The organism is Methanosarcina sp., from assembly GCF_028693135.1.
Classification (GTDB): domain Archaea; phylum Halobacteriota; class Methanosarcinia; order Methanosarcinales; family Methanosarcinaceae; genus Methanosarcina.
In genome coordinates, this window is record NZ_JAQUVZ010000005.1 from 1 (window position 1) to 115,343 (window position 115,343).

Here is a 115,343-nt window from a genome sequence, read left to right on the forward strand (position 1 = left end):
GTATTCAAACTCGTTACACTTGGGTGGATTTATGTCCATAACTCCGTACGTTTTTGGTGAATTACTATAATATAATTATATTTTAAATGAAATGAACTTTTCGGCATTTCAAGTGCGTAAGTCCTATCGTCATAAATGCTCAATCAACAATCTTATATATCTACAAATCGAGAGTAATCTTATATGAAAAGCGTGCATGCTATCCGTAAGTTTGGCGGTAAAAAATACGGCGCCATAAAAAAAACCTATACTCCAGAAGGACGCCTAAACCCTGAATTCATCGAGGAGGTAGAATGCAGCAGGCAGAAGGTCCAGGAAGGAAAAGGTATTAAGTTCAATACAGTAGAAGACTTTTTAAACAGCCTTGAAAAATGACATATCAAGTAATTATATCCCCCGACTTTGAAAAAGAAACAAAAGGCCTCTTCAAAAAGGACCCTGTTCTTTATAGTCGTTTTAAGAAGACTGTTAGCAGTATTCTGATAAATCCGGAATGTGGTAAACCTCTGAGGAATGTACTTAAAGGACTCCGCAGGGTTCACATTGGCCACTTCGTTTTAATTTATGAAATAGATGATACTAATAGAACAATCACTTTTTTAAAGTTCAGCCCTCACGACAAAGCATATAAGTGAAACTCCTTTCCTTTATCTTCACCTTTTCTTTACCTTTTTCCCGGGATCTTACAGCCCTCCGGATCAGTCCAGCACTGATGCAGGAGACCCAACAATGATAATGAATGTGGACGGCTCAAACCCTAAACTTGTGGAATCCCGGGGAGATTCCAGGAAAGAAGCCATAGATATATACGACCATATCACACAAACCGAACTAAAATAAAATTGCCTTAAATATGTTCCACAATTGGAAATACATATATAATTTTTTTCAAAGTTGCTGGTCTGAGGGGTGCGGCAACTCCTAATAGTTAAGTTCGACAAAAAACAAACAAAGAAAAATTGATTCTTTTTTAAAAAAGTCCTAAAAAGGTAACGCTGAGGGGGAGATTCGAACTCCCGTAGCGCGTGAGCACTACCGGTTTTCAAGACCGGCGCCTTGGTCCGCTGGGCTACCTCAGCATGTTGAAAATATAAATTTAAATATAATTTTTTAGCTTTCCGGGGAAATCCCCGCAACCGCCCTGTTATTCCGGGGCGCGTATACAGAGAACCTGATTATTATATATAAAATTTGCGAAGAGAAAGAACTCTTCGCTTTTCTGTAAAATTCCAGTTAAAGATTATTCCTGGGACTCTGAAGACTCTTCTTTAACTTCGGTTTCAGCTTCAGCTTCAGCTTCGACTTCGGCTTCAGCCTCTACTTCAGCCTCTGCAGGTGCAGGGACTTCAGCTTCGGCGGTGATCTTTTCGATTAACTGAATTTCTTTGAGACCGGCGTACTTGAAGAGTTCGGTTGCTACCCTGTTCTTTGCCATGAGCCAGCGCTGGTTGAAGGTAAGACCTGTGGGCACATTGATCTTTGCAACACCGTCATCGATTTCGACTTCCGTGTCACGAATGCCTGTATAGAGGGCAAGAAGACCCTGGATCTTTTCAACATCTGCCTCAAGGATCTGTTCAATGGTGTACTCGTAGCTAACGGTCTTGCCTGCGAGGGGGCTGTTAAAGTCTACAGTGACCCTGCGGCCGATAACCCTGCTGACAACTCCTCTTCTTTCGTCCAGTTCAACAGGCATGCCGGGGTGAACATTTCTGTCAGGGAACTTTGTTATGGAAACGGTCTCTATGAGATTAGGGTTGCTTGGACCGAATGACTTTTCCGGAGGGATTGAAACTATACCGGAGTAACCAGCTTCCTTTCCTTCAAGGTCTTCATCAAGACCCTCGATTGTGTGCCCTGCCCCGACAATAACGACGTCTCCGCCGTAAAGACCGCGAGGATTAAAGATATCTTCCTTCTTTGCAAGCTCTTCGTCTGTTGTGTCGAAAATCTTGCCGTTCTCAAACCTACCTGTGTAGTTTAACTTTATGAAATCGCCTTTCTGAATTGCCATAATTCTCAACTCTTCTATTAAATTAATTAAACTTGATAAGCAAGGAAATTATCCATTATCAGTTAAATTCCTGAACTTTCAGAGTAAACGCGTTTCACGCTATAGAACTCTGGCTTTAATAAGCTTTTTGGGAACCAGCAGGGTTGCCTGATTCCTCGCATATCGTTGTAAAAATTTTACTTTAGGAGAAATTCACCCAAAACCCGCATCTTCTGCCATTAAAAGCAATTTATGCAAAAGATTCAGCCTGTAAAAAGGAAGAAAAGTCACTTTCATTTTTGTCTTAGAACCTGTCCTCTGAGGCAAAAACGCCCTTTTTCGCAGCTTTGTCAGGCAGGAACAGAAGTTCCGGCAAGAAGCCTTTTGTCTGGACTGGTCTATTCATACCTTCATTTCGTCAGTTGAGTTTCCTGTTTCAGTCTGATACCTATTTAATCCGATGCCTTTCCACCGCCTTTTGGAAAATTCACCTCTACGGCTGTTTATGGTAGTTACATCAAGATAGTTAGTTCGACTTTTTGAAATCAGACCCCCTGAACTATTTCAGCTACTCCAGCCGTAAACATCTTTTGAATTAAACATAACTCAGGAGTTTCATAATTTCCATCCGGTTACTGTTTATTTATCTTAACACAATAAAATATTAAATATAACCTTGAACATTATATTTAATGGGAATAAGGGAATATAGTGGATCGTATCTGTTTAGTAAACATGTTTGATTTTTTATTCAATTATATGGCTAAAACCAGAAAGGCCTGACAGAAAGGGTCCCGTATTCAGGAGAAAGATATGGAAAAAAGACTTATGAGAATAGGGATTTCCCTTCCAGGGGAGCTTCTGGAGAAATTTGATAAAGCCCTTATGAAAAGAGGATACTCCTCACGTTCTGAAGGCATAAGGGATGCCATAAGAACATACAACCAGCACTATGAATGGATGCAACAGATAGAGGGCACAAGGACTGCAACCCTCTCTCTTGTGTATGACTGCTCAAAAAAAGGCATAACAAGTACTCTGGCAGAAATTCAGCATGAATACATGGATTTGATAAGCTCTTCAGTCCATTTCCATATGGAAGAAAATTTCTGCTTTGAAGCGATAATCCTCGAGGGGGACGGAGAAAAAATAGTGGAGCTGGCTGAAAAAATCCTTAGTTTAAAGGGAGTTAAGCACTCCAGATTAACAACGGTACCTCAAGAGAGGACAGAATGAACGGAGATAAATAAAAAAAGCTTATCTAATTTGAAGCTTATCCAATTTAACAGATGGCTTAAAACTCGTCTAATGACTGATTCCAGGATAAAATTTTAAAAACGCCCTGTAGACCCCCGAATAAATAAAACAATTTGCCGATGTTTAATTCTCCTGAACTTTTCATAAAAATTGTTGATAAAAATTGTTGATAAAAATTGTTGTTTTGTGCTTAAGGGATATATATGAATCTTACAAAAATCCACCCAAAAACAGATTTATTTGTAAGAACTCTTAAAAAAAAACTCAGGGATGCGGCAGGAATTTTTCTTTTAAAGAGTTGGGAGCGAATAGAGAAAGAAAATGTAGGAACTGTTGAAGATACCATGCTTCCGGAAATCATTAGAATTCAGGCAGAAGGATTTGAAAATGAAAAGCCGGAAGAAATGATAAAATATTCAAATAAATTCAGAAACGTCTTTTATGTAATTAAGAACCAGGATAAGGTAATAGGCTACTGCACATATCGCCTGAAACCAGCTTATTCATCCAGAGGGTTTGAAAAAAAATCTGTAATTTATTCGATTGCAATTGACAGTAAATTCAAAAATCAGGGATTTGGAAGGAAGCTTCTGGAAGAAAGCATCATGGAAATGAAGCTAAATAGAGTATCATCTGTCTTCCTGTTTGTAAACGTAAACAATGCCCCTGCCCTAAAATTATACAAGAAAACAGGTTTCTCGATAGTCAAAGAAGTAGAAAACATATGTGGGCAAAATGAGAGATGCTACAAAATGGAACTTAAACTTTTTTGATTTAATTTCCATAATCCTCCCTGGAAAATGCTTTTTTTACAATTAATACTTAATATGATTGTTTTCAGTGAAAATGTTTTATACAGCAGATCTTTTATATAAGAGTGAGAATTTAGATTAAGCTCTGATTTCAATGAATTGTTTTTATACTCATGATAAGCAACCGGCCAAATATTGGAATTAATCAAAATCCTCCAGTAATTTCCAGACTATTGTGCGACATACTTCCTTAAAGCCTCTTTTTATGGCAATCGAGGACTTAAAAGGTATATTTAAATAAAAATGCGGTTTACAATCCAGTATGCCTTTGATTAATAACTTTATATCTGCAGCAAAAGAAAGAGTTTCTTTTAATAACAGCAGTGATAAAACTCACGAAGAATTATGTCAATAGCTTTCCATTTAAAGGTGATTCTATGGGTCCCACAAAAATTTATATGAGATTGGTTTCATGTTTAGAGAGTTTTAAGAGACTGCTGTGGGATGCTATCGGGGCCCATCTTCTAAAAGAATGGAAATATACCGAGAAAGAAAATATTGTACCTGTAGATGAAACTATACTTCCGGAGATTCTTAGAATTCAGGCAGAGGGATTTGATAGTAAGAACGAGGAAAATCTTATAAAATACGCAAAGAAACTGAGAAAAATCTTTTACGTAGTTAAAAACCAGGACAAAATTGCAGGCTATTGCATATATTACCTTAAACCAGAACTGTCGTTCAAAGGGCTGAAAAAGAAATCCGTAGTTTACTCAATTGCAATAGACAAGAAATTCAGGGAAAAAGGATTTGGAAGGAAGCTTCTGGAAGAAAGCATAAAGGAAATGAGGCTAAACGGAATAGACTCTATTCTCCTTTATGTAAATGTAAACAATGCCTCTGCCATAAAGTTGTACGAAAAAATGGGTTTTCAGATAATCAAAACAATAGAAGAGGTATGCGGCCAGGAAGCGACATGCTATACAATGGAGTTAAAATTTGCTGATTAACCCTTCAATTGGATTTAAAATCACTATATTAAGGTTTAAGCTCCAAGATGAATAATTAAATCTCATTTAACGCTCCAAAATCCCTCTAAATAAAAAATCAATCTCTTTTATCACTCTTTTTCTGCAAGTATCTTTATTTCTTTGTCTGGCAACTAGAGGGTTGTACAGAGGTAAGCCGGGGTAACAGTGTGACCGCGGTTGATAGTATTTAATAAGATGTGAAAACTGCACTGAGATGTAAAAACTGCACTGAGATGTAAAAACTGCACTGAGATGTAAAAACTGCACTGAGATGTAAAAGTTACAATGGAGTAAAAACATGAAGAGAATAAAACTTAATTATATCATGGACCTTGCTTTCATTGCTCAATTTGTCCTGGTTGGCTATTCAGGTCTTTTATCGTTTGTCGGCGGCCATGGCACAGATCCCATTTCTGGAAGTTAATCCATGTACAGCTTGGGATTTTGATTCTGGTCTTCTTTATTGCCCATATTGCACTCCACTGGAAATGGATGGTGTTTGCCACAAAGAAATATTTCACAAGAGAGAAGGAAATGAAAGCTGGCAAAATTATCAAGGTTAACTATATTTCTATGGATTAAGGTCAGTAGGTTGTCCCCTGCTCCATGGTTGATATTTTGGTATTAGAAACCCCAGCCCGGCTATTGAGTTCGTTTATATCTACGTACGAAGGCGGGTTAAAACGGAGCGCGGCACGTGAAAAAAAAGATAGAGAAATACATTTGCGGCCATTTAGGAATAATACCAACCAATTAATCAGGGAGTGCAGTCAGTAGAAAAGCAGGGAATATATAAGAGTTATTTGTATGTACAAATAGGTTATTCAAATATGTGGATAAGTTATCCGAATGTACTAATAAATTATCCTAATGTACTAATAAATTATCCTAATGTACTAATAAGTTATCCGAATATACTAATAAGTTGCCATAATTTGCAAAATTATAATGGGTTATCAGGATATACAGATAGGATAAAAACAGTGAGGGATGTGAGAAGCCAGGAACTTTACCTCTCCTTGTCCCGCAGGATCACAACATTCCCACGTCCCCTCTTGAACTTTTCTATCAGTTCCCTTCTTTCCAGGTCTGCAAGCATGAGGCTGACTTTTCCTTCGGAATATTTCAGCTTGCTGCGGAGGTCTTTCTGGGTAATCCGACCTCCCTGGCCCCTGATTATATCCATGATTTCTTCAAGATCCGCCGGAAGAGGGTAGTTCTTTTTGATAACAGGGGTTTCTGGCTCGGGAATCTTTGTGGGCTCAGATGCCTGTGCTGGTTCTTCAGGAGACGTTTCTTTGTCCTCTTTTGCTTCCAATTCAAGGTCTGCAGGTTCTATTTCAGGTATGAGATTCCCTTCTCTGCTTTCGGCCTGTTTTTTCTTATCCCGGACTTCAAAATCTGACTCTTCTGAATGTTGGGTTTCTATGGGTTCTACAGGGAGTCCCGGTTCGTTTTTCGGCTCAATTCTTTCATCAAGAACTTTTTTAGAAAAGTCAGGTGTGCTTACAGGCACATAGAGCTTTTCGGTTTTATGTTCTGTTTTTTCTTCCGAAAGCCTGTTTTTTTCCAGTTTACTTTTTTCCAGTATATGGTTTTCTAGCTTATAGTTTTCTAGCTTATTTTCCTCTATACTTCTATGTTTCTGGAACGTGTAGCCGCCAGCTAAAAGGAGAGATATCGCAAGGGCTGCCAGCAGATAATATCCGGTTGAAGAGGTAGACCCGTTTATTTCACCGAGCTCAGTGATACTTACATTACCAGCGCCAGCGTTATCGGTATCCGGGTTGTTAATTTCCTTATCTTCCGGGTTTTCGGAAATCACTCTTTCTTCAGAACTGTCCATCAGTTCTTCGGAATAAACAGGGAGGAGCAGGAGATCAAACACATAGCTTCCTTCTCCTATAATTTTGACCGTCTTTTCGGCTGAATAGATAAGAGTACTGTTTTGATAATAACTGGCTTTAATAAGGTAATCCCCAGGCTCCAGTTCAAAAGAGTATACGCCGTATTTAGCCACCATAGACTGGGTGGGAGTGGAGTTTACTTCAACCACAGCATTTTCCAGGGGTTCGAAGGTATCCCAGCCGTACACCTCTCCGTGAATTGTGGCTGTGCTGTCTGCCAAGGCAGGTCCTGCAAAAAGCACTGCGGCAGCAACGCAGATAATGAAAACGTTCAGATTCATTTTGATCAGAAAACCCGGGTTACGGTATGGATTCTTTTATTATCTCGGACTTTATTCTTATATCTTTTTCATAACTTTATATATTCTCATTAATAAAGCGGATTTTCTTCAATAAAGTTTCTTTCATCCCGGTTTTCGGACCAGGGGTGCCAACTGCATCAATCTTATTCTCCGTAAGTCCTGGTCTTTCGGAGCCCATTTTTTCTTCAAAAAACGAGCTTACTGCCCATTGTTCTTCATTTGTTATTCCGTCGGCGTCTTCTATGCTGTATGTCCCGTTTCCAAAGAAAGCCGCGTATCCTTCTCCATCTGCCTCAACAGTGATATTTTCGCCACTGAGCAATAGCATTTTACGGGAACCGGAAATCTCCACATCTGCAGACTGTATATGGTAGATGAGCACATTTTCCTGCCGCTCATCTCTAATTTCAAGTGTGTAATCCCCTTCGATTTGGATTGTAGAATCAGGGGAAAGCTCCATTATTGCCATTTCACCTTCCTGCAGGTGCAGATTGAGATCAAAACGGCCCATCAGGGTAACTCTCCCCTCTCCTTTTGCACTGAGCCGGTCCGGTTCTTTCAATTCTCTACTTCCGGGCATCAGGCGCTTGAATTCTTCAAATATGTCTTTAAGGACCAGGTTGGCTCTAATCATGCTCTTCTGTGACTGGATTAGATACCCCTTTTCTGAGCTTTCCACCGGTATGCCGTCTTCTGAATCTTCATTCACTCCAGGGCTGCTGTCTTCTTCTTCTGATGAAGATGCTGCAAGGGCTCGGTAATTCTTTGCCTCTTCTACAAGGCTGCGGTATTCTTCAAGCAGGGATTCAAGCCTGCTCACGTCCTTTCCCTGTTCCCTGAGGTACTGAACCCCGGGATCAAGCCTTGAAGATATAGACTCTGCCTTTTCGATGTTCTCATCTAGCAGGAATTTTGCGTTTTGTAGGGAATGAGCTGATCCCCGACCCTCAGAAGGCATATCCGGAGGTGGATCATGAGGGCCTATATGCATGTCGGGCATCTCAGAACCTCCTCTCTGGAGTCCGTTGTAGGGATCAAAAATGCTACTGTAAAGGTCTCCGGGAGCTTTATAAGTAGCAGGCTGTGCCTGTGAATCAACACAACCTGAAATTACAATAACTCCCATAAGTATAAGAATCAAGGGTAAGAATTTGATTTTCATGCTGGTCTAAACCTTCTGGTAAACATCACTGGACTCTATATTTTATTTATGTTTTTATATTTTAATATTTGCTTTAGCTTCGAAAATTTGCCTCGAAAGCATGCCTGCGGCAATTTCATAACCCGGATTCACAATAAACCCCTGATAACTCCGAAAATTCCAAAACATCCGAAAAATCCGATCCTTCCTGACTTTTCAGACTGAGCTGCCGGAGCATCGTTAAAATGAGGGACATATCCGGAATGTTTTTTCCGGGCAGAAGGATAATTACCTGCTCTACTGCCTCATACACCTTTATTTCTCTTCCTTTCCTGCTCCATTTTACCTGCCTTACCCTTATCAACCCGGCTTCAAGAAGAGAATCCAGGTTGTATTTGAGGGTATTCAGGCGCATTTTAAGTTCATCTGCAATATCAGCCGCAGACATAGATCTCCTGTCAAGCAGCTTGAGGATCCTGATCGAAGTCTCATTAGATAGAAGCCGGGCAATTTTCCTGGAATCTTCGGAATGCTGCAGGATCAACAATTTTTCCTTCGGGTTTTCAGGCATTTTTTGTCTCCGGTATGGTTTCTGAATAATTTGGTCTGAATAACATGATAATTTTTATAACTTCTATAATAGCTTCTTTAAAGCGTTTATGAGCTGTCAGGAATAGCCGAAGCCGTTATTTCGCAGGTATATAGGTCTTGCACATATGGTCTCGATTATTTGCTTCAGCCGAACCTTTCATAACTGCACAGTACGAAATGGCACGGTGTAAAAGCGTATTTGAGGGTTTATTCTGTGAGGATCTTTCTTATTGTAGTGGGTTGGATTGTGTGTCATTCGGCATATTCCTGATCAGGTTCTGTATCTGAATTTAAAGATAAAAGTATACTTACTTTTCCGGTTCTATTAAATTATTGGGTTTAATAATTACCCTTTAAGAGGGCTTATATTTTCATTTAATGCTTTATAATCCTTAAATATCGCATTTTGAGATGTAAGATTTCCTGAAAGCTTTTGAGCAATATTATACTTTATTTATAAATCGCCCTTACATTTGAGAAGTACATCCTGATTCCTGGATCATATTATTACAAATCCCTCAAAATAACCTTGGAGAAACAATATCGTGTAAACAGGTAAAGAACAAAAATCTATACCTGATCCTGCTAATCTGATGACTTTACTTTTTTGCCACTTAAAAACTCATTATTTCTTATGATTTCTCCCCCTGGTTTTTCTTTCTTTCATTCAGTCTTACCTCCTAATTTCTCTATCTGGCAAATGAATCTAAGTATCATTAACTGGTGCCTTTTTTTCGGTTCATTTTCATTACACAAATCCAAGACAGGTGAAGATCTATGGAAAAAAAGGAGTAATCTTTGGAAAAAAAGGAGTAATCTTTGGAAAATAATCTTTGGAAAAAAAGGAGTAATCTTTGGAAAAAGATGCGGGATAGCTGGTGAAGTTTTTTAATTCAATATTCTTGGGCAGATTTCATGCCTGATTCAGTGGGCAGATCGCCTGTACTGCTGCACCCAAAAATCACTATATCATGATTAGCCAGGTTATCTCTAACTGTTCAGGTAGCTAATTATTACATACATTTCCCCAGTTCGAATATATGGTATTATAGAGTTCTAATAAGTTTCATACCAATTATTTAAGCTTAATTTTACTAATAAAGACCAATAAAAGCTTCTTTTCTAAATTTAATCCATTATTTTTCTTTATTTCTGAAAGTAAGCTTATATTTAAGCCAGCTCATTTATGGGATGTCAACCGGCGAAAAGCCGACTGGCTTGAATTAAACAGAACAACGTGAATTAAACGAGTAAACAGAACAACGTAAATTAAACGAGTAATTGACGGAGGTATACTATGAAAAAACAAACAGTAAAATCAGTTGCCAGTTTTGCGGTGGTGCTGATGATCTTAAGCATTATCCCTTATGGTGTTTTTGCTTTAGAAAACGGGACCAATACAAATCAAACAAGTGCAACGAATGAAAACGGATTTGGAAAGATGATGCCAGGAGATATGAGGCATGGGGGTGCAGGGCCCGATGGAATGAGTGGTATGGGGCTCGGTCCTGCTGAAAATATAACCGATGAAAATTTCGCCGATGTTCAGGCTGAAATGCTAAATTCAATTACTGAAAAGATTGCTGAACTTCAAAACAGGTACAGCAACGTCAGCGAGGCTGCAACTGCAGAGGAGCTGCAGGCAGTGTTGCTCTCAGAAAGACAGGCAAATGCTGAAAGGGCAGGTCCTGGAGAAAAGAATGGATTCTCCGGTGGAATGTGCGGACCGTGCTTCTCTGAAGTCGGGAATGTAACGGAGGAAAACTTTACTGATGCACAGACCGAAATGCTTGATTCCCTGCAAAACATGACCGACAAACTTGAAGAAATACAGATCCGGCTCACAGAAGCAGGGGATGAAGACAGGGTTGAAGAGCTTGATGAGAAAATCACTGAGCTTCAAAACATATATGCTGAAGTGAGTGGGGCTTCAACTGCTGCAGAACTTAATGAAATTGTATTTGCTCACCTGCAGACACAGGCAGTTGATTCCCTGGAAAAGGAAATTGAATCCCTTAACGCCAGGGTTACAGAGGATGGAAACACAAATGATGAACGGTTAGAGGACAGGATCACGGAAATCAATGCCCTGATTGCAGACGTCGAGGGTGCTGAATCCCTTGATGAGCTCAAAGAAATTATGTCCTCTGAAATGAAGGATGGAAAAGGTCCAATGCAGAAAGGCGGTCGCGGAAACATGCCAGGACGCCTCGGCAGCATGCAGGATAACGGCACTGATAACAGCACTGAAGCCTGATCCTCTGAGATAATCAAAAAAATCCCTCCTTTAAAGATCCAGTGTGAGAAACCAAAACTGAAAATTTATGAAAGAAGATTAGTCCACTAAAATCCATGCCAGATGCATTCAGTCCTGAAAAAAAAATCGAAAAGGCTTCCTTCAGGAAGCCCCTCAAAACTACACCAGATATGATACCAGAAAACAATATAAAGGGAATGGATAAATAGAGCATGATACTCCTCTCCCGTTCTTTTTCTGGTATCGATTGCCTTCTGGATAACTGGATTGATTTTTTATCTTAGTTTTTTCAGATTACATATTCCAAAATTACATATTCCAGAATTTTATATTTCAGGGTATTATCCGAATGAAAGATTCATAAGAGGTTATATTCATGAAACTTTTTGATTTGATAAAAATCTTTAACTTGAAAAACATTTCCATTTTTTCGGTTTTACTGATAATGTTTAGCATAGTTCCCAGTTGCGCACTTGCTGCGGAGGAAACTACACAGCCTTCATTCCCTGAGGAAGATTTTGACACTATGCAGAGCCGAATGACTGAATCAGTCGATAGAATGATAGAAACTCTTGAGAACTCTACAGAAGACTTTGATGCCGATACCCTTGAATCGGCCGAAGAACTGATAAGTGGGCTTACATCGATCAAGGAAGAAATTTCCAATGCCGAAACGACATCTGACCTCCAGACGGTCAGAGAGGAGCTTGATACTCTGCTTGAAGCGGTTCCTGAAGAATTAAAGAGCATTTCCGGATTTGGAATGGGTCATGACCCTGAAAATGCCCAGAACGGAAGTAAGATCTCTCCTCAGGGCTCTGCTCCAAAGGGCTCTGGTAACATGTCCGAAGGGCGTCCTGAGGTACCAGAGGCGGCTAATGCAAGGAGTGAAAATGCAAGTATGGATAAACAGGGAATGCCTGACAGGGCATCTAATGAGCAGGAAAAAGCAGGCATGGAAGAAGGCAGCGATAGCGCCCCATCCTCGGAATCCGGTTTCTTTGGAAAACTGATTAACAGCCTTAAGTCTCTTTTCAGCTGATCCTTTTCAGCTAATTCGGAAGGCGGCCTGAAGTTGAAATTATTTTAAAGCTTCAGGAGCAAAAATAGAGTAAAAATAGAGTAAAAATAGAGTAAAAATAGAGTAAAAATAGAGTAAAAATAGAGCAAAAAGCCCGATCGGGGGTAAACTAACCCCCTTCACAAACTCGACGTAACTCCGGAACAGAATAACTGTTCAGGTGTCTTATTCTGAAACCTCGAAGCTTGAAGTTCCGAGGTTTTTTACCTTCTCAAGCGCAATGCCGGATTTTTCCACTTTTTTGAGAGCCTTTGATGCAGCTTTTCTTACGGAAGAGTCAGGATTCTCAAGGGCTCTTGCAAGGCCTGAAACGGCTTCAGGCGTGCCTATTTTTTCAAGAGCAGAGATTACAGCTTTATGTATCAAAGCATCAGGGTCTTCAAGGACTTTTAGCAGTTCAGGAACAGCTTCTTTTGCTTTAATGTCTCCAAGTGATGCAGCAGCAGCCTCCTGCACAGTAATTTTTGGATCATGGAGAGCTTTCAAAAGCCCTGGAATAGCTTCTTTTTTGCCTGTCTTTCCAAGTCCCAGAGCTGCAGCTTCCCGGACTGAATTGTCAGCGTCATCAAGGGCTTTAACAAGGCCCAGGGCGGCTTCAGCCGTCCCGATTTTTCCAAGTGCGTTTATTATTATTTTCCTCATAGGACTGTCAGGGATATCAAGGGCTTTAACAAGGCCCAGGGCGGCTTCAGGGGATGCAATGTCTGCAAGTGCGTCCGCAGCCCGGCTTCTCAAATACCAATCTTCATCGTCAATCTCTCTCAAAAGGACGGAAACGGCTTCAGGTGTTCCTACTTTCCAGAGTGCATCTATTGAAGCCTTTCTTATATTTCTGTCAGAAGAGTCCAGTGCCTGTACAAGAACGGGTACTGCTTCTGACACACCTATTATTTTGCGGAGAGTTTCTGATGCCGCTTCCTTTACTGGCTGTCTTGAATCATCCATCATTTCCATCAGATTTGTCAGGACATCTGAATTGCCTCTTTTTCCAAGGATTTCTACAGCTTGCTGCCTTATCCTGTTATCCGGATCTTCAAGCGCTTTTAGAAGCCCGCAGGCTGCTTCATATGTATTTATTTTTCCAAGGGCCATTATTGATATTTTTTTCAGAGAACTGTCCGAACAACTAAAAACTGTAGTAAGCCCTGAAACAGCTTCGGAAGACCCAATTATCATCAGAGCTTTTACTGATTCTTTCTGTACGAACTTGTCTGAATCACTGAACCCTTTAACAATTCCAGAAACTGCCTCTGGTGTGCCTATTTTTCCGAGAGCAATTATTGCAGTCTTTTTTACAGAACTTTCAGGGTCGACAAGCATATTTATCAGACCCAGCACTGCATTCGGGTCATTAATTATCCCCAGAGCTTCTGAAGCTGCAGTTTTTACCTTCGGGCTGGAGTCTTCAAGGGCTCTTAGCAGAATGGGGACAGCGTAAGAATCCCCGGTTTTCCCCAGCTCTTTTGCAGCAGCTGCTCTGTTCCCCGCGAAAACAGAGCGTTCAACCTTCTTTTCCAAAATCTGTATATTCTCATCCATTTCTTTCCATCCCCAATAAGTGTAAAGACTTATATAAGTCTTAAAAAATTCCAGGCGTTTTTAAAAATATATATATTGTAAGCCTTTAAAAAAACAATTATTTGTACAATGTTATTATTCTATATTTAGTGCTTCAGTTAGTTGATATTCTATTATATGAACATTTAACTTAGATGAAAATCTGCAAATCCCCCTCTTAGAATATTATAGAGTTCATCCCCTTACACACTCTATTTTTTAATATATTAGACTCGAAGATATAAGAACTTTTAGATTGTTAATCCGGAATTACTTAAAAAAGTACAGCTTTCAATTTTGGCTTGTGAAGTAACATCTACCCCCCTGTCAGGCTAACGCCTGCCGAGGAAGGAGATTTCCCACCTTAATGTTAAAAAAGGAAAAATTATTCCGGGAAATTCTGTCAGTAAAGAATACTGAAAACATCAATATAGAGAAATGGTGAACGAAGGAAAATAATAGTAAGCTCCGACTAGAATAAATAAGCTAACTGCAGGCACTGTGATATTGTCATCTATATTTTCTATTCTTTCCACGAATGAGCATACTATTCCTGCAAGGATTCCTGCTACTCCCATTTTTGCGCCGATAATTATGCATACCACGAGCATACCTGCGGTTCCTTCCCAGGCTTTTGTCCTTTTATTATATTTCAGGTTCCTTATTATTCCAGTAATCCCATCCCCATATGCCATGAAAAGCACTGGAATCACTCCAAGCCAGAAAGTCCTGTCAATATACCAGGTAAAAAACACTATCAATCCCCAGCTCAACGTGAAATCCACGTCATAAATGTTTTCCGGGTCCTGGAACCAGTACATCCGTCTGTTAAGTTTATGCGGCACATACGTCGCAAGAGCAAGCCCAAAAGCCATCGCTGCCGGCAGGATAGGTTCGTGAGCAACAAAGGGGAGCAGCATTGCCGTCAACCCACCTGCTAAAAAATGGATGGCTTTTCTGGAGAAGTATATTGAAGAATTGATCGACCTTCCCTTTTTTATAGCAAATTCGTACACCTTTTTTGAGAGAACAAAGAGGACAAGCAAATTCCAGACTGCAAGCACCGAAAATACAGGCAGGTCGGAAACTATGAATTTCCAGGGAACTTGAAGTACTGTCTCCATGACATTCTCTATATCTTTTAAATATAAGGTTTTTTGGATTTGATGAAGTTCCGGAGAAATCGGGGTTACTGAAAATTATATTAAACAAGTTTGTACCGCCCATTTTTATGATCTAAATATTTTTACTTTTATTTTTTTAACATTTTTTAAATAAAAATAGAAATGCCTAAATAACTTCTAATCTTCACACTGTTAATGGAGGATTTTTATGAAACTTAACAGGATTTTTGTGGTACTTCTTCTATCTCTGTCCCTGACCCTTGCTGGAAGCGGGTGTGTCTCGCAGGGCGAAGGAGCAGAAGACGAAGAAAGTATGGACGCACTGGCTGAGAGCGAGGTTTCAAACATCCGGGCAAACCCTGTGACTCCCTGGAATCCCGAACCAACCGAACCGGTTATTGACCCAACTGCCTATATCCACCCCCAGGCATCAGTAATAGGTTATGTAACAATAGGCGCAAGTGTAATGGTTTCCCCAATGGCTTCGGTCAGGAGCGATGAAGGAATGCCAATTTTTGTAGGGGACGAGACCAATATCCAGGACGGAGTTGTGCTCCATGCCCTTGAGACAATTGATGAGGAAGGCGAACCTGTGGAAAATAACCAGGTTGAAGTTGACGGCAAAAAATACGCAGTTTACGTTGGAGAAAGGGTTTCTCTTGCCCACCAGGCTCAGGTACACGGCCCTGCCTATGTGGGAAATGACACATTCATTGGCATGCAAGCCCTAGTTTTCAAGGCTCAGATAGGAAACAACTGTGTGCTTGAACCGACATCGGCAGCAATTGGTGTAACTATCCCTGACGGCAGATACGTCCCTGCAGGTACTGTAGTAACCTCTCAGGCTGAAGCAGACAGGCTGCCAGAAATTACGGATGACTATGCCTACAGGCACACTAATGAAGCCGTAGTCTACGTAAATGTCAACCTGGCTGAGGGATATAACGCATAAAAACAAAAACTTTAAAGTCGAAATCATTAAAGTAGAAAAGTAAGCAGAGTATAAATGGAACCGAAAAGATACAGGAGATAAAAGTTCAAAAGATGCAGTGGTCTTTTAACTAAAAAAACCTTTCCTGAATCTTTTATTCTTTGCCCGAAACTGCTCTCATTTTCCTGCTTTTGGGCAAATTCACTATTTTCTTCTTTTTCTTGCAGATTTTGTCCTTGTTTATATATGTGAATATTTCCGGGGTTGACTATTCATAATAACGTATTATCAAATAAGAACATACTGTACCACTCATTTCAACAAAAAAATCAATCTTGTAGATAGACAACCAAAAATTAATTAATGGTATAAAACAATATAAATTATGTTTATATGTTTAAAAGTGATCTTTATGATAACGGACCTAAATCTTACATTATTTCATATCATCAATGATCTGGCTGGAAAGAACTCTGTTCTTGATACTACGATGATATTTGCAGCAAAGTATCTTATTTATATTTTTTGTGTTTATCTTGCATATACATGGTTTGCAAAAAATGAGTATCGACAGGAGGTACTGTTTGCCGGATATGCAGCTCTTCTTGGCCTAGGAATGAATTTCATCATTACTCTATTCTATTTTCATCCTAGACCCTTTATGATACCCACCGGGACACTTCTTATCGCGCATGTTGCCGAGTCTTCTTTTCCATCTGACCATGCTACTATAATGATTTCTATTTCACTGATGCTCCTAACATTTAAAGATTTGAGGCGTAGTGGTGCGATATTTTTCATACTTGCGTTTATTAGCGGGCTTGCGAGAGTTTATTCCGGGCTGCATTTCCCTATGGATATGGCAGGTTCCCTGCTTATTGCTTTATTTTCGATCAGTATATTACTAGCCCTGAAAAAATATCTGATACCCATTAATCGAATATTGCTTACCTATTTCGAGAATATTGAGAAGAAGCTCACAAAAGGTAATTTGAAAACATCGTAATAATTTTCTAATATATATCTATCACCTGCATGACCAGGAGCTTCTCAAACAGGGGGGAAGCCACTACTACGAGACGAAGGTTGTCTGTGCAGACGGTGTAAAAAGAGACTTCCTATTCCACAAAGCCACGTATAAATATATAGTAGTTACGCAGTTGAACCGTAACATATCGTTTTTAACACTTTCATTCCTACATTAATTAATTTAATGTGTGGAGGATTCTTTAAATATGCTGTCACTGCCACTCTTATAATTTTCATAGCACTTTCAAACCAGGAGATTCCACTTTTGACTCTCTGTAATTCCATTCTAAGGAAAACTCTTAATGAGAACATTATATGTGCTCTTTGTGACTCTTCCTTTCTTGCCTGACATTTTTCTACACCACAGAACTGCTTTATCCCTCTATGATATTCTTCAATTTTCCATGACTTCTTTGCCAAATCTTCACATTTTGATTCATCCATATCCTGCACATCTGTAACCCAGTGTTGCGTGTCTCCATCTTTTGAAACTATCCGAACACCTTTACAAATCCATATGCTTTGAGATGAACCACAAGTCCTTCTGGAGGAATATCTACTGTTTCAAGTGGCACGTTTCCCTTGTTGTCAGGATTTACCGAACATTAATCTTTAACCTTGTAAGGAAGTGCCATTCTTTCTTCCTTATGGCTTTAAGGTTTTTCACGCTTGCATACTACGTATCAAACAAAACAAATTCTGGATTAAAACCACGTTCTTCGGCTTTGTCAAGCATATCGAGGAAATGGTCATTCTTTGTTTTGTCGTCTTCATCAATGTTATAAATCCTAAAATCGATAGGTATAACGGTTGTACCGTCTGTCCAAACTAAGGTGACCAGACCTATCCCTTTTACAGTACGATGATGTTTTCCACTCCAAATAGGACGAACAAAAGCCATTTCTATTGCATATGGTTTATCTAATGTTGAATCGTCAACAATTAGAAAGCCTTCCTTAGGCTTGACATAATTTTTTACCTCCTCCCATAGCGCTTCCGTGTCTGGAGTTTGTCTTTGAAGTAAACGAGTAAAAGAGTCATGAGAAGGAGCATTATCTACGATTGGATAACATCTAGCGGCTTCAGTACAGCTACAAACGTTAGATGTCGCAATGAGAAAATCAATGTAATCAGTGTCAATACACTTGGGGGAATTGATATCCATAACTACATACGTTTTTGGGGTATTACTATAATATAATTATATTTTAAATGAAATTAACTTTTTGGCATTTCAAGTGCGTAAGTCCTATCCCGTACGTAATCAAAATATCACTTTTATCCAATTGATCCGTCTCTTAACGATGTGCATTAAAAGCTGGCAACTTCAACCAGAGTGATCAACTACAAATGTGGTGTTGCCTTCTAGGTATTCAGAATTCAGATCATAGCCCGTTACATGGACTATGTGATCTCCCTCATTTATTTCTGCCTTTATTCTAGCTTCATAGAAGTAGGCACCATCTGAATATGACAGATAGGTGACATCGACCATCTCATTGGCTGAGACTGATACTGAAGGCCTCGAGTTTAATGTGGTTGAGGGTGTGACTGTGATTTCCAGATCTCCAGTATCGATAATGTTCGGGGTCACCTCAATTTCAAAGTCAGGAATGGAGTTGTCAACCAGAATTTCATCGAAAGCGGAGACTGTCTTTCCAAAGATATCCGTACATATAGCTTCTACATAGAAATGGCTCCCGTGCCTTACAATATAGTTACCTGTCCAGTGGACCCCGTCTGAGGACGTCAGTTCATTGGATTCAGGCTCAAAACCGTCACGGGTAATCAGGCATACAACTGCCTGGAGTGGTACAGGGTATGTCACAGTAAATGTTGTTGCAGTCTTGCAGGGATTGGGAGATATGTCCAGAGTAACCTTAGTGGCTCCAGTATATACTTTAGTCTGAGCATCCGGTTTCTGATGCTCAGGTTCTTCGTTGCCTGCCTTATCAACTGCCTTAGAACGGAAATAGTAAGTCTGGTTATGCTTTCCGGTAAAAGTGGAAGAGTTATCCATGGTCTTCGAAATCCAGGTTTCCCAGTTAATTCCGTCTGTACTGGAATCTATGGAGTAATAAGCGATTCCTGACATGTCATCTGTCCCATTCCAGGAAACGGTAAAGGCTTTGTTGTCTGTGTACGCAGGGAGTTCCAATACACTTGAGGTTGGAGGCACTGTTTCGACAGTATTGGAGTCCGAAACATATGAAGAGAGGTCTGAAAGAGGTTTCAGGGAAACTCTATCCCAGAAAACTTCAACTGGCACGATTTCCCCTGGCAACTGCTTCAAACCGAGTGTTAAGTTATTGTCGCCTGCCTGCAGATCTATAGGGACTTCAAGGTGCTGCCACCCCTCATCTCCACTGATCCCATCTGACCAGACAGTTTCTCCGTTAAGGGTAACATATTTTAGCTGGGGATCTGCTCCCTGAACATTTGAATTGAAATCGTCCATTACATATGCTGAGAGCACAGCCATTATATCTTCTTCACATTCTATGCTCTGGGAAATCTCCCCGATTTCTACATTAAAGTCGGATAGATTTCCTTCATAGGAATTTACCATCCTGTAAGCATAAGAAGAATCCACCCCTGAGCTATTTGCATATGAGCCTGTTATATATTCAGTATTTGAAGTAAAATTCCAGCCTGTTGAAGATTCCATCTCTCCGTTTTCAATCTTCGAAAGCGCAGAGGCATTAGTGTATTTCTCGTAGTCCAGGTGAGAGAAAGCATTATTGTTCTCTATATAGAGATGAACAGACCTGTAAGAAAAATAATTTACTTCTTCTTTATAAAGCGCAAATTCAAGTTTAGACCTGCCACTCTTCAATTTCTGGCGGGTGTATGTAATATTATTCTGCCAGGTCCCCCTGTCTTCTAGGGGAATATTGAGCTCCTGAATTACTTCCCCATCGGCTTTCATCTGGAGGATATAGTTTACACTCTGAAGCTCATGATTTTCAATTCCGACTGTAACATTGATAGGGACATTGATCAGGCTCTCATTAGGATAGCCTTCAGCTTTTCCATCGGGACCCAGAAGATATAGCATTGTAAAGGTCTCCTTTTCCCGAGTCATCTTGGCATATGCAAGCATTGCGCTTGAGATAATTATCGAACCTATCAGGGCAATTACGAGAGCTTTTTCAATTTCCGGAGGTAAGGGCTTTTTTCGGGTTTCTTTGCCGGGCTGGTACTTTAATCCCTTTGCTTTAACTTTGCTCCTTGATCTGTGAAAACGCCTGTTTTCAGCCGAATCAGTAATTTCTTCAGGTTCATCAGGGCTTTCATCAACCTCGTCCGACTGAATGGACCTTATGAATTCTTTAAGAGAAAAGGAGAACTGCTCACTCTCGTCCTTTAATTTTCTTGTAAAAATTGCAAGAATGCTGAAGAAAGTCGTGATCCCAAGAATGGATACAACTATTGGGGCAGGACGATAACCCCAGGGAAGCAGGCTTATTAAAAAGCCGTCAAAAACTGTGAGTATAAGGCTGAAGCCGACACTTAAGGTGAAACGTTCTATCCCGCTGATCTCTTTATTACTCGGGAAGAGTGCAGATATAAAAGCATAGCCTGGAACGAAAAAAAAGAGGGACAGGGCTATAGGGATCCTGAGAAAAGTTTCATTGAAGGGGGGAACAAGTACAAAGACAGCCCCCAAACATGAAAGAAAAGTAACTGCAAGCAAATCATCTACAAAAACACATTTTTTTAAGTGTGACATTCTACTGTGTAATAATTCCTCAAAAGATATAACGTTTTCCTAATTTTGAAAAACGCCTGTCCAGCGACTTTAGAATTTATGGGTAAGAACATGAAACCTGTACTTTAAGCCTGTAGTTTTATAATGTATACTTAAATAGTCAAAAAACAAACTGGTATAATTATTTATACAGAGTGCTAGATAATCACTTTTCACTAAAATGTTGTTTGAGGATTCATCTGGAGGTTTTGATTCGAAAATAATTTACTTTTTTGAGAATTACTGCCTATAATTTATAAGTTAGGTATTAATCAAACAGATATCTCAGGATTCATGGTTATTATTCTCACATCAATAACTTTTTGTGGTAGAAATTATAATATTAACAGCAACACACTAAAAAAAGTTCGGGGGTATATAAATGGCTGGATTTGGAGTGCCTGAATCTCTTGATTTTTCTTCAGCTTTATCAGGCTGGCTTACAATAGAAGTTATTTTGTTTATTGCAGTAACTGCAATCTTGGGATTTCTCCTTTATGCTTATATATATTTTTCAAGCAGCAAATGGATTCTCAAATGGTACGGAGCACAGAAGATTCAAAAAAGTGAAAAACCTCTGTTGTACTCAATCCTTAAGGACCTTTCTTCCAGAGCAGAAGTTCATTCCCCCGAGATATATAGCTTTGAATCCAGAATTCCTTCAATGTTTACCGTGGGGCACGCAGGCAAATCCTCGATTACTATTTCAACATCCATGCTTGAGATGTTTGGTGAGCTGGAGCTGGAAGTCTTAATGGCGCATGAGATAGGGCACATAAAAAATAGAGACGTTGGCAGGAACACGATAACGGCGTTTCTTGCAGGCACAATAATGTCTTTTCCGAACTTTGCAATGTGGTGTTCGATGCTCTCAGGCTTCGGACAGCCAGAGGACCCGGCACCCAGATTCTTCAGGTATATAGCAACTGCAATTGCCGTACCGCCTGCAGCACTTCTTATACATCTTACAAATCCGGCTAAAAGAGAACTTGAAGCCGATGAAGCAGCAGTCAAACTGACAGGAAATCCTCAGATCCTGGCAAAAACCCTTGAATTTCTGGAAAACTATATTCCCCTTCAGCCAGTACCCAGCAGGTTTAATCCGGGGCATTTCCACCTGTTCAGCACGCACACACAGCAGGTGAGAGGATACTTATCCATTTTCATATCTATGTTTGATACACATCCCGAAACCGGAGACCGAGTTACACGTATCCTCAACCACTTGACATATTCTAAAGACGATAACATAAGTGATAAGCGCTCAAGGGTCCCTGGCTTTTTTGATGTGAAAAACTGGAGGCTTGCAATAAGAATCAGCTTTGTATCATACATGGCGTTTTTGTTTGTGATTATAGTTGTGGTTACTTTTGTAAGAAAAGATTTCGACTTCATGATTATTGGAGTTATTACTGGAGTATACACTGAAATAGTTTTTCTGCTTATGGGAACTACTGCGAAAGTTTCCAAAAGAAGGAGTTATTTGAAAAACTCTTCCCCAACCCGTAAAAGAATTTTTTTGAACTCTATGCAAATTTTCAAGCATTTAATAAAAAAAGGGTAAACATCTGAGGATAAAACCTCTGTTCTCTTCACCTGCAGCCACTTTACCCATAGAATAAAATCGAACGTAAAAAGGAAAAGCAACGAGATACTTTAAAGAAAAAATAATTTGAGAGTCTCTTATAACTTGAGAGTCTATGCACGAATAATGGCTCTTCGCTATTTCGAGGATAATTGTAACTATTCAGCCATACCTTTAGTAAAAGCAATTTTCCTCTTTCCGAGGAAAAATTGCATATAAAATAACCCTCTTTTTCAACATCATGCTTACACGTGAAGAGATCCTTGGAATCTATGAAGCTGGTCCTGAAGCAGTTATTGCTGTAATTCAGAGACTTGATTATATCATAGAGAAACAAGCTTCTCAGATTGCTGAACTTGAAGAACGTGTAAGAGTTTTAGAGGCTCGTTTGAATCAAAACAGCCAAAATAGCAGTAAACCTCCTTCTACTGATGTTTTTTGTAATGAAAAACCTAAACCTAAGGGTCTCCGCAAGAGTAGCGGCAAAAAAGCTGGTGGCCAAAAAGGTCATCCTGGAAAGACTTTTGAAATGGTTGAAAACCCTGATTAGGTCATAGTCCATTCACCGGACTGCTGCGAAAATTGTGGTCATCATCTTGAAGATACTGAAGTTGATGACTATGAACGCAGGCAAGAAGCTGAAATTCCTCCTGCAAAAATCATAATTACTGAACATCGTTGTGAAATCAAGAAGTGTCCTCACTGTGGGAAAGTTAACAACGGCTCTTTTCCAGAGTCTATAAAATTCCCAATTCAATATGGACCTCGTCTTTTAGCCTCAATTATGTATTTTAGGAACTATCAATTGATTCCTTATGAAAGAACTTGTGATTTAGTAGAGGATGTCTACGGTATACGTATCAGCCCAGCTACCATAAAAAGAGCGGAAAAGGAATGTTTCCAGAACCTGGAACTTTTTGAAAAAGCTGTTATGGAACGTCTATTAGTTTCCCATTCTGCACATTGTGATGAGACAGGGATGAGAATTTTAGGGACGAAATGGTGGCTTCATGTAGTATCAAACAGTCTGTGGACCTACTATTTTGCACATCCAAAAAGAGGGACAGAAGCAATGGATGCTCTGGGATTCCTTCCACAATACAAGGGAGTAGCAGTTCATGATGGACTTGCTTCATACAACAAGTATGGATGTGAACATGCTCTGTGCAACGCTCATCTTAAACGGGAACTTACTGGGATTGAAGAAAATTTTAAGCAGCAATGGGCTAAAAAGATAAATGAACTCCTCAGTGAGATGAAAAAATATACTGATGAATGCAGACAGATGGAAATTCCAATAGATCCAGAAAAAGTAAGGGAATTCGAGGAAGTATACGATGCAATAATTCAAGAAGGAATCGAGGAAAATCCACCACCTGATACCTCAAAAGATCAGGTGAAAAAGAGAGGAAGACCAGCACAAACAAAAGCAAAGAATCTCCTTGATAGGTTCATAATACACAAGGAACCGATTCTGAGATTCCTCAATAACCTGAGAGTGTCGTTTGATAACAATCAAGCAGAGAGAGATATCAGAATGATGAAGCTACAACAGAAAATTTCGGGAACTTTCCGAAGCATAGAAGGAGCGGTAGCTTTCTGCAGAATTAGGGCATACATATCCTCAATTAAAAAGAATGGCATGAATGTAATGGATGCTATTCTAGCGGTGCTCAACGGAGCACCGCTATTATCCTGAGAATTGCAGCATTTTGCTGAAAAAACATACTTTTTTTATCAGTGGCTGAATAGTTACGGATAATTTATAATCATATTCCATTTTGTGAGCAACACATATTAAATTTAAAAATATTTTTTGTATAAAATCACATACAAGATCGATGTTTATATTTTTGGAACGGTAACTTTCCAACTATACAGTAATTTTCAACCCATACAAACAGCGGGTAGTCAGTTTGTATTTGATTGATATTATATATTATAAATTATGTGTATTATTATTATGGGTAAAAGAGGTCCAAAACCACAATTCACTGATGTTGCCTGTCTGAATAAAGACTGTGAGCTCTATGGTCTTACTGATCAAGGCAATGTTGTTGGAAATGGGACTTACATAAGCCGTGGAGAAAAAACAAGAAGATACATTTGCCGTCACTGCGGCAAAGCATTTTGCGACCATACAGACACTTTTTATCATGATCTTCGCAAAGCTGAACAAACTATCGATTTAGCTCTAAAAATGTCTATGAAAGGTATGAGTATTGCGGTCATTGCAGATGTTTTAGAGGTTCAATCAGCAAGTGTAAAACGATGGTTAGCTCGTGCAGCTGAACAATGCGATAAAGTAAATGATACTTTGATGACCAATTTAGATGTACCCAAGATAGAAATGGATGAGATGTGGGTAATAGTTAAAAAAAAATAGTTCCTAGAATGGAAGTATATGAAGATGATGGGCCATGGATGTGGGTAGCTTTTGCAACAAATTGCAGGTTAATAGTCACTTTTATCATCGGTCCAAGAAAACAGTATGTTGCAGATGAATTAGTGAAGTTAACAGCTGATTGTCTTTCTGAGACTATACCGGTTTATGTTACAGATAGACTTGATTTTTATAAAGTAGCTCTTTTGAATCAATACGGAGTACGGATCGAGTATCCGAAAACAGGGAAAAGAGGTAGACCAAAGAACCCGGAAATTGTTCCACCTGAGGATTTGAAATATGCACAGGTAGTCAAAAAAAGAAAGGGAGGGAAGCTCCAGAAGGTTGTGAGAAAGGTCATATTTGGAGAAGACATAGAGCAAAAAGAGATATCAACAAACTTAATTGAAAGACAAAACCTAACTTTCAGGCAGGATAACAACAGGGTTTCGAGAAAAACGATCGGATTCTCGAAAGGAGTAAAAGAGTTGGTGAACCAAATGAAGCTTTACTGCACCCACTTTAACTTCTGTAGAGAACACGGGGGATTGGAGTATAAAGATGAAAGGGACGTTGAATGTAAAAATACACCTGCGAAAGAATGCGGAATTACAGATTCAAAGTGGACACTACGAGACCTTCTAACATTTAAGTGTTTTAAAACATCAGTCATATAACAATGGACTACCAAACAGCGAAGAGCCCGAATAATAAAAAAGATATGAAATATTTACATAAAGCACTTGAGGTAGATCAATTTTGTCTTTTTTGGTTCTATAAAAAGCTTCATCTTTTTAATTCAATAAAGTACATTATAAATGCTGCAACGGTTGCAAAGATAATCCAGCCTATGTGCGTATGCACCAGCATCATTGTTTCCGACCCATAATAATAAGCAGTTAAATAAAGAACAATAACTCTAAATAAATTCGCTATGTAAGCGACAACCACACAAAACCCGAGCATTTTCAGGGTATTGTTAACGTCCATTTTTTCAATTCGACTGTACCCAAAGACAATTCCAATTAAGAGGAACATGGAGTACAGGCCTGAACAGGGCCCTCCAATGACCACGGTCATCTCTTCAATGCCACTGACCCTGACAGTTTCCGTAGCGATTACCTCCAGAGGAATTCCTGCCACTCTGAGCAGTCCTACAGTTGGAAGGAGTATTAAATAATGGTCGAACTTGTGCAGGAAATCAATGTTAAAGAAAGCAAACAGGGTATAAAATATAAGATACAGTATCACAAAAACAGATGAAATGTACATTCCGAACCTGGAGACGCGCGTAATCTGCGGGTTTTGAAGCTGAGTTCCAATTAAAGAGGCTCCGAAAAATAATGTCATAACATCCAGTGTTCCAAGTTCACCACCGTTTTTGAAGTTATAAAACAGATCGACTGAAACTATAAAAGCCCCTATAAAAAAATACGTTTTCGATTTTTTCAATAATCCAGAATTACCCAGATGCTTGAAATTAATTCTGGTCAACAAAAGTACAGAAGCAAGAAACAGGATAATTCCAACAGTAGTTGAACCTTCGCTAACCTCAACTGCCATTCCTGTAAACATTGCAAGAACTAATAAAATTAGAACCAGGTTCCTGTTTTCATTTTCCATTATACCCCTCTTATCTGCATGCATATATCTGAGCAACTTACTTAAAAACTTTTCTAGAAGTTATAAGCAATTTCCGAGATAACTACTATATAAAATACAAAATAGTAAGGACTCGTCACAGAATAACCTCTGCATATTTCTGATTGTACATCTTAATTTTCAAGATCAAGGTCGCCAATCAAAGTTCCAATTTATAATAAGTTGCAGAGGTTATTTCGTTGCGGGCACTAAGAGATATACATTAAAGGCATAACTTTATAAACTAAAAGGAAATAAATTAGAGGAGTTACATTCTAACTTATAATCGGAGGTTATGAACAAATTGAAGCTCGAAAAAAATCTATTTACAATTATAGGTTCCTAATCCGATAATATACTAAAACTACTAACTAAATTAAAGATCAGGTCAAAAACCGGGGGCGTCAACAGTGAGGGATTTTACTTTAACGAAGTATGAAAGTTTGCTGCAGGCAATCAAAAAAACAAACTACTCTACCTGTTCTGTAGACGATTTTCTCAAAAACAAACCCGGAAAGTGTATCATCCTCAGACATGACGTGGACCGTGCGATAAATAGAAACCTTGCAATGGCTGAACTTGAGCACAGCTATGGAATTAAATCAACATACTACTTCCGGCATATTGAAGAGACGTTCAAGCCTGATATCATTCTCCAGATGGCAGAAATGGGGCACGAAATAGGCTTCCATTACGAGGTTATGGATAAAGCAAACGGAGACCCGAAAAAAGCAATCGAGATCTTCAAAAAAGAACTAGAAGACCTCAGGAAAGTTACCGAAAACGTCACCGAAATAAACACGGTATGCATGCACGGGAACCCCTTAAAACCCTGGTCAAACAGGGACCTGTGGAAAGAGTATGATTTCAGGGATTTCGGGATTGTAGGGGAACCCTACCTCTCAATTGACTACAATAAAGTTTTTTATCTTACTGACACAGGAAGGACCTGGGCAGATTTGAAGATCAGGGTCAAGGACACTATTGATAAGTCCGAAGGTAAGTCCGAAGTAAATGCAAAAGCAGATCCTAAGGCAATTTCTTCTACTGATGATGTAATCCACCTGATTCAAAGCGAAAAAGTTTCCCAGATCTGCCTGCTCGTGCACCCCAACCGGTGGTGCGAAGACTTTGGAGGCTGGACAAAAGAACTGCTGTTCCAGAACGTGAAAAATGTTGGGAAGGCAGGGATTGTGTGGTACAGGAGCAGGACCCAGAAAAAAGATACTATGACTGCGGGGCTTTAAAGTGATTGAGATTACGGAGTCTATTGACCTGGAGAAATGGGAGAATTTTGTATCCAATCATCCGGAAGGGAACATTTTCCAGACCTGTGCAATGGCAGATGTATACAGGTCAACTAAAAACTATGAACCTATTTCGCTTGCTGCAATTGAGCCCGAAAGCGGAGTGATACTTGCAGTCCTGCAGGCGGTCATCATCAGAGACGCTCCTGGTTTTGTTGGGTCAATTTCCTCAAGGTCAATCATCAACAACGGGCCTCTTTTTGTTGAAGGCAAAAAAGGGCTTGAAGCTCTTGAGATGTTGCTCAATTACTACGAGAAATTTCTGCACAACAGAGCAATCTACACACAGATCCGCAACCTCTGGGACACTGAGAACTCGAAAAACACCCTGGACTCTCTGGGATACCAGTATGAGCCCCACTTAAATTACCTGATAGATCTCAACCGTCCTGCTGAAAATATCTGGGGGGATATCCACAAACCCCGCAGAAAAGGAATAAACAGAGCTGAAAAAGTAGGAATTAAGGTTAGAAAAATAGAAACGAGAGACGAAATAAAAGATTGCTATAAAGTAATTGAGGAAACTTATAAAAACGTAAGGCTTCCCCTTGCAGACATCTCTCTCCTTGAAAGCGCTTTCGATAAACTTTCCTCTTCCGGACTTATAGATTTCTACCTTGCAACCCTAGAAGGCGAAGTTGTCGGCTCACGTGTGGTTTTGAAGTATAAGGGCATGGTGCACGACTGGTACGCAGGTTCAAAACAGGAAATAAACTACGTAAACGAAGCCGTTGTCTGGCACATGCTCTCGGAATACGCAGGCAAAGAAAAAGTATTTGATTTCGGGGGAGCTGGGCATCCGGACAAGCCTTACGGAGTAAGGGAATTCAAAAAACGGTTTGGCGGTGAGGAAGTGAATTATGGGAGATATGAGAAAATCCATGACAGGGGCAAAAAGGAACTTTTGAATTTAGGATTCAAGGCGTATAAGAAATTGAATCTGGCACGGGTATTGTGAAGATATTGCTGGGAAATTTGCAAATAATCCGAGTATTGGGGTTTATTATTTAGAATTTAGAGGGTAGGGTATGAAAACGTTAAGGAAATTGAAGAAAAAAACGCTGAAATACTTTGCTAAAAATCTACCCTGCTGCAGCCTCCGAATATTTTTGTATAAAAATTGTGGGTACAAGATCGGGAAGCAAACGTACATTGCAGAAGGTCTAACCGTTGCAGAAAAGCTGGAAGACACTGATAACCTGATCATTGGAAATCGGGTAGCAATCGGGCCAAACGTTATCCTGCTCACATCATCAGATCCAAACGATTCTCACATCAGGCCTTACGTAAAAACCCAGAGAGGTCGAATCTTAATTGAAGACGATGCCTGGCTTGGCGCTGGCTCCATAATCATGCCGGATATCACAATTGGCAAGGGAGCTGTAGTCGGAGCCGGATCAGTCGTTACAAAACATGTAGATCCCTATCATATCGTTGCAGGAGTGCCTGCTAAAACAATAAAAAAGGTTGAGATGCCGTGAACATACTATTTGATATCGGACACCCAAAAGACGTAAATGTCTTTAAAAATGTGATCTGGAAGCTTCAAGAAAGGGGACACGAAATCAAGATAGTGGCAAGAACCAAAGAGAACACAAAAAGAGTACTTGAAGAATATGGGTTTGAGTATGAGGTATGCAAACATCATAAACAGATGGTAGGTAAGGCTTTCGGCATTATCACAAATGACCTACATCTTTATAGAATCGCTAAAAAATTCCAGCCGGACATTTTTGTTAGCCCAGGATCTCCTTATTCAGCTCATGTAAGCCGACTACTTAATAAACCCCATATTGCTTTTTCGGATACTGAAATTGCAGGGCTTGTAATAAAGTTGACATTTCCTTTTACGGATAAGATCTACACGTCATCCAGTTTCTATCTTGATCTTGGCCCAAAACAAGTGAGGTTCAATGGGTACTACGAACTGGCATATCTGCACTCAAGATATTTTACACCAAGCAAAGATGTACTTAAAAAATACAATCTGGACGAAGGCTATATTATACTGCGCTTATCGGCACTTGCATCCCATCACGACATAGGAGCAAGAGGATTCACTTTCAGTTCCGAAGAGGAGTTAATCAGTTTTATTCGGGAGCTTGAAAGATATGGCCGGGTAATTATTTCTTCAGAGACAAAACAATGGAAGACTATCTCTGATTATGAGCTTAATTTCAAACCAGGAGACCTGCATGATATTCTCTACTATTCAAAGATGTGTATTGGCGAAGGGGCAACAATGGCTTCGGAAGCAGCTATACTTGGAGTTCCGGCAATATACGTTTCAAATACTCACAGAGGATATCTTGATGAATTAGAGTCCTACGGACTTGCATTTACTATTCAGAACAGAGAAGAAGCTCTTAAAAAAGCAATATTACTATTGGATGATAATTCTTTGATACACAATTTCAAAGAAAAAAGAGAGAAGTTATTAAATGAAAAAATAGATGTTGTGGAATTCATGGTCAATGAAATTGAAGGCGCATATAGATTATGAAGAGTTAATAATTATTCAATTTCAATAGATTTTCATTAGTAGGGATGGAATAGGAGAACCATATGGTCGCAGAGCCCGATTATATTCTAACAACCCCGTGTAAAAATGAAGAACGTTCCCTTCCGGAGCTTGCAGAATCTATAATTAACCAAACGATAACCCCAAAACTCTGGCTCATTGTAAACGATAACAGCACTGACAATTCTGCCGAAATTCTGAGGGATTTTGAAACTAAATATGACTGGATTCGTGTAATTACATCTGAAGGAACAAAAAGGGATCTTAGTTTTCATTACGCAAAAGTCGTCAGTGAAGGATTGTCGTTAGCTCTGGAGATAACCTCTGTTGATAAAATTTCTTTTGAGTATCTTGGCCTCATTGATGCTGATATGATTTTAGAGAGAAGCTTTTTCGAAAAGATAATAGATAGATTTGAAAAAGATCCCTGTCTTGGTGTTGCGAGTGGTAGTACAGCATATATTGAAGCAGATAAACTCATCACTGAGAAAGGCAGAGAAAACCTACCCAATGGCGGCTTGAGAGTCTGGAGGCGGGAGTGCTTCATAGAAACTGGAGGCTTCCCCATAAGTTACTCAGCCGACTCCGTCTCAAACGTCCTTGCTGTTTTACACGGTTGGGATACAAAAAAGTTTGAAGATATTGTCGGGATTCAAACACGCAGAACCGGCAGTGCTGAAGGTTTATGGAAGGGATACAGGACGAAAGGGGAGTCCGATTATTACAGAGATTACCATCCGCTTTATGCCTTGTTCAAATTTGTGAAATACAGCTTCACACGTCCCTTCTACATCGGAATTGCATATATGGAAGGATATATAAACGGAATCGTTAAAATTCGAAAGAAAATAGACATTCCGGAAGTCAGACAGTACTATAGAAAAAAACATCTTGAAATCGGAAGGTACTATGCAGGAAAATTCAAGTTTAAGCTCTGATGTTCAATATAATCCAGGTAGAAGAACCGAATTTTTGCTAATGGGATTATTGGTAATATTGAACATCATCATCAGAATTCCCAGCATACCCCATGAAAAAGGTTCTGATTCTTTCTTTATACACTCACTTGCAAACTCCATCTCAAATTTTGGAGTTGCACAGTGGTGGATTAACTGGATGTCTGTCTTCGGGATGTATCCTTATTCTTACGCCAGTGCCGTTCCATTTACACTTTCAGGAATATCACAATTGACTGAAATCAGGATGGAAATTGTAATATTACTGTTCTGTGTTATTCTAGGTTTATTCAGCATATTTACATCTTATTCATTAGCAACAGTTCTCTATGATAACTTCCTGCATAGGTTCCTCTTTACAGCCATATTTTCTCTATCTGCAGGTACCTTGAACCTTACAACCTGGGAAATATCAACGCGTGCTCAAATTCTGGTTTTTTTTCCTTTCTTGATATATTTAGTTTTCCAAATAGTGAAATTAAAAGTCAGGTTTGTTCTGCTTTTCATCGCAACAGCATTATTACTGCTTGCAACTCACCATTTTGTTTACATGGGATTGTTTTATTCAGGCCTGATATTTATTATTGCTCTCATTTACAAGGTTAATTTGAGAAATAAATCTCTCCAGATCCAAAAAACCCAGCTCTGGAGCATCAATCTTAGTTACATATATATTTTAATTGTTTTTCTTCTTATACTTTTAATCTTCTTATATGGTAGTAAATGGGGTTTAATAACTTCAGGCTCCAGATACGCCTGGATAATAGACATACTAATGATTACAGGCAGAAATGTAGGGTTTATCTTACCACTTTCAGTTGGTGGTCTTATATATTACATTTTCAAAAAAGATAAGTTAATAGACGAGTGGGCAATTTTGATTTGTCTACTGCCTACATTGATATTTTCATTTAACCAAATTTATGGCTATCTGACTACACATTTCTTCCTCACCTTATTAGGATCCGTCGGGCTTTTTAATGTAATTAAAAATCAGAAACAAAATGGCAAAATTGTAGTTGCTGCTGTTATAATATTCTTAATATTAAATATAACATTCTCTACATTTTTTGCCCATTATCGTTTAGGAATAGGTGGGGGAAATGATGAATGGTATATGAGTGAAGAAACATACACTACAGGAGAATGGATAAAAGAAAGTATTAGTTGGGATAAAAAGGTAGTATCAAATAGCATGCAGGGTGAACGATTGTTTGCGTCTTATGGAGGGAAGCCTGTGTTATATTTAGATGATATCAATAATTATATGAATGGATTTATAAAGTTAGATGAGAATAATATAGAGCAAATATCAGTATTTTCAAAGAGTTATTATCTAGACAATCCCTATGTTTTAAAACCCGGAACAACTACATCAGGCTCGTATAACTGGATTTGTCTACATTCAATTAATAGTGAGAACTCTCAAAATTTTATAGGTGGAAATAATATTTCATATTTTTTTGGAGATATGTATGTAAATAATCCTTTATTCAGTTCATTGCCTCAAAATAAAAATTCAATTTACAACAGTGGAAGAATGCAAATATGGGAGAATTAAACTGACGGACGTTCAAGAATGAACTTAATATATTACTATCCAATGGAAAACGGAGCTCCAGCTGAGGTTGGAAGAAATATTCTTAAAAGGTTACTTGATCATTCGGAAATCCTTCCGTTCGCTGAAATTAAATTATTTTGTAAAGAAAAAAATGTTCATGAAATTAGAAATAGCTTCGATCTGGATGTAATAACATATAAAAATTTAAACAAAATAACCAAGCATGATCTAGTACACATTCCGGTGTTGCCAACAATACTGCCAAATGCTAAATTTTTGCTATATCTTTATATTAAAGTCATAAAAAGAGGAAAATTAATTCTCCAGTATCATGGGGACGTAAGAAAAGAACTTAAATCGAGCTATAAAGATATTATATCACTGATTCATATTCTTACATATATATTTGTCCCACAAATATTAAGAAGCTCGGATCGAGTTATCACACATTCATATTATATGAATGAGATTATAACTAAATATGGTGCAAAAAAGCTAGTTGTGATACCGAATGCAATAGATGAATACTGGTATCAAAAAGAGGCAGAAACTGAGGCAAAGTCAAGTAGGGTTATTGATCACAATAATTTCAATATATTTTATCACGGCAGGCTTTCTTGGGAGAAGGGGGTCGATGTCTTAATTGAAGCATTTGGACATTACGCAATAAACAATCCAAACACAACTATTTATCTCGCTGGAGAAGGACCTCAAAAAAAGCAGTTGAAAGATTTATGCTCAAACTTAGATATAGATAAACGAGTCATTTTCTTAGGTAATATAAACAAAGAAGAAATTGTGTTTTTTTTGAAAAATGTTGATGTAGCAATATATCCATCAAGATTTGATAATTTTCCTCTGGCTGTCCTTGAAGCTCTAGCATGCGCTAATTGTCCTGTGTATTTCTCAAAAAATATAGGTATTTACGACTTTGTGATTCAGGATGGATTCAAGTTAAATTCTTTTGAACTAGATGTTGAAAATTTAATTAAGGTGTTGGATTCAGCTTCTTGTAGCACGAATAAAAACGTAGTAAATCAACAGATACAATTTGCAATAAATTACACATGGGATCGAGTGATACTCAAATATATTGAATTATACCATGATGTTATAAATTAATAACTTTAAAGTGTTTAACCTTACTTTGTTGGAGGGAATATGAAAATAATTGTTGTCCATCCTGCACATATGGATTACAGGCAAGAGATCTTTGAGAGCCTGAATAAAAAATATGATACTACATTTATCTTTACAAAGCAGGGGAGAGGTCAGGAAGGGGTTAAGGAAGAGCAGGCAAGTATTCCTCCAGAATGGAAAAGTAAAGTGTTAAAAAGTGACTTTTTAATTGGTCGAAAAGATATCGCCATGTATCTGAGATTGATTAAAGAACTCCTTTTTGGGAAGTATGATCTCATCCTAACATCAACGAACTGGTATATATGCTGGATAATGGCTAAGGTTCGTGGAAAGAAATTCGTCTTCATGACCGAATTTTGGCACTGGCAAGATACCTCATTTATAAGGAAGATTTTGAATAGATTCACTAAGGTTGTTGTTAAAAATTCGGATTCAATCTTTGTGATGGGAACAAATGCATACCGATCATGCATAGAATTAGGAATAAAAGAAGAACGAGTGTTCATGCATCCGCAGTGTGCAATGGATTATAGTGAATTTCCTACGTTCAATCTGAGGACGAAACATAATCTGGAAAATAAAAAGATAATATTATTTTTAGGAAGAATTGTGAATATAAAAGGTTTGGATTATTTAATCGAATCTTTTTCGAGATTAGAATACGATGAGACAGATGCCTTTTTGATCATAGCCGGAGAAGGACCTGAGCGTACAAAATACGAGAAACTCGCTAAAGAAAGAGGTATTAAAAACATCCTTTTTACTGGTAGGGTCTTAAAAAAAGATATATCGTCCTATTACAGCGCTTGCGATATTTTCGTTTTGCCGTCTATTTTCTATAAACAGTCATATGAGCCCTGGGGGTTGGTTATAAACGAAGCAATGGCTTTTAGTAAGCCTGTGATTGCTACTAATGCTGTTGGAGCCAGTGCCGATATGATCAAAAATGGTTATAATGGTTATGTTGTTAAAGAAAAAAATGTAGATAAGTTGTATAACTCTCTTAAAAATGTGTTAGCTAATGATGAAAACATGAAATTAATGGGGAAAAATTCTAGAACAATTTTTGAGATAAAAAATAACTACGGTTCTTTTTCTGAAACTCTAAGTTTGTCCCTAGAACACGCAATAAAGTAACCTAAAGTATTGCTAGAGGTAGGAATTGATGCTCCACAATGACTCTAAAAAATGTATACTCTCTATTTGCGATATATCTCCAACTAAGTTTGGTTCTTTTGAAGAGTTTATCATTTCACTGACGGCGAAATTAAAGGAGAATAATTTTGAACATATAGTAATTTTCAGAGATAAACCTATCAAAAGCGTAGAAGATTCCCTTCTAAACTTAGGTGCAAAGATAGAGATTATTAAACCATCAAATAATAATATATGTAATGTTATTACATTCTATAAAGTTATAAAGAAAAACAGGCCCGAAATTGTTCATTTTCATTTTTATCCCGTATACACAATTGTGAATTATTTAAAATTATTTACTAATATAAGAATTGTATATACGGATCACATGGGTGGTAAAAAAACAAAAACATTTACAAAGAGATCATTACGCAAAATATACTATTTGACGAATTCGAAATTATTCGGGATTGGAATCGATAAGATTATTTGTGTGTCAAATTTTGTAAAATCTAAATATTCAAGAGAATACGGGATAAATTCTAAAAAGTTAGTTACTATATATAATGGAATTAATACTGATAGATTTCAAAGAAAGTATGAAACTAAAAAGATAAAAGAAAAATTCAATATAACAACTGAATTTGTAGTAACGTGTGTAGGTCTAAGAAAAGAGAAAGGTGCTCATTATTTAATCGAAGCAGCACCGGCAATAATCAGAAAATATCCTAATGTTAGGTTTTTCTTAGTAGGTGAGGGTGAGTATAAAAATTATCTTGAAGAGCGTATAAATGAACTAAATATCAAAAATTATTTTAAATTTACTGGCAATACCGACTCTATTGAAGATATTTATAGCATTTCTTCTTGCGTAGTAATACCAACTTTAGTCGAGGAATCTTTTTGTTTTGTTGCAGCAGAAGCAATGTCAGTAGGAACTCCTATTGTTGCATTTGATTCAGGAGCTATCAAGGAAATAATCTACAATAAAGAAAGCGTAATAATTAAAAATTCTAAATTACTGTCTGAAAAGATAATTGAATGTTTCAAAAGTGATGATCTTAATATAAAAGGTGCTAGAGACCATGTGATAAAAAATTTATCACTTGATAAAAATGTCTGTAATCACGTCAAACTATACAAAGATTTATTGAAATAATTTAACTGGAAGAGCTGATCCCAAAAATTAAAACTACTCCTCTGAATCGAATTTAGAATAATCAATCGAGCTTAGGATCATGAAACAGACATTCCGCATATGTACACAGATGTAAAATTTATTTGCTGATTTGCCCACTATTATTCATTAAATGTGAGATTCGTTTATAAGTTACTGATATTGAGAACATAAGCGGCATTTTTGTGGACTTCTGCGGAAAGTGGGATGATAATAATTTTGAAATTGTTATTAATGTGAAGATAAACTTGGTTTTGGGATGAGCTCATACATAAATCTAAAAAATAGCAAGTTACTTCTCAACAAATAAAAGTTATCCGAGATAGTGAACTTCATGACTCGTTTTAGTAGGGACATCGTATAAAACATACTAGTGCTTTGATTCCCAAATAAATCCATTATTTGGTGAGGGATTTGTTGATCACGAGATGGATTTTGAAGTTTAGGTTTATGGATGTAATCTGGAATCGATACACTAGTATTAAATATAAGTGTTTAGTGTTACTGTATGGAGTATGTGAATGAGTAAAGTGAAGCTTATTGCTGAAAACACAGGATTTTTGGTTATTGGAAACGTAGCTTCTAAAGTAATAAGCTTGTTTGCTGTAATTCTTATAGCTCGTTATCTAGGTGACGTTGGCTATGGGAAATATTCCTTTGTTTTTGCTTTCATTTCATTTTATTCTATAGTTTCAGAACTAGGTATTTTGCAAATACTTGTAAGGGAAATTTCTAGAGACCCGGAAATAGCTGGAAAAATGATTGGTAATGCAATATTAATAAAAACTGTCCTTTCAGTCTTAGCATTCATTGCTGCTATTTTTAGTATAAATAAAATGGGGTATCCCGAAGAAACAATAATAGCTGTACAAATTGCAGCTTTAGTTTTATTGGTAGATACTTTTAACACATACGGTGTAATTTATGAGGTAAATTTGAAGATGAAATATTCGATCTTCTTTTTACTAATAAGTCGTCTGTTGATGTTAGGACTCATTGTGCTCATCATACATTTTGATCTTGGATTAAATTTGATCATTTTGGCTACCGTGGCAGCAAGTGCAATTCAGAACTTTTTTACGTTTTTGTTCTCTACTAGATATATCAAGGTGAAATTTGATCTTGATTTTCAAGTTTGCAAATATTTGGTGAAAAATTCATTGCCTCTTGCTTTATCTTCGGTTTTTACAATCATTTATTACCGAATTGATACAGTCATGTTATCCATGATGGTCGGAGACGCGGCTGTAGGCATATATAGTGCAGCATATCGAATATCAGAAACTTTTATATTTATACCAAGTATACTAATGACTTCAATATTCCCTTTAATGTCGAAATCCTTTGAAAATTCAAATGAGATTTTAGCTTTTTCTTATGAAAAATCGATCAAATATTTATTTTCACTTGCTTTGCCTATGGCTGTGGGAACCACAATATTGTCCGACAAAATAATGTTGACAATTTATGGGGATGGTTTTAGAGGTTCTATTATTGCCCTTCAAATACTCATCTGGGCTACAGCGATTATTTTTATAAATTATGCTACAAGTAATTTTTTTGTATCAATAAATAAGCAAAAATTTGTAATGTTCTTTACTGGAGTAGGAGTAATCATTAATGTCTTGTTGAATCTTATATTAATCCCAAAATATGGTTATGGAGGTGCATCTATCGCAACTGTATTAACAGAACTCTCTACATTGATTATAACCTTTTACAGAATGCCACCTGTAATAAACAGAAAAAAATTAATTAACCAAAATTATTCCTCAGTCATTGCTACAATAATTATGGCTTCGTTTTTACTTAGTGGAGTAAAGGATTACCTTGGTTTATTGATAGTAATTCCGTCAGCAGTTATTTATTTTATCTCTTATTATGTGTTTAAAGGAGTAGATGTTGATGATAAAAACATATTCATGAAGGTTTTTGGAAAATACATATGATTTTCGATACAACAGAATATAATATAACTCATTAATTAAGTGGCGAGTTAATAGTATCAATGTCAAATAAGATTAATGATGAGTAACAAATTTATAAACTCAAAATTTATCAGTGAAGATTATGGACGCTAACATCAAAACTATATTAATTTCCCCACATTCAGATGATATCGCATACTCACTTGGTGGGTCACTACTGAAAAATCATTTTGAAAAACCGGTGATTTCTGTAACTGTTTTTACAAAATCCAATTTTTCACCCCGTCTGAAATTAACTGATCCTGAAGAAATCACAAGAACACGATATTTAGAAGATATTGAATTTACAAAAAAAATAGGAATCGAATATAAAAGTTTTCAATTTCCAGAACCTCCATTAAGGGGAAGAACTTCACATAAAGAAATATCCAAGTCGGATCCATATTTAGATCCAATATATAATGAAGTTTATCTAAGTCTATCGGAACTTATTAAATCGTATCCTAACGCTTTAGTTGTATCTCCAATGTCACTCGGAGATAACATTGATCATAGAATTGTTTTTGAATCTTGTGTTTCAATATGTAAAGAAAATAATAGAAAAATCACTTTTTATGAAGATGTGCCATATGTGTCTTTATTGACATTAAAACAAGTGAAAAATAAAGCATTTGAAATAAATGCTAATCTAAAACCAAGCAAAATTGATATAACTTCAACATTTTATGAAAAATTGAAAAATTTAAAATTATACAAAACCCAAATCGGTAGAAAAGTACCAAAGGGGGTTTTAACACATGCAGCGCGGCTTGGTATTAAAAATGAGAACTTCATCGAATTTGTTTGGAAAAATAAATTATTAAAATATTTCATTTACTATTACTTATATATTGGAAATAAATCGAAATATGAGAGAATCTGGAGATAAAAAAGGAATTCGCAAGTATAATCTCTTATATAAGTTGGAATTTTTGGTTCAAACTGAATTTTGATGCACAAATATATCCCAAAAAAATAAATATCGATATGTACAACCAAATTTAGACCATCATTAATTACAAGGTTTACACGATTGAACTCCGAAAAAAGTAGCATAAAGCAGCAGACTATAAATATATGCCATTTTTAACAAACTCCGATGTACTTTATTTTGGTTCTCAAGTGTAGATTATCTAATATTTGTATGTAAATGGATTAAATAAGGTAAAGAGGGAGATCAATGACTGTAAAAAACCATCTGAGAAAAATCAGGAGTTATTTTTTTACATATTTTCCAGAAGGACAATTAAAAAATTGGTTTTATTGCGCATACAACAATAACTTAAAAGAAAACAATTTCAGAGTTATATACAAAAGAGAATATTTCATAGTACAATTAGATGACTCCACCTCAATAAAATTAAAAGATTATAGAGGGATAGATTTTTTCAGGGGACTATTAAAAGGTTATTTAAAAAATTACACTCTTTCGAATGGTGATATAGTTATAGATGGAGGAGCTTACTTAGGAGAGTTCACACTATATGCGTCTCAAAAGGTAGGAAAAGAAGGAAAAGTAATCGCTTTTGAGCCTGATCGTTTGAATTTTGAAAAATTAAAAGAAAATATCGAGCTAAATAAACTGAATAACGTAATTGCTATAAATAAAGGCTTATGGGATGAAAATACAATTTTGAAGTTTTACCAAAGCTCGACAGATGGATCATCTTTTAATCCAGATGACAGTTCAGAGAATAAGAATTTGTTTATAGAAATTCCAGTAGTGAAACTAGATTCAGAAATTGATAGATTAGGTCTCAAAAGAGTTAATTTTATAAAAATGGATATTGAAGGCGCAGAAGTTAAAGCTATAAAAGGATGTGAAAACATTTTGAAAAACACATCTGTGAACCTTGCAATCGCATCATATCATATAGTAGATGGCTCCCAAACTTATGCCGATGTCGAAAAACTACTCAAAAGTTATGGTTATGAATGCCAAACCTCATTTCCGTCTCATTTAACCACTTATGCATCCAAAAGATGAAAATGCAGTATATTCTGCGGAAAAAATATTGACGAATTTGATTTAGAGTTATTGATTTTGATTAACAACAATCTTAAATTATGTAATTATTGTTTATCTTATACTGCTATCAATTATGAATATGCTTTGCTTGTAGTTTTTTGGAATTGTTTTTATTCACAAAGGGAATATTATGACCCGTATCTAGGAAATTGACATTATGAGGTCAATGGCAATTATTCTCATTATTTTTGCGCATATGGACAGTTTTACCCTAACTTCCGCCTTTGGAGGCTTAAAGGAATTGGGGAACATATCAATACTGTACTGAGAACGGAACTAAGAATTGCGTATGGAAGAGAACCAGAGTCAAGTGCAGCGATTTTAGATAGCCAGTCAGTTAAAACCACAGAAACACCAGGAATACGCGGTTATGATGCTGGGAAGAAAGTAAAAGGGGGAAAGCGCCACATTCTGGTAGATACAGTAGGGCTACTGTTAATAGTTGTAGTTCATGCAACAAATATTCAGGATCGAGATGGGGCCAAACTTGTTCTGGAACAAGTTAAGGGTACATTTTCTCGATTGCAGCTTATCTGGGCTGATGCTGGTTATTCGGGTAAACTGGTTGATTGGGTCAATGTAATGTGTGGATGGGTATTGGAAATCGTTAAGCGTAGCGACGATGTCAAAGGCTTTAAACTACTTCCTCACAGATGGATAGTAAAGCGTACATTTGCATGGCTGGGCCGATATCAACGTTTGAGTAAAGATACGAAGGATTGACAGAATCATGTCAAGCGTTGGCATATGCTGCTATGATACACATAATGATTAGACTACTGGGTCGTATCAAAACGTTAAGCGAATGAGATAAATGAATATTCAGACAGCCTCTTAGAGCGTGAGTCCTATAGTAATGTAATCATTATCGTCTTAAAAAACTCATTTTTCTTAATTCCCTGATTTCTTTTGCTCGATCACCTGCTACAAGTGTATTAGGTCTTATATCTGTAGCTACGACAGACCCTGCAGCTATAACAGATCCTGCACCAATTGTCACCCCACCTAATATAGTTACATTTGCCCCAATCCAACATCCATCTTCAATAATTATTTTCTTATATTTTGCTTTTCCAGCTCTTTCTTTTTCATTTCCTAATTCGTGAGTGTCGCTAATAAATAGTGTATTTGGTCCTATACCAACATTATTACCAATAATAGTTTGTGACCTTACCTCAACATCATGATTCATGTCTACATTATCTCCAATTTCTAATGGGCCGATGAACTTACAAGAATTATTAATACAAACGCTTTTCCCGAAAACATACTTTCGAGTTAGCAATTCTAAGAAGTAGACATCTTTCCCAATATAGGGAACTGACGCACATTCTATAAAAGGTGATAATATAAGTCCTCTCATCTTCCCAAATATGGTAAAAATTATTGAATCTGATGAATCTATAAATATTATTTTTGTCATTAATAAGATTATAGGAGTTATTATCCCATCAATTCCCTTCAATAGATGATTAATTATTTTTTTTCGCTCAACCATGTCTTTTGGTCCTATATTCCTGTATAAAATTTAGTTCTCCTTTGCTGCGGTAAATCGCGATTTTTAAAATCAAATTGCGTGCGGCCACCCCAACCTAAAAAGGCTGTCCTGCAATTACCTCCAGTAATACCATAATACCTTCGTTTTTTATTTAAAGGCTTTATATGCCTTATTTTTCACATGTTTTTGCCCTGAAAATGAATTGTCGGACAGCCTGTGAAGGACGCGGTATTCGTGACCCTCCGCACTCCCGTAGTAATAAAAGGTAGTCATTTTCCCCCAAATTAGATCAAATTCAAAGAAGAAAACCAAAAAATTGTAACATGGAACTCTATAAATCTCTGATTCCAGAATAACTGGCAAAGACCATTTCAGATTTGAGACATATGACTTTTAAGGACTTAAATTATTTTCCTCTGTTTGTGTGTTACCCTTTTCAAGAAGAAGCGTAGCGTCGTAGACTCTGTTATAAGTCGTAGTGTACTCAATATCGAATGCATCTTATATTCTTTGGAAGACGTGTGGTAAGCTGCAAAACTAAAATAACCCCTCGAGAGAGGGATTATTTTTTACGCCTGGACATCTAACTCCTTACAAAGCGTTTTATGATAAAGGATGGTCAAGCTTTGGAATAAAACTAATTATCACCGCGTCCTTCTATGACATCAATGATACGCTGGCCGATCAGTGGAGCTGCGGAAGCGGCAAAAGTGGGATTAGGGTGAGAATTCGAAGTTGATGCGGCATTTTCCGGCAAGAGGTATAGACCGCCTCCGGTTTCCAGGCCGTGGAAATCCCATACATAGATATTATCGCCGGGTTCATCCCAAGTTGTCTTGACCCAGTTCGCAAAGTCTCTTGCTCTTCCGGCTTCTTCGGCATTGGTAGTGCTTTCGACCAAAGCTGCACCGGTCCAAACGATGAAGCGTTTATTCGGAAACTCATGCATCTTCGCTTTCAGGGCGTTGTATTGCAGCTTATAATTCTCTTCGCTTTTGACACTTGAAGTTATATCCGGAGAACCGGTATCGGCAGCAACGCTGCTGACCGGGAAGCAGTGCTTCCAAACGATGACGTCATAATTCTGAGTCAGCATCTCCAAGGTCGGTTCTTTCATATAGGCAGAATCGCCGGCATGATTTACCCAGATGTTCCAATAATCATAAGGATAGTTATTCCATCCATAGGGGCGTGATTTCGGAAATTCCATTTGTGTTATACGGTAGTTTGTGTCGTGATTAGTGTTGTAATTTGCAATCGTAGTGTCTACCCCACCGCCCCAGATGACTCCGCCGGTGCTGTGATGGAGATAAATGACCTTTGCCGAACTCGACATCGGTTCGACATTTTCATTTTCCGCGGCTATAATATTGTTGTCTGTGCTAGTTACGTTCGTTGTTGTAGTCGCGTTATGTGCAGATGCTACTAACTGTGCATTTTCACTGGCGTTTGAATTATCCGTATCCGAGTTTGAACTACACCCCGATGCATAGATAAATAAAATGATAGTTAGCAATCCTATACATATAATTCCAGAAGTATTACTAGCAAGATTCATGATAATCTCCAGACTTTACTTATTATTCTTTTGTAAGATGACGTTACTACCGGAAAAGGTGAATTTACTTGCCGCTTTATTAAATTAATAATCATGTTTAATTATGAGCTGATCCTAAAACTCAGGCAGTGTGCTTAATTTTCTGTAAAATCTACTCACTACACCCCGATATAATGATGAATAAAATACTACTGTTCCATTACTATATATTGTTTCCTATGATCCAGTCTTCATTTATATCAACTAGTATTGAGACTACCAGTCTCAATACTAAGTCCTGGTTAGGAAATGCTCCCACTACCTTGCTTCTCCTTTTGAGTTCCTTGTTGGTTCTCTTCATCATATTTGTTGTCCTTATTTTTTTCCAGTGATTTTCTGAAAATTGCATATAATTCATTACATGATACTGAAAACTTTTATTGTGTCAGCTGCGCTTTTATACCCCAGACTCGAAATAAAAATAAAAAGGTCTGAAGGTTTCTTTAGTCTCTTTATTGTAAAGTTGTGGCCGTTTCGAGAAAAGATACTTTTAAAGAGTCTGTGACACCAGGTGGAGGATCTGACTCCACAGACGTCTGCAGGAATGGCAAGAGCTCTGCTGTGTGCGTGCGTTGCTAAAGTGGAACCGACAAAAGAAATCCTGACATCAGGACCAGCCGGTGAAGAAAACTCTGAAGCAGTCCTTCCTTCTGAAAAAGAAACAGAAACAGAAACCATCCAGGGTGAAGAGGATTAGGAAGACCGGAATTATCAGGCACCAGCATCGGGCATATATGAAGCCGGGATATTATTCCTGGCTGCTCTGATGCTCTTCAAAATAAATCGAGAGTGAGATGACTTATTCTCACCCTTCCTATTTTTAATTAGTTACAACCTTCCCGGAAGTAAAATCCCCATAATACAAAAAACTGAAGTCACCAGAAACATCGCATAGGTTGCCTGCTTTTCATTTAACCTGTAGCGGTAAGGCAGGACCCATTTAAGAGTAAGAGGATTGGGTACCTCCAGAGTCCCATCTTCCCTTATTTTTCCAAACTTAACAGCAGGGTACTTCTTGATCTTCCAGTAGACGTACATTAAGAAATTGACTGTATGCGGGATGAGCATAATGAAGCCGCTTATGATGAAGCCCTGAATGACAATAATAGTCCCGATCGCTGCCCCGACCGTAAGCGACCCAACATTTCCCCAGAAGATTCTGGCAGGGTACTGCTCGTAGAGGTAAAACCCGATCGTAGCCCCTGTAATGGCAACAACGAATATTATATTCTCAACATCATTTATCAGGGCCGACTTTATAATCAGCGAGACCAGAACAATTATAGATAATCCTGAAGCAAGCCCGTTGTATCCGGAATGCATGTTAACAAGGTTTGATGCAACCAGCACATATGTAGGGACAATGAACTGCAGGTAGAGGATCCCGAGTTCCAGATCTCCAATGTTTGGGAGAGTAATCGCAGTGTGAGTCGCATACTGAATAAGTGGATAAGAGCAGTAATACATGATCAGCAGCTTGGAAGCTCGACCAATATTGATCATATCATCAAGGACGCCAAACAGCCCAAAAAGTGCAATGACGATCATTGCGACATAGTTTGTGGGTGTGAACTTGAAAAAGAGGGAGTTCATGGAAAGAGAAAGCATTGCGACCAGCAGAATTAAAGTCCCTCCACGGTCTGCTACCGTCGGCCGGCTCTTCTTGTAAACGTCCTTCGCGACAATCCCACTCTCGGTCAGCTTCCTGATAAAATAAGGCATGGAGGCTGCAGTTACTATTAGTGGAACAAGGAAATTGCTTGTAAGCATAATATTTTGAAAGAATGAAACTGAACTGAATATCATTTTTTACTGCCCCTCACCGTTACTATTATATGTATCACAAATGATTTCTGGCTCTGCAGACAGAACCGCGATAGCAGCTTTTTAGCCTATTCAAAAGCCTCGAGTAATCTAAGAAACGCTGTCACGGTTAAAATATACGAATATGGCGCTTCTTTGATCCCAGGTCCTGAGCAGATATTATTTACAGGAAGACCAGAGTCTAATAATTTATAGACTGTTCTTCTTTTATTTATTGTTTTCTACCACATGCCCCGTTTTTATAGGACAGTTTGTTTTTATTAGCTCTTGCGTTTAAGATAAAATAATAAAACGGGCATTTATCCACATACTATAATATATATTCCAAATGTTGGTCTACAAAAAGATTTAAATCCAGCATCTGTCATAAACCTTAAAGATAATATGCTAAAACTTGACAAATCCCGTTTTTTTATTTCAATTACCATCTTATACGCAATTATGGTTTTTTACTTATCAGTCAGTGCCGGCGTAGGAGATATCAAAGATCTTCTGAAAATGGGCCTGGGTTATCCGATTCAAAATATTCTCCTTGCCAATGACCTCTTTTCTGTAATGGATTTTTTGCTTGCCTCACTAAACGCGGTTCAGGATGCATCCATAGATCCGGGGCATGTAGGGATTTACTTTGGGCTCGGAATCTTACTGTATTTTGTGTTTTTAAGTTCAAAAAATCCGGCACTTGTAAGATATTCAGCAATCTACGCAGTATGCATCGGGGCTGCTTACGGAATCCTGAATGAAGTATTTCAGATGTTTCTCTCGTACCGTGTAGCAAGCATAGCAGATGCCTTCTCAAACCTTATAGGTCTCGTACTTGCACAAATTTTTGTAATTTTGTTTGCACTTACGCTAAAGGTAATTTTGAAAGTAAGAACAAAAGAATCGAATGCTCAGTAAAAGTTTAAGAATTAAAAGTTATGAAGCTAAAAAAGAGAGTTAAAGTTTGATAACTTGAAATCCATTATTTTGTCATCGGTTAACGAATTTTATGTACAACTTCGAATACCATATATAGCGATTTTCCAACATAATTAGTTGATATGTTGCATAAAAAATAACATTTTTTGACGTTTTGCACCTTACCCGAATCCAAATGAGAGCACATATAATGTTCTCATTAAGAGCTTTCCTTAGAATGGAATTACAAAGAATCAAAAGTGGAATATCTTGGTTTGAAAGTGATATGAAAATTAGAAGAGTTGCAGTGACAGCATATTTAAATGACCCTCTATACACATTAAATTAATTAATGTATAAATGAAAATGTTAAAAACGATATGTTACGGCTCAACTGCGTAATTCCTATTTTAAATTGAGTTATTTGAAAACGTTAATATACTTTCAATAAATATAGTTTTAGAGCTAGAAAACGCATGAATTAGCGACTGTGAAAAATAATAATTATTTTTACCAATATTTATATTTCTCTTTTTCGTTGGCACATTCATATGTCACAAATAGTTATCTTGTTTAATATATTTCTTCAGAACACCCTTATATATTCCTTAACCTGTGTATACTATGACAATATAAATTGTCTGGGTTGACAATATAAAGTGTCTAGTTTGAAAAACAAAAAATGCATAAAGATGTCAAAATTAAATACTTTCAGATAAATACGGAAAAAATCAAAATATCTGAAAAGTGGGGGTAGATTATGAAGAAAATATTTTTGCTATTAGTGAGCGGTTTATTGATCACTTGTATGGCTGGACCGGCAATGGCATCAGCTGATATTACGTTAGGTACACGGGAAGTACAAATAAACAATACTGACGCTGCAGTTCTTGAATTTAGTTTATTAGCGACTGCATCACCCAATTATAAAATGATATTAACGACGCCACCTGGAGTTAGTGGATACATACTTCCTGACAGCACAACAGGAAACCCTATTCCTTCATTTACTCCTTGGGTAACTGGGACAACAGGGGAAAAAATTTTTGAGATTGCCCCAGCACAAGCGTCTGTATCTCATAATGGAAAATTGTATCTTAAGGGAAACACAGCAGGAGAAGTGTCAATAAGTGTATATGAAGGTACAAGTTCAACCCCGGAAGCTACATGGAAATTGAAAACATATACCACCGTTGATACACAAATCCCAGAGTTCCCAACAGTCGCTCTTCCTGTAGCAGCAATACTTGGATTGGTTTTCATATTCAGGCATAAGAAAGACGAGCTGTGATTTTTCCACAACTCTTCTTTTCTTTAACCTTTTTTAAATTTTTTTTTATTTATTAAATAATTTATGTTGATTTCACTTTTGAAAACCCTATCGTTTTCCTTGAAACGTCGAATAAGTCAGAGGGATTACTTCCCTTTCTCTTAAGAACCGGACTTGCATCTTTCAATGCATCCGGCTCAAGCATTATATAACCCTTTATGTATCAGGCGACAGTTTTTTTTCCAAAATGGCATCTCAATTGCTGATTTTAAGTTGATTTTTACGTTGTTGGAAATAGTTTTGGTTAAGAAATGGGTTCATATCCAACTTTAGAGGTATATGACGTCTTATTTTTGTATGGGACAATAGCAACAGTTCATTTTTTTGAGTGCGGAAGTTCCAGCCAAGAAAATCAAAACCGTCATTAATGTGGGTAATCAAGGTTTTTTCATCAGAGAATTCAAGACCTCGTTCCTTAAGGAAATCAGTTATCAGAACCTTTATTTCTTTTGCAATATCCTCAGAAGCAGCAGTGATTATGAGGTGAGTAGCCCAGGGGAATTTCACCCCTGGGCCCTCTCAGCTCATCCGGCTCCCATTATCCAGCCCCTTAAGGCCTTATTTTGTCCATGGGTTCCTCCCTTGCTAACCAAGGTTGACCGTAGTTCAAAACTGGATAATACAATCCCTTCGCTCCATGCCCATTACAGGCACTTCATCACTACTACGAATTGTTCCGCCCCTGCAACATTGCATCGATACTTTAGTCCTTGCAGGTCCACTGCTTGGAGTTTTCTCTTAACATCAATGTGCAGGATCCCAAGTTCCATAGAGAAGCCTGTGCTAAGTTCACGCCAACTTTATGCCGGTCACCGTCTGGTCAGTAAACAGGGTATCTTCCAGACTCATCCCAGGTTACAGACTCACCCTGGTTTTGATGACATCTAAGGTGGTTTCGATACGTCAACACTGGTTCAGTTTCATTCAGCTCCCTATCACGTACCTGGCGAAGTCACAGCCTCGCCTTTTCCCATAATGCTCACCCGTGGCTTTTGACCAAAGCAGCTTATGGTGGTTTGAAATCACTTCCTGTAAAGCGAATTCGAGGGGTCTACCCTCATCTTCTCTATAGCATAACTATCCAATGTGACAATTTTGTTACAAGGTTCGCTTTCGTGGTGCACAATCATCCGTGAACTGTGCCTTGGCAAGTTTGATGTCCTTGTCGGGATCAACCTGCTCAGGGAAGGGCTTGACATCCCCGAAGTGGGCTTCATCGGTATACTGGACGCAGATAAGGAAGACTTCCTCAGGGACTCAAAGAGCCTCATCCAGATCATAGGCCGCGCAGCCCGGAACTCCAGTTCAACGGTTGTCCGTTACGCCGACAGGATGACCGATTCTATCAAAAAAGCTGTCAGCGAAACCAAACGCCGCCGCGCAATGCAGATCGCCTACAATAAAGAACACGGCATAATCCCGACAACCATCCGAAAACCCATACGAGAAAAAGTAGTGGACATCACAGATACAAAACACATCCCGAAGACCGATATCCCCAACGTAATCATTGAACTGGATACGGAGATGAGGGAAGATGCCGACAGGCTGGACTTCGAGCGCGTAATCCAACTAAGAGAAATCATAAAGAGACTGGAAAAAGAGATAAAAGCGGTGTGAAGGTAAGAGTAGCCTTAAAAGGTAATATTATTTTCCATCAGTTTTTCCTTTTTTAATAGCGATTCTCTTTTTATTGGCATACATTACACTATTAATCTATATTAGTCTTTTCATTTCTATGTTTGTCTGGCTTCTTTTTTTTCTAAAGTTTGTCCTTCCTGAAGCTCAGACTTTTTTAAGTTTGATCGAAACTTCAGGTCAAATACATTTTTTTTTCTGTCTTTATTTTTTTGGCAATTATATCGAACTTATTATAGTAACAAAATATTAATAATTTTCATAAGTTATTTTTTATTTAGATGTCATTTGATGCTGATTAATCTTATATTTAGGTCACATACTGTTTAAAGTAAATTTAACTAAATACGTTTATCTATTCATGGATCGATAGAAAAATATCGAATTGGTTTCTTAAGGGGGTTTTACGGGTGAAATTAAATTTTACATAGAAGATATAATAAATTTGTATAAATTTGATCGAATTGTCAAGCTCAATTGGATCAAAAAAGAGTGGAAATATAATCGACTTACCAGAACGTTGAGCGAAAAATCTGGAAAGTAGGGGTAGTAAGATATGAAGAAAATACTATACGCTTTAATGATTGTTGCGTGCCTATTAACATTAGGAGTAGGAAACGCAATGGCATACGATACTATAGACGAACTTTTAAGTGATGTCTATGGACCATATACATATAAAGAAGTAAGTCAAAATTCGTTATTCGACTATGCTCCAAATAATCCTCACACTATGAACATAAAATATACTAGACCATATGTAACAGCAGAAGACATGTATACTCTTGGTATATATAATCCTACAGGTTTAGTAAAAACTCCATATTTTGGCGTTGGTACTGATACTGATTTAGATTTTAACACTGAACATAGAATAGATTCCCTATATACTTTTGGATTATATATTGACTATTATAATGGTTCATCTACAACCTTCTACTCTTGCGCAATTAACAATAATGATGGAAAACATGCAAAAATTTATCAAATATTGAATAGTGCTGGTAATCCAGTTGATGGTAAGTACGTGGTGGCATTTGATGATGGAGATGAAACGCATGTTTTGAATGATTTTATGGACGTAGTCATAGAAATTCATCCAGTTACTGCAAGAGAAATTCCCGAGTTCCCTACAGTCGCCCTGCCTTTTGCAGCAATACTGGGTTTAATGTTCGTTTTCGGCCGCAAAAAAGAGGAATAAATCAACAGAGTTTTAAGGCGTAAAAAACCCTTAAAACTTAAATTTTTCCTTTTTTTCACTTTTTTTGGAAATTCACTCTATCCTGATTATTATTCCCCATCATTGTCAGAGTCCTCATCTTCATACTCTTCTCTTTCGTCTCTTTCTGAGTATCCTGTTTCCTCTATCTTTCTTGCTTCTTCTCTTTGCTTTTCTGCTTCCATGAGCTCTCTTTCTGTTTCAGCTATCCTTTCCGTTTCTTGTGACTTTTTTGCACTATACTTTATAGGCAAACATAGCTATCCGGCTTCGTTGACCCTGAGGTTGAGATACGGCCCCTTGAGGGCCAGGTCAGGGACGTCATGCAGGAGACCGGAAAATAGTGGATAGGGGAGACTGCGCCCTTGTGACCACCCTGACCAAAAAGCTCGTAGAAGAACTGACCAATTACCTTGCCATAAACGGGATCAAAGTCCGCTACCTGCACTCCGATATCAAAACAATCGAAAGGACATAAATCATCCGCGAACTGTGCCTTGGCAAGTTTGATGTCCTTGTAGGGATCAACCTGCTCAGGGAAGGGCTTGACATCCCCGAAGTGGGCTTCATCGGTATCCTGGACGCAGATAAGGAAGGCTTCCTCAGGGACTCAAAGAGCCTCATTCAGATCATAGGTCGCGCAGCCCGGAACTCCAGTTCAACGGTTGTCCTTTATGCTGACAGGATGACCGATTCAATCAAAAAAGCTGTCAGCGAAACCGAACGCCGCCGCACAATGCAGGTCGCTTACAACGAAGAACATGGCATAGTTCCGACAACCATCCGAAAACCCATCCGAGAAAAAGTAGTGGACATTACCGACACAAAACACATCCCGAAGATCGATATCCCCAACGTAATCATCGAACTGGATACGGAGATGAGGGAAGCTGCCGACAGGCTGGACTTCGAGCGCGCAATCCAACTAAGAGAGATCATAAAGAGACTAGAAAAAGAGATAAAAACTGTGTGAAGGTGAGAGTAGCCTTAAAAGGTAATAATTTTTCCATCCGTTTTTCGTTTTTTAATTAATATTTACTTCCCATGGCCTTACCTTAATATATTCATCTATATTAGTCTTTTCATTGCTAGACTTGTCTAGTTTCTTTTTTTTCTAAAGTCGATCCTTCCCGAAGCTCAGACATTTTTAAGTTTTATGGAAACTTCAGGTCAAATACATTTTTTTTTCTGTCTTTATTTTTTTAGCAATTATATCGAACTTATTATAATAACAAAATATTAATAATTTTTATAAGTTATTTTTTATTTAGATGTCATTTGATTCTGATTCCTTTTATATTTATACCGTATACTGTTTAAATAATATTTGACTAAATAAGTTTATCTCCTTATAGATTGATTGAAAAATATCGAATTAGTTTCTAAAGGGAGGTTTGATGGGTGAAGTTAAAATATATTATTGGAGTTCTTGCACTCTTACTAATTATGGTTGGCACGGCAAGTGCAGGAGAAGTAACCATAACCTTTGATGAAGGTCTTGTAGACCCTGGTGAGGATATAGGTAACACCTATTCGGATATGGGAGTAACATTTTCTGCCGGAGCAAAAATTGTTGATACAGAGTGGGGATCAGGAACGGACTACGGATTCTGGAATCCAGATAATCAGATTACTATAATTGATTTCTCACCTGTTGTAAAATCGGTTTCAATAGAGTTTGAGGACGCATTTGTGGGTAATATGGATGCAATTCTGGTAAATGGAGAATTGCTTTCTACATCTAAATTCAACGTGTTCTGGACAGACAGAAATCTGAAAATTGTAAGCAATGAAGATTACATAAAAAGCGTTCAATTATCAGATGGTTCAACATGTGTAAATTGGATAAAATACGATAACCTGATTTATGATCAAATTCCCGAATTCCCCACAATAGCCGCGCCTGTTGCAGCAATAGTGGGTTTAATGTTCGTTTTCGGCCGCAGAAAACAGGAATAAATCAACAGAGTTTTAAGGCGTGAAAAACCCTTAAAACTTAAACTTTTCCTTTTTTTCACTTTTTTTGGGAATTTGTTCGATCCTGACCTTCATTCTCCATCAGCATCAGAGTCATCGTCTTCGTATTCTTCTCTTTCGTCTCTTTCTGAGTATCCTGTTTCCTCTATCTTTCTTTCTTCTTCTCTCTGCTTTTCTGCTTCCATGAGCTCTCTTTCGGTTTCAGCTATCCTTTCCGTTTCTTGTGACTTTTTTGCACTATACTTTATAGGCAAACATAGCTATCCGGCCTCGTTGACCCTGAGGTTGAGATACGCCTCCTCGAGGGACAGGTCAGGGACGTCATGCAGGAGATCCGGTAAATAGTGGATAGAGGAGACTGTGCCCTTGTGACCACCTTGACCAAAAAAAGAATTAGAGTTTTATTCATTGGTCATCGGTTAAGAACTTATTTCCATCTACCAATAGTGTTTTTCAATTCACCTTTTCATTAAAACCATTCTTCTCTGAACCTTTCTCTGTTTACATGCGGATCCAATGCTTGACTTTCATATACACTCATTATCGTTTCAAAAGTTCTTTGAATTCCACATCTATTCAAAATGACTGTCAACAAATCTGATGCATTCTCTGCAAATATTGTGCTCCAACGTAACTGCGTATATTGAGCCATTTTTTCAGGATGCGCTGTCGAGTTTCTGACAAGAGAATAAATTCTTCTGCTAACGATTAGTGTCAACATTGCTGTCCATATTAGAGCCTCAATTACCTGCACATTCTTTGTTTCAAGAACGTCAAGAGCGTATTTGCTTTTCAACTCCTTAAACAGCAGTTCTATGTCCCATCTTGCTCCATATAATTTTGCAATGTCTTTTGCATTCAAAACATCTTTCTGAATATTTATGATATATATATGATGCTTTTCATCCTCATCATTATATACCGCAACAAGACGTACAAGCAGCTCATCCCGCTTTTGTTTGCCTTTATATGCTCTTCTTTTGAATGCTATTTTTACAACTGCATCAATATCTTTTCCAGAGAGTTGTTTAATACACTCACTAACAGGTTTTTCCGTGAACTCTTTGCTTTTTGTCTTAGAAAGTCCTTCTTCAACAGAAACAAGAATCGGATCCATATTCTTCCTTATTCTTGAAACAAAATATCCTCCGTTTTCCTCAACTCTTGCAAACATTTGAGTTTTGTAAAATCCAAGATCAACAAGAAGGATACGGTCTTTGATCCATGGACCGATTTTCAATGTTTTGATCTCAGCTGTTTTTTCAGAGTACAGAGCAACTGTTTTAGGTCCATTAGCAACTGCACTTACCATAACTCCCACTTTTACCCCAGCAGCTACTGTTCTTGCTCTTGCTGCTGGAAACTTGTCTGCTAAAGATGAGTGAAGACGAACAATTGTACGGTCTTGAATGAGAACATCCTGAAAGTTTTCGAGTTTTTTGCTAAGTTTTCTACCAGGTTCTTTTGCAAGCTCTTCTATGCCGTGAATGACACACTGATGAAGAAACTCAACAAGTTCTGGAGTGAATCTATAGTACCAGCTGCTGTCGCTTAGGGTCTTATGTGATTCTTTTTCATATTCTCTTTTTAAACTGGCAAGTGTACGCTGCAAGCGTACACCAAAACCAAGAGTTAAAACCCAAAAGATGATGACAGGGTCAATTTTACGCTCACGTACTATGAGACCAGTTTCTTTGGCAGTTTGCCTTAACCACTCTTCGGGAAACATTTCCCAAAGAGAGTCCTCAAGAGTAGGTGGGGGATGAGGAGACATAAATGCACTAATATTTAGATTATTATTATAAAAACACATACGAGAGTGATTCCCTAACGCTTAACCGATGACGTATGAAAAAAGATATTGTGCTGAAAATATTTAATTATTTGTTAACCTGCCGAAAATAAGTAATGAAGCCGTAGTCTACGTAAATGTCAACCTGGATGAGGGATATAACGCATAAAAACAAAAAATTTAAAGTCGAAATCATTAAAGTAGAAAAGTAAGCAGAGTATAAATGGAACCGAAAAGATACAGGAGATAAAAGTTCAAAAGATGCAGTGGTCTTTTAACTAAAAAAACCTTTCCTGAATCTTTTATTCTTTGCCCGAAACTGCTCTCATTTTCCTGCTTTTGGGCAAATTCACTATTTTCTTCTTTTTCTTACAATAGTTCCGGACTCATTGTTTCAACAAGAATTATACCGACAATAGTTCCGGACACATTGTTTCAACAGGAATTATACCGTCCAGACAGACAGAGCTTTCTATACGTATCTGGCCAGTTATTCTTATTTAAGGGATCGGGTTATCCCCGATTATGAAATGGTTTCAAACGATTAATTGGGGATTATCTGGTATCTTCTCAAAATTTGAGGAGATTATAATCTCATGAAAAATATAATAGTTGCTCTATTTTACCTTTAATACTAATGTGCTTAATGCACTATCAAATAAGAACACGCTATACCACTCATCCCAATAAAAAAATCAAATATGTAGATAGACAACCAAAAGTCAATTAAATGGTATAAAACAATGTAAGTTAAGTTCGTATGCTTAAAAGTGAGCTTTATGATAACAGACCCGAATCTTACATTATTTCATATCATCAATGATATGGCTGGAAAGAACTCTGTTCTTGATACTACAATGATATTTGCAGCAAAGTATCTTATTTATATTTTTTGTGTTTATCTTGCATATACATGGTTTGCAAAAAATGAGTATCGACAGGAGGTACTGTTTGCTGGATATGCAGCTCTTCTTGGCCTGGGAATGAATTTCATCATTACTCTATTCTATTTTCATCCTAGACCCTTTATGATACCCACCGGGACACTTCTTATCGCACATGTTGCCGAGTCTTCTTTCCCATCTGACCATGCTACTATAATGATTTCTATTTCACTGATGCTCCTGGCATTTAAAGATTTGAGGCGCAGTGGTGCGATATTTTTCATACTTGCGTTTATTAGCGGGCTTGCGAGAGTTTATTCCGGGCTGCATTTCCCTATGGATATGGCAGGTTCCCTGCTTATTGCTTTATTTTCGATCAGTATATTACTGGCCCTGAAAAAATATCTGATACCCATTAATCGAATATTGATTACCTATTTCGAGAATATTGAGAAGAAGCTCACAAAAGGTAATTTGAAAACATCGTAATAATTTTCAAATAAGCTCCTTTTCATAAAATACTATTTATCAGTACTTTATTCGTTTTCGGGATTTTTGGTTTTAGGTCAATCATGATAAAATGAATGCAGTGTTAATGAAATTCTTTTCTGGTTTAACGGAAATGCCTTCTAATTGCATAAATATTCGATACACATCACATACTTTTTTAAATGATGGGGAACTAATTTGCGGATGTATACTTTTTAAATGAAAGGTTTCCGGAAGTATCAAAAAATGATATTAAAAGTGGAAATAGAGCAATCCTCTATAAACTGATTTTTGCCGACGATTTTGAGCAAAGGGCAAAAAGACTAGTTTCCACAAAGAAAGGGGATAATAGCAGGAAAGTGAGGAAAGATGGGGGACTCTAAAAGCTTCAAATACCTCAGAAAACTCGAAATGGAAGGAGATGAACAATTAATTGAACGGTTTCCTTCAGATGACCCGAATCCTATCCTGAGAGTGGAAAAGGATGGTACAATAGTCTATGCCAATAGGGCGGCTTTTCCTTTGCTGGAACACTGGGGAGTTCGGGAAAAGGAAAGAATCCCTCAAGCCCTGAGGCACAGCGTCCTGAGAGTGCTTGCTCAAAAAAGCCCGGAATACCTGGAGCTTACTGCAGGAAACAGGGTGTACTCCGCAAAGCTCTCCCCCCTCCCCGAAGAGGGCTGTGTAAACATCTACGGGTTTGACGTGAGCAGGCGGGCGGAAGCGGAAGAAAAACCTGGGCTCCATCAAGAGAACCTGGAAAAGCTCGTTGAAATAGGAACCCGGGAATATATTAATGCAAACGAGAAACTTACTGAGGAAATTGCAGAGAGAAAGAAAATCGGCAAGGTCCTTCAAAACAATCTGCATTTTCTTGAGACCCTTTTGAACACCATCCCTGCCCCGGTCTTCTACAAGGACGAGGAGGGCAGGTACATGGGATGTAATGAAATTTTTGCAAGCCAGATTCTCGGGCTCCCCCAGGAAAAAATCCTCGGAAAAACCCTTCCATCCCTTCCATTATCCATCCCGGAAGAACTCATTGAATACTGCCATAGAGTGGCTCTAGAACTTATCAGGAGCGGAGGAAAACAGGACCAGGACGTAGAGTTAGTTTGTGCTGACGGCAAAACAAGAGACTTTCTGGTCAACCGGGCTGCATTTAAGGACGAGGGAGGGGAAACAGCCGGCATGGTAGGGGTTATGCAGGACATAACCCAGATTAAGAGGGCAGAAGAAACCCTTCGGAACACCGTAAATTTTCTGGGAACCCTTGTTGACGGCATCCCGAGCCCGGTATTTCAGAGAGACAAAGACGGGATTTACCTGAACTGTAACGAAACCTTTGCTAGCCAGATTATGGGACTTCTGAAGGAACAGGTTATCGGAGGATCTGTTGCTGAGTTTCAGAAAAAGATCCCGAAAGATCTCGCAGAAATCTACCAGCTGTATGACCAGGAGCTTCTCAAACAGGGAGGAAGCCATTATTACGAGACTGAGGTAGTCTGTGCAGACGGTGTAAAAAGAGATTTCCTTTTCCACAAAGCCACTTATGAAGACAGTTCCGGAAATGTGAGTGGGATTGCAGGCGTCATGCTGGACATAACCCCGCGCAAGGCAGCGGAAGAACAACTCTGGAGAAGCGAGGAAAGGTACCGCATCGCTGCCGAGCAGACAGGGCAGCTTGTATATGATTATTACATTGGATCAAAGCAGGTTGACTGGGCGGGAGCAATCAAAGAGCTTACCGGATACAGCCCCGAAGAGTTCAGGCAGGTAGATCTCGAAGGCTGGAGGGACCATATACATCCCGAAGACCGGGAAAGGGCCTGGGAAATCCATGAAAGGTGCATGAGAACAGGGGATAGATACCTTGAAGAATACCGGTTCAGGAGAAAGGATGGGATCTATTTCCATGTGGAAGACAGCAGCGTGTACCTCAGGGACGAAAGCGGCCGCATATCCAGGATCATCGGAGTACTAAAGGACATAAGCGAGAGGAAAATAGCCCGGGAAATTCTGGAGAAAAGTGAAGAAAGGTTCCGGGCAGTTGCAGAAAGGACAGGACAGCTTGTTTATGATTATGATTTGAGGACAAAACGGAGTACCTGGGAAGGGGCCATTGAAGAACTGACAGGATACAGTTATGAGGAGTTCCAGAAATTCATCCCTGAGGTCTGGGCTGAACACCTCCATCCGGAGGACCGCCAGAGGGCTGTTGAAACCTCTAAAAAATGCCTGGAAACGGGGGAAAACTTCCATAAAGAGTACAGGCTCAGAAGAAAAGATGGCAGCTACTTCTACGCAGAGAACAACGGTTTTTACATAAAAGATAAGGATGGGAAGGTCTACAGGACTGCCGGAGTAATAAAGGACATCACTGAAAGAAAGCTCGCCCAGGAAAAACTGGTGGAAAGCGAGGAGAGGTTCCGCATCGTTGCCGAACAGATTGGACAGGGAGTCTACGACTATGATATTGAGAGTGACCGGCTTTCCTGGGCGGGCGCGATAGAAGAGATCACCAGGTACGGCAGCGAAGACCCCTGCATTTCTACCAGGGACCTCTGGGAATCCCTTATCCATCCTGAAGATAGTAAACGGGCAACCAGGTACTACGAACAGATCCTGAAAGAGGGGAAAAATTACCAACAGGACTACCGGATACGAAAGAAGGACGGAAACTACATCCATGTGGAAAATAACGGTGTTTTCCTGAGGGATGAGAAAGGCCGGGTATACCGGATGCTCGGTGCAATAAAGGACATTACGGAAAGAAAGCTTGCCAGGGAAAACCTTGAGAAAACTGAAGAAAGGTACAGGCTGGCAGCTGAACAGACCGGCCAGCTTGTGTACGATTATGAGATTGAAACGGGAAAAACAGACTGGGCCGGAGCTATTGAGGAGATTACGGGATACGGCAAAGAAGAATTCCATAAATTCGGAAAAGACGAATGGATTTCACACATACACCCCGAAGAAAGAATGCGGGTGGTCGAAAGCATAAAGAGGTCTCTGGAAACCGGGGATAGGATTCAAGAAGAATTCAGGTTCAGAAAGAAAGACGGCAGCTATTTCTACGTGGAAGACTGCGGGACGGTTCTGAAAAGCGAAAACGGGCTCCCTTACAGGGTTATTGGAGTGAAAAAAGATATAACTGAAAAGAAACTTGCCCGTGAAAAGCTTGAGAAAAGTGAAGAAAAGTATCGCATCGCAGTTGAACAGACGGGGCAGATTGTATGTGACCTGGACCTGGATAAAGGAAACATTGAATGGGCCGGAGCCATAAAGGAACTTACCGGGTATAGTTTTGAGGAGTTCCAGAAATTCACCCCCCAGATCTGGGTAGAACATATCCATCCCGAAAACCGCGAGTATGTGCTCAAAAATGTAAAAGGGTATTTAAATAGAGGGGGAAGGTTCAAGCAAGAATTCAGGTTTAGAAAGAAAGACGGGAGCTATTTTTACGTAGAAAACAGCGGAATCATTCTTGAGAATGAAAGAGGACAGATGTATAGGATCCTCGGGTTAACGAAAGATATTACGGAACAGAAACTTGCCCGTGAAAAACTTGAAAAAAGCGAAGAAAGGTACCGCCTGATTGCAGAACATACCGGACAGGTCCTGTATCACGACGACTATACGAAAGGGATAACTAAATGGTCAGGTGCTATCCCCAAGATTACCGGATACAGCATAGAGGAATTTCAAAAAATCAACACCAATAGCTGGCTTGGGTTGATCCATCCCGAAGAACGGGAAAGAGTGGCTTCGGCACATGAACAGTGCAGAAAAGAGGGAGGAAATTTCTTCGAAGAGTACAGGCTCAAAAAGGCGGATGGGAGCTATGTCACCGTAGAAGACGAGGGGGTCTACCTTAAAGGCGAAAACGGAAACATATGCAAGGCACTTGGAGTTATCAAAGACATTACAGAGAAGAAGCTTGCCCAGAAGAAACTTTCGGAAAGCGAGGAACGCTTCCGGGTCGCTACCGAACAGACCGGACAAATCGTCTTTGAGCATGACCATGTGACTAACGTACTTACCTGGGGAGGAGCAGTCACCGAAATTACCGGGTACAGCATTGAAGAATTCCAGAAATTCGACAGCAAGATGTGGTTTGAACATGTCCACCCCAAAGACCGGGAAAGGGTTCTTGCAGAACTCAAAAAATTCCAGAAAAAAAACAGCCACTTCCGTGTGGAATACAGATTAAGGAAGAAGGACGGGAGCCATTTCCATGTAGAAGACAGCGGGATCTACCTGCGGAACGAAGAAGGGCAGATCCGCAAGGCTGTCGGGGTAATAAAAGACATCACTCCCATAAAGTTTGCCGCAGAACAACTCCAGGAAAGCGAGGAAAGGTTCCGCATAGCAGCAGAGAAGACAGGTCAGCTTGTATACGATTACAATGTAGCTTCAGACTGTATAACATGGGCAGGGGCCATTGGGGACATTAGCGGTTACACCCATGAAGAAATCCATAAGCTTACGACCAGGGAACTCTGGAAAAAGCACATCCACCCTGAGGACTATGAAAAAGTAGTTACGTATTTTAGAAATGTTTTCAAGGCCGGTAGGAGTTATTCTCAGGAATACAGGCTCAAAAGGAAGTCCGGGGACTATATTTATGTGGAAGATTGTGGAACTTATTTGAGAGACAAAGAGGGCAGAGTCTACCGGATGATCGGGGTGATAAAAAACATCACGGAGAGAAAACTTGGAATGGAACAATTGCGGAAAAGCGAAGAAAGGTTCCGCATTGTTGCCGAACAGACCGGACAACTGGTATACGATTATAATATTTCGGAAGATAAAATCGGCTGGGCAGGAGCTATCAAAGAGCTTACGGATTATAGTGAAGAAGAATTCAAAAACGTAATCAAAATGGAGGACTGGAAAGAGTTCTTACACCCGGAAGACCTCAAAAGAGCAGTTGATTCATATAAAAGGTGCCTGGAAAACGGAGAAAGGTATTGTGAGGAATACCGGTTTAAAAGGAAGGACGGGAACTATATTCATGTGGAAAACAGGGGAGTATTCCAGAAGGATGAAAATGGACGCATACACAGGATGCTCGGGGCAAATAAAGACATTACACAGCTCAAACTTTCCATAGAGAAAGTTCAGGAGAGCGAAGAGAAGTACCGTTCATTTATGCAAAACTTCAAGGGGATTGCTTTCCAGGGCGATATGTACTTCAATCCATTTTTCATGCACGGGGCTCTGGAAGAAATCACGGGATACACGGAAGAAGAATTTCTTTCCGGAACTATTCCCTGGCCCCTGTTAACAGCTCCCGAAGACCGTCACCTGATCTACGAAGATGCAGTGAAAATAAGAACTATACCGAATACCCTCATCGAACGAGAATACAGGATAAAGAACAAGAATGGAAAATTGCACTGGATCTGTGAGCTCCTTCAGAATATTTCCGATTCTTCAGGAAAACCCCTTTTCGTGCAGGGCTCGGTCTACGACATAACTGAAAGAAAGGAAGCAGAAGAAGCCCTGGCAAGGATCGATGAGATCCGCAAAAAAGAGATCCACCACCGGATAAAGAACAACCTCCAGGTAATATCCAGCCTCCTTGAACTGCAGGCTGACCAGTTCAGCGAAGAGAAAGTTGTAGAGGCATTCAGGGAAAGCCAGAACCGCGTGGCGTCCATGGCCATTATCCACGAAGAGCTCTACAGGGCAGGGGATACCGAGACCCTTGATTTTTCAGCCTATCTCGGGAAACTGACCTCGGACATTCTACGCTCATATACGGTCAGGAAAGAGGACGTAAAGCTGAAGCTCGAGGTAGATGAGGTATTCCTGGGAATGGACACTGCAATCCCATTAGGGATCATTATCAACGAACTTGTTTCCAATGCCCTGAAACACGCCTTCCCTACCGGAAGGAAAGGGGAAATCCAAATTTCTCTCTTCCGGAAGGAGCTCAGTGAAAATAAAAACATAGGTAAGCTCACAAATAATAATGATAAAGGGAGTTTAATTAACAGGAGTTACCTGTATAAGCTGGTCGTTTCAGATAACGGGTTGGGTTTTCCTGAAAACGTCGACTTCAGGAATACGGATTCACTGGGCCTGCAGCTGGTAAATACCCTTGTGGAACAGCTGGAGGGTACAATCAAAATGGATAAAAAAAGAGGGACTGCATTCAGGATCAGTTTCACGGAAACGGAATAAGGAACCCGGTATAAGCAAAAGAAAATACATTATTCTAAAAAGTGAAGCCGAAATTTGTCAATTACCCCTCCCTAAAACCTTCACCTAACGGCTCAGGTTTTTGAGGAAGGAGCTTGTCTAACAAGCCCTGGTTGACCAGATCACCGATTAGGAGCAATGGAAAATCGGTAAACGATAGGAAAGAAATAGTTACCCTTGAATGTCGCCTCAGTTTAAGGCTCTAAGGATGCCGGTTAAACAGTCCTGAGAGGTAGGGACAGTGCTTGCATCGTTAAACCTTTCCATATCAGATCGAGAGGAGGACGGATTCCGGAATTGACTCCACAATTCGGATACGCATAACTCTTCGGAGGAAAACTATATGTTAGTTTTCGTAATCAATCAAAACAAAAAACCACTAATGCCCTGTAAACCTTCAAAAGCCAGAAAGCTACTGCAAGCAGGCAAGGCAAAAGTGGTCCGAAATACTCCATTCACCATCAAGTTACTTTTCGGAAGCAGTGGGTATACTCAACCTGTAACTGCAGGGATGGATACCGGCTCTAAGGTAGTGGGCTGTGCAGCCATTGCTAACGGAAAAGTGTTGTATCAGTCCGAAATCTACCTGAGAGAAAACGTTTCGAAAAAGATGGAACAACGGAAGATGTACCGGAGAACCCGGAGAAGTCGGAAGACAAGGTATAGACCCGCAAGATTTGATAACCGGGGAAATTCAAAGAAAGAAGGAAGATTGGCTCCTTCTATCCGAAGCAAACTTGAAGCTCATTTCCGGGAAAAGAGGTTTGTGGAATCCCTGCTTCCTGTAACCGAGTGGAAGGTAGAACTTGCTTCCTTTGATATTCACAAAATAACAAATCCGGAAGTTTCCGGGATCGGATATCAGGAAGGGGACCTTAAAGGGTTCTACAATATCAAAGCTTACGTTCTGGACAGGGACGGCTACACCTGCCAGCACTGCAGGGGAAAGTCAAAGGATTCCAGGCTGCATTGCCATCATATCGTTTTCAGGTCACAGAAGGGAACAGATGCACCGGAAAACCTGATAACGCTCTGTGAAACCTGTCACAAAGCCCTGCACAATGGAGAATTCAAGCTTTCAGGGAAAAAGTCAAAAACAAAACATGCAACTGAAATCGGGATCCTCAAATCCCAAATCCGGAAATCCGGCTGGAATTTTGCAGAGACTTTCGGGTACGAAACCAAGTACAGGAGAGAGCAGGTCTTGAAGTTGTTAAAAACACATTACTTTGATGCTGTTGCTATCTGTTGCAGGGACGATCAGAAAGTAGAGGTAGAAGATTCGGTTTTTCTAAAAAGAAACGTTCCTGCGGGAGATTATCAGCAGCGGAGAGGGAAGAGATCAGAGAAGAAAATACCTACCGGAAAGCTGTTTGGGCTCAGGAAATTTGATATTGTAAAAACGGAAAACGGGATCGGGTTCATTCGTGGCAAACGGTCATCCGGGTATTTTTCAATCTCAGATATATTCGGAAACAAAATTTCAGATAGTGTTAATGTTAAGAAAAAATGCAGGAGACTGAGTGCGAGGAGTACAACATTAGTTCAGATGGTACAGATGACGCATTCCTCCCCTACCTGCCATTTCCGGCAAGCCGGAAATGTCGAGGAAGGGGTCTCCTGCTGAGGTAAGATGAAATTTGTTTTAAAACTAATATAAATAAAATAAATATATGCACATTATAATTTGAGGGCGAGTATAACTTATATAATCTTATTTTAGAAACTTTAATATTGATAATAAGCTTTCCGATGATGCAAATATAATTTCTGCTAGAAGAAGTGAACCCATCTGGAGAAAAGCCCCGGAAAAAATTCATCTTGATTTCATGGATACCGATTTTGAAGCAAGTGTCGTCAGTACAGGCTCAAATTTATTCGATAAAGAATGGATTGGCTGAAAGGTTGACAGGGCTTTTTTGAAATTTTGGGGGAATGTTACTTAGTTTTTATTTTTTGCAGGTTATGAGAGGCTTTGGGAACTTAAACGAGCAACTTTTGTTTATCTGCAAAAATCCAATCAGTTCAGCCTCCACCTTCGATCTGAAATCTTCCAAAAACCTTAACGAGCCAGAGAAATCGCGAGGCTGCACAAATTATAAACAGAAAGTAAGCATAAGTCATGGGCAATAGATTATATGCGATTGAATCTATGCGATTGAATCTATGCGATTGAATCTATGCGATTGACTCTAAGCGATTGAATCTAAGCGATTGATACTATTGTTTGATTATATGCAGGTCGACGACACACAATCATATCTGGAACAGCTGGAAAGAACGCTGAGCGAATTTTTCTCAAATATAGATAGTGTTACACTTGCTTACCTATTCGGTTCAACTGTCCGGGGGGAAGCTAACTGCCTGAGTGATATAGATATCGCCGTCCTTTTTGACAATACCCTTACAAAAAAGGAAGCTTTTGACCTTCAGTTGAAGTTGATAGTTGATCTGGGAGACCTTCTTAAAACAAACAATGTGGATCTTGTCGTGCTCAATGATTCTCCTCTACTCTTAGCATTCAATATCATACGCGACGGAATCATTTTGAAATCCGACGAGCGAATAAGAGTATATTTTGAAACAGGGATAATGTCCAGATACTATGATGAGCAGTACTATATCAAAAGGCATATGAAAAGAGCTGTTGAAAGAATGGCGAAAGGCAGGTTGGTATGAGACCGGAAGTAATTGACAAGCTTGAACTGCTTGAAGGATATATAGCCATCTTGAGGGATCTTCAGCAATATAGCTTTGAAGAAATTGAAAAAAATTACGTAATCAAGGGAGCTGTAGAAAGATATTTACAAATTTCACTGGAATCGATGCTGGATATTGGTGAGATCATTATTTCAATGGAGAAAATTAAGCGCCCTCAAAGTTATAAGGAAATATTTCGTACCCTGGGAGAAAACGGAATTCTTCCTGAAGCTTTTGCCAGAAAAATTGAACCCGCCGCAGGGTTTAGAAATATACTCGTACATATGTATGCGAAAGTAGAAACTAACAGGCTTTATGAAAACCTGCAAAACGGCGTTGAAGATATGGAACTTTTCATTGAATACATCGCCCGGTTCTTAGCTACAAAACAGGATTAAATTCCCTTTTTTAGTTATTTCGATTCTTAGTATTCCTTAATAGTTACAGAATTTTCAAGGAAGCAAAAAGATATTATGGAAATATTAGATTTATGCGCCTAAAAATGCGGAAGTTAGGCAATAAGGAAGACCTGGATTATGTACTGGAACTGCTGGAACTGCTGGAACTGCTCGGGATGATGGAGTTTGCCATGAAGGATATTTACGAAATCAGCGGAGGCCAGCAACAGAAAGAACTCATCGCGCGGGCACTTGCACAGAAGGCAGATATTCTTCTTCTTGACGAGCCAACCAGCAATCTTGACATAAGGCACCAGTTCGAGGTCATGGAAATTATGAAAGATATCATGAAGAACAAAGGAATCTCTGCGGTCATGGCACTTCATGATTTGAATCTGGCTTTGAGATATGCCGATAGAATAATCATGATGAAGGGGGCAAAATATTTGCCGCCGGGAATCCTGCTTCAGTCCTCACCGTAGAGAATATAATATAGGTTTATGGGGTACGGGCTCTGGTGAAAGATACAGGGAGGAGGCCACATATCATTCCGACAGGACGAAAAAGGGCTGGTTTATCCGATTGCCTGATCTCTTTGGATTATCGTCTTGAGAAAATTAAATGTCTAAAAAAGTCAAGTCTGAGTTAATATATAAATACCATCCCGATTATCTAATTATGGCAGGGGGTAGTTATCATGCCAAGAGTTGTTCATTTCGAGATACGTGCAGAAGATGTTGCAAGGGCAAAGAAGTTCTACGAGAATGTTTTCGGTTGGAAGATAGAGAAGTGGGAAGGTCCCATGGAATACTGGAATATAACAACCGGTAAACAGGAAGAGCCAGGAATCGATGGGGGCTTGATGAGAAGGCAGGTCGGAATACCGGGGGCAGCCACACCGATAAGCACCTATATCTGCACAATAGATGTCCCGGACGTCGATGAGTACCTGAACAAGATAAAGCAGCAAGGCGGCAAAGTGACTATGGAAAAGAGTCCCATACCCGGCATAGGCTGGTTTGCATATTGTCTCGACACAGAAAAAAATATATTCGGGATAATGCACTCTGACATGAGTGCCAGATGACCTTTTCTGTCTTCCGTTCTTCTTTTCGTTATCTATTTATCTATTTGTCAAGATCTCTTATCGGATCTAGCCTCATATTTCCATCCCAATTTGAAGCTGTTCTCTCTTCCTTTCCTTCTTCTTAAACTTCCGGTACTCTCTCCCCAGCAACCCTGCAGCCAGCACGCAAGCCAGAAAATCCGAAATGGGAAACGCAGCCCAGACTCCGGTAAGTCCGTAAAATCTCGGTAGGACCAGCACAAGAGGCAGCAGGAAAAGGAGCTGCCTTGCAAGCGATAGAATAAAAGCTGGCCTCGGTTTTCCAAGGGCCTGGAACACGGTTGTGCCTACGAGCTGGAAACCTATGAAAGGCAGGATAAGCACAACGATCCGCATGGCTTCGGCCCCTGCAACTGTGAGTTCAGGGTCAGAGCTGAAGATATGGATGATAGGGGCAGGAAAGAGGAACATGACCAGAAACCCCGGGAGGGAGAAGAGAGTGCTGACTTTCAGGGCGACCTCAACCGATTCGACTACTCTTGAGAGCTGTTTTGCGCCGTAGTTATAGCCCACTATGGGCTGAAGGCCGAAGGAAATCCCTAGCATGGGCAGAAAGATGAGCAGGAGCAGACGGTGAATGATCCCGAAGGCCGCAATTGAGACGTCTCCTCCATAAGTTGCAAGGGCATTGTTTACAAAAATCATCATGACACTGTTTGAAGCTTCAACAATGAAAGGACCGAGGCCTATTGCTACTACCTCTTTTGAGATTGCAGAGCTTGGGATCAGCAGTTTTGGTTTGAAGGTAACCGAACTTCTCCCGGCAAGGAAGTAGCGCAGCAGGAAGACCGTGGATACAAGCTGGGCAAGTATAGTTGCAATAGCAGCTCCTCTTACCCCCATATCAAGCCCGAAGATGAAGATAGGGTCAAGCAGCATGTTCAGGCCAGCCCCCAGGAGCATTCCGAACATTGCATAGCGGGCGTTACCTTCGGCTCTTACAAGGTCTTCGGTTGCAATCCCGAGAGTAAAGACAACCGAGCCTGCCATTATTATTTCAAGATAAGCTTTCGCATAGGGCATAATGTTAGGCGTTGCCCCAAAAAGTTTTAGTAAAGGCTCAAGAAAGGCAAGCCCTATAAGCGAGTAAGCAATTCCCAGGAAAATTCCCAGGAAAAACACGGTCCCAAGAGCTTTTTCAGCTTTATGTGGCTCTTTTGACCCCAGAGACCTTGAAATAATTGAAGCTCCTCCTATCCCGAGCCCTATTGCAATCCCCATTGCGAGCATATGGATTGGAAAAGCTATCACCAGCCCACCAATTCCAGGAACACTTTCTTCCCCGAGAGCCCTTCCAACGAAGATCGTGTCTACTACATTGTAAAAAGCGTAAACAAGCATCCCTATGATTGAAGGGGCTGAGAGCTTGAAAAGAAGTTTACCCACTTTTTCCGTGCCCAGAAAGCTGCTGTGTTCTTGTATCCCGGTCCTCTCCTGTCGTTAAGGCTAACAGGGTTTTCCGTAAGCAGGGAAGGTATAAAGCCGTTTCGTAAGTGAGGAAAAATGGAAGTGAAAGGCCGAAGGAAGCAAGGAAAAAATAAGATTGAAGAAACGGGTAGTAAAGAATGAAAAGTGGATAGAGTAAAGAAGGAAATTTTGGATATCAGGGAATTAGAGTAACCGATTAATAAAAGGCTGCCAATTAGTAAAATAAAGTGGAAAATGAACCAGCAGTATGGAGTGGAAAGGTGAAAAAAGAGCAATCGAAGCCAATTAAAGCCCTCACATTCGGAGAAGCCCTTTTTGATATCATCAAAGGCACCGCCCACCTCGGAGGAGCTCCCCTTAACCTTGCAGCTCACCTTGCAAAATTAGGGGCAAAACCAGCTGTTCTAACAGCAGTCGGAAGGGATGAGCTTGGCAAAATTCTCTTTTCCAGGGCTGAAAAGATGGGAGTTGACACTTCGTACATCCTGATTGATGAAATAAGGCCAACAGGAACCGTTACTGTCAAACTTAAAGACGAAGGAATCCCTGTTTTCACGATCAATGAAGATGTAGCCTGGGATGCGATTACTCCGGACGAAAGGAAATTTGAAGCTCTTGCAGCGGAGGAGTGGGACGTTTTTTGCTTCGGGACCCTCGCCCAGAGGTCGAAAGAAAACAGGAAAACGCTGAAAAGGCTGCTTTCGGAAATAAAAGCAAAACACTTTTTCTACGATGTAAACCTGAGAGCCGGATTCTACAAAAAGGAATGGATCTTATCTTCCCTTGAACACTGCACAATCCTGAAAATGAATGAAGAAGAGGCAGCACAAATTTCCGGTATGCTTTTCGGCACCACGTATGCCTGTAGATCTCTATGCCGCCTGCTTACGGACAGATACCCGAAAATATCCGTAATCTGCATAACAAAAGGACCTGAGGGGGCAGATGTCTATCAGGATGGAGTCTATGAGGAAATTGGAACCACTCCCGTAGAAGTTGCGGATACAGTAGGAGCAGGAGATGCTTTTTCTGCTGGATTCCTTTATGCTTTTCTTTCAGGGTTGAGCATATTAAAAGCTGCATCAATAGCCTGTGCCCTTGGAACATATGTTGCATCAAAACCGGGGGCAGTACCTGAATATTCAGAAGAACTTATGAAAGAGCTGGGAATTTTAGAGTGAGAAAGGAAATCTTCTTTCCTGCAAGCCTCGGTATCTGAAATAGAAGGATTTTCTGGGTTCAAATTCCATCCCTGCACTAAATTAGGGGGATATAACAACAAAAAAGTGTACGCTATATTTTAGAATAACTTTAAAAATATCATAAATTACTCCTTTTTTATTAATGTATTTTTGTAGTTAACAGTATTTATTATATTTACTACTCACATTCCGAACCCCGGCACTCTTGTGACAATATGTTATACAAAAAGATCATTTTACTGATATAACATCAACAAAATGGCCAATAGTCAAGTATTGTTTTCCTAGCCTGGCAGGGGTTCGAAATGTGAATTACTAATTATTTATCTTCAGTAATATAGATTCCAAAAATCTATTACATATAAAAACAGATTTTATATATTATGTAATATTTTGTAGAACTTTGCAATAATTTCAAGATGGATTATAATGAGAACGAAACAAAGTACACTATAGTCATTTACGCAAAGAATTACACTTGCAATTGAAATGACCTATTTTCTAGCCAAATGAATTGTGTTTTTAGTCCTTTCTGTGAATTAAGTGTAAATTGTTGTGTTCATAACTATAATTTTGCATGAGTAAGAGCTTTGAGCACTGGTAATTCAACTTCCAAAACCTCTGGTTTTCAAAAGCAAATGTGTCTAAAAAAGATTGAAGTAACAGGAGTGGGGACAATGAGTGAAGAAACAGACAAACAAGAAGAAACCGAAACTGAAAAAGAAGAAGAAACCGAAACTGAAAAAGAAGAAACTGAAACGGAAAAAGAAAAAGAATCCTCTGCCACTCTATCGGAGGAAGCAATCACTACCGATGACAAGTTCGGTTACTTTGTAGAACTAGTAGCCTACGATACTTTAACCAGTCAGGTAAAGAAATTGGTGGAGAAGGTGAATGAGAAGCTTTCAGATGATAAGAAAATACTCTTGGTAGAAGATCTTAACATTGCGATTGACGATGTGCGTTTGGTGCAAGTTAAATCTCAGTTGATGATACTGGAAGAGGCGCTGAATGAACAAATTGCTGCCAATGAAAAAACACATTTACCTCCGCAAGTGAAAGGATTTGTGGAGGCGTCAGCGGTGGCACCAACTTTGAAAGCTATAGAGACCGTTATCGGTGCTGTGACTGATATTGCCGATATGTTCTATGGTAAATATACTATTAAAGGCAAAGAGATCTCTCTGTCAGACACGGCCCTGCGGATCTTAATCGCGGGAGAACTAAAAGAGAAACGAAATAACCGATCAGTCTATTTAACCAATTTCTACTGTTTAGAGAAATCCCAGTTGATCGAAACGCTAAGACGATTGGTTCAAAGAAGAGGAGAATTACAAAATCAGGTTCATCGATTGCACCAGGAAATTGTAAAACCAAGAAAGAAAAAGATAGCTGAGTTAGAAGTGGAAATAAAGAAAAAAGTAGCTGAGTTAGAAGTGGAAATAAAGAAAAAGGAGGACTCTTCCCCAGCGGAAATCAGTGAGTTGGCTTCTCTAGTAGGTAGGAAGCAGCAAGAATTAAAGGTGTTGACAGACGAAAAACAAGAAGTAGAAGAGAACATTTTGGAGTCTGAATCCCTGATAACTGCCTTTGACAAGGGCATTAAAGCACTGCTGACCACCGTCGATGGTCAAACCGCTTCTCCGTTTGAGGTCGCTGTTTTGCGTGAGCAAATTTCGGAGTTGAAAATCACCCATTTGCTTTATGCGAAAATTGTTTCTGGCGGTGGTGATGCGATCACCGGCAAACGCTGGTTTTCTTGGAGGCATGTAACTTACTTGGGCGGCAGTGTTGTCAGTTACATCCTTGCAGACACGAAGGGAGAGATTGTAGCTGCCAATACATCGATTCAGACGGGACTATTGGACTATAAGCTGTCATCGAATGAGTTGTTTTTGAAAAGAAGTGAATGATGCTGAAAGCAACTTAATTATTTAATTGTGGACACAAGGGATGTGAAAGGCATTAAGATGAGCGATTTTGATTATTTTTGATTTACGGAAATAAGTGTCTTCCTCATCTCCTTCGTATTTCTATTAAAATCCCCTTCTTGTACTCTCTTTTTCAGTTTCTTCAGTGTACTTCTGTACTTAATCCCGATCTCCCTAGCTTTAGCAGGCTTTAAATGGAGTACGAATTCCCTTATCTTTTCAATATTAGGATACATATCAACGTGATTACTCTCAAGCTCCTGCATTTCAACCTTATTGGTTTCTTTTCCGATATACACGCATCCTTTTGGCTTCATATGTCTTCTTTCTAAAACTCCAATATCCCCTTGAAATTTAGTTTTTGGATGATTTATGTAATCAATGAACACATCACTTAATGGCTTCCAGTATTCTCTTCCCTGAAATGTATCTCCTGTATTGTAATCAATGAATTCTTTCTCAACCACGATCTGTGGATTTTTGTTGAAAGCAGCAATAGGTTTAACCTTCTCGCCATCTATACCAGCTTTTGCACCATTACCTACAAGCATGAAATTAAAAGGTTTAATCTGTTTATCAAACGGTCATGATACTGAACAAATTTAATTTTTACATTTGTATTTTCAGGAGGAAGCATTGTTGTTCAGATTTTTCCATCCCGGTTGAGAATAGAAATCTGGACATTATTTTCCCCTCCATAGTTAGATATGTTCGTTTGTAATGCTCCCTCGTTGGGTCGGACCTTAAAAGACGGGCGTAAAAGGATTGTTAGATGGGGGTTAACCGGTGGTCTAATTACTTGCTTTCTCTGTTTTGCTTTCTCTGTTAGACCGATACCAGTAATTTAGAGCATCTCGATGAAGCCCAAGTGCTACTATGCTCATAACTATACTTACCACCAGCAAAAAGGGAGGGTTCAGGATGACGCCTGAAACCAGTCCTGCTATCAGGAAATAGGCATGAAATCCGAGAGGCACAAGAAAGACAAATGCAGCCTGAGACTGTACCGGGAATTCCGGGTGTAATGCCAATATCAACAGCAGAGCACTTCCTAAGACTGCAGCGATAGTAGCGTAATGTATCAGGTCATTGGGAATGTTGGTAATGAGCTCGTTGGTAATAAGCACGCCCGTGGTGCCGCAGATTATAGCTCCTGCAGGGGAGAACCAGCGTCCCCAGAAGTTAGGGAGCTTTGATAGCAATCGAAGGCTTGCTGAAAATGAGAACACAACCCAGAACCATGCCCAGAAGTTGTTGTAAGGGACACCAAAGTACTGGTAATCAAGACCTTTTCCCCAATCCCACATGCCCAGGCGGATGGCAATTGCATCTATGGAAAGGTCGATATTCAAAGCCATCAGGCCATCGAGCACCGGTCGTGCCCATTCCGGAAGGCTGGTTCTATCGGAAAAGGAGCGAACGCTATAGATGATAGTTCCCCAGGCCACCCCAACGACCACAGGGACAGGCCCAAGCATTACCAGAAAGCGTCCGTACTCGTAGGCGTCGAGCTGTTGGATTGTAGCCCATTCAAGCAGCAAGCCGAAGAGCACCCCGGAAAGAAGTTGCCAGACTACCCAGGAGCCTCGCTGCCATGCATTTTGCAGACAGGCCAGAAAGAGCACTAAAACCAGAATCTCGAAGGCGAGAAAGTATAGATTTAGCACGGGCATGCGCATTAAATACTAAATGACAGCTTAAAAAACTTGCGAAATGTTCGATCACACTACAGAATTAATGGCTATCAGGCATTCAGCCTCAAGCAAATAATAGCCATAATTGAGCAAGGTGTAACTCGTGACCGGATCACAGGAAACAAGTCTATAGTAACGGAGCAGTAAACAAAAAAGAAGATTAATATATGTAGAGTAGAATTTACCGAATATTATGATTCACTTCTCCATTTACAGCAGGGAGGTGGCTAAAAATAATCTCTGAAAATAAAAAAATCAAAATTCTGTCAGTCTTACTAACAGTACTTGTTATCACAGCCTTATCCCTGTTCACATATTCTCAGATTACCAACGGATATAGTACGGAAACCATACCCCCAGGCAATATCATTGCTATCTATCAGGCAGACCACACATATGGGGACCTTAATGCAGTTTATGTCAGAGGTGCCGGATTGAATATCGATTCCGAGAACTATGATCGGATGATAAGCTACGAAGACATACCTGATATTGCTTCAATGGATGGGGTTGAGAATGTAATTCTTTATGATACCAGTTATTTAGATCACATCATTTATACAACTGCAAGAGAAGGTAGATTACTGGATAAATTGAATCTCATTGCAGTGCCTGAAGCTATAGCACAGGATTATCTTCATCAGACTGCTATCCCCTACGGGACAGAAGATCTGGAAGAAGGCAGGCTTCCCCGGGACGGCGCCCACGAAATTACAATGTCAAAGAAATTGCTGGAAAAGCACTTTGCATACACCAATGAAACGCTGACCCGGGCAATCGGCAGCATGGTAAACTATGAAAATGAAACCTATACCATCGTGGGCATAAACAGCTATGATATTTGTTACATCTCCTTTGACGCAAAAAGAAACTATGGACTCTATCAGTATGATGCGGACACTTTTAATGAATTTGTAACAAGAAACCTCAACTATAAGAAAACGAATGAATATTTTCATCCGGAATATGCAAATGAAATCTTTATCTTTACAGCAGACGGCTCGGAAAAGGCGGTGCTGGACAAGCTTCTTCAAGAATATCCTGCTGAAAATTACATTTCCAGCGAATATGTTTCTGTATGGAAAAAGACATTTAACGGAAGTGTTCTGCGAAAAATAATCATCATCAATAGTATTGTTGTTGCTTTGCTAGGCGTTATCCTGCTTCTCTTGAACAGAAAGCCCAGTTCAAAAATATAAATACAAGTTCATACCAAAATAGTATAACAGGTTCAGAGAGATAATAGGTTCAGATATAATACAAATGTAACATCTTGAAGAAGCGAATAAATAACATAGAGAAAAACAGAGGAAACGGAATGAAAAAAAATGATGACAAACCAGATACTCTAACAGCCGGATTATACATTACAGGCTTCATAATATGCGGCTATTTCATTATAAAATTCATTTTGACCTTATAAACTGCTTTTTTACGATCTCATCAGAGTTTTTCTCTTCCAATATCTTCAGAGTTTTTCACTCCAATATATCAGTGTTTTTCTCTTCCTATCTCAACAGAATTATTTACCGACATATTCAGAGTTCTTCTTTTTCCATAATTTTTTTAGATAAATAAAAAACCAGAACAAACCCTATTAACACTACTAGAATTTTAGTTATGTGGCTTTGCAAAAACTCAAGGTGAAAAGATTCTTCAAACATTTCCAATATGTGTTCAATTCCAATGTAATCCCTTGAGTCTCTGGGAAAACTCCATCCGAATAGGGGCCAGAGGAAAGTTTGAGGATCTAACCCCATCTGGTCTTCAAAAAGGTGCAAAAAAGAGCCAGATGTAAGGGAAAGAACCCTGATATCTCTTTTTTTTCCGTACATGTATAAACCTATCAGAAAGAGAAGAAGGGAAAACAGCAGGGTATGGCCTATAATGCGTCCGTTCGCAAAAGTTGAAGCAAAAATAACTTCACCTATCGGTTTGTCTATTAAATCGGGCAGAATAGCTCCGATTGCCAGATAGCGTGGATTTATGAGAGTTCTTAATCGGGGTATAAAAATCCCAAGCCCAAAAAAGATTCCGAGCGTAATGCCAAGATGTCCAAAGAGAAGCATCGAAAATCAGAATGTCCTTTTTTATTTAAATATTGACCGTTTCTATATAATCCTTCATTTGAAATAAGCGTAAATATCAGGCCTTCAAAAATAAAGAAAATTTGAAATCAAATTATATACATCTTTTGAAATCAAATTATATACATCTGCAAATTATAAAAGTCTAGCCATTATTAAAAAGGGATTCCCCAGAGAGGATACCATTTTTCCACATTTTTTTCGACCGGCATTTCCCTCTCCATTGCGGTTCTGAGCCTGAATTCAAATGGGCTGTCTCTCTGCCTGTTAGAAAGTGGAATAAAAGGATAGTAAGTTCCCTGTTTAAAGTTATAGATCCAGTAAACTGCTTTTCCACCGCCGGCCTTTTCCCCGGGCCTTCCTTCATGTCCGGCTGTCCCGGCTTCAGGCTCGCTGCCAAACTTGTAAATGGCACAGAGGATCTGCTCGCCAAAGCCGCGGTCTTCAAGGGTCTGGCTCACGAGGTGGATGTTTGCAACAAGGTCTTCGAAATCAGGGTCCTTAAAAATAGCCCAGAGGAAGTTGAACTCATCTTTTTCCAGCCTGAACTCGGTTTCAGTCTCCTTTGAGCTGTACTCCAGAAGCTCTTCGATCTCCTGGCGGGCGGATTCATAAGCTGTAGCCCCTATCGGCTTAAAACAAATTCCCGCAGCTCCTGAGGGTTTAAGGCCCATATTGCTCTCCAGTGTAATACTGGCTGTGGAGATTGCAAAGAGCTTTTCACTTTTTGCTTTCGGAAGCCTGCTCCTTCCTGTGATTGCATCCATAAAATCTCGCAAACCCATTTTAACCTATCTCCTCTGAAAAACTCTTCTTCAGATTTGCCTTATTTAATTCATTTCCTTCTGCATCTTTTCAAGCTGAGCTAGCCTTTTTTCCACCGAAGGGTGAGTGGAAAGGAGGTTCATAATTGAAGAACCCGAGACTGCAGGGATAATGAAGAAAGCATTCATTCCCTCGACCTTCCTGAGGTCCTCGTTAGGCACCCTTTCCATTAGCCCACTTATCTTCATAAGGGCAGAAGCAAGATTTGAAGGCTGCCCGGTGATGATTGCCGACCCCCGGTCTGCAGCAAATTCCCTGTAGCGGGAAAGGGCGCGGATAAGCAGGAAGCTGATGACCCAGACTGCAATTGAAACAAGCCAGACAACTATAATGCCTCCGCCGTCCCGCCGCCTATTTCCTCCCATATTTCCGAAGTAGAGGCTATAGCGGACAATGTAGAAAGCCACTGTTGAGATGAAACTGGCAATCGTCAGGACAGCCATGTCCCTGTTCTTTACATGGCTCAGTTCATGGGCAAGCACCGCCTCAAGTTCGGCTGGAGAGAGTTTGTCCATAAGCCCGGTTGTGACTGCAACAACAGCTTTACTTGGGCTCCTGCCTGTGGCAAAGGCGTTTGGAACCCGGGTCTGGACAATTGCTACCTGCGGTTTCGGGAGGTCAGCTATTGCGCATAGCCTGGTGATCATGTCATGAAGCTTCGGTTCTTCGCTTTCAGAGACTATGTGTGCTCCTGTTGTCCAGAGCACCATTTTGTCCGAGTAGAAGTACTGAATGCCCATGAAGAGCCCGATGAATAAAACCATGAAAATCTGAGACGTTCCATAGTAAGAAAGAAATGCCAAGAAAAAGAGATAAACTGCTGCCAGAAGAAACATCGTGAAAAGCATTCGTCCCTGAAGTCCTAAGTCCCGTTCCCATTTTCTTTTCATATTTTATTTCGCCTATCCTGATATTAAGATGATGAATTCTATTTAGATGATAGTGATGAATTCTATTTAGATGATAGATTATTAGATAAATTATCGTATTTTTATCCACAATTAAATGGCAATTAAGTGATGTCAGGTTTAAATGAGAATTAAGTCTATCTAAATGACAATTCATTGATTTGCTAATTAATTCCAGATTAAATGAACTTATAGTTGATTTGCTAATTAATTCCATATTAAATGAACTTATAGATGATTTGCTAATTAATTCCAGATTAAATGAACTTATAGATGAATTACCTTTAGATTAAATAAACCAGTTAATATAAGATTAAAAAATATACAAATGTTGGTAAATTCGAAAAATTGGATAACGGGGATCTGAATAGATTATAGCCGAAATTCATTTAAAACTAAAAGTAACCTCTTTCCGTCTCCAATAAAATATTTCCTTAAAGATTTAAATTTTTTCCTTCACTATAGAAATAAGCAAAGTAACAGATGGTTTTGAATATTCTCATTGAGTAAAGTCAATTTTTTTTTCATTTATCAACCCGCTTTTGAGAACTTTAGAGTTTCAGCTAAAAATTTCAGTATTGTAAAGTCCCAAAATAAAATTTGTGCATAATCTCCATTAACTGATTTGAGAAAAATTGAGATGTATAAACTTAGGTTGTATAAACTTAGGTTGTATAAACTTAGGTTGTATAAACTTAGGTTGTATAAACTTAGGCTGTATAAACTTAGGCTGTATAAGCTGCCGGACCGCAAAAGATTGATTATTAATAGAGAAAAAAGATTAATAAAAGAGAAGAGATAATTAAAAATTGGAATATTCTATGGCAGGAACGAAGTCGATGGGATTATGGGCTGCAACTTCTATAGGAGTTGGAGCAATGGTTGGAGCAGGCATTTTTTCGATTTTCGGGACAGCTGCCCGGATTTCCGGAAACGCGGTATACATGTCTTTTATCATTGCAGGAGCTGTTGCCCTTTTAAGCACCTATTCCTATGCAAAAATGGGGGTCAGGTATCCTTCGGCAGGCGGACCGGTTGAGTTTCTCCTGAAAGGGTTCGGAGACGGGATTTTAAGCGGGGGGCTCAACCTCCTGCTCTGGGTGGGCTATGTTTTCGGGCTTGCCCTCTATGCAAAAGGTTTTTCGTACTATGCAGTAACCTTCCTGCCGGCAGGTTCGGCTCCGGTCTGGGACAATGTCTTTGCCACGGCTATTATCCTTGTTTTTACGACTATCAATTTTGTAGGGGCAAAAGCCGTGGGGAAATCGGAACTTTTCATTGTTTCAATAAAAGTGGGCATCCTTTTGCTTTTTGCCGTTGCAGGCCTTTTTTATATGAACCCGGCAAACCTCTCGGTCTCGGCCTGGCCAACTTCTGGAAATCTCTTTTTTGGAGCTGGAATGGTTTTCCTCGCATACCAGGGCTTCGGGCTGATAACCAACGCTGCAGAAGATATGAAAGACCCGGAAAAAAATCTCCCGAGAGCCCTGTACTTAAGCGTAGGGCTGGTCATTATTATTTATGTGCTCGTCAGCCTTGCAGTGATGGGGAACCTCACAGTCCCAGAAATTGAAAGTGCACAGGACTATGCCCTTGCGGCTGCTGCAAAGCCTTTCCTTGGCGATCTCGGCTTCAAAATAATGGCTCTAGCTGCCCTTTTTTCCACCTCTTCTGCAATCAATGCTACCCTTTACGGAGGAGCAAACGTAAGTTACCTGCTTGCCCGAGAAGGAGAACTGCCCGAATTTTTCGAACGGAAACTCTGGAACAGGGGCACTGAAGGGCTCTTTATCACTTCGGGGCTTGTCATCCTCTGCGCAAACTTTCTCCGGCTTGAGGGAATCGGTATGCTTGCCAGTGCTTCCAGTCTCATAATTTATGTAGCAGTTAACGCTTCCCACCTACACCTGCTAAAGGAAACCGGGGCAAAATCCTATCTGATATGGGCTTCCCTTCTCAGCAGCTTTATTTTCTTGGTGGTGCTGACATACTATGAATTCATGAATTCAAAATCCACCCTGGGACTGCTCGCACTCACGATTGTTTCCTGTTTTGCTGTCGAATGGATTTACAGAAGATATTCCGGAAGAGTGATAAAAGAAAGGACAAGCTAAACCTGTAACAAGAGTAAACCTGTAAACAGAGAATTTGAAATAAGAGGTCAAATTAAAGCGCAAAACAAAATTAAAAACAAATATCAGGTTACTCTGGTTAACTGGTTGGTATTCCCGAAATGGCCGTAAATGATACTCGTATTCTTTCTTTCTTTCTTTCTTTCTTTCCACGCGCTGCACCCGGCTTGAGCCCGCCTGTGTGCAGTAAATAAAAACAAAAGCATTAGGCAGGCTGGAAACCTGAGACCAAATATCAACTGTGTAGCTAGTGTCGCATCAATCCTCAAGGATTTAAATGATTCAGAATAGTTGTAATCGATTATATACGACATTTTACTGCTGACGCGACACTGGGGATGACCTGTTTTCTTTTCACTCAAAAAAATCAACCATGTAATGGTGGACGACCGACATTTAGGAAAAAGGAAAAAAGAATGTTTGGAGTTATATTATATACTCATCCCTTCTCGGAGAAAAGACCTCTACAGCCACGGAATCTTTCACGGCTTCCGCGCTGTGGGAAACCTCGCCCGGAATATTCCAGGAATCTCCAGGGTTTACTTCAAGTCTTTCGTCTCCGATTGTCAGAAAGATTTTTCCTGAAATAAGGTAGCCAGTCTGTTCGTGGAGATGGTTGTGTGCAGGAAGGAAGCTTCCTCCTTCCAGAAGAAATTCGGTCATCAAGGTCTTTTCCCCGTAAACCACGGTCTTCATCCTGATGCCTGGAATGGTTTCCCTGTAGCCGTCTTGATCATGCTTACAAAACATAAAAAGCCTCTTTGAAATTATTGCAATTGATAAGATAATGTATTCTTCATTTTTTGAACATATGCCTCTGTTAGACTGGAGATGAGCAGGGTATCATGAGGTTATACCTGAGCTGAACACTTCCTGAAGTTGAACCGTTTTTATTAAGCTTACTTTCTTAAAAAATGTTTGTACTGCTGGTTTTAGCTATTTATTCACAGTACTTTCAGGGAATTTAAGAAAAAAACAATATAAGCATAATTTTATATAATATTGTATATTATTATATATTTAGGGCATCTGAAAAACACTCTTTTCATACCCCAAACATCTTTTACATCCCCCCCTCCAAACCACTCCAAATTTCCAGATGCCCATCCCCACCTTCTGTTCTCATTTTCAGACCTTAGAGATAACTTACCAAAAAGATTATCTCCAAAAAAACATAAATTCATTGCATGCCCCTGATTCTTTCTCCTATTAACACCGAAAGGATGTCTCTGGCTCCTGCGACTATGAAACTATATCTTCTTGAGCTGCATGACCGCCCGGCATTTGCTTTTACCCTTAATGCGAATGTCCCGCAGGAATGGCCCCCTGACCAGATAACTCCTGAAGTAATCGAAGAGTTTATAGGGTGGATGCAGGCAAGAGACCGAAAAATCTGGACTTTCTACTGGCTCCTGCATAAGGAAGGATCGGAACTGCCTGTCCTGATAGGAAATGGGGGATTTCTTGTTCATGAGGACGAAACCCTTGAGATAGGGTATTCCATGCTTTCCGACTACCAGAACAAAGGATATGCAACAGAAGCTGTCCGGTCAATGTTACAGTGGGCTTTTTCCAGCCTCAAAAAAGATTGCATCATAGCACATACGTATCCCTACCTGGAGGCTTCGATCCGTGTACTGGAAAAGAACGGTTTTCTTTTTAAAGAAGCCAACCCTGGTGAAGGAATAATAACTTATGAACTTCAAAGGGAACACGGAAGTCTCTGACCCCGGTTAAAAGTATTTTTATAAGGCTGCTGCAACACCACATTATTTGTAGAATGTATTATGTTAGAGGTATATTAGAGTAATTGGAATTTCCGGAAAATACCTATAAGGAGACGATAAATTGTCAGAAAACCCACTGCAGGTCATTATGGATAAAGATCCCGAATTTTTCAAGCTTCTCGAAAGTACGCGTGAACTTGCATTTTCAGAAGGCGGAATGCCCATGAAATACAAGCTTCTTATTGCAATGGCGCTTGATGCAGCTAGCGGCGCAGTGGACGGCGTGAAGAACCTGGCAGTCCAGGCAATGCAGGCAGGGGCTACAAAAGAAGAGGTTATGGAAGCAATAAGAATAACCCAGTATATTTTTGGGGTTGGAAGCGTTTACGCGGCTGCAAGAGCCCTGAATGACGTGTTATAATATCGGTCAGGATTTCGGGCAGGTACGGCATTTGTTCGTACTGTCTGGATTTCTATTTATTCTTACAATACTGCCAGAAAAGTAATAAAGCAAGATTATTTCATTATTTTTATATGTGATGAAGGACTAAATATTATAGGGCATCTGAGAAAAATCTTTTTCTAATATATATCCCAAACTCATATCCATCTAAACTCAATCCCAAATATCAGGTGTCCCATATCCCATTAACAGGTTTTTATCTTAAGGATTTCAGTTATCTTCGTTTTACCTGGTGGCAAATAACCATCAACTAACGACGATTTCTATATGGTTTTCTTGCTCTTCAGAATTGCTTTCTTTTTCTCAAAATAGTCTTCGTTTCCTGAATAGCCTTTAATATTTAATCTGTTTTTCACTGAATCTGGTTTTTATCTGATCTTAATCATCCTATACGGAAAATATTTATGCAAATAATGGATTGACTAATCAGTCAATTAAAGAGATAAAATATGAAAAAACAGGTTGAGGACAAAAGAACAGCCATCATAGAAACAGCCCTGAAACTTTTCACTGAAAGAGGTTTTCATGGCACCTCCACTGCTCAGATTTCAAAAGAAGCAGGTGTAGCCACAGGCACTCTCTTTAACTACTTCCCTACAAAGGAAGACCTCGTGAACTACCCCTCCCTAAAACTTTCGCTTAATAGCTCAAGTTTTTGAGGAAGGAGCTTCCTGCTTCATACTTGGCGGTTGCCGTTTTTTCCAAGTCCACAGGCTCAAACTGTAGTCCCTACAGCAATTTTCTTAATATTGATAGCGGCATTAATGTCTCGATCATGGAAAGTTCCACATTCAGGACATTGCCACTCTCTAATATCTAAACTTAATTCGGAATTATGATAACCACAAACGTTACAATTTTTAGAGGAAGGTTCCCATTGACCTATCTTTATTATTGTTTTTCCAACCCATTCAGCTTTATACATTAACTTCTGCACAAAACTACTCCATGCTGAATCTGATATTGCTTGCGCTAATTTGTGGTTCTTTTTCATTCCACTAATATTTAAAGTTTCTACAGCTATTGCTTGGTTTTCGCTTATTAGCTTAGTTGAAACTTTATGTTGAAAATCATGTCTCTGGTTACTTATTTTCTCATGAATTAACGCCAATTTTCTTACTGCTTTTCTCCGGTTATTTGATCCTATTACTTTCCTTGATACTTCCCTTTGTAAGAATTTTAACCTCTGCAAAGAAGCTTTCAAGAATCTAGGATTATCTATTTTTTCCCCATTAGAACAGGCGGCAAAAGTATTAATTCCTACATCTACCCCTACCATTGTAGCATGAGAATATTCTTGTTTTTCTTGAAGTTTTTCTCCATCCTCAGTTAAAATACTAACATAATATTTCCCTGTAGGAGTTCTGGAAACAGTTAATGTTCTCAGAAATTCAGCATTATTATCATGTTTAATAATATCGCTTTCTAGTTCCATTTCTTTAAAAAGCGGTCTGTGCATCTTAACTTTTATCCAACCCAACTTCGGTAACAATATTTTGGAAGTTGCAAAGTTAATGCTATAGTGTTGAGGAATTTGAAAGGAAAAATGGTGATCTTTCTTGTGTTTCTTTTGAGGATACCTTAATTCATCTTTGAAAAAATGATTAAACGCTGAATTAAGGTTTCTACTTGCTTGTTGCAATGCTCCTGCATTAACTTCTTTCAACCAGGGATACACTTCTTTCAAAACTAAGAGGTAATTATTAAGGTCAAATTCCGAGAGACTTATTCTGAATTTTTTATACATTAACGATTTGATTTCAAGGAGTTTATTATAGACAAAACGACAGCTACCGAAGTGTTTTTCCATAAGAGATTTTTGCTCCTTATTAGGGTAAATTCGGTATCTGTTACCTCGAAGCATCTTTATAATATACTCTTTGTAACTATATGGAGATATACGAAATTATTATCTTCGGATTGTGGGGAAGTTGACGCTCTCATCTCCCACCTGTCCAATCCGGTTCTACCGGATTGTCCGAGGAAGGAGTCTTCCCGCTTCGGGAGATAAATAGCCTGTATTTTGAGGTAAAGGGGAAGTTAAGCCGCAGCATGGGGAATGGAATCGAGATTGAAAGTAGCTTTCAGGACAAGTTAAAGAGACTCTGGTCAAATTTAATTAAATGGGGAATAGACAATCAGGAAGAGTTCCTTTTTGTTGACCAGTTCTGTTCATCCCCTTACATAACAAAGTTTACGCGTGAAGAAGTTATGAAAGAATATGTCTTCCTCCGTAATCTTGTGAATGAAGGAATAAAAACAGGAGAGATCAAAGACTTTTCCCCGGAGCTGACCATTTCAATGTTTTATCAGGGCAGCAGAGCAGTTGTGAATCTTATCCTTAATTCAGATCCGTCACAGGATAAAAACGAGCTTATCGAAGACGGATTTCAGATTATCTGGAGAGGTCTGGCTGGAAAATAATTTATTCACCCGCTTATGAGTGATCAGTCAATCAGGTACAAAGATTGCATCAGGTACAAAGATTGCGGATCAATTTATCCCAAAAAATAAGCAGTCAATAAAAAGATCAATCAGGAACCGATTAAATATTTCAAAGATTTCAGGAGAATTAAAAATGCTGTATAGAAAAATGCCAAAGAACGAAGACGAACTCTCAATACTGGGTTTTGGGTGTATGCGTCTCGCCTTGAAAGAGGATAGGACGATAGATGAGGAAAGAGCCCGAAACCAGGTCCGCTATGCAATCAACCACGGAGTGAACTATATTGATACGGCATGGCCCTACCACATGGGAGCAAGCGAGCCTTTTTTAGGACGCGCACTTGCGGACGGATACCGGGAGAAGGTCAAACTTGCTACAAAACTCCCTTCCTGGATGGTCGAAAGCCGCGAGGACATGGATAAATTCCTGAACGCCCAGCTTGAAAAGCTCAACACGGACCACATAGACTATTACCTCATCCACACGCTTGTGGGACCCTTATGGGACAAGGTCGAAAAGCTCGGAGTGGCCGATTTTCTTGATAAAGCAAAGGCTGACGGTCGGATCAACAATGCCGGCTTTTCCTTCCACGGCTCGGGAGAAGACTTCAGGAGGATAGTAGATGGGTACGACTGGGACTTCTGCCAGATTCAGTACAACTTCCTGGACGAAAAGAACCAGGCAGGCACAGAAGGGCTTGAGTATGCAGCTTCAAAAGGTCTTGGAGTTATCATTATGGAACCTCTGCGAGGAGGAAAACTCGCCAGTCCCGTACCTCCTGCTGTGGAAGAGATCTGGAATGAGGCTCCGGTAAAACGGACAGCTGCAGAATGGGGACTTCGCTGGGTATGGAACCACCCTGAAGTAACGGTTGTCCTCTCCGGGATGAATGAGGAAACCCATATTGAAGAGAACCTTGCGGTAGCAGATAAAGCATATCCAAATTCTCTGAATGAAGCTGAACTGCTGCTGGTAAAGAAAGTAGAGCAAAAGTACCGCGAAATCATGAAAGCAGGCTGCACAGGATGCCGCTATTGTATGCCCTGCCCGGAAGGAGTGGATATTCCGGCCTGTTTTGACGCATACAACAACCTGCACATGTTCGGCAATGCAGACGAGACAAAGTTCATGTATGCAGTAGGGTTGAGTGGTACCCTATCCGGCGGAAAGCCCGGATTTGCTTCCCAATGCGTGCAATGCGGACAGTGCCTTGAAAAGTGTCCCCAGCACCTTGATATACCAACGATTCTTGAATCCGTTTCAGAAGAACTTGAAGGGCCTGATCTGGAGATGAGGGTTGCCATGGCAAAACAGATGTTCAAGAAAAATTAACGGAAAAAATAATTTTTCAGTGCCCGGAAAGGATAGGAATAGAGTATCATTAGACGTATTATTTAAGGAGAAATCTGCCAATTCTATTCTTTCCTCTTTCTATTCTTTCCTCTTATTTCTTCCCCTCAAGTTCAGTTCATTATATCATTTCCTCGATGAAATTAAAAAGTGATGTTTAAAACAAGAAGTCCTACAAATTTTTAATAAACTTCCTTTACCCTTCCAACCTGCACATCCGTTAATTGAATTTTTATTCCATGAGGATGAGTTGAAGAGTTGGTTAGTATTCTTTTTACAACTCCCGGGGTAATTTTACCGACCCTCTGATCCTGCTTTCTTTGATCCTGCGTTCTCGGATCCTGCTTTCTCTGATCCTGCGTTCTCTGATCCTGCGTTCTCTGATCCTGTTTTCTCTGATCCTGCTTTAATAGTTCCTGATCCTCATTGTGGTCAGTAATTATGGTATATATATAAGAGTCAATGGTGGCGGGGTTCAAAACCGAAACATAATATTTTCAATGAAATGCCGGCATCAGGTGCAATATTTTTTATATGTTAATGGATAATTTTACCTAAAGTATATGATACGAATTTTTACCTATCCGGATCTGTCATCTGGAATTATCTCTCTACGAGTCCCGATTTTGAGATCAAAGATTAGGAATTCTAAATACGGATGAGTATAAATATTCAGGTGGCGAGACAAATGTCAGTGATTGGAAAATCCATTAACTCAATTATTAATATTGTTTTCCTGATTGTCATATTTAATTTTGTATTTTTGATAGTTTCTGTCCCTGTAGCAGGGTTTATTACAGGAGAAGAAGTTTTAAGCGCTTCAATGGGACTGTCCCATGATATTGATGAAAGTGTCATGTTGACAGAAGACGAACCGGTAACTTTCATGCTTTCAACATTGGAACAGGGCAAAACAGAACTTTTGAACATCGCCATTGTTGACCCGCAAAACAAAGAATACTCCTGGCAAAAAGGTTTTGGAGGATATGATAAACCTGGGGAGCATATAGAATTCTCTACGGTATTTATACCAGAATCATCAGGAATACACCAGATCAGAATAAACAATGCAAATTTCAATACGAATGTCAAGCTGGTTTCAGGAATGACACACCCTACCGAACAACCTCTCTTTTTCAAGACAATGATCATTTCGACAGTACTTATGGTCATTGGAGCCATTTTATTTGGGGCTTCAACGAGAAAGGTGCCCCTCATCCCCGGGCTTCCCGTATACAGGACAGTGACCACCGGCAGGAACAGAATGAGAAGATTTACAGCTTTTGAAACCCTTGTCGCAATTTCTGCAAGTCTGTATATAGTATATAATGTAGCCTTTCCGGCTGCCTTATAAATATTGGATTTAGTCAAAAGCAAGCCCGGTTTGATGGATAGAAGTCTTAAGGTTCTTCAGGCCGGTTTGACCCACCGAATTGTATTCTGAGGTTTGTGGCTGTTTTGCTCAGGAGAATAAAAGCCAGTATGAATAGTAAGATTTCATACTGGCTTTTTTCCGTTTACGATGTAAAGCGGTTTTTCCTGTATAGGAAGAATAAATTCAGGCGCAGAACAAACTATAATCTGGTATGAAATTAAAAATTGATGTTTAAAAAGAGAAATCCTGTAAATTTTTAATAAACTTCCTTTACCCTTCCAACCTGCCCATCCGTTAATTGAACTTTTATTCCATGCGGATAAGTTGAAGAGTTGGTTAAAATTCCCTTTACAACGCCCTTGATAATTTTTCCGGTTTTAGAAAATTGCCAGTCATTCAAAAGTCACTGATTTTTAATTAAAAGTGTAGGTGTATGGGAGATTGCTCTCAGTCCATATTCTACAGATATTTTCAATTATTATTTTTCTGGATAAGTGGCCATGTTTCAAAAGATCTCAATGATAACCTTGCCCTGTTGTAATAAAAATATATTCTTCTAAATTTGTACTGCTCAGTTTACAAAAATCAGTTTATTGAAGTTAATTTTGAGTTTCAATTACACATAAATACCAACTCACTAAAAATTAAAAAAGGCAATCATTAGTCACCAATTCAAGAAAATAAGTCATAGATAAATCTGTACATAATATCTTGAAAAAGATGTCATATCCTTCTTATCATGAAGATTTTCTGTTGCGTCTTCTCATCTCCTGAGCTGAAACCCAATTCATGTCCCAAATATTGGACCCATTAATGTATCTAGTTCTTAATATCTCATGGGGTATTTCTCTTTCAATCTCAAGATGGGGGTAATCTTTAACGTTTGGGATATAGTTTTTTAGGTCAAAATCTACCATTATCACATTTTTATCAGTATAGCCACCTATTAAGTTATCCCGGAGAGAGTCACTAAACTTGGAAAATGGTTCTCCTTTTCTAGATGTTGTAAAGAAGATACACTTATCTCGATCTGTAATCGGAATTTCTTCATATTCCACTTCTGAGGGATGTAATCTTGCTTCTGTAATATCTGATCTGGGAATACTAAATCCATTTACCTCATTTAGAAGACCAACGTCTGCAAGTGAAAATTTTAGTAATGGGGATATTAAAAATATTTTATCACTTACTTTTACCATTGCTTCTTTGACTTCAATATGCCCTTCTCCTCTTGCGACTGGATAATATGCATCATATGCATCTGTTTCGTCAGTTAGAGGATGGCGTGAAATATAATTAGCTGTTATAAAACTTATAATTTGATAACCATCTTTTTTACAATCCCATTCGCTTTGCAAAAAACTATCAATATTTGATAACCAATTTACAGTTTCTTTGCATGCGACAGCTGCATATACTGAAAGAGTTTTCCCTGGTAGAAGAAAACATTTTACTGCAATTTCAGAGTAGTCATTTGATGGATTTTCTTTACAATTCTTCATTAAGTATTGAACACCCGGTAAGTTATTAGTAATGATATAAACTCTATTTACCCATATATTTTTAGACTTTTCATCTCGCATTCTTTCACATATCTCGTGAAAAATATGGTACATCGTTGTTCCAGAATCAATTACAAGGCAATACTTAATATTATTATTATTATTATTTCTAAAATCAGACTCTATACTATCAAGAGCTGCTTTTGCAAGAATTTTTTTCTCATAATAAAAATGTTTTATTCTTTTTCCATAAACAGATCCTACGTAAGTTGCCCCAGTTTCATCCATGAATCTGTCTAACCATGTTGGATCATCAATTATCCTTTTTGAAATGTCTCTAGAAATGTCGTTAGTAATATTTTGCACTTCGCTTAAAGTATGGGTTTTGAATTTATGTTCTGTTTCCAAAAACTCTAAATTTTTAGTAGATATTTGTCTCTCAATTTCGGATTGTTCCTTCTTGATGTTATAAATCTGAAGAGATAGATCAGTATAATTTGATTGTTCTTTCAATGATTCTAGTTTAGTAGTAGAAATTTCTTTCTCAATCTCTGCCAGATCCATCTCAAGAATAGATTGTTTTTCCTTTAACTCATAAATTTTTATTGTATAGTATATGACGATAATAGCAACTATTATAGCTGAGATGTCCATCTGTGAAATATTAATCTGGGAAATATCAAATTGTGGGATATCAAACTGTGGAACACCCATGTAACTCATCTCAACACTTAATTTTCTGTAACAACTTAAATTGGACAAAAAAATTGATGATACTATTTATTCACTTCTTGAAGCAAATTTCTTTGATATTATTATAGTTTATATAGTAAAGCTAAACCAAAAGAATAAAGTTACAGAATCAAACTATTTTAAAAGTCGATCCGTTTTTATAATTTACATAATATATATTAATATAAAATTAATTGAAATCTAAATTTCGACCTAATTGCCTATATACTTGAAGTTAACCTTACTTATTGTTCAATAGTAAATTCAAATCTGATTTTGAGACCACCTGATATAAGAATTCTTACGGCATCTAAACAAATTTCGTAGTAATTCTCAAGTTACTGATTCTCTTGTCTGACTAAGTAATAGCATAGTCTCTTTTACAGAAAACTATATATGGACCAATTATTTGTCGATTACGAATAAATCTATATCTTTGACAAAGTAGCTTTTTTAAAACTGATAAAAGAGATACACAAGTCATTATGTACAGTCTATATAAAATTTATGATTTGATATCAAATAATATATAAAAGGAATTTTCTTTTATATTCGTGAATTTTTGTCTTGAGCTCATTCCAAAACTAATTTTATTCTCAAATCAAAAGTTTCAGAACAGTTTTCATGATCTGAAACTCAATTAATTCTCAAAATATAAGATTTAAATAATCGATTTTGAGTTTTGGGATCAGCTCATTATATGGTTAAATATTAAATTTTAATTTAAAGAGAACTATCCCGCTCGTGAAGCGACTTTTTCTTTGCCAAAAAGAATGCACAGAATAAATTATACTTAAAAAATTATGATTATAGCATTAAAAACAATACAAAAACTCCAACTTATTTATACAAATAAATAGATATGTGATAAAGTTTAGCTTCCCATAACAAAAGCCCACTAATTATGATGATGCACAATGGTTGACCTCAATGAATCTGAAACGCGGAAAAAGCTCATAAATCCAATGCTTGTTGCTGCAGGGTGGGATATCGTTTCCTACGATAAGACTAAAGAGCAAAAGGATTACAATAAATGTGCGATAAAGGAATATCCTACTGAGTCTGGACCAGCAGATTATGCGCTTTGTGTGGGGGGAAAAATCCTCGGAATCGTTGAGGCAAAGAAGGTAAAGTCTGGTACACAGAGTGTTTTAACGCAGGCTGAAAGATATTCACGCGGACTTCCTGATAATCCATTCAATTTTAACGGGTACAGAGTTCCTTTTTTATATTCCACAAACGGAAAAGAGATCCGTCATCATGATGTTCGTCATGCTCTTAGCCGTTCGAGACAAATATCCGGGTTTCATACGCATGAGGCTCTGGTTGAGAAGTTAAATTATGACTTTGAAGAGAGAAGTACCAAATTTTTTGATATACCTGATAACACAAGAATGAGACCATATCAGTGTGAGGCCTGTGATGCTATAGGGCATGCTATTGCTGATCGGAAACGGACAATGCTGGTTGCAATGGCTACCGGAACCGGGAAGACGTTTACGACTGTCAATCTCATTTACCGTTTAATGAAGGCAGGGGTTGCAAAAAGAGTCCTGTTTCTTGTTGACAGGAGAGCGCTTGCTGCACAGGCTGTCAGGGCTTTTTCATCTTTTGAAACCGAGCAGGGGTTGAAATTTGATAAAACCTATGAGGTTTACAGCCAGCGGTTTCAAAGAGGCGACCTGGATGAAAATGAATCTTTTGATTCAAATTTGATCCCTGAAGTTTACCTCACAGCCCCAAAGCCAGAGCACAGCTTTGTGTACGTGTCCACAATCCAGCGGATGTCCATTAACCTGTTTGGAAAAGGCTCTGTAATATCATGCAGTGACGAGACAGAGGATGAGGACGCAGGTAAACTCGATATTCCGATACACGCTTTTGACCTTATCATAGCTGACGAATGCCACAGGGGTTATTCTGCACAGGAAGTTTCAGTGTGGAGAGACACTCTTGATCATTTTGATGCCATCAAAGTAGGGCTAACGGCCACGCCTGCTGCTCATACTTCCGCATACTTTGGAGATCCTGTTTACAAGTACGGTTATGAACAGGCTGTTCGAGATGGATATCTGGTTGATTATGATATTGTTGGAGTGGAATCCGGCGTCCGCATGAATGGAATATTCCTTCGTGAAGGGGAAATGGTCGGGGTTATAGATTCTGAAACCGGGCAAAGTAAAATAGACATGCTTGAAGACGAACGTGAGTTCTCAGCTGAGAAGATTGAGAAGGAAATCACAAATATTGATTCTAACAAGAAAATCCTTCAAGAGATCAAACGTTATGCTGAAGAGCATGAAGAAAGATACGGACGTTTCCCAAAAACTCTGATTTTTGCCGTGCAGGACCTGGCAAATTCTTCATCTCATGCTGACCAGATAGTTGATCTGGCAAGAGATATCTTTGGCAGAGGAGATTCGTTCGTCCAGAAGATTACAGGCAAAGTTGACCGTCCTTTGCAAAGAATCAGGGAGTTCAGAAACAGAAAAGAGCCGGGAATTGCAGTAACTGTTGATCTTCTATCAACTGGGGTTGATGTTCCGGATATTGAATATATTGTGTTTTTGAGATCTGTTAAGTCCCGTATTCTTTTTGAACAGATGATTGGACGCGGTACACGCAAAGGGGAACATTATCCAGATAAGTCACATTTTGTTGTTTTTGACTGCTTTGGTGGAACCCTTTTTGATTATTTCAAAGGGGTTACCGGTGTGACAGCTGAACCGCCCAAAAAGGAAGTAAAACCTGTAAAAAAGGTTATTGAGGATATCTGGAATAACCGGGACAGGGCTTACAATGTACGTGTCCTGACAAAACGGCTCAACAGAATTGATAAGGAAATGAGCGGGGAAGCTCGGGACATGTTCAGCGCTTTTGTAGAAAAGGGCGATTTGAACCGTTTTGCAATCTCGCTTGAAAGGCACCTTTCAGAGGACTTCACAGGAACTATGGAAACCCTGAGGAATCCTGACTTTTTGAATCTGCTTGAGAATTATCCCAGACCACCAAAAACCTTCCTTGTGGATTATGCAATAAGGGATGTGATTTCATCCACCTGGATAGTGAGGGATGCTTCAGGTAATGAGTATAAACCGAAAGATTATCTGAGTATTTTTTCCGAATTTGTAAAAGAGAATTCTGAAAAGATTGCTGCAATCGGTATTCTTCTTGATCGTCCTCAGGACTGGAGTACGGATGCTCTTGGAGAGTTGAAAGAGAAGCTTGAATCTTCCCAGCAGCGGTTTACTATTGAGAACCTGCAGAGAGCCCATAAGGTAAGTTACAACAAGGCGCTCGTGGATATTATTTCGATGATCAAACACGCTGCTCATGAAGAAGAGACACTCTTGACGGCTGAAGAGCGTGTTAGCCTTGCTTTTGACAAAGTAACCGTGGGAAAACATTTTACACCTGATCAGCATTTATGGCTTGACCGCATCAGGTCGCATTTGATTGCAAACCTCTCTATTGATAAAGAGGACTTTGAATTAATTCCTGTGTTTTCCGATTACGGTGGATGGAATAAGGCTAACCGTGTTTTTGAAGGCCAGCTTTCAACTTTGATTTCAGAATTTAATAGGGCAGTTGCAGCATGAGCGATATTGTACAGAAATTATGGGGTTTTTGCCATACTTTACGGCATGAAGGTATCGATTACGGAGACTACATCGAACAAATTACATACCTGCTTTTTTTGAAGATGGCAGATGAGCGGGAAATTGAACTCCCTGACGCCTGCGACTGGCAATCCCTGAAAAAAATGTCAGGAACCGAACTCACAGAGCATTATACCGATTTGCTGAGGACGCTTGGAAAAGAAGAGGGTCTCCTTGGCGACATCTTTGCCGGGGCTCTATCTCGTTTTCACAACCCTGTGAGCCTTAAAAAGATCATTACCCTTATCGATGAAACCGAATGGACAGGGCTTGATATTGATGTCAAAGCTGAGGCTTTTGAAGGGCTTCTGGAAAAAGCGGCAAGTGAAGGCAAAAAAGGTGCCGGACAGTACTTTACCCCCAGGATTGTAATCCAGTCAATAGTAAGGTGCACAAAACCCGATCCCCGAAGCCACCGGGATTTTACAATTATAGACCCTGCATGCGGAACAGGCGGTTTTCTTGTCTGTGCCTATGAATGGCTGAAAACTATAACCGCAGGCGGAGCCCTTGACCGCGACCTTGCAAAACTCATCCGCTACAGCACCTATTTCGGGCAGGAACTTGTGGAACGCCCGCGCAGGCTTGCCCTTATGAACCTCTATCTGCACGGGATTGAACCCGAAATCAAACTCGGAGATTCCATCTATGAACTTCCGGAGTCGAAGCGGTTTGATGTGGTGCTTACAAATCCCCCTTTCGGGACAAAAGGCGCAAACCAGGCTCCTGTCCGTGAGGATTTTGTTATCGAAACCTCAAACAAGCAGCTCAATTTCGTCCAGCACGTCATGACAATCTTAAAACCCGGCGGCAGAGCCGCAATTGTCGTCCCTGACAATGTGCTTTTTGCCGACCAGGCAGGCGAGGTTTTCAAGGTGCTCTGTGAAGATTGCGATCTCCACACTGTCCTGCGTCTTCCGGACGGCACCTTCACCCCATATTCCCCCGGCACCAAAACAAACGTGATCTTCTTCACAAAAGGCATCCCCACAGACCACACCTGGGTCTACGACTGCCGGACCAATGTCCCGAAGATCACCAAAAAAGACCGCCCACTCACAAAAGAACACTTTGCAGAATTTGAAAAGTGCTTCGGCTCCGACCCCAACGGCAGGGCAAAACGCGACGAAAAAGACTCTCAGGAAGACCGCTGGCACACCTTCCATATCTCCGAACTCAAAGCCCGTGACTACAAAATCGACTCCCTGAAGTGGCTCCGGGACGATTCCTTAAGCGACACCGACGACCTGCCCGATCCTGAAGAGCTTGCAGCGGAGGCAATTGATGAGCTTGAAGCGGCGGTGGGTGAACTAAATGCTATTCTTGATTTGATGGGGAATGGGTATGCAGCAGAAGAGTGAACTGCCTGAGGGATGGGGGCTTGTTTCACTTGGAGAGTTGGTTACACCTTCAAAAGAAAAAATAGAACCATCAGAGAATCCCACTTTAAAATATATTGGATTGGAACATATCGAATCACATAAATGTCAAATAAACGGATATGGGGTTGCCGGAGATATAAAAAGTACAAAAACAGTATTTAGTAGAGGGGATATTCTCTACGGAAAGCTGCGACCATATTTAAATAAGGTTTGTATACCCGATTTTGAAGGTATTTGTTCAACCGACATTTTGGTATTTAAAGCAACTCCAAATCTTGATAATCGTTATTTGATGAGATTTTTATCTACCCCAGAAGTGGTAGATTATGCAAATAACAATTCATCTGGAGTACAATTACCTAGAGTTAATTTTCAGAAATTATCTAACTGTACCGTTCCTCTTCCTCCACTTGCTGAACAGCATCGCATCGTTTCAGCGATTGAAGCACTTTTCGCCCGTCTGGACGCAACAAATGAGAAGCTTGACAGGGTGCCGGGAATTTTGAAGAAGTTCAGGCAATCGGTGCTTGCGGCTGCGTGTGATGGAAGATTAACGGAGGCATGGAGAGAAGAAAATAAACAAAAATTGGGATGCACAGATTTCTTGAATATCTTACCCATTGAAAATTTTGACGCTTATGCGCCAAGCGACTATGATCCAATAATTCCACAATCGATACCTGAAGAATGGAAGTTGTCTAGATGCCATAATCTCTGTGACAACAATAGAGCAGTGACTTACGGAGTCATAAAACTTGGACAGCCCGTTGAAGATGGAATTCCAACATTACGCTCATCTGATGTTCGCTGGTTAAAAATCGATAAAAATCACGTTAAGTGTATATCTCCAGAGATTGCATCGAATTATTCTCGTACCTTTTTAAAAGGTGGGGAAATTCTAGTAACTGTTCGAGGTACATTAGGAGGAGTTGCTGTTGTTCCCCAAGATATGGCTGGATTTAATATTTCACGGGAAGTCGCAGTCATTCCATTAATAAGTGGATTAAATAGTCATTTCTTTAGTTACACTATCGCATCCAAATGGAGTCAAAATTGGCTTTCGGAAATGACAAAAGGTGTTGCATATACGGGTATCAACATCAAAGATTTGAAAAATTTACCCTTGCCTGTTCCCCCTCTCCCTGAACAACATGAGATAGTCAAGCGTGTTGATGCCCTCTTTGCCTTTACTGACTCAATTGAAGCAAAAGTTGCAGCGGCAAGAGAAAAAACTGAAAAACTCAGACAATCCATTCTTGCAAAGGTATTTTCTGGTGAACTTGTTGAGATAGAGGCTGAGATTGCAAGAAGGGAAGGCAGGGATTATGAGACGGCGAAGGTTTTGATTGAAAAAATAAAAGCAGGGAAAGGGAAAAAAGAGTAGAAAAGATAATATGTGTTCATTGGTCATCGGTTAAGGAATTTTCTTACCTGTATGCTATCGATTTTAGAGCAAAAATTAATCTCAAATTTTGAACACCGAAACTAAAATCGATACCTTGTTCCAACTTCATACCAATATATGTTTTTGAGAGATTTTGTGGAAATTGGGCAATTTATCATGATTCCTCTCTTAACCGAAGACGCATGAATATGTGTTTTGTATTCAGTCTCTTTTCTTCTTTTTCAGATAAGAGAAACTACTTCATGGCCGTTCAATTTCTCGGAATTCAAAAACTATAACTATACAGATTTCCAGATCAAAAATTCAAATTTAAATTATTTGAACAAATTTAAGTAATATTTATCCCACATGAAAGCCATATTGAGTTCAAAATAAGGATTTTCTTGAATATTTTTGGTGATTATTTTGCAAGTAGACTCATATGAGCCATATCATATAGGCAGTAAATTGAATCCAGCAACAAATTTTGATATTCTAAAATCCAGATTAAAAGAAAAATTAGGAGCTGCTGGATATTCAACAAAAAGTGAATCTCAGGATGAAGAGAGCTATTTAATCAAGAATCCGATAGAGATCTTGGCAACTAAAAAAAATACAAAGATTGAATTCAACAAAATAGCGCAAGCACTCAATGTTATTGGTACAAAGCCAGAAGATGTGTCAGAAATATTCAAAGAAATTATGAATATGTTAATTGATTTAGAATATGAAATTGAAAATTTGGTTGTAATTTTCGAAGTTCTTGCAACAATTATCGTAAAAGCAGATGACAAACCTCTTAACGTTCTAAATCAGACTGTGAGCATAGACAGTAACTCGTTTCCTGTTAAAGATGTGCATAACTGGGGTGTAACTGGTATTCGACTAGGTGGAGAAAATAGTTTGAAGAATACTTTTTTTAGTGTAATGATTGAGCCAAATCCTACAAGCCAAAATACTAAATTTAGAGCAAAACTGCAGTATCAATCAAGAGAAATGGAGAATGTGCAAACATTTTTTGAGAGTCTGGATTTGAAGATTATTACTTTGATGAAACAATTAGGATAAGAGCATGTATTCGACTGATATTGCAACGAATAATAACTTTCGCAAAAAATCACGCATTAATACTTTAGATGTCGCACAAAATGTTTTCGGCACGTGCTTAACTGAAAGTGCTTCCACTTATTCCACAGATTTTACAGAATATAGTCCAATATCTTTCAAAGATGAAATGAAAGAGTATTTATTACCTCTAAAACAATTAATTAGCCTTATAAAGCCTCACGAGGATCCTAATACTTCTGCTTACGAAAGTTCTACTATATCTAATTCATTAAATTCTGTAAGTGTCAGTCCAGAAATAAAAGAGATAAAGAATAAATATTTCAATAGATTTTTGAATGAAATATTGTCTGAAATATATTTCCAGCTAACTAAATTTGAGCAAAAAGATAATGTTGAGATAAGTGTGCAAATCTCTAGAGACTTAGAAGTTCCAGATTGGAACGAATTTGTTATTACTATAAAATTACTTTCAATGGATTATATAAGTTATGAAAGATTTTTTGAGTTATGGAAAGAGATAGATGAAAGTGTAAGAGAAAGAATATATTTAATTAGAGATGTGGATAAAGAGGTTCTCGAAAAATACGGAAAACCTGTAATTGTGTTAGAAGAAGCTGAAAATTAAACTTTATCATTCTTGATTTACATGCCTTTTGATCCCTGCCTTCTCCTGAGTTTGTCCTCTGCATTATCCGAAGATCCAAACTATGAGGATGAGTCAAAGTACAGGACGTCCATAAGTCGGGCTTATTATGCAGCTTTTTTAGTTACAAGAAGCTATCTGGAATCTGCAGGTTACAATTTTCCTCCTGATTCTAATGTGCACAAAAAAGTAATTGACTATATGAAGAACAAAAATTCCTTTATAAGTAATCTCCTTTTTAGTCTAAGAGATAGAAGAAACAATGCAGATTATAATCTGGATGCTCAAATTAAAAAAGGGATTACTATTTCTTCAATAAAGTCTGCACAAATGGTAATAGATGAAATTCGTAAATTGTGATATTGAAATGATTTTTTCCAGATACTTTATCAAGAAAAGCCTCCAAAAAATAGAAAAATAGTTTTACATGGCTTTTATGTATTTCAAATATTTAATACTTCCACATTTTCTTTATGAGCTATATTTCTTGCAATGACTCCACGATGGCACATGTTTATATCTGCTTCAAAACACATTAATGCAACACGGTGGTTTTGGCTTAATTCCACTATTTTATCCAGAAGTTTGGGGTTTTCTTTTATTGTGGTTTTCTCGTAGTCCTCAAACAGTTTTTCATAATCTTTGAGGGTAGTAAGGTCTTTTCTTTTTTCTCCTTCTATCCCAAGTTCGGGGATGTGGAGATATTGAATTCCTGAATTTTCGAGGTAACCTTTAAGCTTATTTTTTGTGAAATTGAACTTCATACTGAAGGGGTTTTTCCTGACATCTACAAGAATATCTATGGCATTCTGGATTAAGACATTAAGGAAAAAGTCGATGTCTCTTCCTTCATATCCTATAGTGAAGAGGCCGGGCTCTTGACCAGGTTCTTGTTTTTTCTCTTCTTGAGGGTGAAGAAGTTTACTTTTTACCGTATAATCAGGAAACTTTCGGTATACGTATGCCATAATTTCTTTATCAGAATCAAACTTCCCAGCAACTCTTTTTATTTTCAGAGTTACCTTCGGGTTCATGCCTTTTAGGAATGTCTTCCCTTTTTCAGTTAATTCAAACCGTTTTTCCTGTTCGATAATATAGCCCTCTTTTTGCAGGCTGGAGATATCAGTATAGCATACGTTGGAAAAAGGTCCGTAACTGTAAGGGAAAAAATTATAGAATTTTATTAGCTTGTCAATTTTTTCCATATGAGCTAATAAAAAAAGACTCTTCATTATCATGAACCTGGAAGACAAGTCTCGTTCGTGGAGTTTGTCTATGGTGTAAAGAAGAGCTCTTTGTTTGTGGTTCAGGTTTTTCATTAAATTACCATCAATCTCTTTGTTTATATGCCAGAATATGTTCATTTAACGCTTTTATAGATAACCTTTTTACTTCAGCAAGTCCGTTTGATTTTTCAGCCCATATTCTCTTCTATATCGGCCATAGCAATTTTAGTTTTTATTAGAAAATGAGACATATGTCATAGAGCAGAATTTAACAAAATTTAGGGAAATGCCGGTCTCCTTCGTCGGCCGGTGAGAACCCCGGTACCCAAAAAACAATCCAAAAAAACGCACCGATTTCTCCAGTCCACCAGTTACACAACCGCGCCAGCATATTCTTCTTAACGACACTCTTCTCCCCACCCCCCTTCAAGCAGCCAGTACCACAACGGCACATACCTTATCCTCTTACCATCAACAAGCTCCTCATCAAAAACATCCGATGTGATGATAGTTCCCTCTTTCATCTTGAAGTTCTTCATCCCGACCAGTAAGCCGTTTATCTCACGTTCCTGCTTACATATCTATCGAGTATAGTCGATAAAATTCGCTGATTTTATCGTGTATAGACGACAAATTTATGGGAGTCTATTTTGGGAAAAAAATAAAAATCGACCTGTAAAAACGAAGTAGAAAGTTGAAAAAAAGCCTTCGCAGTTTTAGAATTCAATCTCTTTTTCTTTTCAATTTTACAGGAAAGGCTGGCCTCCTTCGTCGGCCGGTGAAAACCTCCGGACCCGAAAAGCAAAACGAAAAAACCCGGAAACAATATCTTTAATAAAAATCCCGCTCAACTATAATAAGGAAATAAAAAGGAACACAGGAAATTGTTGGTGGGAATCTTGGTAGACCAAGCAGGCATACACACTAAAACCTTTAGCTCAAGCTCAGATGAAAGAATCAATGCCTTAGAACAGTTCGGTGCCGGTTTTGAATCCCTCCCGGACCGACAGCAGGCTTTTGATGACCTTTTAAGGCTCTGTTCCGATAACGATGAAACTGTACGGGAAAAGGCAATTAATGTCCTTGAAGCCGTTTTTCCTCTCGTACCTGACAGGAAAAAATCCTGGGACGAACTTGCCGGGCTTGCAAAATCGGTTTCTGTGCCGGAAACCGTCAGATGGGAGGTTATCAACTTCCTTCCTTCAATCTTTCCGTACGTTACGGACATGAAACAGATCTGGACTGACCTGGTCGAAATAACTGCTTCTGAAGACAGCCTTGTGCAGGAAAAGGCAGCCTCTTATCTTGAAACGGTTTTCCCGGAACTTTCGGAAAAGGAGAGGGAAGAAGCCTGGAAAGACTTTATGGGGTTGATCGGAACAGAGAACCAGGCGACCTGGGAAGCTGTTGTTTTGTCCCTCGTTTCTTCATTTGCCCATGTCCCGGACAAAAGGAAGGCCTGGGACGAACTTCTCTGGTTAACCGGAAAAGAAAGCACTTACGCAAGAGAGCAAACGATGGAAGCTCTGATTTTGCTTTTTCCCTCCATGCCTGACAAAACAAAGGTCTGGGGTGATTTTACAGCCCTTGCGGGGAGCAAGTATGAAAATGTCCGGGAAATGACCTCGGATGCACTGATTTTAGTATACCCCTACCAGGAAGACCGGGAGAAGGTCTGGGACGACCTGATCAGAATTGCACGAAAGGGAGACAACTATGTACGGGGAAGTGCGGCAGACATCCTGGCACGGATCTTTCACCAGCAGACCGATGGTGAAAAAGTTCGGGAGGACATCAAGAGCCTGACAGGGGAAAGATGTGACTATATTGTCCAGAGGGCTATGGAGGTGCTAGGGCATGACTTTCCCCAGCTTTTCGAAGCAGAAGACCCGATTAAGGAGCTTTACAAACTTGCAGCAGAAAAGGCTACGTATGCGCGATGGAAGGCTTCCGGCACAGCAGAAAAGGGGCCGGGGGCTTCCAGCAAAATAAGAAAAGAAGAAGAAGCTGAAAAGTAAGGCTATAAAAGGTAGCGGAGGCAAAGGTTTCAAACAATTGAAATTTCCTGCCACACCGCTTATTTAATGATGATGTTTCAATGCCACTTATTCAATGATTATACTTTCAGTCCTGCAGTTGCACAACTGCTGCCAGCACGTCCTCGTCTACGATTAACCTTGTGACATCTCTTTCTTTTTATTTGGAGGGAAAGGCTGGCCTCCTTCGTCGGCCGGTGAGAGTCCCGGTACCCAAAAACAAAAAACCTTGAGGTTGCTTTGTTGATCTGAAAACAGTACTAAATATCATTCAAATATCATTCGGGAAACAAACCAACATAATTACCCTAGTTTCATAGACCTACCATATACGGAACAAGCGAAAAAAGCGCCTGAGCCCTCCGAGACTCGGATTTAATCCCGGTTGCCATCTCAAGGGCTTTTTCAAAAAGTTCATTTTTCCTTGTTTCATCCAGATGCAGAACAATAAATGAAAGGGCCTGGGGCCTCATGTCTTTATCTTTAAGGTTGGAAGCCAATTCAAGGGCTTCTTCTATAATTTCCTCTTTTCTTTGCCCTTTCAGGTGTGGGACAAGCAAAGAAAAAGACTGAACCCGTTGATATTCGGATTGAATCCCGGCTGCCATTTCAAGGGCTTTTTCCATAAGTCCCTCATTTCCGGAGCCTTCGAGATTCGGAACAAGCAAGGAAAGGATCTGGAATTTTGCATCCCCATATTGAATGTGGGGAGAGAAATCAAGGATATCTTCAATAATTTCTTCTCTGTCAGGCCCCTTCAGATGAGGGACAAGCGAAGAAAGGACTCTGGCTCTTTCGTCTTCATCCTGAATATTGGAGGTAGAATAAAGGGCTTTTTCAATTAGTCTTACCTTTTCTGGCCCCTTCAGATACGGAACAAGCAGGGAAAGGGCCTGGGACCGTAAATCTCCGTATTGAATCCGGGAGGCAAAGTCAAGGGCTTTTTCCATAATTTCTTCTTTTCCGGACCCGGCTTCTAACTGCTCTAAATCCTGAACAGTACTGACAGTACCTTTTTTTGCTGTGAATTCTTCAAACAGCTTATTAAATTCTTCAAGCACTCTGGTTTTCTCACTTGAATTTTGGGTTATAAACTTGACCGAACCATCTTCGGCTCCCATCCTCTGTTCAGCCCTCATTCTCTGTATTAGCTCATCTTCGATAAAAGATGAAATTTCTTTAGCTAAATCCGGGTCTTTTTCAAACGAGTTTATAATTTTCCGGATTAAAACCTGCTTTACCTCCGGGTCGGAGGGTGCAACTACCATATCTCCTGCGGCTTCTTTCAACTCAGGACTTTCTCTCGAACACAGTTTTTCCCACAACTTTTTCTTAACCGCCCAGACCTCAGGCCCTGCTTTTTTGCGAGCTTCTTCAGCCGCTTTTTTAGACCCGATAACCAGATAAGGGATTACAGGTTCGATAAGATCTGTTACTGTTTCTGTCAGTTGCCTGAGAATTACATCCTGTTGCCGCATTATTTCATCCTTCATTTCCAAAATGTTATGTTCTTCTCTGTTTGGTTAGTTCCAGAATAAAGTGATATCTGTAAATGTAATGTACGTACTGGAATAAATATAATTACAGATAAATACTTCGTTGGAAGCTTTAGAAAGCTCAGTATGATCTGTCTATAGTCTATAAAATTACAATAGTATATAATTACAGACCGTTCGTACACTTTCCAGTGTATTAAGAGGTGATTGAGTATCCCTCTATTCAAAAAACAACCTGCGTTATTCAAAAAACAACCTGCATTATTAAAAAAAGCCAACTTCTGCCATTAGGATCTTATATCTTGCCATTTAAAAGATAATCAGCAGTCTCTCAATAATATTTAAATAGGTTATTATATACAGCCTCAAGATATTATAAAATATGACCCGAATTAGATTTGTGTTTTACGCAGCCTGTATAGTATTTACTCTAACGTTGTTGTGTACAGGCTGCGTTGAAGATACGGCTGTAATTCCGGAAAATACGATAAGTGTAGGCTCGGTTGAATACTACGACACCGCGGCTGCAAACAATGCTTTTGCTTTTGACATGTACTCGCAACTGGAACAGCTGGAAACCGGAGATAAAAAGAACGTCTTCTTTTCGCCGCACAGCATATCTGCTGCCATGGCGATATGTTATGAGGGAGCTGAAGACACTACGAAGGAGCAAATCTCAAACGTATTTTATTTCCCCACGAATAAGACCGTTTTGAAAGTTCGTTTGAAGGAAATGAATGACAAGATAAATTCCGATGCCGACGATTATGAGCTTGAAACTGCAAATGCACTCTGGGTGCAGGAAGGGTATCCCATAAAAGAACAGTATGTTTTCAATGTAAAAAACTACTATGAAGACGAAGTGACAAATCTCGACTTTGTGGGAAAAAGGGAGGACTCCAGAGATACTATCAATGAATGGGTCGAAGACAAAACCAACGACAAAATAAAAGACCTGGTCCCGGAAGGTTCAATAAATGAAAATACACGGATAATTATCACAAATGCAATTTACTTCAATGGAAAATGGGAACATGAATTTGATAAGGAGATGACCGGCAAAAAGACTTTTTATCCGTCAAAAGGGGAAGAAACCCCTGTAGACATGATGTACATGTCCAGCAATTTTAACTATGGAGAAAATTCAAAGGCAAAAATCATAGAATTGCCTTACAAAGGAAACAGCTTGTCCATGTACATTGTGCTTCCGAAAGACAATAATATTACAGAATTTGAAACCGATTTCACGGTTAATGATTATACCGAACTTAAAAACAACATGGACTCCATAAGAGACGTGGAAACCTCAATTCCGAAATTTAAGTTTGAGACTAAAACCGAGCTTTCCAATTCCCTCGTTGAAATGGGCGTTATGGATGCATTCAACCTCAACCGGGCGAATTTTTCAGGAATTAGTGACGAACCGCTAGTAATATCCGAAGTGATTCATCAAGCTTTCATAGATGTGCAGGAAGAAGGTACGGAAGCAGCTGCAGCAACAATGGTTGAGGTGACGTGTAGCTGCGCAATGGACTCAGAACCAAAGGAGTTCAAAGCCGACCATCCGTTCATGTTCTTCATAGAGGATAAGAGGACAAATTGCATCCTTTTCATGGGAAAAGTTGAATACCCTGAGTATGGGTAAACTGAAGAGCGTTAAAGTGGCAGCAAAAAAGAAGTGGCTAAAATAATGCCTTCTATGATTAGACTTCACACATTTTCCTTATTTCATTTTTCAGGAAAGCCGTTCGCCTCGTTTTCTTTACTGAGAACACACTAATTTATTCCGTCCGGCAGCTACGTAAGTCGCCAACAAATCCCACCCATCGACCTGCTCATGAAATGTTTTTCCTCCAGTATACCCGGGCTGCACTATGCTATCGTGACCCGATGGAAAAATTAACTATAGTAAATTACCTGAGCTCCTTCAACAATCTAAACGAAGATATATACCCCGGAAAACATGAAAAATACGGAAAGACTAGAATTTTGTAACTTAGTCCTCTTGAGCGCAGCGAATAAGTTCACTACTAAAATCCATAAAGTAGTCCTCTTGAGCGCAGCGAAAAGGACCGCGTACTCCCGAGGCGCAACTCGGGCGGCAAATCGGGCGGCAAATCGGGCGGCAAATCGGAAAGGAAAAAAGGAAATGTCTGTGACTTTCTTTGTTTGTGACTGCTTCCCGAACTCCTGGATGCATTGGACTCGTCACTCCGAGACCAATATAGCATACCCCCGTTTCAAACTGTCTAAAACAACAATATGGAGCAAAAACAAATTTGAAACTAAATAAGAGCGGGGAAGAAGCTAAGAATATTTATAAGAATAGTTACTGCCAGGACATCTTATCGAGTATCCTGATTAAGTTACTTGCCTCATCATAGGATAATTCAGGCCAGCTCTTTTTGTATTCATCGCAATACTGACTAATTTTTTTATGTCTTTCCATATACCGAAGAGACTTTATTACAAGATTTTTTTGCCTAAAAGTTATCGTAGAACCCATTAATTCCATAAAATACTCCTTATATTATGCCTTCATTGTTCAGTATTCGGTACTGCAATCAATCAAAAATCCGGAAGTAGAAAAAAGCCATACGCTTGATTGCTATTTATATATATAGCTCACACTATATATACATACCTTATGAAGATATACTTATTAGACATAATGTCAAAATATCATATATAGTCTTTTATCTTTATATGAAATATCCCTGGCATTATAATTCGGTACATGTTGGCTTTAATTAAAAATCCAGATAAATGAAAACCCAAATAACCGATCTGTCTTCTTTTCTCAGATTTCTTTCACTTCTCGGGACAGCCCTTCATAGTAAGTATAGAGGTCTTCTCCCCATCGAAGGGCTTCGGGTTCGAAACATATGATATCGTTTATGTGGTCGTAGACACCGCTGGTGTAGAAGAGACCAAGGGAGAGGAAGCAGTTTGTTACTGTACATGAGAGGAGCATTTCTTTATCATAAACATAGACATGGATGTTGTCAAGGGCAAGGAATTTTTCCACTTCAGGCCTGAATTCGGTCTCCATCCTTTCAAAAACAGGTTCAGTAACTACCAGGGAGATATTGATGCCACTTTCTGCAAAATGCAGGAACATTTTCGGGTAGAGGGGGTGGATAAAGGGAGAGAGGCCTTTTACAAATTCGGATTTTGCGATGTTTTCCACAAATTCAGTGTGGGGAGAAAACATGCTGCTTTCGTCAAGGGGCCTTGCAAAGGTACTGCATTTCAGGTCGCTTATCCTCTTTAAGAGATGAGGGGGGATGCCTTCGAGTTTGTGGCTGACCCAGAAATCGTATTTCTCCTCAAGGGTCTCCATGGTATCGGCAAGACTCTGTAGATTTTCAGTGATTGTATCCCCCAGAAGGGTCAGTTCATACTTTTTCCTTGTTCCGCACAGGAGATACCTGTCTTTAAGCAGTTTGATCTGAGGCTGAACCGAGGTTGGACTGGCATTGAGGGAATTTTTTAGTTCTTCAAGGCTTTTTGGGCCTTCCTTCAATAATAGAAGGATATTTTTTCTTTTCTCAGAAAATAAAACCAGGTCGAGATAAGAGTTTTCCATTTTCCAGGAACCCCCTTTTCAAAAGTTAATTACTGAATTTTAACATTTTTTGTGGTCCTGTCTACATACTTTGAGTATAATATCAGGATATTTGAATTGAATAAGAAGTTATATGTTTTGATCCAGATGTCCGGGGTATTTAAAGCTCTAAAAAACTACTTCCTGCTTTGTGGTTGCCGAACACTCTTAGACACAAAAAGCAAAACTACACAGGCATCCGACCTGAAAAATATCAATCCGTGAATATATCCTCTGAGGCTTATTCAATTTGCTTTTCTTCTCTGAACTCACCTTCAATCTTTTTTCTGCCAGATAAAATCCAAAATCAATACTTATAAGAAATAATTTCTTATGTTATCCAAGGTTATTTGTCTTAACTAATTTTGGATGTTGGTGATTTTAGTACAACTTCCTTAAAAATAGGGAGTGTTTTTAATAGTTTAGACCGTGAAGCCAAAAACGGGGTTGTTGAACACTTTCAAAGCTCTCATTGTTATACTTGAACACAAGGATAATTGAACCGGCTTTATAAACTATCCAATGAAGCCAAAAATATCTTGATTAAGGTCTTGATAGAGCATACGAAGCTTTCATGGTAACTTCTTGCCCTAAGAGAAGAATTAGATTCAAAGGGATAAGGGGTTCGAATCCTACCCCTTGCACTAAGGAGTCGTCACAGAACAAACTATGAACAGGTTTCGATTGGATGCCTTGATTTTCAAGATCAAGATCACCACTTGAAGGTATAATTGAATGATAAGTTGCATAGTTTATTTCGCTGCGGATCCTAAGGACCCACTGCGAAATAACATAGGCAACTTTTTAGACTGTACTCAACCATTTTCACAAGCAAGCCCCCCGATTAAATCCCAAAATAATTATGCGTTACCTAGGTTATTTCGTAACGAGCCCTTAGTGACTTTGGTTAGCAGTTGAATATTTATTATACCTAAGTCTACCAACAAAAAATCCAAATAGAGTCAAACATACTATCACTGTAGTAATGATGCTCTGGTATTGCCCACCAAAACCATCTGCGGATAGGTGTTTAAACAGTATCCCAAGATACGCCCAAATTAGCACTAAACCATACGCGATATTTTTATCTTTGTTCATCCGTAAAATTCCAATCAATGATCCGACTAGCAAAATAATACTTGTCCAGACAAAATCAGCAATTCCAAATCCATTCCAGCCTACGCTTACTAAAAATACTGTTATATTGGCAATGGCCGCCACAGTAATCCAGCCGAAGTACACGCTAAACGGGGTGGAAATAAATAATTTTTCCAGTGATTCCATTTTCTCAACGCGAAGAATATCTGTAATTTTGATAAGTAATATAAGTAGTACTGCCATAATAAGTACCGAAAGACCGATAAAATCATAATGCCATGCAAAAATCCATGAAATATTGGCAATCGAAGTGGCAATAAAAAATATATTAACCTTTTTCAAAAGCCCTTCTTTCTTTTGAGTACCCTTCTTTCCAAATGATATAAATTGATAGATTACATAACAGGCAAGCAGAAGGTAAATCAGACCCCAAATAGAAAATGTCAATCCAGCCGGAGCGAATAGATTGGGATACGCATCAGATATTGTACCAGTAGAACGGTTATTGATTGGCAAGCTGTTGGCTAAAAAATTCACAATTACCATAGCAATATAAGCCACACCTGCAAAAATTTTTATAAACATATTTTTCATTTTTCCACCATAATCGCCTTATAGATATAAATGATGACGCATTATATAATTTTATTTATTATTTTTCATATTTTGTTGCAATATAATCTATTATAATACCATAAACAATTCCTGCAAAAAATCCCGGAGTATCTTTAAAATTTGTTGCAATATAAAAAGAACCACTAATTATAAATCCTAAAAACGCACCTCTAAAAAAAATATTTCTAGTATTATTTTTTATCTTATAAAACGGTGCTAATCCAATTACTAAACCAATAATTATTCGATTTATCCAAGTTGACAAAATAAATAATTCATTACCTATAAAACCCATCCTTAAACTAATTCCAATTATGCAAAAAACGCCAAGGATAGCTCCAGTTAAAAGTGATATAATTAACCGTTTATTACGCATACTAAATACTATACATTACAAATTATATAAGTAGATCTTAATCTCAAAATGATATAGGACTTACGCAGTTGAACTGAAAACCATAAGCGGAAAAGACTTAACTGTATAAATCATACTAATGTTGACGAGCCCGCATGTACCTGATTTTACCCTCCAAGTGCGTAAGTCCTACAAATGTAGAAATGGTTTGAATTTTAAGACAGCCTCTAAGACATGGTTGTTAAGGGTGAAAGGCTTCTTACTTTCAGCGTTTTGCTCCAAAATGTTTTTTTTCTATCCTACTCTCCCATGAAGCCAGAAATCCCACTCCAGAACTCGATGGAGTCAAGTGGCGCGGAATTATTAAATGGGTTGTGGCTGGCTGGCGGTGGTGTGGAGTGAGGTTGAAACACGCCGTAGATATATACATCAATAGTTGCGTTAAATAGCAACCGTTACTTCGGGATCTTCGCCCTCTTCTTCAGGCAGTAAATCATCCTCTGTCAAGCCCAACACCTCAACGCCGTACTTTGTCAAACCAAAATAGCAATCCACTCGCTTTGGAGTATGGCGAAGTTGGTTAAGATCAAAACCGAGATTGTAGCGGTGCTTATATGCAAAATAATAGCGAGCGCCATGATTTGTCAACTTATAACGATAACAACCACCATGACCGGGAGCTTTTTTTGGCATCCTCTTAATTAAACGGTATTTTTTATACTTTGCAAGCATCGACCGGACACTTGCTGGATTCCCAATTGCTTCGCAAAGCTCATTCGATGTCATAGCTTGTGGATAGACAGCAAAAAACTCTGACAATATGCGTAACTTAAGAAAATTGTGCTTGTGATAGATTCCTGTAGCGGTCAATATAATAGTATCCTCTTCAAATTTAGGGGTAGCAACGTGAATTCCACGGATTTGAGTGAAATTGAATTAAGTTTATAAATTAGGAAATCACATCCATACGCCCTATTCAGTTTACATACTTCTCAAATTTAACGTTCAAGTATTTGCCTATCTGGAAAATTTACCGCTGATTTTGAAGAGGATACATATAATATATACATCAGATTACATATTTGATTTTTTAATAACCCTGTATAATATCAATACTTATAAGAAACAAACCTGCTAAACTCAAATATAGCAAACAGGAAGGGATTAGAGCAGCAGTTGGTGAAAATTCTTGAGTGATCAGCCCGGTATACATGATAAGACTTTCAGTCAGGTTTCGGATGAGAGGAAAAATGCCGCAAGACAGCTGGGAGTCCTTTTTGAGGTTTTTCCTGAGCGGAAGCAGGCGTTTGAAGATCTTTTAAGGCTTTGTTCTGACAGGGACAGTGAGGTCAGGGAAGAGGCTGTCAATTCCCTTCAGACGGTTTTTCCTAATGTACCTGATAGGGAGCTTGTCTGGGAGAGGTTCGTAAACCTTACGGCTTATCCGTCAGAGGGGGTAATGAGAAGAGCAGTAAATGCTCTGATTGCTGTCTTTCCACTTATGCCTGATAAAAGCCGGGCATGGAAAGATCTGTTAGGGCTGGCAAATTCAAAATCAAGCATGGAAGACGTTAGCAGGGGGATTGTCGACCTGCTTCCTGACGTGGTCCGTGAGCTTCCAAATAAGGAGCAGGCCTGGAAAGACCTGCTTGAGATGACTTTTTCAGATGACTCTTATGTGCAGGAAAAAGCGGCTTCTTTTTTAAACATTGTTTTTTCTGAAATGCCAGGGGAAAGGAAAAATGACGCATGGGAAGAATTGCTGAAACTGGCAGGTGAATCCGGGAATTCAAAGGTCAGGGAATTGGCTGCAAGGTCTGTGGGGGAGGTTTTTCCGTCTTTGCCTGATGAAATGAAAGATGAGGCCTGGGAAGAGATGCTGGAACTTGCAGGAAAATCCGTGGATCAGGCCGTGCAAAAGGAAATTCTGCTTGCTCTGCCTTCTGTCTTTTCTTCTGTTCCGGATAAAAAAAGGGCATGGAGTGACATATTCAAGCTTACGGAAGATGAGAGCGAACCTGTACGAAAGCAGGCAGCAGATTCCCTCGTGTCCATATTTCCTGATATACCGGACCTAATCAGGGTCTGGGCTGATTTCCTGAGGCTCACCAGGGCAAGGGACGGGTATGTAAGGGATACTGCTGCAGATGTGCTTTCAGCTGTGTTTCCGAGCCTGGACGACAAAGACCCCGTTTGGAAGGAACTTATCGAACTCGCAGGGGATGAGGACGAATATGTCCGGAAGACCGCAGCTGATACCCTCATTAAGGTTTTTCCACACATGTCCGACAAAAATCAGGTATATTCGGACCTTGTGCAGCTGGCTGAAAAGAAGGATAGTTATGTGCTCAGGAAAGTCGTAAAGACTCTTGATTCTGTTTGCCCTCAATTCTGTAATGGGTATGAGATCAATGAAGTGGAAACGGAAACCGGAAAAAATAAAGAGAAAGAGGAATGGGGGGAAAAGGGGGAAAATAGGAAAAAAATGGCAGGAGAGGGGGAGGGAGAGGAGAAAAGTAAACCTGCAGGTTTTTACGAGCTGGCATCAGAAAAAGCTGCCTTTGTGCGAAGGGATGCAGCTCATTCTTTAGGTTCTGCCTTTCCTGTAAAAGAGAAGGAAGACAGCTATGTACGAAAAGATGCGTCTGAGTCCTTTACCAGGGCATACCCTTACCTCCCGGATAAAAAAGAAGTCATAGGAGAGCTACTAAGCCTGCTACAGAACCCGGACCCGCAGATGCGGAGAGGAGCTATAGAGTCCCTGCTCGCCCTTTATTCACGAAAGGCAGGCAAGACGCAGGACATCTGGAGCGAACTTCTTAAAATGTCAGGGGATGGAGACACAGGCGTCAGAAAGGACACGGCAGGGCTGCTTTCCCACGTATTTCCAGCGGTTGAGGAAAAATCCGGAGTTTTTTATGACCTTGTCAAACTCACTGAAAGCCAGGACGCTCAGCTTCGGAAAAGAGCGGCAGAGCTTCTTGCCGTTGCATTTACATATTCCGATAATAAACAGAGGGCATGGAACGATCTGGTGAGGCTTACATCCGTTGAGGATAGGGAAGTCCGGAAAGGAGCGGCACTTGCTCTTGCGTCCGGATATACAGGTGTTCCGGATAAAGGGAAAGCCTGGAGTGACCTTATCAGGCTTTCAACTCATAGCGACATTTTTGTGCAGCGGACTGTAACACGAGCTCTTGGGCCTGCCTTTTTCTATGTTCCTGATAAAACATGGGCTTGGAGAGACCTGCAGGTTCTTATCGAGAACCCTTATATCTATGTCCGCAGGTACTCCCTCCGCTCCCTTGGAAGAGCTTCCCTATGGAGGTCACTCCAGGCGGAAAACGAAGCTGCTTATCTTTTTGGGCTCAAGGAAGCTGTCAAATATTTTAAAGAAGCGGCTGAAACTTCTGTTGACGCCGCCATCCCTGAGTTTTACGATCCATTTTATGAAACTCTTCTGCAAATACTTTTCAGCGACAATCCGGGACGAGCGGCCAGGCTCGAAAGTGAGATGTATCTCTCAAAGGTAGCCCATGAGATCAGGGATCTGGATGAAAATCAGAAACTTCTGGAAATTCTAGGAGAATTCACAGGGCTTCTTCGAGCAGCAGGAAATCTTGCTCCCGGAGACCTGCCTGCCCAGAAAAAGTTGCTTGAGGCCTGTATTGCGGCTTTTGATAGGGTTTCAGGTCTTCTGGAGGCTATGGAAGAAGACTTTATTCTTGCACAGAAAACTGTGAAAAAAGAGTATCCGAAAATTGGAAAGGTAGTTCTGAAACAGAAACTAAAAGAGACACTTTCCGGAATCCGGTACAGAGCAAGGACAGCTTGCTTGAAGGCAAAAGGCACTCCCACGGAAAAACTACTGTGCACTGTAAGCCGGAAGGTCAGAGAATGGAGTTTTCAGGACCTTGAAAAAGACCAAAAAGAACTGGATAGGCAACTTGATTCTCTGCTCAATTTCCTCAGAGCTCAGATCCCCAATGTTCCTGAAAACCTGTACATCTTTGAAAAACTTGAAGACATCAGGCAGGAACAGGACATGCTGGAGCGCTACAGGCTCGTTGGCAGATTCATAAGCCTGATCCCCGGAGTCAGAATGCCAAAAGCATCAGGCAAATAAGGGTCATTTACCCTGGAATTTATATCCAATCCTGCCAATCTCTTTTTTATGTACGGAACAGGCATTGAAGTGACAGATGAGGATTTTGAATTTACAAAACCCCCTCTTTCTAAAAAATTCATTCGCCTCGTATTCGAAAAGTATCAGCTGGACTACATCACTTATTTCGGGGAAAATATGTTCTATGTCTCAGGGCAGAACTCCCAGCCTCTTACGCCGCTATATCCCAGCGCCAGATACCCTGAGGATATTGAACTGGTTTTAGATTTCATGGCACGTGAGAGGATCCGCAGGATAAAATACGAGGACGGAAGACTTTTCCGGTCTGCAGTTCCAGGACTGGCTGATTCTGAACAAAAATACTTCCAAACAAAATGCGAAAAACATTGATCCGGAGATAAGAGCCTTAGATCTGGAAATAAGAGCCTTAGATCTGGAAATAAGGAGCTCAGATCTGGAAATAAGGGGCTCAAATATAGCTGCATTTAGCTGCGTTTAAGACAGCTGCATTTAAAACAAAAACCCGATTGTTTTTTTCCTTTTGTTCTGGTTATTTATAGTTTCATTGCAATATTTAACATCACAAAGTTTATCTTTATCGTTAGGAGGGGTATAAAATTATACATCTATGGGAGTATGATTCTCGCAGGATTCATGGTGTGCATATGCCACAAATGATGAACGACCTTGAAAAAATTGGGAATGAGGGCTGGGAACTGGTTTTACTTAAGGAAGATATTGATGATGAAGGAAACGTAACTGCAATTTTCAAACGGAAGAAGGCAGATACCATCTCTCTGTAACTAAATTCTCTTTAAAAACTTATTAAACACCTTATTAAATATTTTTAAATATTTTCTAAGTACTCTCTAAATAGTCTCTATTTTTTATTTTTAATTATACTTTTTACCGATTAATTTTTTATAAACGAATTTGATCCTCTCAAATCTTCCTCTCAATAAAACAAATTTAATGCTTTAATAGAGAGGAGTTTATTTATATTGATGGTAAGTTATTTATCTACTTCCTCAGTATTTTATTCTATGAAAAATTACGATCCTGTTAAGGCTATCTATGCAGTTATAATCACACTGGTTTCTTTATATGCCTTATATATAACATCCGCTTTTTATTATGTCCTTATTCTCAGCGCTCTTTTTGCTTATGTTATTCATCCGGTGTACTCTTTTTGCTTCAGATTCGTAAAGCGCAAGCATACTTGTGCCATGATCCCACTTGGTGCAATCGCCCTTCTTATAGTATCCTCCGGCATTATGGCAGTTAAGGCTTTAATGAATGAGATCTCAAGAATTTTAGAAATTCCCAATACCCTTAATGGGTTTGCAAACATGGATCTCAGGCGGATAGTCGGGCTTTTTGAGCCTTTTATCCAGACCCATCCAGGGAAACTGACTGAAAGCATCGGTGCATACTTCAACTCCCTGGTAACGGCTTATGTTCCTGAAATCCAGAATAATATATTCCAGATCTCAACTGGCCTTTCGATTCTGATTGTAGAGCTGATCGTAATTGTTGTCCTGACCTATTACCTTCTTGTAGAAAGCGAAACTATCGCAACCGAACTTCCGAATCTCTTTCCGGACAGGAAAGTGGGGGTTGTATTTCTCGGGGAGCTCAATTACATTTACCAGAGCCTCTTCATAGTCTACTTCCTGACCTGTCTCCTGACCGGCATACTCGGGGGAATCCTTTACTGGGTTCTTGGAGTACCTTATCCTCTTATCTGGGGAATTGTAACCTTCATAATGGCTCTCCTACCTGTTGTCGGAGCAGGCGCGGTCTACGGCCTCCTTGCCCTTTACTATGTGCTCATACAGGACTTTTTTACAGCAGGAGCCCTGATATTCCTGGGAATCATCTTACTGAGCCTTGTTCCTGACTTTGTCATAAGACCACGGCTTGCCAGAAACCGAGCTGAAATCCACCCGGCAATTACACTTGTCGCCTTTGCAGCTCCTGTCTTCGTTATCGGCCCGATCGGAGTCATCATAGGTCCTCTTACATACGGGTTTTTGCTTGCAGCCTTCAGAACAAAGAACATACTTGGGATTCCCCCTGTCCAGACAAGGAGTTCAGCTGCAAGCTCAATTGAAGATTCGGTTGAAAGAACGATAGAAAAAGCAGTTGAAAGGCCAGTTGAAGCTTCCAGTGATCATATTTTCAGTCCGGAAGTTAACCCATGACATGATAACGAAAAAGTGTTATGAATCTTACCTCTGGAAAAAATAAATTTTCAGAGGTTTTATAGATACTTTTATATAATATATCCATCTCATAGTTGCATTAAAAATAAAGATCCGTATAATCTGTTATTAAAAACTCATTTTTGTTTTTAATCAAAGAGCTCTGTACAATCTTATTTTTAAACTATTGACTATCCGCTATAAGCGGAGGTGAAACGAAAATGGCTTTTAATGACAGAAATTTCAGAGGGAATTCTAATTTCGGCGCTCCCAGAGAAATGCACAAAGCAACCTGTTCTGATTGCGGTGTTGAAACTGAAGTGCCTTTTAAACCTGACCCCGAAAGACCGGTCTACTGCAGGGAATGCCTTCCTAACCACAGGACTCCCAGAGAAAACCGCTATTAAGTGTTATCCGTGTAATTGAGTTTACATTAACACTTCATTAACAATTATTCACTTTTTTTTTTTGATTATGTGTCCCCCTTGTTAGGTGTCGCTTGTTTTATGGGTTTTAACAACTAGTTTCGCTTAAGCGGACACTATGGGGTGCTAATAGTCGTTTTCTCAGGCGGACTTGTACCTGTTATGTTTGAGAAAAGCCAGCGAAGTCCGGAATAATCATCTTATTTGGCATGAAAGTACTGTAATTTGAAAATTACTTTCATTTCTTTGTGCCTGTAATCTGAAGAATTTCATGTTTGTTTTTTGAAGAAAAGATTGCGTTCCCACCTGAATCCTGGAAGTTCCGAATACTTATAAGAGATGCTTTTGTTTTTGGGAAGAGGTTTGAGGTACTTTACTCATAGGCTGTGAGTTTTGTATAATCTCTTTATTTATGGGATAGTTTTTCGGAGTGGATGTTGAAGTAGGTTTGGAATAGGTGTTTGCTAGTTTGGTGTTGGGAGATGAGAACGCAAAATATACTATGCATTAACTGTATATATTATTTTCAACAACTAATCTTGTTTAATCTTTATGTTCGTTAGTTCATCAATATAACTTTTCATTACAGATATAATGTTATATCTTTACAATAACCATGTGCGACTTCTTACTCAACCTGGGACGTCAGTAGAAATATATTTATTTAAATTTTTAAAAAATAATTTATAGTACTTAATCCAATTTTTATATAACATTTTGATGTCAAATTATTTTTTAGCTTTAATGTCATTATTTTTTTTAGCTTTAATGTCATTATTTTTTTTAGCTTTAATGTCATCCAGAAACCTGAGGAGGAAGAGGTATAAATAAACTTAATTTTATTTTGATACTGATTATTGGGGTATTAATCACAGTAAATGCTGCTGATGCCAGGCCAGCAGGTACTATAATAAAGGAAGGTGTCCTGACGTATCCTGCAGTACCTTATATCACAGAAGACCCTCTCCTTAACCTTGAAAGTTACGGAGAGGATTACAAGGCACAAACATCAGACAACTCTTTTAAAAATATATGTTCAGGAAAGGAATGCCTATGTTTTGATAACAACAACGAGAATATTATTTTCGGGAACCAGGACGTTGGAAACCTCTGGATCTGCCCCTATAATTTTCGTTCTAATTATTATGACTGCACTACGTACTGCAGCCTGATTTTGTTTTTCTTTACTGTTCAACTTTTACTTCCCCCAACCTGAGAACATTCTCCACTCCATTCAATGCGGTTTCTTGCTAACCACCACAACTTTTGTCTCTAAAACCGGGTAGAATTCAAATTACACTCAATGATATTCAAAAAAATTATATTCAAAATCTTTTGTCAATTTTGACAGGGTTCAAGGGTAGATTTAGACGAATTTCAAAAAATAGCTGTTCAGGCTTCCTGAAAAATTCAAAAATTATGCGTGCCAGAAACCGGCAAAACAAAAACAGGCGTGTGCATATCTTTTTTCAAATTGAATTCCCCAGGCTCAGCGTACTAATTGGGCTCATCGAATTCTTTGCTGAAAAAGAATATGAAAAAGTCTTAAAAATCGGTTTATTTTTTGAAGAAAAGATTGCGTTCCCACCTGAAAATGTCTGGAAGTTCCGAAAGGTACTAAGAAATTTTTGTTTGGGAAGAGGTTTGAGGTATTTGATCTTGTGGGTTGAGATTGTTGTTTTGTCTCTTTATTGTGGAGTAGGTTTTGGAGTGGTTTTGGAGTAGGTGTTTGATGAGAACGCAAAGTATACTATGCTGTCCTCATATATAATATTTTTAGCATGCAATATTATATTATTGTTATATCCATTAGCCCATCATCCCAATATTAGTTAATCAGTATAATGCTATATCGTTGAACTAATGCAGTTGCATACCTAACATAATGTCTTTACATATACAGGGTTTCTAGATGCGGGTTAATCACAGATTTGAGCTTATAGGATTCTTTGGCTGTATTATAATTACAAATATATCACTTCCATATGGGTATCATACTTCCATAGATGTGTCATATTTCCTGAATTTGCAAGCTGTATCCGGGTTTTAGAGATTAATTTACGAAAAACGAGGGCAGAATGCCCGTCATTTAAATGATAGGTAGTTCACTTATTTCTGATACTGTTATTTCATCCATGTATTATTTCATCCGTGTGTTATTTCATCCGAGTATTATACGTGTGATGCAGGGTATACAGCAGGTATATCAGGAAAGCGAGGGCAAGGAAATATTTTGTATAAAAGACCTTTGTCAGGATTTGTTTCTCTGTCCTGGTTGAAGCGTCCTCTATTATCCTTGAGTATACATCTCCTGTAGTGTAGATTTTTCCTCCATTTTCAAGTATGGCTGTCCTGAATAGAGAATTTTCCCCGATATACGTATATTCGTCCGGGCGATTTACGGCAGCAGGCCTCCAGGATACATTCTTAGCTCCAAAAGTTTCAGGCATTAACTCCTCTGTAAGATTTATATCAACCGGGGTTTCGGAGATTTTGTGGAGGCCGAAGGTGTCGGCTGTAACGTATG

95 protein-coding genes, 1 tRNA gene and 7 pseudogenes (1 of these 103 running past the window's edge) are annotated in these 115,343 nt (G+C 39.2%); 65 read left to right on the forward strand and 38 right to left on the reverse strand.

All coding sequences use genetic code 11. The features are described 5' to 3' along the window. Window positions 1-183 precede the first annotated feature (183 nt). Together PHF18_RS03570 and PHF18_RS03575 are read left to right on the forward strand one after the other, a co-directional pair. Window positions 184-375 (forward strand): DUF2683 family protein, encoded by a 192-nt coding sequence (locus PHF18_RS03570; protein ID WP_300098420.1) that lies wholly within the window; start codon window positions 184-186, stop codon window positions 373-375. Next, window positions 372-635: a type II toxin-antitoxin system RelE/ParE family toxin gene (locus tag PHF18_RS03575; RefSeq protein ID WP_048180400.1), complete on the forward strand. Its 264-nt coding sequence runs from the start codon at window positions 372-374 to the stop codon at window positions 633-635. The genes PHF18_RS03570 and PHF18_RS03575 overlap by 4 nt, the downstream gene beginning before the upstream one ends. A gap of 358 nt (window positions 636-993) precedes the next feature. Here the strand turns inward: PHF18_RS03575 and PHF18_RS03580 are convergent. Next, window positions 994-1,079: transfer RNA gene (locus tag PHF18_RS03580), tRNA-Ser, on the reverse strand. A 161-nt stretch (window positions 1,080-1,240) separates the two neighbouring features. Then, window positions 1,241-2,014 (reverse strand): peptidylprolyl isomerase, encoded by a 774-nt coding sequence (locus PHF18_RS03585; RefSeq protein ID WP_300098429.1) that lies wholly within the window; start codon window positions 2,012-2,014, stop codon window positions 1,241-1,243. A 792-nt stretch (window positions 2,015-2,806) separates the two neighbouring features. Between PHF18_RS03585 and nikR the strand changes: the two genes are divergently transcribed. From nikR to PHF18_RS03600, 3 genes are all read left to right on the forward strand, one after another. After that, complete coding sequence (gene nikR / locus PHF18_RS03590; protein WP_300098431.1) at window positions 2,807-3,229, forward strand: nickel-responsive transcriptional regulator NikR; 423 nt, start codon at window positions 2,807-2,809, stop codon at window positions 3,227-3,229. Window positions 3,230-3,453: 224 nt separating this feature from the next. After that, window positions 3,454-4,023: a GNAT family N-acetyltransferase gene (locus tag PHF18_RS03595; RefSeq protein WP_300098434.1), complete on the forward strand. Its 570-nt coding sequence runs from the start codon at window positions 3,454-3,456 to the stop codon at window positions 4,021-4,023. Between the two features lie 416 nt (window positions 4,024-4,439). After that, window positions 4,440-5,012, forward strand: a complete 573-nt coding sequence (locus PHF18_RS03600; protein ID WP_300098768.1) for a GNAT family N-acetyltransferase — start codon at window positions 4,440-4,442, stop codon at window positions 5,010-5,012. A gap of 1,030 nt (window positions 5,013-6,042) precedes the next feature. Here the strand turns inward: PHF18_RS03600 and PHF18_RS03605 are convergent. From PHF18_RS03605 to PHF18_RS03615, 3 genes are all read right to left on the reverse strand, one after another. Continuing rightward, the gene (locus tag PHF18_RS03605; protein ID WP_300098437.1) at window positions 6,043-7,221 is read right to left on the reverse strand and encodes a hypothetical protein; all 1,179 of its coding nucleotides are present in this window, start codon (window positions 7,219-7,221) and stop codon (window positions 6,043-6,045) included. Window positions 7,222-7,297: 76 nt separating this feature from the next. Continuing rightward, window positions 7,298-8,404, reverse strand: coding sequence for a hypothetical protein (locus tag PHF18_RS03610; protein WP_300098440.1), 1,107 nt, complete (start codon window positions 8,402-8,404; stop codon window positions 7,298-7,300). A 115-nt stretch (window positions 8,405-8,519) separates the two neighbouring features. Beyond that, a complete protein-coding gene (locus PHF18_RS03615) occupies window positions 8,520-8,954 on the reverse strand; it encodes a helix-turn-helix domain-containing protein (protein ID WP_300098443.1) in 435 nt (144 codons plus the stop codon). Window positions 8,955-10,271: 1,317 nt separating this feature from the next. On the opposite strand from PHF18_RS03615, the gene PHF18_RS03620 reads away from it, so the two are divergent. Together PHF18_RS03620 and PHF18_RS03625 are read left to right on the forward strand one after the other, a co-directional pair. Beyond that, complete coding sequence (locus tag PHF18_RS03620; RefSeq protein WP_300098446.1) at window positions 10,272-11,231, forward strand: hypothetical protein; 960 nt, start codon at window positions 10,272-10,274, stop codon at window positions 11,229-11,231. Window positions 11,232-11,769: 538 nt separating this feature from the next. Beyond that, window positions 11,770-12,273 (forward strand): hypothetical protein, encoded by a 504-nt coding sequence (locus PHF18_RS03625; protein ID WP_300098449.1) that lies wholly within the window; start codon window positions 11,770-11,772, stop codon window positions 12,271-12,273. Between the two features lie 204 nt (window positions 12,274-12,477). Here the strand turns inward: PHF18_RS03625 and PHF18_RS03630 are convergent, their stop codons facing one another. Both PHF18_RS03630 and PHF18_RS03635 read right to left on the reverse strand, forming a co-directional pair. Continuing rightward, a complete protein-coding gene (locus PHF18_RS03630) occupies window positions 12,478-13,851 on the reverse strand; it encodes a HEAT repeat domain-containing protein (protein WP_300098452.1) in 1,374 nt (457 codons plus the stop codon). 443 nt (window positions 13,852-14,294) lie between these two features. Next, window positions 14,295-14,993, reverse strand: a complete 699-nt coding sequence (locus PHF18_RS03635; protein ID WP_300098455.1) for a dolichol kinase — start codon at window positions 14,991-14,993, stop codon at window positions 14,295-14,297. Window positions 14,994-15,201: 208 nt separating this feature from the next. Here PHF18_RS03635 and PHF18_RS03640 point away from each other — a divergent pair, with 208 nt between their 5' ends. Beyond that, window positions 15,202-15,945, forward strand: a complete 744-nt coding sequence (locus PHF18_RS03640; RefSeq protein ID WP_300098457.1) for a carbonic anhydrase — start codon at window positions 15,202-15,204, stop codon at window positions 15,943-15,945. 391 nt (window positions 15,946-16,336) lie between these two features. Next, complete coding sequence (locus tag PHF18_RS03645) at window positions 16,337-16,930, forward strand: undecaprenyl-diphosphatase (RefSeq protein ID WP_300098460.1); 594 nt, start codon at window positions 16,337-16,339, stop codon at window positions 16,928-16,930. Between the two features lie 146 nt (window positions 16,931-17,076). Here PHF18_RS03645 and PHF18_RS03650 read toward each other — a convergent pair. Together PHF18_RS03650 and PHF18_RS03655 are read right to left on the reverse strand one after the other, a co-directional pair. Then, window positions 17,077-18,118: pseudogene (locus tag PHF18_RS03650) on the reverse strand (transposase). Window positions 18,119-18,280: 162 nt separating this feature from the next. Further along, the gene (locus tag PHF18_RS03655; RefSeq protein WP_300098463.1) at window positions 18,281-20,686 is read right to left on the reverse strand and encodes a DUF1616 domain-containing protein; all 2,406 of its coding nucleotides are present in this window, start codon (window positions 20,684-20,686) and stop codon (window positions 18,281-18,283) included. A 400-nt stretch (window positions 20,687-21,086) separates the two neighbouring features. On the opposite strand from PHF18_RS03655, the gene PHF18_RS03660 reads away from it, so the two are divergent. From PHF18_RS03660 to PHF18_RS03670, 3 genes and pseudogenes are all read left to right on the forward strand, one after another. Then, window positions 21,087-22,268, forward strand: coding sequence for a M48 family metalloprotease (locus PHF18_RS03660; protein ID WP_300098466.1), 1,182 nt, complete (start codon window positions 21,087-21,089; stop codon window positions 22,266-22,268). Between the two features lie 262 nt (window positions 22,269-22,530). Beyond that, window positions 22,531-23,988, forward strand: a pseudogene (locus tag PHF18_RS03665) (IS66 family transposase). Between the two features lie 264 nt (window positions 23,989-24,252). Beyond that, window positions 24,253-25,349 (forward strand): IS1 family transposase gene (locus tag PHF18_RS03670; RefSeq protein ID WP_300098469.1). Its coding sequence is split into 2 segments (ribosomal slippage): window positions 24,253-24,664 and window positions 24,664-25,349, totalling 1,098 coding nucleotides; the frame shifts between segments, so codons are not numbered across the junction. 109 nt (window positions 25,350-25,458) lie between these two features. On the opposite strand, the gene artC is transcribed toward PHF18_RS03670, so the two are convergent. Continuing rightward, complete coding sequence (gene artC / locus PHF18_RS03675) at window positions 25,459-26,295, reverse strand: archaeosortase C (RefSeq protein WP_300098472.1); 837 nt, start codon at window positions 26,293-26,295, stop codon at window positions 25,459-25,461. A 428-nt stretch (window positions 26,296-26,723) separates the two neighbouring features. On the opposite strand from artC, the gene PHF18_RS03680 reads away from it, so the two are divergent. The 13 genes and pseudogenes from PHF18_RS03680 to PHF18_RS03740 all read left to right on the forward strand — a co-directional run. Continuing rightward, window positions 26,724-27,560, forward strand: coding sequence for a hypothetical protein (locus PHF18_RS03680; protein WP_300098475.1), 837 nt, complete (start codon window positions 26,724-26,726; stop codon window positions 27,558-27,560). Window position 27,561: 1 nt separating this feature from the next. Beyond that, a complete protein-coding gene (locus PHF18_RS03685) occupies window positions 27,562-28,578 on the forward strand; it encodes a peptidoglycan bridge formation glycyltransferase FemA/FemB family protein (RefSeq protein WP_300098478.1) in 1,017 nt (338 codons plus the stop codon). 70 nt (window positions 28,579-28,648) lie between these two features. Beyond that, window positions 28,649-29,101, forward strand: coding sequence for a DapH/DapD/GlmU-related protein (locus PHF18_RS03690; protein WP_300098481.1), 453 nt, complete (start codon window positions 28,649-28,651; stop codon window positions 29,099-29,101). After that, window positions 29,098-30,123, forward strand: a complete 1,026-nt coding sequence (locus tag PHF18_RS03695; RefSeq protein WP_300098484.1) for a DUF354 domain-containing protein — start codon at window positions 29,098-29,100, stop codon at window positions 30,121-30,123. Before PHF18_RS03690 ends, PHF18_RS03695 begins: the two co-directional genes overlap by 4 nt. Window positions 30,124-30,185: 62 nt before the next feature. Then, window positions 30,186-31,079, forward strand: a complete 894-nt coding sequence (locus tag PHF18_RS03700) for a glycosyltransferase family 2 protein (RefSeq protein ID WP_300098487.1) — start codon at window positions 30,186-30,188, stop codon at window positions 31,077-31,079. Continuing rightward, on the forward strand, window positions 31,051-32,658 hold the full coding sequence (locus PHF18_RS03705; RefSeq protein WP_300098491.1) for a hypothetical protein: 1,608 nt from the start codon (window positions 31,051-31,053) through the stop codon (window positions 32,656-32,658). Before PHF18_RS03700 ends, PHF18_RS03705 begins: the two co-directional genes overlap by 29 nt. A gap of 42 nt (window positions 32,659-32,700) precedes the next feature. Beyond that, window positions 32,701-33,780, forward strand: a complete 1,080-nt coding sequence (locus PHF18_RS03710) for a glycosyltransferase family 4 protein (protein ID WP_300098494.1) — start codon at window positions 32,701-32,703, stop codon at window positions 33,778-33,780. Window positions 33,781-33,819: 39 nt separating this feature from the next. Continuing rightward, complete coding sequence (locus PHF18_RS03715; protein ID WP_300098497.1) at window positions 33,820-34,935, forward strand: glycosyltransferase family 4 protein; 1,116 nt, start codon at window positions 33,820-33,822, stop codon at window positions 34,933-34,935. 28 nt (window positions 34,936-34,963) lie between these two features. Beyond that, window positions 34,964-36,094 carry a glycosyltransferase family 4 protein gene (locus tag PHF18_RS03720; RefSeq protein WP_300098501.1) on the forward strand — a complete coding sequence of 377 codons (1,131 nt, stop codon included), beginning with the start codon at window positions 34,964-34,966 and terminating at the stop codon, window positions 36,092-36,094. A gap of 539 nt (window positions 36,095-36,633) precedes the next feature. Further along, window positions 36,634-38,061, forward strand: coding sequence for a flippase (locus PHF18_RS03725; RefSeq protein ID WP_300098504.1), 1,428 nt, complete (start codon window positions 36,634-36,636; stop codon window positions 38,059-38,061). A gap of 121 nt (window positions 38,062-38,182) precedes the next feature. Next, complete coding sequence (locus PHF18_RS03730; RefSeq protein ID WP_300098507.1) at window positions 38,183-38,968, forward strand: PIG-L deacetylase family protein; 786 nt, start codon at window positions 38,183-38,185, stop codon at window positions 38,966-38,968. A 291-nt stretch (window positions 38,969-39,259) separates the two neighbouring features. Beyond that, window positions 39,260-40,066: an FkbM family methyltransferase gene (locus tag PHF18_RS03735; protein ID WP_300098510.1), complete on the forward strand. Its 807-nt coding sequence runs from the start codon at window positions 39,260-39,262 to the stop codon at window positions 40,064-40,066. Between the two features lie 258 nt (window positions 40,067-40,324). Then, window positions 40,325-40,917 (forward strand): annotated as a pseudogene (locus PHF18_RS03740) (IS5 family transposase); the annotation flags it as partial. A gap of 56 nt (window positions 40,918-40,973) precedes the next feature. On the opposite strand, the gene PHF18_RS03745 reads toward PHF18_RS03740, so the two are convergent. The 3 genes and pseudogenes from PHF18_RS03745 to PHF18_RS03755 all read right to left on the reverse strand — a co-directional run. After that, entirely contained in the window at window positions 40,974-41,606 is a 633-nt protein-coding gene (locus PHF18_RS03745; protein ID WP_300098513.1) for a DapH/DapD/GlmU-related protein, read from the reverse strand. Between the two features lie 637 nt (window positions 41,607-42,243). Further along, window positions 42,244-43,164 carry a hypothetical protein gene (locus PHF18_RS03750; RefSeq protein WP_300098516.1) on the reverse strand — a complete coding sequence of 307 codons (921 nt, stop codon included), beginning with the start codon at window positions 43,162-43,164 and terminating at the stop codon, window positions 42,244-42,246. Between the two features lie 188 nt (window positions 43,165-43,352). Further along, window positions 43,353-43,605: pseudogene (locus tag PHF18_RS03755) on the reverse strand (transposase); the annotation flags it as partial. A 109-nt stretch (window positions 43,606-43,714) separates the two neighbouring features. Between PHF18_RS03755 and PHF18_RS03760 the strand changes: the two are divergent. Continuing rightward, complete coding sequence (locus PHF18_RS03760) at window positions 43,715-43,900, forward strand: hypothetical protein (protein ID WP_300098780.1); 186 nt, start codon at window positions 43,715-43,717, stop codon at window positions 43,898-43,900. A 131-nt stretch (window positions 43,901-44,031) separates the two neighbouring features. On the opposite strand, the gene PHF18_RS03765 is transcribed toward PHF18_RS03760, so the two are convergent. Beyond that, window positions 44,032-44,973 carry a glycosyltransferase 4 family protein gene (locus tag PHF18_RS03765; protein ID WP_300098519.1) on the reverse strand — a complete coding sequence of 314 codons (942 nt, stop codon included), beginning with the start codon at window positions 44,971-44,973 and terminating at the stop codon, window positions 44,032-44,034. 438 nt (window positions 44,974-45,411) lie between these two features. Here PHF18_RS03765 and PHF18_RS03770 point away from each other — a divergent pair, with 438 nt between their 5' ends. Further along, entirely contained in the window at window positions 45,412-45,927 is a 516-nt protein-coding gene (locus tag PHF18_RS03770; RefSeq protein ID WP_300098522.1) for a VanZ family protein, read from the forward strand. Between the two features lie 760 nt (window positions 45,928-46,687). Continuing rightward, entirely contained in the window at window positions 46,688-47,218 is a 531-nt protein-coding gene (locus tag PHF18_RS03775) for a PEF-CTERM sorting domain-containing protein (protein ID WP_300098525.1), read from the forward strand. Between the two features lie 61 nt (window positions 47,219-47,279). Here PHF18_RS03775 and PHF18_RS03780 read toward each other — a convergent pair whose 3' ends face one another. Both PHF18_RS03780 and PHF18_RS03785 read right to left on the reverse strand, forming a co-directional pair. Continuing rightward, entirely contained in the window at window positions 47,280-47,402 is a 123-nt protein-coding gene (locus PHF18_RS03780; protein ID WP_300098527.1) for a hypothetical protein, read from the reverse strand. 50 nt (window positions 47,403-47,452) lie between these two features. Then, on the reverse strand, window positions 47,453-47,764 hold the full coding sequence (locus PHF18_RS03785; RefSeq protein ID WP_300098530.1) for a hypothetical protein: 312 nt from the start codon (window positions 47,762-47,764) through the stop codon (window positions 47,453-47,455). Window positions 47,765-48,382: 618 nt separating this feature from the next. On the opposite strand from PHF18_RS03785, the pseudogene PHF18_RS03790 reads away from it, so the two are divergent. The 4 genes and pseudogenes from PHF18_RS03790 to PHF18_RS03805 all read left to right on the forward strand — a co-directional run. Further along, window positions 48,383-48,877, forward strand: a pseudogene (locus PHF18_RS03790) (helicase-related protein); the annotation flags it as partial. Window positions 48,878-49,451: 574 nt separating this feature from the next. Beyond that, window positions 49,452-50,096: a PEF-CTERM sorting domain-containing protein gene (locus PHF18_RS03795; protein ID WP_300098533.1), complete on the forward strand. Its 645-nt coding sequence runs from the start codon at window positions 49,452-49,454 to the stop codon at window positions 50,094-50,096. A 290-nt stretch (window positions 50,097-50,386) separates the two neighbouring features. Next, window positions 50,387-51,087: pseudogene (locus PHF18_RS03800) on the forward strand (helicase-related protein); the annotation flags it as partial. A 428-nt stretch (window positions 51,088-51,515) separates the two neighbouring features. Then, window positions 51,516-52,073, forward strand: a complete 558-nt coding sequence (locus PHF18_RS03805; protein WP_300098536.1) for a PEF-CTERM sorting domain-containing protein — start codon at window positions 51,516-51,518, stop codon at window positions 52,071-52,073. 487 nt (window positions 52,074-52,560) lie between these two features. Here PHF18_RS03805 and PHF18_RS03810 read toward each other — a convergent pair whose 3' ends face one another. Then, a complete protein-coding gene (locus PHF18_RS03810; RefSeq protein ID WP_300098538.1) occupies window positions 52,561-53,865 on the reverse strand; it encodes an IS4 family transposase in 1,305 nt (434 codons plus the stop codon). A gap of 842 nt (window positions 53,866-54,707) precedes the next feature. Between PHF18_RS03810 and PHF18_RS03815 the strand changes: the two genes are divergently transcribed. The 7 genes from PHF18_RS03815 to PHF18_RS03845 all read left to right on the forward strand — a co-directional run bounded on the left by PHF18_RS03815 (window position 54,708) and on the right by PHF18_RS03845 (window position 65,651). After that, window positions 54,708-55,256, forward strand: coding sequence for an undecaprenyl-diphosphatase (locus tag PHF18_RS03815; RefSeq protein ID WP_300098541.1), 549 nt, complete (start codon window positions 54,708-54,710; stop codon window positions 55,254-55,256). A 369-nt stretch (window positions 55,257-55,625) separates the two neighbouring features. Beyond that, complete coding sequence (locus PHF18_RS03820; RefSeq protein WP_300098544.1) at window positions 55,626-61,448, forward strand: PAS domain-containing protein; 5,823 nt, start codon at window positions 55,626-55,628, stop codon at window positions 61,446-61,448. 361 nt (window positions 61,449-61,809) lie between these two features. Continuing rightward, window positions 61,810-63,093 carry an RNA-guided endonuclease IscB gene (iscB, locus tag PHF18_RS03825; protein ID WP_300098547.1) on the forward strand — a complete coding sequence of 428 codons (1,284 nt, stop codon included), beginning with the start codon at window positions 61,810-61,812 and terminating at the stop codon, window positions 63,091-63,093. Window positions 63,094-63,701: 608 nt separating this feature from the next. Continuing rightward, complete coding sequence (locus PHF18_RS03830; protein ID WP_300098550.1) at window positions 63,702-64,145, forward strand: nucleotidyltransferase domain-containing protein; 444 nt, start codon at window positions 63,702-63,704, stop codon at window positions 64,143-64,145. Next, window positions 64,142-64,564, forward strand: coding sequence for a DUF86 domain-containing protein (locus PHF18_RS03835; RefSeq protein ID WP_300098553.1), 423 nt, complete (start codon window positions 64,142-64,144; stop codon window positions 64,562-64,564). The genes PHF18_RS03830 and PHF18_RS03835 overlap by 4 nt, the downstream gene beginning before the upstream one ends. 92 nt (window positions 64,565-64,656) lie before the next feature. Further along, the gene (locus PHF18_RS03840; protein WP_300098556.1) at window positions 64,657-65,046 is read left to right on the forward strand and encodes an ABC transporter ATP-binding protein; all 390 of its coding nucleotides are present in this window, start codon (window positions 64,657-64,659) and stop codon (window positions 65,044-65,046) included. Between the two features lie 215 nt (window positions 65,047-65,261). After that, window positions 65,262-65,651, forward strand: coding sequence for a VOC family protein (locus PHF18_RS03845; protein WP_300098559.1), 390 nt, complete (start codon window positions 65,262-65,264; stop codon window positions 65,649-65,651). Window positions 65,652-65,723: 72 nt separating this feature from the next. Here PHF18_RS03845 and PHF18_RS03850 read toward each other — a convergent pair whose 3' ends face one another. Beyond that, a complete protein-coding gene (locus tag PHF18_RS03850) occupies window positions 65,724-67,076 on the reverse strand; it encodes an MATE family efflux transporter (protein ID WP_300098562.1) in 1,353 nt (450 codons plus the stop codon). A gap of 269 nt (window positions 67,077-67,345) precedes the next feature. Between PHF18_RS03850 and PHF18_RS03855 the strand changes: the two genes are divergently transcribed. Next, a complete protein-coding gene (locus tag PHF18_RS03855) occupies window positions 67,346-68,299 on the forward strand; it encodes a carbohydrate kinase (RefSeq protein ID WP_300098565.1) in 954 nt (317 codons plus the stop codon). A gap of 698 nt (window positions 68,300-68,997) precedes the next feature. After that, window positions 68,998-70,233, forward strand: coding sequence for a hypothetical protein (locus tag PHF18_RS03860; protein WP_300098568.1), 1,236 nt, complete (start codon window positions 68,998-69,000; stop codon window positions 70,231-70,233). A gap of 71 nt (window positions 70,234-70,304) precedes the next feature. Here PHF18_RS03860 and PHF18_RS03865 read toward each other — a convergent pair whose 3' ends face one another. Further along, window positions 70,305-70,802 (reverse strand): hypothetical protein, encoded by a 498-nt coding sequence (locus tag PHF18_RS03865; protein WP_300098570.1) that lies wholly within the window; start codon window positions 70,800-70,802, stop codon window positions 70,305-70,307. Window positions 70,803-71,042: 240 nt separating this feature from the next. Then, window positions 71,043-71,924 (reverse strand): carotenoid biosynthesis protein, encoded by an 882-nt coding sequence (locus PHF18_RS03870; protein ID WP_300098573.1) that lies wholly within the window; start codon window positions 71,922-71,924, stop codon window positions 71,043-71,045. 326 nt (window positions 71,925-72,250) lie between these two features. Between PHF18_RS03870 and PHF18_RS03875 the strand changes: the two genes are divergently transcribed. After that, on the forward strand, window positions 72,251-73,144 hold the full coding sequence (locus PHF18_RS03875; protein ID WP_367279139.1) for a hypothetical protein: 894 nt from the start codon (window positions 72,251-72,253) through the stop codon (window positions 73,142-73,144). A 339-nt stretch (window positions 73,145-73,483) separates the two neighbouring features. Here PHF18_RS03875 and PHF18_RS03880 read toward each other — a convergent pair whose 3' ends face one another. The 3 genes from PHF18_RS03880 to htpX form a co-directional block, all read right to left on the reverse strand. After that, a complete protein-coding gene (locus PHF18_RS03880) occupies window positions 73,484-74,014 on the reverse strand; it encodes a metal-dependent hydrolase (RefSeq protein WP_300098579.1) in 531 nt (176 codons plus the stop codon). A 173-nt stretch (window positions 74,015-74,187) separates the two neighbouring features. Next, the gene (locus PHF18_RS03885) at window positions 74,188-74,817 is read right to left on the reverse strand and encodes a hypothetical protein (protein WP_300098582.1); all 630 of its coding nucleotides are present in this window, start codon (window positions 74,815-74,817) and stop codon (window positions 74,188-74,190) included. 45 nt (window positions 74,818-74,862) lie between these two features. Then, complete coding sequence (gene htpX, locus PHF18_RS03890) at window positions 74,863-75,747, reverse strand: zinc metalloprotease HtpX (RefSeq protein WP_300098586.1); 885 nt, start codon at window positions 75,745-75,747, stop codon at window positions 74,863-74,865. A gap of 653 nt (window positions 75,748-76,400) precedes the next feature. On the opposite strand from htpX, the gene PHF18_RS18045 reads away from it, so the two are divergent. After that, window positions 76,401-76,526 carry a hypothetical protein gene (locus PHF18_RS18045; protein WP_367279135.1) on the forward strand — a complete coding sequence of 42 codons (126 nt, stop codon included), beginning with the start codon at window positions 76,401-76,403 and terminating at the stop codon, window positions 76,524-76,526. Between the two features lie 60 nt (window positions 76,527-76,586). Then, entirely contained in the window at window positions 76,587-77,879 is a 1,293-nt protein-coding gene (locus PHF18_RS03895; protein WP_300098588.1) for an APC family permease, read from the forward strand. 444 nt (window positions 77,880-78,323) lie between these two features. On the opposite strand, the gene PHF18_RS03900 is transcribed toward PHF18_RS03895, so the two are convergent. Then, a complete protein-coding gene (locus tag PHF18_RS03900; RefSeq protein ID WP_300098591.1) occupies window positions 78,324-78,647 on the reverse strand; it encodes a cupin domain-containing protein in 324 nt (107 codons plus the stop codon). A gap of 242 nt (window positions 78,648-78,889) precedes the next feature. Next, the gene (locus PHF18_RS03905; protein ID WP_300098594.1) at window positions 78,890-79,081 is read right to left on the reverse strand and encodes a hypothetical protein; all 192 of its coding nucleotides are present in this window, start codon (window positions 79,079-79,081) and stop codon (window positions 78,890-78,892) included. Between the two features lie 3 nt (window positions 79,082-79,084). Between PHF18_RS03905 and PHF18_RS03910 the strand changes: the two genes are divergently transcribed. The 3 genes from PHF18_RS03910 to PHF18_RS03920 all read left to right on the forward strand — a co-directional run bounded on the left by PHF18_RS03910 (window position 79,085) and on the right by PHF18_RS03920 (window position 80,746). Further along, window positions 79,085-79,624: a GNAT family N-acetyltransferase gene (locus PHF18_RS03910; RefSeq protein ID WP_300098597.1), complete on the forward strand. Its 540-nt coding sequence runs from the start codon at window positions 79,085-79,087 to the stop codon at window positions 79,622-79,624. A gap of 121 nt (window positions 79,625-79,745) precedes the next feature. Then, a complete protein-coding gene (locus tag PHF18_RS03915; RefSeq protein ID WP_300098600.1) occupies window positions 79,746-80,045 on the forward strand; it encodes a carboxymuconolactone decarboxylase family protein in 300 nt (99 codons plus the stop codon). 491 nt (window positions 80,046-80,536) lie between these two features. Next, window positions 80,537-80,746, forward strand: coding sequence for a TetR/AcrR family transcriptional regulator (locus PHF18_RS03920; RefSeq protein ID WP_300098603.1), 210 nt, complete (start codon window positions 80,537-80,539; stop codon window positions 80,744-80,746). Window positions 80,747-80,802: 56 nt separating this feature from the next. Here PHF18_RS03920 and PHF18_RS03925 read toward each other — a convergent pair whose 3' ends face one another. Next, on the reverse strand, window positions 80,803-81,951 hold the full coding sequence (locus tag PHF18_RS03925; RefSeq protein ID WP_300098606.1) for an RNA-guided endonuclease TnpB family protein: 1,149 nt from the start codon (window positions 81,949-81,951) through the stop codon (window positions 80,803-80,805). Between the two features lie 110 nt (window positions 81,952-82,061). Here PHF18_RS03925 and PHF18_RS03930 point away from each other — a divergent pair, with 110 nt between their 5' ends. Together PHF18_RS03930 and PHF18_RS03935 are read left to right on the forward strand one after the other, a co-directional pair. After that, the gene (locus tag PHF18_RS03930; protein ID WP_300098609.1) at window positions 82,062-82,511 is read left to right on the forward strand and encodes a TetR/AcrR family transcriptional regulator; all 450 of its coding nucleotides are present in this window, start codon (window positions 82,062-82,064) and stop codon (window positions 82,509-82,511) included. A gap of 154 nt (window positions 82,512-82,665) precedes the next feature. Further along, window positions 82,666-83,865 (forward strand): aldo/keto reductase, encoded by a 1,200-nt coding sequence (locus PHF18_RS03935; protein ID WP_300098612.1) that lies wholly within the window; start codon window positions 82,666-82,668, stop codon window positions 83,863-83,865. Between the two features lie 200 nt (window positions 83,866-84,065). Here PHF18_RS03935 and PHF18_RS18050 read toward each other — a convergent pair. Beyond that, window positions 84,066-84,200: pseudogene (locus PHF18_RS18050) on the reverse strand (YwbE family protein); the annotation flags it as partial. After that, window positions 84,178-84,294, reverse strand: coding sequence for a hypothetical protein (locus PHF18_RS18055; RefSeq protein ID WP_367279140.1), 117 nt, complete (start codon window positions 84,292-84,294; stop codon window positions 84,178-84,180). The gene PHF18_RS18055 and the pseudogene PHF18_RS18050, both read right to left, overlap by 23 nt. Window positions 84,295-84,571: 277 nt before the next feature. On the opposite strand from PHF18_RS18055, the gene PHF18_RS03945 reads away from it, so the two are divergent. Then, on the forward strand, window positions 84,572-85,237 hold the full coding sequence (locus tag PHF18_RS03945) for a hypothetical protein (protein ID WP_300098618.1): 666 nt from the start codon (window positions 84,572-84,574) through the stop codon (window positions 85,235-85,237). A gap of 277 nt (window positions 85,238-85,514) precedes the next feature. Here PHF18_RS03945 and PHF18_RS03950 read toward each other — a convergent pair whose 3' ends face one another. After that, window positions 85,515-85,658, reverse strand: coding sequence for a YwbE family protein (locus tag PHF18_RS03950; RefSeq protein ID WP_300098621.1), 144 nt, complete (start codon window positions 85,656-85,658; stop codon window positions 85,515-85,517). A 337-nt stretch (window positions 85,659-85,995) separates the two neighbouring features. Beyond that, window positions 85,996-87,474 carry a hypothetical protein gene (locus tag PHF18_RS03955; RefSeq protein ID WP_300098624.1) on the reverse strand — a complete coding sequence of 493 codons (1,479 nt, stop codon included), beginning with the start codon at window positions 87,472-87,474 and terminating at the stop codon, window positions 85,996-85,998. 935 nt (window positions 87,475-88,409) lie between these two features. On the opposite strand from PHF18_RS03955, the gene PHF18_RS03960 reads away from it, so the two are divergent. The 6 genes from PHF18_RS03960 (at window position 88,410) to PHF18_RS03985 (ending at window position 95,988) form a co-directional block, all read left to right on the forward strand. Then, window positions 88,410-91,091 carry a DEAD/DEAH box helicase family protein gene (locus PHF18_RS03960; RefSeq protein WP_300098626.1) on the forward strand — a complete coding sequence of 894 codons (2,682 nt, stop codon included), beginning with the start codon at window positions 88,410-88,412 and terminating at the stop codon, window positions 91,089-91,091. Beyond that, on the forward strand, window positions 91,088-92,512 hold the full coding sequence (locus PHF18_RS03965; RefSeq protein ID WP_300098630.1) for a class I SAM-dependent DNA methyltransferase: 1,425 nt from the start codon (window positions 91,088-91,090) through the stop codon (window positions 92,510-92,512). Before PHF18_RS03960 ends, PHF18_RS03965 begins: the two co-directional genes overlap by 4 nt. After that, window positions 92,496-93,917 carry a restriction endonuclease subunit S gene (locus tag PHF18_RS03970; protein ID WP_300098633.1) on the forward strand — a complete coding sequence of 474 codons (1,422 nt, stop codon included), beginning with the start codon at window positions 92,496-92,498 and terminating at the stop codon, window positions 93,915-93,917. Before PHF18_RS03965 ends, PHF18_RS03970 begins: the two co-directional genes overlap by 17 nt. Before the next feature lie 426 nt (window positions 93,918-94,343). After that, complete coding sequence (locus tag PHF18_RS03975; protein ID WP_300098636.1) at window positions 94,344-94,985, forward strand: hypothetical protein; 642 nt, start codon at window positions 94,344-94,346, stop codon at window positions 94,983-94,985. Window positions 94,986-94,989: 4 nt separating this feature from the next. Continuing rightward, complete coding sequence (locus PHF18_RS03980) at window positions 94,990-95,610, forward strand: hypothetical protein (RefSeq protein WP_300098639.1); 621 nt, start codon at window positions 94,990-94,992, stop codon at window positions 95,608-95,610. A 21-nt stretch (window positions 95,611-95,631) separates the two neighbouring features. After that, the gene (locus PHF18_RS03985; RefSeq protein WP_300098642.1) at window positions 95,632-95,988 is read left to right on the forward strand and encodes a HEPN domain-containing protein; all 357 of its coding nucleotides are present in this window, start codon (window positions 95,632-95,634) and stop codon (window positions 95,986-95,988) included. A gap of 83 nt (window positions 95,989-96,071) precedes the next feature. On the opposite strand, the gene PHF18_RS03990 is transcribed toward PHF18_RS03985, so the two are convergent. Both PHF18_RS03990 and PHF18_RS03995 read right to left on the reverse strand, forming a co-directional pair. Next, window positions 96,072-96,947: a DUF488 family protein gene (locus PHF18_RS03990; protein WP_300098645.1), complete on the reverse strand. Its 876-nt coding sequence runs from the start codon at window positions 96,945-96,947 to the stop codon at window positions 96,072-96,074. 305 nt (window positions 96,948-97,252) lie between these two features. Then, a complete protein-coding gene (locus tag PHF18_RS03995; protein WP_300098648.1) occupies window positions 97,253-97,378 on the reverse strand; it encodes a hypothetical protein in 126 nt (41 codons plus the stop codon). 375 nt (window positions 97,379-97,753) lie between these two features. Here PHF18_RS03995 and PHF18_RS04000 point away from each other — a divergent pair, with 375 nt between their 5' ends. Then, a complete protein-coding gene (locus tag PHF18_RS04000; RefSeq protein WP_300098651.1) occupies window positions 97,754-98,872 on the forward strand; it encodes a hypothetical protein in 1,119 nt (372 codons plus the stop codon). Window positions 98,873-99,204: 332 nt separating this feature from the next. On the opposite strand, the gene PHF18_RS04005 is transcribed toward PHF18_RS04000, so the two are convergent. After that, window positions 99,205-100,368 (reverse strand): hypothetical protein, encoded by a 1,164-nt coding sequence (locus PHF18_RS04005; RefSeq protein WP_300098654.1) that lies wholly within the window; start codon window positions 100,366-100,368, stop codon window positions 99,205-99,207. Window positions 100,369-100,768: 400 nt separating this feature from the next. On the opposite strand from PHF18_RS04005, the gene PHF18_RS04010 reads away from it, so the two are divergent. Beyond that, entirely contained in the window at window positions 100,769-102,031 is a 1,263-nt protein-coding gene (locus tag PHF18_RS04010) for a serpin family protein (RefSeq protein ID WP_300098657.1), read from the forward strand. Window positions 102,032-103,186: 1,155 nt separating this feature from the next. On the opposite strand, the gene PHF18_RS04015 is transcribed toward PHF18_RS04010, so the two are convergent. The 4 genes from PHF18_RS04015 to PHF18_RS04030 all read right to left on the reverse strand — a co-directional run bounded on the left by PHF18_RS04015 (window position 103,187) and on the right by PHF18_RS04030 (window position 106,931). Further along, window positions 103,187-103,975 (reverse strand): winged helix-turn-helix domain-containing protein, encoded by a 789-nt coding sequence (locus PHF18_RS04015; RefSeq protein WP_300098660.1) that lies wholly within the window; start codon window positions 103,973-103,975, stop codon window positions 103,187-103,189. 912 nt (window positions 103,976-104,887) lie between these two features. After that, window positions 104,888-105,685 (reverse strand): tryptophan-rich sensory protein, encoded by a 798-nt coding sequence (locus PHF18_RS04020; protein ID WP_300098663.1) that lies wholly within the window; start codon window positions 105,683-105,685, stop codon window positions 104,888-104,890. Window positions 105,686-105,743: 58 nt separating this feature from the next. Next, entirely contained in the window at window positions 105,744-106,082 is a 339-nt protein-coding gene (locus PHF18_RS04025; RefSeq protein ID WP_300098666.1) for a hypothetical protein, read from the reverse strand. Window positions 106,083-106,502: 420 nt separating this feature from the next. Next, window positions 106,503-106,931, reverse strand: a complete 429-nt coding sequence (locus tag PHF18_RS04030; protein ID WP_300098669.1) for a hypothetical protein — start codon at window positions 106,929-106,931, stop codon at window positions 106,503-106,505. Window positions 106,932-107,250: 319 nt separating this feature from the next. On the opposite strand from PHF18_RS04030, the gene PHF18_RS04035 reads away from it, so the two are divergent. From PHF18_RS04035 to PHF18_RS04065, 7 genes are all read left to right on the forward strand, one after another. After that, a complete protein-coding gene (locus PHF18_RS04035; protein WP_300098672.1) occupies window positions 107,251-110,187 on the forward strand; it encodes a HEAT repeat domain-containing protein in 2,937 nt (978 codons plus the stop codon). A 48-nt stretch (window positions 110,188-110,235) separates the two neighbouring features. After that, entirely contained in the window at window positions 110,236-110,577 is a 342-nt protein-coding gene (locus PHF18_RS04040; protein WP_300098675.1) for a hypothetical protein, read from the forward strand. A gap of 275 nt (window positions 110,578-110,852) precedes the next feature. Then, window positions 110,853-110,990: a hypothetical protein gene (locus tag PHF18_RS04045; RefSeq protein WP_300098678.1), complete on the forward strand. Its 138-nt coding sequence runs from the start codon at window positions 110,853-110,855 to the stop codon at window positions 110,988-110,990. 240 nt (window positions 110,991-111,230) lie between these two features. Next, window positions 111,231-112,391, forward strand: coding sequence for an AI-2E family transporter (locus PHF18_RS04050; RefSeq protein WP_300098681.1), 1,161 nt, complete (start codon window positions 111,231-111,233; stop codon window positions 112,389-112,391). 221 nt (window positions 112,392-112,612) lie between these two features. Continuing rightward, entirely contained in the window at window positions 112,613-112,798 is a 186-nt protein-coding gene (locus tag PHF18_RS04055) for a CxxC-x17-CxxC domain-containing protein (protein ID WP_300098684.1), read from the forward strand. Window positions 112,799-113,660: 862 nt separating this feature from the next. Then, window positions 113,661-114,032, forward strand: coding sequence for a hypothetical protein (locus tag PHF18_RS04060; RefSeq protein WP_300098687.1), 372 nt, complete (start codon window positions 113,661-113,663; stop codon window positions 114,030-114,032). A gap of 128 nt (window positions 114,033-114,160) precedes the next feature. Further along, window positions 114,161-114,541, forward strand: a complete 381-nt coding sequence (locus tag PHF18_RS04065) for a hypothetical protein (RefSeq protein WP_300098690.1) — start codon at window positions 114,161-114,163, stop codon at window positions 114,539-114,541. Between the two features lie 431 nt (window positions 114,542-114,972). On the opposite strand, the gene PHF18_RS04070 is transcribed toward PHF18_RS04065, so the two are convergent. Next, a protein-coding gene (locus PHF18_RS04070; RefSeq protein WP_300098693.1) for a vWA domain-containing protein crosses the window boundary here: on the reverse strand, window positions 114,973-115,343 show its end. Its footprint extends 2,209 nt past the window's final position; only the last 371 of its 2,580 coding nucleotides appear in the window; its start codon lies off the right edge, out of view; it ends in the stop codon at window positions 114,973-114,975.

What these genes read in the sequence shown, in the direction of transcription:
- PHF18_RS03570 (WP_300098420.1), top strand. Translation starts at nt 184, where the DNA reads ATGAAAAGCGTGCATGCTATCCGTAAGTTTGGCGGTAAAAAATACGGC.
- PHF18_RS03575 (WP_048180400.1), top strand. Translation starts at nt 372, where the DNA reads ATGACATATCAAGTAATTATATCCCCCGACTTTGAAAAAGAAACAAAA.
- PHF18_RS03585 (WP_300098429.1), bottom strand. Translation starts at nt 2,014, where the DNA reads ATGGCAATTCAGAAAGGCGATTTCATAAAGTTAAACTACACAGGTAGG.
- nikR (WP_300098431.1), top strand. Translation starts at nt 2,807, where the DNA reads ATGGAAAAAAGACTTATGAGAATAGGGATTTCCCTTCCAGGGGAGCTT.
- PHF18_RS03595 (WP_300098434.1), top strand. Translation starts at nt 3,454, where the DNA reads ATGAATCTTACAAAAATCCACCCAAAAACAGATTTATTTGTAAGAACT.
- PHF18_RS03600 (WP_300098768.1), top strand. Translation starts at nt 4,440, where the DNA reads ATGGGTCCCACAAAAATTTATATGAGATTGGTTTCATGTTTAGAGAGT.
- PHF18_RS03605 (WP_300098437.1), bottom strand. Translation starts at nt 7,221, where the DNA reads ATGAATCTGAACGTTTTCATTATCTGCGTTGCTGCCGCAGTGCTTTTT.
- PHF18_RS03610 (WP_300098440.1), bottom strand. Translation starts at nt 8,404, where the DNA reads ATGAAAATCAAATTCTTACCCTTGATTCTTATACTTATGGGAGTTATT.
- PHF18_RS03615 (WP_300098443.1), bottom strand. Translation starts at nt 8,954, where the DNA reads ATGCCTGAAAACCCGAAGGAAAAATTGTTGATCCTGCAGCATTCCGAA.
- PHF18_RS03620 (WP_300098446.1), top strand. Translation starts at nt 10,272, where the DNA reads ATGAAAAAACAAACAGTAAAATCAGTTGCCAGTTTTGCGGTGGTGCTG.
- PHF18_RS03625 (WP_300098449.1), top strand. Translation starts at nt 11,770, where the DNA reads ATGACTGAATCAGTCGATAGAATGATAGAAACTCTTGAGAACTCTACA.
- PHF18_RS03630 (WP_300098452.1), bottom strand. Translation starts at nt 13,851, where the DNA reads ATGGATGAGAATATACAGATTTTGGAAAAGAAGGTTGAACGCTCTGTT.
- PHF18_RS03635 (WP_300098455.1), bottom strand. Translation starts at nt 14,993, where the DNA reads ATGGAGACAGTACTTCAAGTTCCCTGGAAATTCATAGTTTCCGACCTG.
- PHF18_RS03640 (WP_300098457.1), top strand. Translation starts at nt 15,202, where the DNA reads ATGAAACTTAACAGGATTTTTGTGGTACTTCTTCTATCTCTGTCCCTG.
- PHF18_RS03645 (WP_300098460.1), top strand. Translation starts at nt 16,337, where the DNA reads ATGATAACGGACCTAAATCTTACATTATTTCATATCATCAATGATCTG.
- PHF18_RS03655 (WP_300098463.1), bottom strand. Translation starts at nt 20,686, where the DNA reads ATGTCACACTTAAAAAAATGTGTTTTTGTAGATGATTTGCTTGCAGTT.
- PHF18_RS03660 (WP_300098466.1), top strand. Translation starts at nt 21,087, where the DNA reads ATGGCTGGATTTGGAGTGCCTGAATCTCTTGATTTTTCTTCAGCTTTA.
- artC (WP_300098472.1), bottom strand. Translation starts at nt 26,295, where the DNA reads ATGGAAAATGAAAACAGGAACCTGGTTCTAATTTTATTAGTTCTTGCA.
- PHF18_RS03690 (WP_300098481.1), top strand. Translation starts at nt 28,649, where the DNA reads ATGAAAACGTTAAGGAAATTGAAGAAAAAAACGCTGAAATACTTTGCT.
- PHF18_RS03700 (WP_300098487.1), top strand. Translation starts at nt 30,186, where the DNA reads ATGGTCGCAGAGCCCGATTATATTCTAACAACCCCGTGTAAAAATGAA.
- PHF18_RS03705 (WP_300098491.1), top strand. Translation starts at nt 31,051, where the DNA reads ATGCAGGAAAATTCAAGTTTAAGCTCTGATGTTCAATATAATCCAGGT.
- PHF18_RS03710 (WP_300098494.1), top strand. Translation starts at nt 32,701, where the DNA reads ATGGAAAACGGAGCTCCAGCTGAGGTTGGAAGAAATATTCTTAAAAGG.
- PHF18_RS03715 (WP_300098497.1), top strand. Translation starts at nt 33,820, where the DNA reads ATGAAAATAATTGTTGTCCATCCTGCACATATGGATTACAGGCAAGAG.
- PHF18_RS03720 (WP_300098501.1), top strand. Translation starts at nt 34,964, where the DNA reads ATGCTCCACAATGACTCTAAAAAATGTATACTCTCTATTTGCGATATA.
- PHF18_RS03725 (WP_300098504.1), top strand. Translation starts at nt 36,634, where the DNA reads ATGAGTAAAGTGAAGCTTATTGCTGAAAACACAGGATTTTTGGTTATT.
- PHF18_RS03730 (WP_300098507.1), top strand. Translation starts at nt 38,183, where the DNA reads ATGGACGCTAACATCAAAACTATATTAATTTCCCCACATTCAGATGAT.
- PHF18_RS03735 (WP_300098510.1), top strand. Translation starts at nt 39,260, where the DNA reads ATGACTGTAAAAAACCATCTGAGAAAAATCAGGAGTTATTTTTTTACA.
- PHF18_RS03745 (WP_300098513.1), bottom strand. Translation starts at nt 41,606, where the DNA reads ATGGTTGAGCGAAAAAAAATAATTAATCATCTATTGAAGGGAATTGAT.
- PHF18_RS03750 (WP_300098516.1), bottom strand. Translation starts at nt 43,164, where the DNA reads ATGAATCTTGCTAGTAATACTTCTGGAATTATATGTATAGGATTGCTA.
- PHF18_RS03765 (WP_300098519.1), bottom strand. Translation starts at nt 44,973, where the DNA reads ATGCTTACAAGCAATTTCCTTGTTCCACTAATAGTAACTGCAGCCTCC.
- PHF18_RS03770 (WP_300098522.1), top strand. Translation starts at nt 45,412, where the DNA reads ATGCTAAAACTTGACAAATCCCGTTTTTTTATTTCAATTACCATCTTA.
- PHF18_RS03775 (WP_300098525.1), top strand. Translation starts at nt 46,688, where the DNA reads ATGAAGAAAATATTTTTGCTATTAGTGAGCGGTTTATTGATCACTTGT.
- PHF18_RS03780 (WP_300098527.1), bottom strand. Translation starts at nt 47,402, where the DNA reads ATGCTTGAGCCGGATGCATTGAAAGATGCAAGTCCGGTTCTTAAGAGA.
- PHF18_RS03795 (WP_300098533.1), top strand. Translation starts at nt 49,452, where the DNA reads ATGAAGAAAATACTATACGCTTTAATGATTGTTGCGTGCCTATTAACA.
- PHF18_RS03810 (WP_300098538.1), bottom strand. Translation starts at nt 53,865, where the DNA reads ATGTCTCCTCATCCCCCACCTACTCTTGAGGACTCTCTTTGGGAAATG.
- PHF18_RS03815 (WP_300098541.1), top strand. Translation starts at nt 54,708, where the DNA reads ATGGCTGGAAAGAACTCTGTTCTTGATACTACAATGATATTTGCAGCA.
- PHF18_RS03820 (WP_300098544.1), top strand. Translation starts at nt 55,626, where the DNA reads ATGGGGGACTCTAAAAGCTTCAAATACCTCAGAAAACTCGAAATGGAA.
- iscB (WP_300098547.1), top strand. Translation starts at nt 61,810, where the DNA reads ATGTTAGTTTTCGTAATCAATCAAAACAAAAAACCACTAATGCCCTGT.
- PHF18_RS03830 (WP_300098550.1), top strand. Translation starts at nt 63,702, where the DNA reads ATGCAGGTCGACGACACACAATCATATCTGGAACAGCTGGAAAGAACG.
- PHF18_RS03835 (WP_300098553.1), top strand. Translation starts at nt 64,142, where the DNA reads ATGAGACCGGAAGTAATTGACAAGCTTGAACTGCTTGAAGGATATATA.
- PHF18_RS03840 (WP_300098556.1), top strand. Translation starts at nt 64,657, where the DNA reads ATGCGCCTAAAAATGCGGAAGTTAGGCAATAAGGAAGACCTGGATTAT.
- PHF18_RS03845 (WP_300098559.1), top strand. Translation starts at nt 65,262, where the DNA reads ATGCCAAGAGTTGTTCATTTCGAGATACGTGCAGAAGATGTTGCAAGG.
- PHF18_RS03860 (WP_300098568.1), top strand. Translation starts at nt 68,998, where the DNA reads ATGAGTGAAGAAACAGACAAACAAGAAGAAACCGAAACTGAAAAAGAA.
- PHF18_RS03865 (WP_300098570.1), bottom strand. Translation starts at nt 70,802, where the DNA reads ATGCTTGTAGGTAATGGTGCAAAAGCTGGTATAGATGGCGAGAAGGTT.
- PHF18_RS03870 (WP_300098573.1), bottom strand. Translation starts at nt 71,924, where the DNA reads ATGCCCGTGCTAAATCTATACTTTCTCGCCTTCGAGATTCTGGTTTTA.
- PHF18_RS03880 (WP_300098579.1), bottom strand. Translation starts at nt 74,014, where the DNA reads ATGCTTCTCTTTGGACATCTTGGCATTACGCTCGGAATCTTTTTTGGG.
- PHF18_RS03885 (WP_300098582.1), bottom strand. Translation starts at nt 74,817, where the DNA reads ATGGGTTTGCGAGATTTTATGGATGCAATCACAGGAAGGAGCAGGCTT.
- htpX (WP_300098586.1), bottom strand. Translation starts at nt 75,747, where the DNA reads ATGAAAAGAAAATGGGAACGGGACTTAGGACTTCAGGGACGAATGCTT.
- PHF18_RS03895 (WP_300098588.1), top strand. Translation starts at nt 76,587, where the DNA reads ATGGCAGGAACGAAGTCGATGGGATTATGGGCTGCAACTTCTATAGGA.
- PHF18_RS03900 (WP_300098591.1), bottom strand. Translation starts at nt 78,647, where the DNA reads ATGTTTTGTAAGCATGATCAAGACGGCTACAGGGAAACCATTCCAGGC.
- PHF18_RS03905 (WP_300098594.1), bottom strand. Translation starts at nt 79,081, where the DNA reads ATGAATTTATGTTTTTTTGGAGATAATCTTTTTGGTAAGTTATCTCTA.
- PHF18_RS03910 (WP_300098597.1), top strand. Translation starts at nt 79,085, where the DNA reads ATGCCCCTGATTCTTTCTCCTATTAACACCGAAAGGATGTCTCTGGCT.
- PHF18_RS03920 (WP_300098603.1), top strand. Translation starts at nt 80,537, where the DNA reads ATGAAAAAACAGGTTGAGGACAAAAGAACAGCCATCATAGAAACAGCC.
- PHF18_RS03925 (WP_300098606.1), bottom strand. Translation starts at nt 81,951, where the DNA reads ATGCTTCGAGGTAACAGATACCGAATTTACCCTAATAAGGAGCAAAAA.
- PHF18_RS03935 (WP_300098612.1), top strand. Translation starts at nt 82,666, where the DNA reads ATGCTGTATAGAAAAATGCCAAAGAACGAAGACGAACTCTCAATACTG.
- PHF18_RS03945 (WP_300098618.1), top strand. Translation starts at nt 84,572, where the DNA reads ATGTCAGTGATTGGAAAATCCATTAACTCAATTATTAATATTGTTTTC.
- PHF18_RS03955 (WP_300098624.1), bottom strand. Translation starts at nt 87,474, where the DNA reads ATGGGTGTTCCACAGTTTGATATCCCACAATTTGATATTTCCCAGATT.
- PHF18_RS03960 (WP_300098626.1), top strand. Translation starts at nt 88,410, where the DNA reads ATGGTTGACCTCAATGAATCTGAAACGCGGAAAAAGCTCATAAATCCA.
- PHF18_RS03965 (WP_300098630.1), top strand. Translation starts at nt 91,088, where the DNA reads ATGAGCGATATTGTACAGAAATTATGGGGTTTTTGCCATACTTTACGG.
- PHF18_RS03970 (WP_300098633.1), top strand. Translation starts at nt 92,496, where the DNA reads ATGCAGCAGAAGAGTGAACTGCCTGAGGGATGGGGGCTTGTTTCACTT.
- PHF18_RS03980 (WP_300098639.1), top strand. Translation starts at nt 94,990, where the DNA reads ATGTATTCGACTGATATTGCAACGAATAATAACTTTCGCAAAAAATCA.
- PHF18_RS03985 (WP_300098642.1), top strand. Translation starts at nt 95,632, where the DNA reads ATGCCTTTTGATCCCTGCCTTCTCCTGAGTTTGTCCTCTGCATTATCC.
- PHF18_RS03990 (WP_300098645.1), bottom strand. Translation starts at nt 96,947, where the DNA reads ATGAAAAACCTGAACCACAAACAAAGAGCTCTTCTTTACACCATAGAC.
- PHF18_RS03995 (WP_300098648.1), bottom strand. Translation starts at nt 97,378, where the DNA reads ATGAAAGAGGGAACTATCATCACATCGGATGTTTTTGATGAGGAGCTT.
- PHF18_RS04005 (WP_300098654.1), bottom strand. Translation starts at nt 100,368, where the DNA reads ATGCGGCAACAGGATGTAATTCTCAGGCAACTGACAGAAACAGTAACA.
- PHF18_RS04010 (WP_300098657.1), top strand. Translation starts at nt 100,769, where the DNA reads ATGACCCGAATTAGATTTGTGTTTTACGCAGCCTGTATAGTATTTACT.
- PHF18_RS04015 (WP_300098660.1), bottom strand. Translation starts at nt 103,975, where the DNA reads ATGGAAAACTCTTATCTCGACCTGGTTTTATTTTCTGAGAAAAGAAAA.
- PHF18_RS04020 (WP_300098663.1), bottom strand. Translation starts at nt 105,685, where the DNA reads ATGAAAAATATGTTTATAAAAATTTTTGCAGGTGTGGCTTATATTGCT.
- PHF18_RS04025 (WP_300098666.1), bottom strand. Translation starts at nt 106,082, where the DNA reads ATGCGTAATAAACGGTTAATTATATCACTTTTAACTGGAGCTATCCTT.
- PHF18_RS04040 (WP_300098675.1), top strand. Translation starts at nt 110,236, where the DNA reads ATGTACGGAACAGGCATTGAAGTGACAGATGAGGATTTTGAATTTACA.
- PHF18_RS04045 (WP_300098678.1), top strand. Translation starts at nt 110,853, where the DNA reads ATGCCACAAATGATGAACGACCTTGAAAAAATTGGGAATGAGGGCTGG.
- PHF18_RS04050 (WP_300098681.1), top strand. Translation starts at nt 111,231, where the DNA reads ATGAAAAATTACGATCCTGTTAAGGCTATCTATGCAGTTATAATCACA.
- PHF18_RS04055 (WP_300098684.1), top strand. Translation starts at nt 112,613, where the DNA reads ATGGCTTTTAATGACAGAAATTTCAGAGGGAATTCTAATTTCGGCGCT.